Origin of the sequence: Pseudomonas mediterranea CFBP 5447, from assembly GCF_000774145.1 — a bacterium.
Taxonomy (GTDB): domain Bacteria; phylum Pseudomonadota; class Gammaproteobacteria; order Pseudomonadales; family Pseudomonadaceae; genus Aquipseudomonas; species Aquipseudomonas mediterranea.
This window is the reverse complement of sequence record NZ_KN322985.1, coordinates 168,354-283,283: the sequence shown is the minus strand read 5'-3', so window position 1 is coordinate 283,283 and position 114,930 is coordinate 168,354. Positions and strand designations below refer to the sequence as shown.

General features: G+C 59.4%; 109 protein-coding genes and 1 pseudogene (2 of these 110 running past the window's edge). 92 read left to right on the top strand and 18 right to left on the bottom strand.

The window, feature by feature from the left end; all coding sequences use genetic code 11:
- From N005_RS13585 to N005_RS13385, 41 genes and pseudogenes are all read left to right on the top strand, one after another.
- A protein-coding gene (locus N005_RS13585; RefSeq protein ID WP_047702221.1) for a ketoacyl-ACP synthase III crosses the window boundary here: on the top strand, nt 1-585 show its 3' portion. It extends 342 nt beyond the left edge of the window; only the last 585 of its 927 coding nucleotides appear in the window; its start codon lies off the left edge, out of view; its stop codon occupies nt 583-585.
- A 340-nt stretch (nt 586-925) separates the two neighbouring features.
- On the top strand, nt 926-1,774 hold the full coding sequence (locus N005_RS13580; protein ID WP_047701656.1) for a flagellin domain-containing protein: 849 nt from the start codon (nt 926-928) through the stop codon (nt 1,772-1,774).
- A 72-nt stretch (nt 1,775-1,846) separates the two neighbouring features.
- Complete coding sequence (locus tag N005_RS13575) at nt 1,847-2,212, top strand: flagellar protein FlaG (RefSeq protein ID WP_047701655.1); 366 nt, start codon at nt 1,847-1,849, stop codon at nt 2,210-2,212.
- Between the two features lie 82 nt (nt 2,213-2,294).
- The gene (gene fliD, locus N005_RS13570) at nt 2,295-3,722 is read left to right on the top strand and encodes a flagellar filament capping protein FliD (RefSeq protein WP_047701654.1); all 1,428 of its coding nucleotides are present in this window, start codon (nt 2,295-2,297) and stop codon (nt 3,720-3,722) included.
- A gap of 130 nt (nt 3,723-3,852) precedes the next feature.
- Nucleotides 3,853-4,248 carry a flagellar export chaperone FliS gene (fliS, locus tag N005_RS13565; RefSeq protein WP_047701653.1) on the top strand — a complete coding sequence of 132 codons (396 nt, stop codon included), beginning with the start codon at nt 3,853-3,855 and terminating at the stop codon, nt 4,246-4,248.
- 11 nt (nt 4,249-4,259) lie between these two features.
- Nucleotides 4,260-4,556 carry a flagellar protein FliT gene (gene fliT / locus N005_RS13560; protein WP_047701652.1) on the top strand — a complete coding sequence of 99 codons (297 nt, stop codon included), beginning with the start codon at nt 4,260-4,262 and terminating at the stop codon, nt 4,554-4,556.
- A gap of 169 nt (nt 4,557-4,725) precedes the next feature.
- Entirely contained in the window at nt 4,726-6,201 is a 1,476-nt protein-coding gene (locus tag N005_RS13555; protein WP_047701651.1) for a sigma-54 dependent transcriptional regulator, read from the top strand.
- Between the two features lie 251 nt (nt 6,202-6,452).
- Entirely contained in the window at nt 6,453-7,643 is a 1,191-nt protein-coding gene (locus N005_RS13550) for a sensor histidine kinase (RefSeq protein WP_193753940.1), read from the top strand.
- Nucleotides 7,644-7,648: 5 nt separating this feature from the next.
- On the top strand, nt 7,649-9,028 hold the full coding sequence (fleR, locus tag N005_RS13545; RefSeq protein WP_047701649.1) for a sigma-54-dependent response regulator transcription factor FleR: 1,380 nt from the start codon (nt 7,649-7,651) through the stop codon (nt 9,026-9,028).
- 216 nt (nt 9,029-9,244) lie between these two features.
- The gene (gene fliE / locus N005_RS13540; protein ID WP_041020343.1) at nt 9,245-9,571 is read left to right on the top strand and encodes a flagellar hook-basal body complex protein FliE; all 327 of its coding nucleotides are present in this window, start codon (nt 9,245-9,247) and stop codon (nt 9,569-9,571) included.
- A 15-nt stretch (nt 9,572-9,586) separates the two neighbouring features.
- On the top strand, nt 9,587-11,371 hold the full coding sequence (gene fliF, locus N005_RS13535; RefSeq protein ID WP_047701648.1) for a flagellar basal-body MS-ring/collar protein FliF: 1,785 nt from the start codon (nt 9,587-9,589) through the stop codon (nt 11,369-11,371).
- Entirely contained in the window at nt 11,364-12,383 is a 1,020-nt protein-coding gene (gene fliG / locus N005_RS13530; protein WP_024778656.1) for a flagellar motor switch protein FliG, read from the top strand. The genes fliF and fliG overlap by 8 nt, the downstream gene beginning before the upstream one ends.
- A gap of 7 nt (nt 12,384-12,390) precedes the next feature.
- Nucleotides 12,391-13,212: a flagellar assembly protein FliH gene (gene fliH, locus N005_RS13525; protein ID WP_047701647.1), complete on the top strand. Its 822-nt coding sequence runs from the start codon at nt 12,391-12,393 to the stop codon at nt 13,210-13,212.
- A complete protein-coding gene (fliI, locus tag N005_RS13520; RefSeq protein WP_047701646.1) occupies nt 13,202-14,560 on the top strand; it encodes a flagellar protein export ATPase FliI in 1,359 nt (452 codons plus the stop codon). The genes fliH and fliI overlap by 11 nt, the downstream gene beginning before the upstream one ends.
- 6 nt (nt 14,561-14,566) lie before the next feature.
- Complete coding sequence (fliJ, locus tag N005_RS13515) at nt 14,567-15,016, top strand: flagellar export protein FliJ (RefSeq protein WP_041020347.1); 450 nt, start codon at nt 14,567-14,569, stop codon at nt 15,014-15,016.
- 103 nt (nt 15,017-15,119) lie between these two features.
- Nucleotides 15,120-15,419: pseudogene (locus tag N005_RS13510) on the top strand (STAS domain-containing protein); the annotation flags it as partial.
- 81 nt (nt 15,420-15,500) lie between these two features.
- Nucleotides 15,501-17,207, top strand: coding sequence for an ATP-binding SpoIIE family protein phosphatase (locus tag N005_RS13505; protein ID WP_047701645.1), 1,707 nt, complete (start codon nt 15,501-15,503; stop codon nt 17,205-17,207).
- 31 nt (nt 17,208-17,238) lie between these two features.
- Nucleotides 17,239-17,583 (top strand): Hpt domain-containing protein, encoded by a 345-nt coding sequence (locus tag N005_RS13500; RefSeq protein ID WP_047701644.1) that lies wholly within the window; start codon nt 17,239-17,241, stop codon nt 17,581-17,583.
- Nucleotides 17,584-17,684: 101 nt separating this feature from the next.
- Nucleotides 17,685-19,061 carry a flagellar hook-length control protein FliK gene (locus tag N005_RS13495; protein WP_047701643.1) on the top strand — a complete coding sequence of 459 codons (1,377 nt, stop codon included), beginning with the start codon at nt 17,685-17,687 and terminating at the stop codon, nt 19,059-19,061.
- Between the two features lie 202 nt (nt 19,062-19,263).
- Nucleotides 19,264-19,767: a flagellar basal body-associated protein FliL gene (gene fliL / locus N005_RS13490; protein WP_047701642.1), complete on the top strand. Its 504-nt coding sequence runs from the start codon at nt 19,264-19,266 to the stop codon at nt 19,765-19,767.
- A gap of 9 nt (nt 19,768-19,776) precedes the next feature.
- Nucleotides 19,777-20,745, top strand: a complete 969-nt coding sequence (gene fliM, locus N005_RS13485; RefSeq protein ID WP_003184019.1) for a flagellar motor switch protein FliM — start codon at nt 19,777-19,779, stop codon at nt 20,743-20,745.
- A gap of 73 nt (nt 20,746-20,818) precedes the next feature.
- Nucleotides 20,819-21,277: a flagellar motor switch protein FliN gene (gene fliN, locus N005_RS13480; RefSeq protein ID WP_047701641.1), complete on the top strand. Its 459-nt coding sequence runs from the start codon at nt 20,819-20,821 to the stop codon at nt 21,275-21,277.
- Nucleotides 21,278-21,304: 27 nt separating this feature from the next.
- The gene (gene fliO / locus N005_RS13475; RefSeq protein WP_047702220.1) at nt 21,305-21,715 is read left to right on the top strand and encodes a flagellar biosynthetic protein FliO; all 411 of its coding nucleotides are present in this window, start codon (nt 21,305-21,307) and stop codon (nt 21,713-21,715) included.
- A complete protein-coding gene (gene fliP, locus N005_RS13470; protein ID WP_047701640.1) occupies nt 21,715-22,464 on the top strand; it encodes a flagellar type III secretion system pore protein FliP in 750 nt (249 codons plus the stop codon). Before fliO ends, fliP begins: the two co-directional genes overlap by 1 nt.
- A gap of 21 nt (nt 22,465-22,485) precedes the next feature.
- Entirely contained in the window at nt 22,486-22,755 is a 270-nt protein-coding gene (gene fliQ / locus N005_RS13465) for a flagellar biosynthesis protein FliQ (protein WP_047701639.1), read from the top strand.
- A 4-nt stretch (nt 22,756-22,759) separates the two neighbouring features.
- Nucleotides 22,760-23,542 carry a flagellar biosynthetic protein FliR gene (gene fliR / locus N005_RS13460; protein WP_047701638.1) on the top strand — a complete coding sequence of 261 codons (783 nt, stop codon included), beginning with the start codon at nt 22,760-22,762 and terminating at the stop codon, nt 23,540-23,542.
- 3 nt (nt 23,543-23,545) lie between these two features.
- The gene (flhB, locus tag N005_RS13455; protein WP_047701637.1) at nt 23,546-24,685 is read left to right on the top strand and encodes a flagellar biosynthesis protein FlhB; all 1,140 of its coding nucleotides are present in this window, start codon (nt 23,546-23,548) and stop codon (nt 24,683-24,685) included.
- A gap of 246 nt (nt 24,686-24,931) precedes the next feature.
- Nucleotides 24,932-27,061: a flagellar biosynthesis protein FlhA gene (flhA, locus tag N005_RS13450; RefSeq protein ID WP_047702219.1), complete on the top strand. Its 2,130-nt coding sequence runs from the start codon at nt 24,932-24,934 to the stop codon at nt 27,059-27,061.
- An 11-nt stretch (nt 27,062-27,072) separates the two neighbouring features.
- Nucleotides 27,073-28,422: a flagellar biosynthesis GTPase FlhF gene (gene flhF / locus N005_RS13445; protein WP_047701636.1), complete on the top strand. Its 1,350-nt coding sequence runs from the start codon at nt 27,073-27,075 to the stop codon at nt 28,420-28,422.
- Between the two features lie 116 nt (nt 28,423-28,538).
- The gene (gene fleN / locus N005_RS13440) at nt 28,539-29,369 is read left to right on the top strand and encodes a flagellar synthesis regulator FleN (protein WP_003184001.1); all 831 of its coding nucleotides are present in this window, start codon (nt 28,539-28,541) and stop codon (nt 29,367-29,369) included.
- The gene (fliA, locus tag N005_RS13435; protein ID WP_024778673.1) at nt 29,366-30,109 is read left to right on the top strand and encodes an RNA polymerase sigma factor FliA; all 744 of its coding nucleotides are present in this window, start codon (nt 29,366-29,368) and stop codon (nt 30,107-30,109) included. The genes fleN and fliA overlap by 4 nt, the downstream gene beginning before the upstream one ends.
- Nucleotides 30,110-30,223: 114 nt before the next feature.
- A complete protein-coding gene (locus N005_RS13430) occupies nt 30,224-30,595 on the top strand; it encodes a chemotaxis response regulator CheY (RefSeq protein ID WP_003183998.1) in 372 nt (123 codons plus the stop codon).
- A gap of 18 nt (nt 30,596-30,613) precedes the next feature.
- On the top strand, nt 30,614-31,402 hold the full coding sequence (locus N005_RS13425; RefSeq protein ID WP_047701635.1) for a protein phosphatase CheZ: 789 nt from the start codon (nt 30,614-30,616) through the stop codon (nt 31,400-31,402).
- A 24-nt stretch (nt 31,403-31,426) separates the two neighbouring features.
- Nucleotides 31,427-33,721, top strand: coding sequence for a chemotaxis protein CheA (locus tag N005_RS13420; protein WP_047701634.1), 2,295 nt, complete (start codon nt 31,427-31,429; stop codon nt 33,719-33,721).
- Nucleotides 33,722-33,769: 48 nt separating this feature from the next.
- On the top strand, nt 33,770-34,906 hold the full coding sequence (locus N005_RS13415) for a protein-glutamate methylesterase/protein-glutamine glutaminase (protein WP_047701633.1): 1,137 nt from the start codon (nt 33,770-33,772) through the stop codon (nt 34,904-34,906).
- Entirely contained in the window at nt 34,906-35,646 is a 741-nt protein-coding gene (locus tag N005_RS13410) for a flagellar motor protein (protein WP_024778677.1), read from the top strand. The genes N005_RS13415 and N005_RS13410 overlap by 1 nt, the downstream gene beginning before the upstream one ends.
- 15 nt (nt 35,647-35,661) lie before the next feature.
- The gene (gene motD / locus N005_RS13405) at nt 35,662-36,546 is read left to right on the top strand and encodes a flagellar motor protein MotD (RefSeq protein ID WP_047701632.1); all 885 of its coding nucleotides are present in this window, start codon (nt 35,662-35,664) and stop codon (nt 36,544-36,546) included.
- A gap of 49 nt (nt 36,547-36,595) precedes the next feature.
- The gene (locus N005_RS13400; protein WP_047701631.1) at nt 36,596-37,387 is read left to right on the top strand and encodes a ParA family protein; all 792 of its coding nucleotides are present in this window, start codon (nt 36,596-36,598) and stop codon (nt 37,385-37,387) included.
- An 80-nt stretch (nt 37,388-37,467) separates the two neighbouring features.
- Nucleotides 37,468-38,340 carry a CheW domain-containing protein gene (locus N005_RS13395; RefSeq protein ID WP_047701630.1) on the top strand — a complete coding sequence of 291 codons (873 nt, stop codon included), beginning with the start codon at nt 37,468-37,470 and terminating at the stop codon, nt 38,338-38,340.
- Nucleotides 38,341-38,410: 70 nt separating this feature from the next.
- Nucleotides 38,411-38,896: a chemotaxis protein CheW gene (locus tag N005_RS13390; RefSeq protein WP_024778681.1), complete on the top strand. Its 486-nt coding sequence runs from the start codon at nt 38,411-38,413 to the stop codon at nt 38,894-38,896.
- Nucleotides 38,897-39,292 carry a DUF2802 domain-containing protein gene (locus N005_RS13385; RefSeq protein WP_047701629.1) on the top strand — a complete coding sequence of 132 codons (396 nt, stop codon included), beginning with the start codon at nt 38,897-38,899 and terminating at the stop codon, nt 39,290-39,292.
- Between the two features lie 52 nt (nt 39,293-39,344).
- Here the strand turns inward: N005_RS13385 and N005_RS13380 are convergent, their stop codons facing one another.
- The 5 genes from N005_RS13380 to fliK form a co-directional block, all read right to left on the bottom strand.
- Nucleotides 39,345-39,920, bottom strand: a complete 576-nt coding sequence (locus N005_RS13380) for a DUF4276 family protein (protein WP_047701628.1) — start codon at nt 39,918-39,920, stop codon at nt 39,345-39,347.
- Nucleotides 39,914-41,029, bottom strand: a complete 1,116-nt coding sequence (locus N005_RS13375) for an AAA family ATPase (RefSeq protein ID WP_047701627.1) — start codon at nt 41,027-41,029, stop codon at nt 39,914-39,916. Before N005_RS13375 ends, N005_RS13380 begins: the two co-directional genes overlap by 7 nt.
- A 294-nt stretch (nt 41,030-41,323) precedes the next feature.
- Nucleotides 41,324-41,614 carry a hypothetical protein gene (locus tag N005_RS13370; RefSeq protein WP_047701626.1) on the bottom strand — a complete coding sequence of 97 codons (291 nt, stop codon included), beginning with the start codon at nt 41,612-41,614 and terminating at the stop codon, nt 41,324-41,326.
- A 703-nt stretch (nt 41,615-42,317) separates the two neighbouring features.
- Nucleotides 42,318-42,647, bottom strand: coding sequence for an EscU/YscU/HrcU family type III secretion system export apparatus switch protein (locus tag N005_RS13365; protein ID WP_047701625.1), 330 nt, complete (start codon nt 42,645-42,647; stop codon nt 42,318-42,320).
- The gene (gene fliK, locus N005_RS13360; RefSeq protein WP_047701624.1) at nt 42,644-44,215 is read right to left on the bottom strand and encodes a flagellar hook-length control protein FliK; all 1,572 of its coding nucleotides are present in this window, start codon (nt 44,213-44,215) and stop codon (nt 42,644-42,646) included. Before fliK ends, N005_RS13365 begins: the two co-directional genes overlap by 4 nt.
- A gap of 199 nt (nt 44,216-44,414) precedes the next feature.
- Here fliK and ccmA point away from each other — a divergent pair, with 199 nt between their 5' ends.
- The 12 genes from ccmA to N005_RS13300 all read left to right on the top strand — a co-directional run bounded on the left by ccmA (nt 44,415) and on the right by N005_RS13300 (nt 55,375).
- Nucleotides 44,415-45,050 (top strand): cytochrome c biogenesis heme-transporting ATPase CcmA, encoded by a 636-nt coding sequence (gene ccmA / locus N005_RS13355; RefSeq protein WP_047701623.1) that lies wholly within the window; start codon nt 44,415-44,417, stop codon nt 45,048-45,050.
- Nucleotides 45,047-45,715, top strand: coding sequence for a heme exporter protein CcmB (gene ccmB, locus N005_RS13350; RefSeq protein WP_024778686.1), 669 nt, complete (start codon nt 45,047-45,049; stop codon nt 45,713-45,715). Before ccmA ends, ccmB begins: the two co-directional genes overlap by 4 nt.
- Nucleotides 45,716-45,808: 93 nt before the next feature.
- Nucleotides 45,809-46,564 (top strand): heme ABC transporter permease, encoded by a 756-nt coding sequence (locus tag N005_RS13345; RefSeq protein ID WP_047701622.1) that lies wholly within the window; start codon nt 45,809-45,811, stop codon nt 46,562-46,564.
- Complete coding sequence (gene ccmD / locus N005_RS13340) at nt 46,561-46,737, top strand: heme exporter protein CcmD (protein WP_047701621.1); 177 nt, start codon at nt 46,561-46,563, stop codon at nt 46,735-46,737. Before N005_RS13345 ends, ccmD begins: the two co-directional genes overlap by 4 nt.
- The gene (gene ccmE, locus N005_RS13335; protein ID WP_024778689.1) at nt 46,734-47,189 is read left to right on the top strand and encodes a cytochrome c maturation protein CcmE; all 456 of its coding nucleotides are present in this window, start codon (nt 46,734-46,736) and stop codon (nt 47,187-47,189) included. Before ccmD ends, ccmE begins: the two co-directional genes overlap by 4 nt.
- Nucleotides 47,190-47,192: 3 nt before the next feature.
- Nucleotides 47,193-49,181 (top strand): heme lyase CcmF/NrfE family subunit, encoded by a 1,989-nt coding sequence (locus N005_RS13330; RefSeq protein ID WP_047701620.1) that lies wholly within the window; start codon nt 47,193-47,195, stop codon nt 49,179-49,181.
- On the top strand, nt 49,178-49,714 hold the full coding sequence (locus N005_RS13325) for a DsbE family thiol:disulfide interchange protein (RefSeq protein WP_047701619.1): 537 nt from the start codon (nt 49,178-49,180) through the stop codon (nt 49,712-49,714). The genes N005_RS13330 and N005_RS13325 overlap by 4 nt, the downstream gene beginning before the upstream one ends.
- Nucleotides 49,711-50,184, top strand: coding sequence for a cytochrome c-type biogenesis protein (locus tag N005_RS13320; protein WP_047701618.1), 474 nt, complete (start codon nt 49,711-49,713; stop codon nt 50,182-50,184). The genes N005_RS13325 and N005_RS13320 overlap by 4 nt, the downstream gene beginning before the upstream one ends.
- A complete protein-coding gene (ccmI, locus tag N005_RS13315) occupies nt 50,177-51,379 on the top strand; it encodes a c-type cytochrome biogenesis protein CcmI (RefSeq protein ID WP_047701617.1) in 1,203 nt (400 codons plus the stop codon). The genes N005_RS13320 and ccmI overlap by 8 nt, the downstream gene beginning before the upstream one ends.
- A gap of 14 nt (nt 51,380-51,393) precedes the next feature.
- Nucleotides 51,394-51,801, top strand: coding sequence for a hypothetical protein (locus tag N005_RS13310; protein ID WP_047701616.1), 408 nt, complete (start codon nt 51,394-51,396; stop codon nt 51,799-51,801).
- Nucleotides 51,802-52,005: 204 nt separating this feature from the next.
- Complete coding sequence (speE, locus tag N005_RS13305; RefSeq protein ID WP_047701615.1) at nt 52,006-52,881, top strand: polyamine aminopropyltransferase; 876 nt, start codon at nt 52,006-52,008, stop codon at nt 52,879-52,881.
- Nucleotides 52,882-53,278: 397 nt separating this feature from the next.
- Nucleotides 53,279-55,375 carry an LTA synthase family protein gene (locus tag N005_RS13300; RefSeq protein ID WP_047701614.1) on the top strand — a complete coding sequence of 699 codons (2,097 nt, stop codon included), beginning with the start codon at nt 53,279-53,281 and terminating at the stop codon, nt 55,373-55,375.
- 53 nt (nt 55,376-55,428) lie between these two features.
- On the opposite strand, the gene N005_RS28230 is transcribed toward N005_RS13300, so the two are convergent.
- Complete coding sequence (locus N005_RS28230) at nt 55,429-55,581, bottom strand: DUF3309 family protein (protein ID WP_018606531.1); 153 nt, start codon at nt 55,579-55,581, stop codon at nt 55,429-55,431.
- Between the two features lie 371 nt (nt 55,582-55,952).
- Between N005_RS28230 and N005_RS13290 the strand changes: the two genes are divergently transcribed.
- Both N005_RS13290 and csrA read left to right on the top strand, forming a co-directional pair.
- Nucleotides 55,953-56,768 carry an SDR family oxidoreductase gene (locus tag N005_RS13290; protein WP_047701613.1) on the top strand — a complete coding sequence of 272 codons (816 nt, stop codon included), beginning with the start codon at nt 55,953-55,955 and terminating at the stop codon, nt 56,766-56,768.
- Between the two features lie 214 nt (nt 56,769-56,982).
- Complete coding sequence (gene csrA / locus N005_RS13285; RefSeq protein ID WP_047701612.1) at nt 56,983-57,171, top strand: carbon storage regulator CsrA; 189 nt, start codon at nt 56,983-56,985, stop codon at nt 57,169-57,171.
- On the opposite strand, the gene N005_RS13280 is transcribed toward csrA, so the two are convergent.
- From N005_RS13280 to mnmC, 5 genes are all read right to left on the bottom strand, one after another.
- Nucleotides 57,172-57,399: a YheU family protein gene (locus N005_RS13280; protein WP_024778700.1), complete on the bottom strand. Its 228-nt coding sequence runs from the start codon at nt 57,397-57,399 to the stop codon at nt 57,172-57,174.
- A 192-nt stretch (nt 57,400-57,591) separates the two neighbouring features.
- On the bottom strand, nt 57,592-58,782 hold the full coding sequence (locus N005_RS13275; protein WP_047701611.1) for an osmoprotectant NAGGN system M42 family peptidase: 1,191 nt from the start codon (nt 58,780-58,782) through the stop codon (nt 57,592-57,594).
- 142 nt (nt 58,783-58,924) lie between these two features.
- Nucleotides 58,925-60,670 carry an N-acetylglutaminylglutamine synthetase gene (gene ngg / locus N005_RS13270; protein ID WP_047701610.1) on the bottom strand — a complete coding sequence of 582 codons (1,746 nt, stop codon included), beginning with the start codon at nt 60,668-60,670 and terminating at the stop codon, nt 58,925-58,927.
- A 3-nt stretch (nt 60,671-60,673) separates the two neighbouring features.
- The gene (locus tag N005_RS13265) at nt 60,674-62,446 is read right to left on the bottom strand and encodes an N-acetylglutaminylglutamine amidotransferase (protein ID WP_047701609.1); all 1,773 of its coding nucleotides are present in this window, start codon (nt 62,444-62,446) and stop codon (nt 60,674-60,676) included.
- Nucleotides 62,447-62,708: 262 nt separating this feature from the next.
- On the bottom strand, nt 62,709-64,697 hold the full coding sequence (gene mnmC, locus N005_RS13260) for a bifunctional tRNA (5-methylaminomethyl-2-thiouridine)(34)-methyltransferase MnmC2/FAD-dependent 5-carboxymethylaminomethyl-2-thiouridine(34) oxidoreductase MnmC1 (RefSeq protein WP_047701608.1): 1,989 nt from the start codon (nt 64,695-64,697) through the stop codon (nt 62,709-62,711).
- Between the two features lie 119 nt (nt 64,698-64,816).
- Between mnmC and pap the strand changes: the two genes are divergently transcribed.
- Entirely contained in the window at nt 64,817-66,310 is a 1,494-nt protein-coding gene (gene pap, locus N005_RS13255; protein WP_047701607.1) for a polyphosphate:AMP phosphotransferase, read from the top strand.
- 103 nt (nt 66,311-66,413) lie between these two features.
- On the top strand, nt 66,414-67,598 hold the full coding sequence (locus tag N005_RS13250) for a thiolase family protein (RefSeq protein WP_047701606.1): 1,185 nt from the start codon (nt 66,414-66,416) through the stop codon (nt 67,596-67,598).
- 160 nt (nt 67,599-67,758) lie between these two features.
- Here the strand turns inward: N005_RS13250 and N005_RS13245 are convergent, their stop codons facing one another.
- The gene (locus N005_RS13245) at nt 67,759-67,956 is read right to left on the bottom strand and encodes a DUF6316 family protein (RefSeq protein WP_047701605.1); all 198 of its coding nucleotides are present in this window, start codon (nt 67,954-67,956) and stop codon (nt 67,759-67,761) included.
- A gap of 200 nt (nt 67,957-68,156) precedes the next feature.
- On the opposite strand from N005_RS13245, the gene N005_RS13240 reads away from it, so the two are divergent.
- Entirely contained in the window at nt 68,157-69,119 is a 963-nt protein-coding gene (locus N005_RS13240; protein ID WP_047701604.1) for a DMT family transporter, read from the top strand.
- Nucleotides 69,120-69,274: 155 nt separating this feature from the next.
- Here the strand turns inward: N005_RS13240 and N005_RS13235 are convergent, their stop codons facing one another.
- On the bottom strand, nt 69,275-70,669 hold the full coding sequence (locus tag N005_RS13235) for a class II fumarate hydratase (protein WP_041024550.1): 1,395 nt from the start codon (nt 70,667-70,669) through the stop codon (nt 69,275-69,277).
- A gap of 192 nt (nt 70,670-70,861) precedes the next feature.
- Here N005_RS13235 and N005_RS13230 point away from each other — a divergent pair, with 192 nt between their 5' ends.
- The 7 genes from N005_RS13230 (at nt 70,862) to N005_RS13200 (ending at nt 78,870) form a co-directional block, all read left to right on the top strand.
- Nucleotides 70,862-71,389 carry a DUF2059 domain-containing protein gene (locus tag N005_RS13230; RefSeq protein WP_047701603.1) on the top strand — a complete coding sequence of 176 codons (528 nt, stop codon included), beginning with the start codon at nt 70,862-70,864 and terminating at the stop codon, nt 71,387-71,389.
- Between the two features lie 12 nt (nt 71,390-71,401).
- Nucleotides 71,402-71,701 (top strand): BolA family protein, encoded by a 300-nt coding sequence (locus N005_RS13225; protein WP_041024552.1) that lies wholly within the window; start codon nt 71,402-71,404, stop codon nt 71,699-71,701.
- A 268-nt stretch (nt 71,702-71,969) separates the two neighbouring features.
- On the top strand, nt 71,970-72,911 hold the full coding sequence (trhO, locus tag N005_RS13220) for an oxygen-dependent tRNA uridine(34) hydroxylase TrhO (RefSeq protein WP_047701602.1): 942 nt from the start codon (nt 71,970-71,972) through the stop codon (nt 72,909-72,911).
- Between the two features lie 36 nt (nt 72,912-72,947).
- The gene (locus N005_RS13215) at nt 72,948-73,550 is read left to right on the top strand and encodes a DsbA family protein (RefSeq protein ID WP_174245333.1); all 603 of its coding nucleotides are present in this window, start codon (nt 72,948-72,950) and stop codon (nt 73,548-73,550) included.
- Entirely contained in the window at nt 73,543-75,369 is a 1,827-nt protein-coding gene (locus tag N005_RS13210; RefSeq protein WP_047701600.1) for an ABC transporter ATP-binding protein, read from the top strand. Before N005_RS13215 ends, N005_RS13210 begins: the two co-directional genes overlap by 8 nt.
- 190 nt (nt 75,370-75,559) lie before the next feature.
- Nucleotides 75,560-78,019, top strand: a complete 2,460-nt coding sequence (locus N005_RS13205; RefSeq protein ID WP_047701599.1) for an EAL domain-containing protein — start codon at nt 75,560-75,562, stop codon at nt 78,017-78,019.
- A gap of 80 nt (nt 78,020-78,099) precedes the next feature.
- A complete protein-coding gene (locus N005_RS13200) occupies nt 78,100-78,870 on the top strand; it encodes an iron-containing redox enzyme family protein (RefSeq protein ID WP_236675623.1) in 771 nt (256 codons plus the stop codon).
- 274 nt (nt 78,871-79,144) lie between these two features.
- Here the strand turns inward: N005_RS13200 and N005_RS13195 are convergent, their stop codons facing one another.
- The 5 genes from N005_RS13195 to N005_RS13175 all read right to left on the bottom strand — a co-directional run bounded on the left by N005_RS13195 (nt 79,145) and on the right by N005_RS13175 (nt 84,164).
- A complete protein-coding gene (locus N005_RS13195; RefSeq protein ID WP_047701597.1) occupies nt 79,145-80,071 on the bottom strand; it encodes a GGDEF domain-containing protein in 927 nt (308 codons plus the stop codon).
- 360 nt (nt 80,072-80,431) lie between these two features.
- A complete protein-coding gene (locus tag N005_RS13190; RefSeq protein ID WP_047701596.1) occupies nt 80,432-81,172 on the bottom strand; it encodes a YciK family oxidoreductase in 741 nt (246 codons plus the stop codon).
- Nucleotides 81,173-81,395: 223 nt separating this feature from the next.
- Entirely contained in the window at nt 81,396-82,067 is a 672-nt protein-coding gene (gene mupP, locus N005_RS13185; RefSeq protein ID WP_047701595.1) for an N-acetylmuramic acid 6-phosphate phosphatase MupP, read from the bottom strand.
- A gap of 4 nt (nt 82,068-82,071) precedes the next feature.
- Nucleotides 82,072-82,770: a bifunctional 2-polyprenyl-6-hydroxyphenol methylase/3-demethylubiquinol 3-O-methyltransferase UbiG gene (gene ubiG / locus N005_RS13180; protein ID WP_024778720.1), complete on the bottom strand. Its 699-nt coding sequence runs from the start codon at nt 82,768-82,770 to the stop codon at nt 82,072-82,074.
- A gap of 62 nt (nt 82,771-82,832) precedes the next feature.
- Nucleotides 82,833-84,164 (bottom strand): TRZ/ATZ family hydrolase, encoded by a 1,332-nt coding sequence (locus tag N005_RS13175; protein ID WP_047701594.1) that lies wholly within the window; start codon nt 84,162-84,164, stop codon nt 82,833-82,835.
- Nucleotides 84,165-84,269: 105 nt separating this feature from the next.
- On the opposite strand from N005_RS13175, the gene mtnA reads away from it, so the two are divergent.
- The 27 genes from mtnA to N005_RS13035 all read left to right on the top strand — a co-directional run.
- On the top strand, nt 84,270-85,346 hold the full coding sequence (mtnA, locus tag N005_RS13170; RefSeq protein WP_047701593.1) for an S-methyl-5-thioribose-1-phosphate isomerase: 1,077 nt from the start codon (nt 84,270-84,272) through the stop codon (nt 85,344-85,346).
- Nucleotides 85,347-85,791: 445 nt separating this feature from the next.
- Nucleotides 85,792-88,458 (top strand): DNA gyrase subunit A, encoded by a 2,667-nt coding sequence (gene gyrA / locus N005_RS13160; protein WP_047701591.1) that lies wholly within the window; start codon nt 85,792-85,794, stop codon nt 88,456-88,458.
- A gap of 232 nt (nt 88,459-88,690) precedes the next feature.
- Nucleotides 88,691-89,776 carry a 3-phosphoserine/phosphohydroxythreonine transaminase gene (serC, locus tag N005_RS13155; RefSeq protein WP_047702218.1) on the top strand — a complete coding sequence of 362 codons (1,086 nt, stop codon included), beginning with the start codon at nt 88,691-88,693 and terminating at the stop codon, nt 89,774-89,776.
- Nucleotides 89,776-90,870, top strand: a complete 1,095-nt coding sequence (pheA, locus tag N005_RS13150) for a prephenate dehydratase (protein WP_024778725.1) — start codon at nt 89,776-89,778, stop codon at nt 90,868-90,870. Before serC ends, pheA begins: the two co-directional genes overlap by 1 nt.
- A 13-nt stretch (nt 90,871-90,883) precedes the next feature.
- Entirely contained in the window at nt 90,884-91,996 is a 1,113-nt protein-coding gene (gene hisC / locus N005_RS13145; protein ID WP_047701590.1) for a histidinol-phosphate transaminase, read from the top strand.
- 28 nt (nt 91,997-92,024) lie between these two features.
- Entirely contained in the window at nt 92,025-94,232 is a 2,208-nt protein-coding gene (locus N005_RS13140; protein ID WP_047701589.1) for a bifunctional prephenate dehydrogenase/3-phosphoshikimate 1-carboxyvinyltransferase, read from the top strand.
- Nucleotides 94,229-94,918 (top strand): (d)CMP kinase, encoded by a 690-nt coding sequence (cmk, locus tag N005_RS13135; RefSeq protein ID WP_047701588.1) that lies wholly within the window; start codon nt 94,229-94,231, stop codon nt 94,916-94,918. Before N005_RS13140 ends, cmk begins: the two co-directional genes overlap by 4 nt.
- A 119-nt stretch (nt 94,919-95,037) precedes the next feature.
- A complete protein-coding gene (gene rpsA, locus N005_RS13130) occupies nt 95,038-96,732 on the top strand; it encodes a 30S ribosomal protein S1 (protein WP_041024567.1) in 1,695 nt (564 codons plus the stop codon).
- Between the two features lie 216 nt (nt 96,733-96,948).
- Complete coding sequence (locus N005_RS13125; protein ID WP_047701587.1) at nt 96,949-97,227, top strand: hypothetical protein; 279 nt, start codon at nt 96,949-96,951, stop codon at nt 97,225-97,227.
- Nucleotides 97,228-97,371: 144 nt separating this feature from the next.
- Nucleotides 97,372-97,668: an integration host factor subunit beta gene (gene ihfB, locus N005_RS13120; protein ID WP_047701586.1), complete on the top strand. Its 297-nt coding sequence runs from the start codon at nt 97,372-97,374 to the stop codon at nt 97,666-97,668.
- A gap of 24 nt (nt 97,669-97,692) precedes the next feature.
- The gene (locus tag N005_RS13115) at nt 97,693-97,917 is read left to right on the top strand and encodes a lipopolysaccharide assembly protein LapA domain-containing protein (protein WP_047701585.1); all 225 of its coding nucleotides are present in this window, start codon (nt 97,693-97,695) and stop codon (nt 97,915-97,917) included.
- Between the two features lie 190 nt (nt 97,918-98,107).
- Nucleotides 98,108-99,172, top strand: coding sequence for an LPS O-antigen chain length determinant protein WzzB (locus tag N005_RS13110; protein ID WP_047701584.1), 1,065 nt, complete (start codon nt 98,108-98,110; stop codon nt 99,170-99,172).
- 623 nt (nt 99,173-99,795) lie between these two features.
- Nucleotides 99,796-101,109: a UDP-N-acetyl-D-glucosamine 6-dehydrogenase gene (gene wbpA / locus N005_RS13105; RefSeq protein ID WP_047701583.1), complete on the top strand. Its 1,314-nt coding sequence runs from the start codon at nt 99,796-99,798 to the stop codon at nt 101,107-101,109.
- Between the two features lie 17 nt (nt 101,110-101,126).
- Complete coding sequence (gene wbpB, locus N005_RS13100) at nt 101,127-102,077, top strand: UDP-N-acetyl-2-amino-2-deoxy-D-glucuronate oxidase (protein WP_047701582.1); 951 nt, start codon at nt 101,127-101,129, stop codon at nt 102,075-102,077.
- 111 nt (nt 102,078-102,188) lie between these two features.
- Nucleotides 102,189-104,039, top strand: a complete 1,851-nt coding sequence (locus N005_RS13095) for an acyltransferase family protein (RefSeq protein WP_047702217.1) — start codon at nt 102,189-102,191, stop codon at nt 104,037-104,039.
- A complete protein-coding gene (gene wbpD, locus N005_RS13090; RefSeq protein ID WP_047701581.1) occupies nt 104,036-104,611 on the top strand; it encodes a UDP-2-acetamido-3-amino-2,3-dideoxy-D-glucuronate N-acetyltransferase in 576 nt (191 codons plus the stop codon). The genes N005_RS13095 and wbpD overlap by 4 nt, the downstream gene beginning before the upstream one ends.
- A 2-nt stretch (nt 104,612-104,613) precedes the next feature.
- Nucleotides 104,614-105,696, top strand: a complete 1,083-nt coding sequence (locus tag N005_RS13085) for a DegT/DnrJ/EryC1/StrS family aminotransferase (protein ID WP_047701580.1) — start codon at nt 104,614-104,616, stop codon at nt 105,694-105,696.
- Nucleotides 105,697-105,700: 4 nt separating this feature from the next.
- Nucleotides 105,701-107,023, top strand: a complete 1,323-nt coding sequence (locus N005_RS13080) for a polymerase (protein ID WP_144402679.1) — start codon at nt 105,701-105,703, stop codon at nt 107,021-107,023.
- The gene (locus tag N005_RS13075; protein ID WP_047701579.1) at nt 107,013-108,248 is read left to right on the top strand and encodes an oligosaccharide flippase family protein; all 1,236 of its coding nucleotides are present in this window, start codon (nt 107,013-107,015) and stop codon (nt 108,246-108,248) included. The genes N005_RS13080 and N005_RS13075 overlap by 11 nt, the downstream gene beginning before the upstream one ends.
- The gene (hisH, locus tag N005_RS13070) at nt 108,245-108,856 is read left to right on the top strand and encodes an imidazole glycerol phosphate synthase subunit HisH (RefSeq protein ID WP_047701578.1); all 612 of its coding nucleotides are present in this window, start codon (nt 108,245-108,247) and stop codon (nt 108,854-108,856) included. The genes N005_RS13075 and hisH overlap by 4 nt, the downstream gene beginning before the upstream one ends.
- Nucleotides 108,853-109,605, top strand: coding sequence for an AglZ/HisF2 family acetamidino modification protein (locus tag N005_RS13065; RefSeq protein WP_047701577.1), 753 nt, complete (start codon nt 108,853-108,855; stop codon nt 109,603-109,605). The genes hisH and N005_RS13065 overlap by 4 nt, the downstream gene beginning before the upstream one ends.
- 136 nt (nt 109,606-109,741) lie before the next feature.
- Nucleotides 109,742-110,875: an N-acetyl sugar amidotransferase gene (locus N005_RS13060; protein WP_047701576.1), complete on the top strand. Its 1,134-nt coding sequence runs from the start codon at nt 109,742-109,744 to the stop codon at nt 110,873-110,875.
- 22 nt (nt 110,876-110,897) lie between these two features.
- Nucleotides 110,898-112,013: a glycosyltransferase family 4 protein gene (locus N005_RS13055; protein ID WP_047702215.1), complete on the top strand. Its 1,116-nt coding sequence runs from the start codon at nt 110,898-110,900 to the stop codon at nt 112,011-112,013.
- A complete protein-coding gene (gene wecB, locus N005_RS13050; RefSeq protein WP_047701575.1) occupies nt 112,010-113,101 on the top strand; it encodes a non-hydrolyzing UDP-N-acetylglucosamine 2-epimerase in 1,092 nt (363 codons plus the stop codon). Before N005_RS13055 ends, wecB begins: the two co-directional genes overlap by 4 nt.
- Nucleotides 113,098-114,324, top strand: coding sequence for a glycosyltransferase family 4 protein (locus N005_RS13045; RefSeq protein WP_047701574.1), 1,227 nt, complete (start codon nt 113,098-113,100; stop codon nt 114,322-114,324). The genes wecB and N005_RS13045 overlap by 4 nt, the downstream gene beginning before the upstream one ends.
- Nucleotides 114,321-114,911 (top strand): sugar transferase, encoded by a 591-nt coding sequence (locus N005_RS13040; RefSeq protein WP_047701573.1) that lies wholly within the window; start codon nt 114,321-114,323, stop codon nt 114,909-114,911. The genes N005_RS13045 and N005_RS13040 overlap by 4 nt, the downstream gene beginning before the upstream one ends.
- Nucleotides 114,911-114,930: the 5' end (the start) of an acetyltransferase gene (locus N005_RS13035; protein ID WP_047701572.1), read on the top strand. 601 nt of this gene lie beyond the right edge of the window; 20 of the gene's 621 nt are visible here — the first part of the coding sequence; it begins with the start codon at nt 114,911-114,913; the stop codon falls past the right edge of the window. Before N005_RS13040 ends, N005_RS13035 begins: the two co-directional genes overlap by 1 nt.

Here is a 114,930-nt window from a genome sequence, read left to right as displayed (position 1 = left end):
TCGGGCTACGTGTACGGCATCTATGCCTTGAAGGGCTTCATGGAGGCTGCTGGGCTGAAGAACGGTTTGTTGGTCACCGCCGACCCGTATTCGAAAATCGTCGACCCTGAAGATCGCAACACCACCATGTTGTTCGGCGATGCCGCCACGGCTACGTGGATGGCCGAGGGCGCCAACTGGCAGCTGGGCAAATCCAAGTTCGGTACCGACGGATCCGGTGCGCCGCACCTGAAGGTCAGCGACGGTGTGTTTTTCATGAACGGTCGCCAGGTGTTCAACTTTGCTTTGCTGAAAGTACCGGCCCATTTGCACGAGCTGCTGAATGAGTCCTCGCTGCAAGCCAGCGATATCGACGCTTTCTGCATCCACCAGGGTAGTGCGGCGATTGTCGATGCCGTGGCGCGGCGTTTCGAGGGCGAGCCTGAAAAATTTATCAAGGACATGGTCGAGACCGGCAATACCGTGTCGTCGAGCATTCCGCTGTTGCTGGAAAAGCACGTTCTGGATGCTGATTGGAAGCGCGTGGCAATCAGCGGTTTCGGCGTGGGCCTGTCGTGGGGTTCGGCGATTCTCTATCGCGACTGATAGATCAACCTGAGATGTGATGTGGGAGCGGGCTTGCCCGCGAAGGCGTCGTTGGATTCAGCACGGATACAAGCTGACCTACCGCTTTCGCGAGCAAGCCTGCTCCCATTTTTTTGCCCGCAATTGGATGAAGCAGGTTTTTGGCGCCATTTTTTCGAGCCTTTTCCCTGAGCTAACCCCTTGTTTCTCAAGGGGTGGCAACCTGCTAGCAATTTTTTTGAAAAAAGCCCTCAAGCAAGTTCCCAATCCGACGATAACTATTACGAAGGTTCTCTAGGCCACACCCCGGCGGTTGCCAAAGGGCCGGAAGCCGCAGTACCCAACCAACGAGGAATTCGTCATGGCTTTAACAGTAAACACCAACACTACATCCCTGAACGTTCAGAAAAACCTGAACCGCGCTTCCGACGCTCTGTCCACTTCGATGACTCGCCTGTCTTCCGGCCTGAAAATCAACAGCGCCAAAGACGACGCCGCCGGCCTGCAGATCGCTACCCGTATGACCTCGCAAATCCGCGGTCAGACCATGGCGATCAAAAACGCCAACGACGGTATCTCCATGGCGCAGACCGCTGAAGGCGCGATGCAGGAGCAGACCAACATTCTGCAACGTATGCGTGAACTGGCCATCCAGTCCCGTAACGATAGCAACAGCGCAACCGACCGTGTCGCTCTGAACAAAGAGTTCTCGCAGATGAGCGACGAACTGACCCGTATCGCCAACAGCACCAACCTGAACGGCAAGAACCTGCTCGACGGTACTGCTAGCACCATGACCTTCCAGGTTGGTTCGAACACCGGTTCCGACAACCAGATCTCCCTGACCTTGAGCGCCAGTTTTGACGCTGCAAGCCTGGGTGTCGACTCGGCGATCACCATCGTTGGTTCCGACAGTGCTGCTGCTGAGTCCAACTTCTCGGCCGCCATGGATGCAATCACCAGCGCGATCGATACCATCAACAGTGCCCGTGCCGACCTCGGTGCTGCACAAAACCGTTTCGCCAGCACCATCTCCAACCTGCAGAACATCAACGAAAACGCCAGTGCTGCACTGGGTCGCGTACAAGACACCGACTTCGCTGCTGAAACTGCCCAGCTGACCAAGCAGCAGACTCTGCAACAAGCTTCCACTTCGGTTCTGGCCCAGGCCAACCAACTGCCATCCGCTGTACTGAAGCTGCTTCAGTAATAGCTGGATGAGTTTTAGCGGGGGAGTGCGCTTGCGTACTCTCTCGCTTTTTCCGTTCAAGAGGTGATGGACATGGATATGAGCGTGAAGCTGAACTTGTCTTATCCAGCGGCGAAGCCGGCACCTGCAGTGGTCGACAAGCCAGTGGAGAAGCCTCAAGCCGACGCTTTGGTTGTGGCGCCGGTCAAGGAAGCCCCTAAAGATGCCGCTGCCGAGCAGGAAAAACTCAAGAAAGCTGTCCAGGAGATCGAGAAGTTCGTTCAATCGGTCAAGCGTAATCTGGAGTTTTCCATCGATGAGCCTTCAGGCAAAGTAGTGGTCAAAGTGATTGCCAGTGGTTCCGGTGAAGTGATTCGCCAGATCCCGAACGAAGAAGTTCTGAAACTGGCGAACAGTTTGAATGATGCAAACAGCTTGTTGTTCAGCGCCGAAGCCTGACAACCGGCACGAATTTTGTAGTTATGTTCTTTTGGGCGTTGTAAAGGTCAAAAGGCCGGCGACACACTGAAGGGAGTCCCACATGGCAAGTCCAATTCTACCTGGCTTGGGTCTAGGCTCTGGCCTTGATACCACTGCGATCGTCAAAGCGCTGGTCGATTCCGACAAGGCCGCCAAGCAAGGTCAGATCACCCGAGCGACGACGACGACTACCAACAGTATCTCCGGGGTGGGAACCCTGAAGTCGTTGTTGGCAGCTTTCAATACCGCCATGAAGGACTTGAGCAGCACAACGAACCCGCAATTCGCGGGTTTTGCTGCAACATCCTCTGCCCCGACAGTGCTCACGGCCACCGCCAGCAACTCGGCGGTGAACGGTACTTACTCGGTCAAGGTCAACAGCCTTGCCACGGCATCCAAGGTCACTTCGGCAGCCTTCGCCGGCGGTACGACCAGTGCCATTCCTTCGGGCACCCTGACCATCTCGCAGAAGGGGGTCGACTACAACCTGAATGTGCCGGGTGGTTCGACCCTTCAATCGGTTCGTGACGCGATCAACGCCGATTCTTCACTCAAGGCAGCGGGTTTCAGCGCCAACATCGTGACCGACTCTTTCGGTTCGCGCCTGGTGCTGGGTTCCAGCACTACCGGTGCGGGTTCCGACATCTCCGTGAGCGGCATCGCTGGGCTGGAGATCGATGGAACGAATGTCGTGGGTGCCAACGGTACTGCGCTGACCGCCACTTCGGCGGGATCCATTGGTGCCATAGCACACGATGCCGAATTCACCATCGATGGAATGCTGCTGACCAGCAAGAGCAATACAGTCAGTACGGCGGTTTCCGGATTGACGTTGAATCTGCTCGCAGCTGGCGGCGCCGCTTCAACCGTTACCGTGGCGCCGAACAATGATGGCTTGAAAGCCTCGATCCAGAAATTCGTCGATGCCTACAACGCGGTCGCCAATAGTATCACCGCGCTGACCAAGCCGACGCTCGACGATGATGGTAACCCGACCGTACCGGCAAAGCTGACCGGTGACTCGTTGCCTCGCTCGCTCTTGGCGGCTATCCGTGAACCCTTGTCTCAGACCGGGGCTGGCGACAAGCTGACGGTGCTGGCCCAGTTAGGGGTTACGACCGACCAGAAGACGGGGGCGCTGAATTTCGATAGCGTCAAATTCACCGCGGCGATGACCGACAAGAAGCTCAGTGGTGAAGTCCAAACGATGTTCACCGGTACCAATGGCTTGCTGGAGCGCATGGGCAAGGCGATTGAGCCCTTCAGCCAGGCGGGTGGCGTCCTCGATCAGCGTTCCACGGTGCTGAACAGGACCCAGGCCCGCTTGAAGAGCGATCAGGAGGCTCTGGATCGTCGGGTCGAGACCCTGACTGCCGTACTGACTAAAAAGTACAACGACATGGATACCCTGGTCGGCAAGCTGAAGGCCACTGCGAGCAACATCACCTCGATGTTCGAGGCAATAAACGCGCAGCAACGAAACAGTTGATTTTTCGACCGGCAAAAAAGCCCGGCAACGTTTTGACGACGTTCCGGGCTTTCGGTTTTGCGGTCTAAAGTTTTTTGGCGCAGCGTCGATACGCTATTTAACGAACCAAAGTTTTTTGATGAGGTAGAACATGAATCCGATGTTGGCCCTTCGCCAATACCAGAAGATTGGTGCCCAGGCGCAAACCTCCGAGGCAAGTCCCCATCGTCTTGTGCAGATGCTCATGGAGGGCGGGCTGGATCGTATCGCCCAGGCCAAGGGCGCGATGGAGCGCAAGGATATTGCAAACAGAGGCATTTTGATCAGCAAGGCCATTGGTATTGTCGGTGGTTTGCGTGAGGGCCTGGACCTGGAAAACCAGGCCGAGTCGGTCGCTGAATTGGATGCTCTTTACGCTTACATGATGAAGCGTCTGGCCGAAGCCAACGTCAAGGCCGATCCGAAGATCCTCGACGAAGTCGCCGATCTGCTTCGCACGGTCAAGGAAGGCTGGGATGCTATTGCCGTACCTGGTCCGCAATTCTAAGGAGTGCTCCCATGAGTCTTGTCCTGCAGCGAATCGAACAAACCCGTGATGCCTTGGTCGATGCCCTGGCCGAGCGAAACTGGGAGGCAATCGGTCAGTTGGACCTGGCTTGCCGCTCCTGCATGGAAGACGTTCTGGGCGAGGCCCAGGTGGACGAGGCGGCGCTGCGAATAAATCTTGAGCAGTTGCTGGGAGTGTATCGGCAGCTGCTGGAGGCGGCGACGGGAGAGCGTCAGGCGGTCGTCGACGAGATGCAGCAGATCCATCAAGCGCAAAACGCCGCAAAGGTATACCATCTGTTCGGTTAATGCTTAGTTAATCCGAACAAAGTGCGCCATAAATTTGACTGTGCACCGTTTTTTGACTTAACTAGTAGCTGTTTACAGATTTCAGGCGTCTACAGGCATGACAAGTCTGCAAGCGTCTAGCTTGCCCCCTAATTTCGGGCACTGAGTTGACTAGGGAAGTTGCTATTGCATGTGGCGTGAAACCAAAATTCTCCTGATCGATGACGACAGCGTCCGCCGCCGTGACCTGGCGGTGATTTTAAATTTTCTTGGCGAAGAAAATTTACCTTGCGGAAGCCATGACTGGCAGCAGGCCGTCGGCTCGCTGGCGTCCAGTCGTGAAGTCATTTGCGTCCTTATCGGAACCGTAAATGCCCCCGCAACTCTTTTGGGCTTGCTAAAGACACTCTCAACCTGGGATGAGTTCCTTCCGGTTTTGTTAATGGGCGAAAATTCTTCCCTTGACTTGCCTGAAGACCAGCGTCGCCGAGTGCTTTCCACGCTCGAAATGCCGCCCAGCTACAGCAAATTGCTCGATTCGCTGCATCGCGCCCAGGTTTATCGCGAGATGTACGATCAGGCCCGTGAGCGCGGCAGGCATCGCGAACCCAACCTTTTCCGCAGCCTCGTCGGTACCAGCCGGGCGATCCAGCACGTGCGCCAGATGATGCAGCAGGTCGCCGATACGGACGCCAGCGTGCTGATCCTGGGCGAGTCGGGTACCGGCAAGGAAGTGGTTGCGCGCAATCTGCACTACCACTCCAAGCGTCGCGAAGCGCCGTTCGTGCCGGTGAACTGCGGGGCAATCCCGGCCGAGTTGCTGGAAAGCGAGCTGTTCGGACACGAGAAGGGCGCCTTTACCGGCGCGATCACCAGCCGGGCCGGGCGTTTCGAGCTGGCCAACGGCGGCACGCTGTTTCTCGACGAGATCGGTGACATGCCGTTGCCGATGCAGGTCAAGCTGCTGCGGGTCCTGCAGGAGCGCACCTTCGAGCGCGTGGGCAGCAACAAGACCCAGAGCGTCGACGTGCGGATCATCGCCGCGACCCACAAGAACCTCGAGAGCATGATCGAGGTCGGCAGTTTTCGCGAAGACCTCTACTACCGTCTCAATGTGTTCCCGATCGAAATGGCCCCGCTGCGTGAGCGCGTCGAGGACATTCCGCTGCTGATGAACGAGTTGATTTCGCGCATGGAGCACGAAAAACGCGGTTCGATCCGCTTCAATTCGGCGGCGATCATGTCCCTGTGCCGTCATGGATGGCCGGGCAACGTCCGTGAATTGGCCAACCTGGTGGAGCGCATGGCGATCATGCACCCCTATGGCGTGATCGGTGTGGCTGAGCTGCCGAAGAAATTCCGCTACGTCGACGACGAAGACGAGCAAATGGTCGATACCCTGCGTAGCGACCTGGAAGAGCGCGTGGCGATCAACGGCCACACACCGGACTTCACCAGCAGTGCCTTGCTGCCGCCGGAAGGCCTGGATCTCAAGGATTACCTGGGTGGCCTGGAGCAGGGTCTTATCCAGCAGGCCCTGGACGACGCCAACGGTATCGTGGCTCGTGCAGCGGAACGCCTGCGCATCCGTCGCACCACCCTGGTGGAGAAGATGCGCAAGTACGGCATGAGTCGCCGTGAAGGCGATGAACAGGCGGATGATTGACGCCTGTCTCATGACCGCCTGATTTTTTGTGGCGAGGGGATTCATCCCCGCTGGGCTGCGTAGCGGCCCCAAAAACAGGGCCGCTTTGCGCCCCAGCGGGGATGAATCCCCTCGCCACAAAGTCCCCCGCGACAGCTCGATGCATGTTTACCACCTTCCGGCACGGCTATTGCTAAAGCTCTCTCAACAGTCCGTTTAACTGACGGTCAGCCAAGCGAGAGAGTTCGATGAGCCAAGCCGCCCATGTCCAGATGTCTCCTGTCCCTGAGTCGGGGCTCATGCCGTCCGCCGAGCAGGCAAGCCGCGCTGGACTTGAGCAGGCGTTTTCGCTGTTCAACCAGATGTCCAGCCAGTTGACCGATTCCTACAGCCTGCTCGAAGCCCGGGTCACTGAGCTCAAGGGCGAGTTGGCGGTAGTCAGCGCCCAGCGCATGCAGGAATTGGCGGAAAAAGAGCGTCTGGCCAACCGTCTGCAGAACCTGCTCGACCTGCTGCCGGGTGGCGTCATCGTCATCGACGCTCATGGTTTTGTTCGCGAAGCCAACCCGGCAGCCTGCGAGCTGCTCGGCTTGCCCCTCGAAGGTGAGCTGTGGCGGCACGTCATTGCGCGTTGCTTTGCTCCCCGCGAGGACGACGGTCATGAAGTGTCCCTCAAGGACGGCAGGCGCCTGTCTATCTCGACGCGTTCGCTGGACGCCGAACCCGGCCAGTTGGTGTTGCTCAACGACCTGACTGAAACCCGTCACCTGCAAGACCAGTTGGCCCGCCATGAACGCCTGTCGTCCCTGGGGCGCATGGTGGCGTCCCTGGCTCACCAGATCCGCACGCCGCTGTCCGCCGCGTTGCTGTACGCCAGTCATTTGACCGAACAGCAGTTGCCAATGGAAACCCAGCAGCGCTTCGCCGGGCGACTGAAAGAGCGTCTGCACGAGCTCGAGCATCAAGTGCGGGACATGCTGGTGTTCGCCCGTGGCGAGCTGCCATTGACCGACCGCGTCACCCCGAAAGCCCTCTTGCAATCCCTGCAGGCCGCGGCATTGACTCATGTGCAGGGTCTGCCAATCCGTTGGCAGTGCGACAGCCATGCCGGGGAAATCCTCTGCAACCGCGACACCTTGGTGGGTGCGGTGTTGAACCTCATCGAGAACGCCATACAGGCCAGCGGCGAGGATGTGCGACTGAAGGTTCACTTGTATAGCCGCGACAGCACCTTACGCCTGTGTGTCAGCGACAATGGCGGCGGGATCGAGCCGGCAGTGCTGGCGCGTCTCGGCGAGCCGTTCTTCACCACCAAGACCACCGGAACCGGGCTCGGCCTGACCGTGGTCAAGGCGGTGGCCCGTGCTCATCAGGGAGAATTGCAACTGCGTTCGCGGCTGGGGCGTGGCACCTGTGCGACGGTGTTCCTGCCGCTGTTTTCCGGCGCGCCGGAGGTGGAGTGAAGTCGATGGCGATCAAGGTGTTGCTGGTTGAGGATGACCGGGCCCTGCGCGAAGCGTTGGCCGATACGCTGGTGCTGGCCGGGCACGACTACACGGCGGTCGGTTCGGCGGAGGATGCGCTGCTGGCCGTGGACCGGGAAACCTTCAGCCTGGTGGTCAGCGATGTGAACATGCCGGGCATGGACGGCCATCAATTGCTGGGGCTGTTGCGTGCTCGCCAACCGCAGTTGCCGGTCTTGCTGATGACGGCCCATGGGGCGGTCGAGCGGGCGGTGGACGCCATGCGCCAGGGCGCTGCGGATTACCTGGTCAAGCCGTTCGAGCCCAAGGCGCTGCTCGATCTGGTGGCCCGTCATGCGCTGGGCGTTCCTGCGGTCGAGGGGGAAGGTCCGGTGGCGCTTGAACCGGCCAGCGCTCAACTGCTCGAATTGGCCGCACGGGTGGCGCGCAGCGATTCCACGGTGTTGATTTCCGGTGAGTCGGGTACCGGCAAGGAAGTGTTGGCGCGCTACATTCACCAGCAATCCCGTCGCGCCAATGATCCATTCATCGCCATCAACTGCGCGGCGATTCCCGACAACATGCTCGAGGCGACACTGTTCGGTCACGAGAAGGGTTCGTTTACCGGCGCCATTGCGGCCCAGGCCGGCAAGTTCGAGCAGGCCGATGGCGGCACCATTCTGCTCGATGAGATTTCCGAAATGCCCTTGGGGTTGCAAGCCAAGCTGTTGCGGGTCTTGCAGGAGCGGGAAGTGGAGCGGGTGGGCGGACGCAAACCCATCAACCTGGATATCCGCGTGGTGGCGACCACCAACCGGGATCTGGCCGCAGAGGTGGCGGCAGGACGCTTTCGCGAGGATCTTTACTATCGTCTGTCGGTATTCCCCCTTGCCTGGCGTCCATTGCGCGAGCGCACTGCCGATATCCTGCCGCTGGCCGAGCGTCTGCTGGCCCGGCACGTCAATAAAATGAAGCATGCGGCGGCAAGGCTGTCGCCCGAGGCGAAGGCCTGCCTGATTGCCTATCCCTGGCCCGGAAACGTGCGGGAGCTGGATAACGCCATTCAGCGTGCATTGATCCTGCAGCAGGGTGGCTTGATCCAACCGGAGGATTTCTGCCTGGCGGGTCCGGTGGCCTGCGCGCCACTGCCGACGCTGGTGCCGGTCCCGCCGAGGGTAGAGGTGGAAAGCGAGTCGGCCGGCGCGCTGGAAGACGACCTGCGTCGACGTGAATTCCAGATGATCATCGACACCCTGCGTGCCGAACGCGGCCGTCGCAAGGAGGCAGCCGAACGTCTGGGTATCAGCCCACGCACCCTGCGCTACAAGCTGGCGCAGATGCGTGACGCGGGGATGGACGTCGAGGCGTATCTGTTCGCCAGTTGAGTTGTTTAAACCGGAAAATCCCTTGTCCCTCGCTCGGACGAGCGCTTTCGCCACCCAGTGCCAATGCAGATGTTGACTGGTCCAGCGCCTTCGCGAACAGGCTCGCTCCCACACGAGTTTATTGTTATCGCCATGGAGCTGGCACCCTTGTTGCTAACACCTATGTACCCATCGAGTCAGCGTCAAAAAAACGCGGGCCGCCAGAGAGAGTAGACCATGAGCCAAGGTATTGAATTTAATCGGTTGATGCTGGACATGCGGGCCATGCAGATGGACGCCATGTCGCAGCCAAAATCGGTCGCGGTCCCCCAGGTGGGCGGCAGCAGTTTTTCCGACATGCTTGGCCAGGCCGTCAATAAAGTGAACGATACCCAGCAGGCGTCGAACCAATTAGCCAGTGCCTTTGAAATTGGCAAAAGTGGCGTCGACCTGACCGACGTAATGATTTCTTCGCAGAAAGCCACTGTCTCGTTCCAGGCGCTGACCCAGGTTCGCAACAAACTGGTCCAGGCCTATCAAGACATCATGCAGATGCCGGTCTAAGGAAACTATTGAGTCATGGCAGAAGCAGCCGTAGATAACGTTCCGGCCAAGACCACCCCACCAGACGGCAAACCGCCGCTGTTCGGGTTGTCTTTCCTGGAAAATCTCTCCGAGATGACCATGTTGCGTCAGGTTGGCCTGTTGGTCGGCCTGGCTGCCAGCGTGGCGATTGGTTTCGCCGTGGTGCTGTGGTCCCAGCAGCCAGACTACCGTCCCCTCTATGGCAGCCTGGCGGGTATGGACGCCAAGCAGGTCATGGAGACCCTGGCTTCCGCCGACATTCCCTATACCGTCGAGCCGAATTCCGGCGCCTTGCTGGTCAAGGCCGATGACGTGGCCCGTGCGCGCCTGAAGCTGGCCGCCGCCGGCGTGACGCCGACCGATGGCAACATCGGTTTCGAAATCCTCGACAAGGACCAGGGCCTGGGTACCAGCCAGTTCATGGAAGCGACCCGTTATCGTCGCGGCCTGGAAGGCGAGCTGGCCCGTACCATCTCCAGCCTGAACAACGTCAAGGGTGCCCGTGTGCACCTGGCGATTCCGAAAAGCTCGGTGTTCGTGCGCGACGAGCGCAAGCCAAGCGCGTCGGTCCTGGTTGAACTGTATCCAGGCCGCGCCCTGGAGCCGGGCCAGGTCATGGCCATCGTCAATCTGGTGGCGACCAGCGTCCCCGAGTTGAGCAAGTCCCAGATCACCGTGGTCGACCAGAAAGGCACCTTGCTGTCCGACCAGGCGGAAAACTCCGAGTTGACCATGGCCGGCAAGCAGTTCGATTACAGCCGCCGCATGGAAGGCATGCTGACCCAGCGTGTACACAACATCCTGCAACCGATCCTGGGCAACGACCGCTACAAGGCCGAAGTGTCGGCAGACGTGGATTTCAGCGCGGTGGAGTCGACCTCCGAGCAGTTCAACCCCGATCAGCCGGCCTTGCGCAGCGAGCAATCGGTGAACGAGCAGCGCACCGCCAGCAACGGTCCGCAAGGCGTGCCCGGCGCCCTGAGCAATCAGCCGCCGTCGCCGGCCAGCGCGCCGCAAACCACCGGGGGCGCGGCAGGCGCCGCCGGCATGATACAGCCAGGCCAGCCGCTGGTGGACGCCAACGGCCAGCAGATCATGGACCCGGCCACCGGCCAACCGATGCTGGCGCCGTACCCGGCCGACAAGCGTCAACAATCGACGAAGAACTTCGAACTCGACCGCTCCATCAGCCACACCAAGCAGCAGCAGGGCCGCTTGACCCGACTGTCGGTTGCAGTGGTGGTGGACGACCAGGTCAAGGTCAACCCGGCCAATGGCGAAACCAGCCGTGCGCCATGGAGCGCCGACGAATTGGCGCGCTTCACTCGCCTGGTCCAGGACGCCGTGGGTTTCGACGCCAGCCGTGGCGACAGCGTCAGCGTGATCAACGTGCCGTTCTCCTCGGAGCGTGGTGAAGTCATCGCCGATATTCCGTTTTATTCGCAACCCTGGTTCTGGGATGTGGTCAAGCAAGTATTGGGCGTGGTGTTCATCCTGGTACTGGTGTTCGGTGTCCTGCGTCCGGTGCTCAACAACATCACCAATGGCGGCAAGAACAAGCAGCTGGCTGGCTTGGGCGATGTAGAGCTGGGAGGCATGGGCGGCCTGGATGGCGAATTGGCTAACGATCGCGTCAGCCTCGGCGGGCCGCAGAGCATTCTGCTGCCAAGCCCGAGCGAAGGCTATGACGCTCAGTTGAACGCCATCAAGAGTCTGGTGGCAGAAGATCCGGGTCGTGTGGCCCAGGTCGTGAAAGAGTGGATCAACGCAGATGAGTGATAATCGAGCCGCTGTTGCCAAATTGTCCCGGGTCGACAAAGCCGCGATTCTGCTGCTGTCCCTGGGCTCGACGGACGCCGCCCAGGTGTTGCGCCATATGGGGCCCAAGGAGGTCCAGCGTGTGGGCGTGGCCATGGCCCAGATGGGGAACGTGCACCGCGAGCAGGTCGAGCAGGTGATGAGCGAGTTCGTCGACATCGTTGGCGATCAGACCAGCCTGGGCGTGGGTTCCGACGATTACGTGCGCAAGATGCTCACCCAGGCGCTGGGCGAAGACAAGGCCAACGGCCTGATCGACCGGATCCTGTTGGGTGGCAACACCAGCGGCCTGGACAGCCTCAAGTGGATGGAGCCGCGGGCGGTAGCCGACGTGATCCGTTACGAGCACCCGCAGATCCAGGCGATCGTGGTGGCTTACCTCGATCCGGACCAGGCCGGTGAAGTGCTGGGCAACTTCGACCACAAGGTGCGCTTGGACATCATCTTGCGGGTGTCTTCGCTCAACACCGTGCAGCCGGCGGCCCTGAAAGAATTGAACCAGATTCTCGAGAAGCAGTTCTCGGGCAACTCCAATGCCTCGCGCACCACCCTGGGTGGTATCAAGCGCGCGGCGGACATCATGAACTTCCTCGACAGTTCGATCGAAGGTCAACTCATGGATTCGATCCGCGAGTTCGACGAAGACTTGTCCGGTCAGATCGAAGACCTCATGTTCGTGTTCAACAACCTGGCCGATGTCGACGACCGTGGCATCCAGGCGCTGTTGCGCGAAGTGTCCTCCGACGTGCTGGTCCTGGCCCTCAAGGGTTCGGACGAAGGCGTCAAGGAGAAGATCTTCAAGAACATGTCCAAACGGGCGGCCGAACTGTTGCGCGACGACCTCGAGGCCAAGGGCCCGGTGCGTGTCAGCGACGTGGAAACCGCGCAGAAGGAAATCCTCACCATCGCCCGCCGCATGGCCGAAGCCGGAGAGATCGTGCTCGGTGGCAAGGGCGGCGAAGAGATGATCTAAGGTCGTTATGTCTGCCAAGAGTGATGATTCACCCAGCGACCTGATCCGCGCCCGGGACGTCGGTGGTTTCGACGTCTGGTCGTTGCCCAGTTTCGATCCCCACGTGCCTGAGCCTGAGCCGGAACCGGTGGAAGAACTGCCGGAGATGGAAGAGGTGCCGCTGGAGGAAGTCCAGCCGCTGACCCTCGAGGAAGTCGAGAGCATTCGCCAGGAGGCCTACAACGAAGGCTTTGCCATCGGCGAAAAGGAAGGCTTCCACAGCACCTCGCTCAAGGTCCGTCAGGAGGCCGACGTGGCGCTCACGGCCAAGCTGCGAGCGCTGGAGTCGCTGATGCTCAACCTGTTCGATCCCATCGCCGAGCAGGACACCCAGATTGAAAAGTCCCTGGTGGGGCTGGTGCAACACATCGCCAGGCAGGTTATCCAGCGTGAGCTGGCCATCGATTCGAGTCAGATCGAACACGTCATGCGCGAGGCCCTGAAGCTTTTGCCGTTGGGCGTGGGCAATGTGCGCCTGTACATCAATCCCCAGGATTTCGAGTTGGTCAAAGCCTTGCGCGAGCGCCATGAGGAAACCTGGCGCATCGTCGAAGACGAAGCCCTGTTGCCGGGCGGTTGCCGCGTGGAAACCGAGCACAGCCGCATTGATGCGACCGTCGAAACCCGCATCGGTCAGATCATGGCGAAGCTCTTCGACCAACTGCACGAGCAGGCCCTGCACCCGGCCGCCGCCGACCTGAGCCTGGAGTTGCCGGACGAACCCTCGCCCGTCGATCCGGACGGTGCCGAGTTGATTGCTGCTGAGCCGGACGGCCGCGATGCGTCTTGAGCGCACCAGCTTTGGCAAGCGCCTGGGCAGCTACGCCGAGGCCACTGAGCTGGCCGGCCAGCCGATTCTCGAAGGGCGCCTGTTGCGCATGGTCGGCCTGACCCTCGAAGCCGAGGGCCTGCGCGCCGCCATGGGCAGTCGCTGCCTGGTGATCAACGACGACAGTTACCACCCGGTACAGGTCGAAGCCGAGGTCATGGGCTTCGCCGGCAGCAAGGTATTCCTGATGCCGGTGGGCAGTGTGGCTGGTATCGCTCCAGGCGCGCGGGTGGTCCCCCTGGCCGATACCGGTCGCTTGCCCATGGGCATGAGCATGCTCGGCCGGGTGCTGGACGGGGCCGGGCGGGCCCTGGACGGCAAGGGCGGGATGAAGGCCGAAGACTGGGTGCCGATGGATGGCCCGACCATCAACCCCCTCAAGCGCGACCCCATCAGCGTACCGCTGGATGTGGGCATTCGTTGCATCAACGGTTTGTTGACGGTCGGGCGCGGCCAGCGGCTGGGCCTGTTCGCCGGTACCGGTGTGGGTAAGAGTGTGCTGTTGGGCATGATGACCCGCTTCACCGAAGCCGACATCATCGTGGTAGGGCTGATTGGCGAACGGGGTCGTGAGGTGAAAGAGTTCATCGAGCACATCCTCGGTGAAGAAGGCCTCAAGCGTTCTGTCGTGGTGGCATCGCCAGCGGATGACGCGCCCTTGATGCGCCTGCGGGCCGCCATGTATTGCACCCGCATCGCCGAATATTTCCGCGACAAGGGTAAGAATGTCCTGCTGCTGATGGATTCGCTGACCCGTTTTGCCCAGGCCCAGCGGGAAATCGCCCTGGCCATCGGTGAGCCGCCGGCAACCAAGGGCTATCCGCCTTCCGTATTCGCCAAGCTGCCGAAGCTGGTGGAGCGCGCCGGCAACGCCGAGAAGGGCGGTGGTTCGATCACCGCGTTCTATACCGTGCTGTCCGAAGGCGACGACCAGCAAGACCCCATCGCCGACTCGGCGCGAGGCGTGCTCGACGGCCACATCGTGTTGTCCCGGCGTCTGGCCGAAGAAGGCCATTACCCGGCCATCGACATCGAGGCGTCCATCAGTCGGGTCATGCCATCGGTCATCAGCGCCGAGCACATGAAGCGTGCCCAGCAGTTCAAGCAATACTGGTCGCGCTACCAACAAAGTCGCGACCTGATCAGCGTTGGCGCCTATGTACCCGGTGGCGATCGTGAAACCGATATCGCGATCAATCTCTATCCGGCGATGGCCGTCTACCTGCGCCAGAGCCTGAACGACAACATCGGCATGGGCGCCAGCGAAGCGCACCTGCAAACCATTTTTGCCCCGGTCGCCGGCGGGTAACCGGCCATGGCCACGAGTCGTGCGGCGCGCCTGGCGCCGGTGGTGGACATGGCCGAAAAGGCCGAAAAAACTGCTGTCCAGCGGCTGGCCTATTTCCAGGGGCAGGTTGCCGTCGCTGAAAGCAAGTTGGCGGACCTCGAGAATTTCCGCCTCGAATACCAGGAGCAATGGATCGCTCGCGGCAGCCATGGCGTTTCCGGCCAGTGGCTGTTGGGTTACCAAGGCTTCCTTGCACAGCTGGGGACCGCCATCGACCAGCAGCGTCAAAGCCTGGTCTGGCATCAGAACAACCTGGAGAAGGCACGCCAGAGCTGGCAAGAAGCCTTTGCCCGGGTAGAGGGGCTGCGCAAACTGGTGCAACGCTATATCGATGAAGCGAGGCAACTGGAAGACAAGCGCGAGCAGAAATTGTTGGACGAGTTATCCCAGCGCTTGCCACGCCAGGATTCGTTTTGATCATGAAGTCGGGATTTTGTCGGTTGGATGGGCCAAAACCTTGCTCAGTCCTTTACCAGATGCTAAACCTTGTACACGTATGTCCATGACAGGGAAGCCAACTATGTCAGTCGTTACCGAAGTATCCGATGATGGGAAGAAGCTGACGATTTCGATCAAGGGTCGATTCGATTTCGGACGGCATCAGGAGTTTCGCGAGTCCTACGAGAAGCTCAACCGCAAGCCTGAAACCTACGTCGTGGACCTGAAGGACACCACCTACCTCGACAGCTCCGCGCTGGGCATGCTGCTCTTGCTCCGCGATCATGCCGGCGGTGAAGATGCCGACGTGAATGTCACCAACTGCGGCGCGGATGTGCGCAAGATTCTCGCGATATCCAATTTCGACAAGCTGTTCGATATCGATGGCCCGAAAGACGACAAGTCGGAGAAGGACAAACACCCTCAGGACAAATTCCACCCGGGCAAAGCCTGATCGACAGCCATGTTGTCCGAGCTGGAGTCGCTGACGGTCCTGATTGCCGAAGACAGTGCCGCTGACCGACTGCTGTTATCCACCATTGTCCGCCGCCAGGGCCATCACGTGCTCACCGCAGCCGATGGGGCCGAGGCGGTCGAAATCTATACGGAGCAACGTCCGCACCTGGTGCTGATGGATGCAATGATGCCGGTCATGGATGGATTCGAGGCGGCGCAGAAGATCAAGCAACTGGCCGGCGACCAGTTGGTGCCGATCATTTTCCTCACGTCATTGACCGAGAGCGAAGGCCTGGCCCGTTGCCTGGAAGCCGGCGGTGACGATTTCCTGGCCAAACCCTACAATCAGGTGATTCTGGCCGCCAAGATCAAGGCCATGGACCGCTTGCGCCGGTTGCAGGCCACGGTCGTGGAGCAGCGTGACCAGATTGCCCGGCACCACGATTACCTGCTCAACGAGCAGCGGGTCGCCAAGGCCGTGTTCGACAAGATTGCCCACTCCGGCTGCCTGAGCGCACCGAATATCCGCTACCTGCAATCGCCCTATGCCCTGTTCAACGGCGACCTGCTGCTGGCTGCGTTCAACCCGGCCGGCGACATGCATGTCCTGCTGGGGGATTTCACCGGACATGGCCTGCCGGCGGCGGTCGGTGCAATGCCGCTGGCGGAAGTGTTCTACGGGATGACCGCCAAAGGCTATGGCCTGGCGCAGATCCTGCGGGAAATGAACGCCAAGCTCAAACGCATCCTGCCGGTGGACATGTTCTGTTGCGCGACGCTGCTCTGCCTGGGCTTCCAGCGCTGCACGGTGGAAATCTGGAATGGCGGCATGCCCGATGGGTACTTGCATGACAGTCTCACTGGCGTGCGCACGCCATTGCCGGCGCGGCACCTGCCATTGGGGGTGCTCACGCCTCAACTGTTCGATGACCGGACCGAAGTACATCCCATGGCGGTGGGCGACCGGGTGTTCCTGCTGTCCGACGGCGTGATCGATACCAGCGATGCCGATGACCAGTTGTTCGGTGTGGAGCGACTGCAGCAGGTGTTTGCCGCCAACCGTGAACCCGATTGCCTTTTCGGGGATATCCAGCAGGCCCTGCGGGACTTTCGCGGCGAGGCCCGCGACGATTTCAGCATGGTCGAAGTGCGGATGGTCGCGCCGACGCAACTCAACCCGCCGCCACCGGTCTATTCCGATAGCGGCCAATCCAGTCCGCTGGACTGGTCGGTGAGTTTCGAGTTCCGGGCGCAGACGCTCAAGCGCTTCAACCCGATGCCGTACTTGTTGCAGTTGCTGCTTGAAGTGCATGGGCTCAGAGCTCAGAGCGGCGCGCTTTACAGCGTTCTTTCAGAGCTGTATTCCAATGCCTTGGAGCATGGGGTACTGGGGCTCGACTCGAGCATCAAACGCGACGCGTCGGGTTTTGCGCGCTATTACATGGAGCGCAGCACTCGCCTGGATGAACTGGACGCTGGTCACATCCGGGTACATTTGCATGTCACGCCCCACGGCGACGGAGGTCGCCTGGTGATCGAGGTTGAAGACAGTGGTGAGGGCTTCGATGTAGCCCGTGTGTTGGCCCGGCCGCTGGACAGTGACCGGTTGTCGGGACGTGGTGTCAGCCTGGTGCGTCAGTTGAGCCACCAAGCCTGTTGGTCAGACGATGGTCGTAGTGTCCGCGTGGAATTTTTCTGGGAGGCTCTGGCATAATCCGCGCCACTCTTGATCAGGGAGCGAACAAGTGAACGAGATTCATCTGGACCGCGACGTGCTCAGCACGTTGAAGGAAGTCATGGAGGAAGGGTATCTGGAGCTGCTGGATACGTTTCTCAACGACTCCGAGGCGCGCTTGCGCGTGCTGCATGAAGCCCGCGACGCCGAAAAGCTGAGCGCCACCGCCCACAGTTTCAAGGGCAGCAGCAGCAACATGGGCGCCGTCCGCCTGGCCGAACTGTGTGGTGAGCTGGAGCAGCGTGCCAAACAGCCCTCCCTGGGGGGGATCGAGAAGCTGGTCAGCGAAATCGACAGCGAATTTGCCCATGTCCGAAATCTTTGCCGGGAAGAGCGCGAAGGCTTTCACTGCTGAGTGATGACCTGCCCGGCATCGCCATGTCCTGACGTTGGCCCGCCCCTTGCATTGTCCAGTCTCGACTGTACCTATGATTTCAGTGCAGCGGAGACCTTTTTATGCCCGTTACGCCCAATACATTGCTTCAGGCCACTGCCCAGGCCAAGCCGCAGGCCGCCGTCAATCCGCCGGCAGCGGCTCCGGACCTCGGTAATAGAGCCTCCAGCTTCGCCCAGGTCTTCGCCCAGCAAGCCCCCGTCAAATCCTCGTCGGCCCCTGAGCCGGCGATGAAGCCGGTGCGCGACAAGACCCCCGACAGCAGCGTCAAAAAGGACGCCGGCGATGAAACGGCTGCCGCCCCGGAACCGACCGTTGCCGATAGCGGCAAACCCTTGCCCGCCGACAAACCGGTCAAGGCCGATGACACGGCAGACAAGGACGCCGATGCCGACAGCGAAACCGAGACCGATACCCCGGTAGCGGACGCGGCCCCTGCCGATCCTGTCGTCGACCCGATGTTGCCGTCGGATGTGGTTATACCTGTGGTTCAAGCCGACGTGGTGCCCACGCCCGTGGTGGACGCCGCGACTGTGCCGCAAGTAGCGGCTGCCGTGGCGACCCCGGTCGTTCCGCTGGCCCCGGCAGCCCAGGCCGCGCCGGCGGAGGATCCGAAATTCGATCCCGAGGCCGACCCGCTCGACGCCTTGCCGGCGTTGCGACTGGCGATGGAGCAGGGCGGCCACGTTTCCGCGACCAGCCAATCCAAAACTGCCGCCCCGGCTCCGCTCGACGGTGAGCCGACCTCGGCCCAGACGTTTGCCGCCAGCATGGCCAGCATGCTCACCGTGCAAGCGGACCAGAACAGTACCGGTCCAGGCAGCCAAGGCGGGGAAAAAGCGTTCAGTGGGCTGATCGGTGAGGGCCTCAAGGATCTGGGCGCGGCTTCCAGTGACACTCGCGTGGATGATTTCGCCAACCGCCTGGCGGCGTTGACCCAGGCTGCTACGCCCAAGACCGCCAATGCGGTGCCGGTCAACCAGCCCATCGCCATGAATCAGAGTGGCTGGACCGAAGAAGTGGTCAACCGGGTGATGTACCTGTCGAGCGCCAATCTCAAGGCTGCCGATATCCAGTTGCAGCCCGCCGAGCTTGGTCGCCTGGACATCCGGGTGAACATGGTGCCGGATCAACAGACCCAAGTGACGTTCATGAGTGCCCATTCCGGCGTCCGCGAAGCCCTCGAAGGCCAGTTGCATCGCCTGCGGGACAGTTTCGCCCAGCAGGGCATGGGCCAGGTCGATGTCAACGTATCGGATCAGTCCCGTGGTTCTCAGAACCCGGATCAGCAGGCGCAGCAGCAGGCCCAGGCCAGTCGCGCGTCATCGTCCGGCGGACGAGTGGATTCGGCAGACGAGCACGTGCCGGCCAGTGTTGCCGAGGTGGCGGCCGCTACCACCAGCGTCATCGGTACCAGCGCGGTCGATTACTACGCCTGACCTGTTGCGCTAATCCCTTGTGGGAGCGAGCCTGCTCGCGATATCGGTAGACCAGTCACCCATAAAGTGTCTGAGCCACCGCTATCGCGAGCAGGCTCGCTCCCACAGTTGTTTTCGGATGCTGCAAATTGCTTCTGGCATAACACTTGCTCCTGCCTAGCCATGCAACCGTAAACCCCCCGATTAGTGACGGATTATTGGCATGGCGAAGAGCGAAGCAGCAGCTGTAAAAGACCCCGCAACCAAAGGCAAGCTCAAGATGATCATCCTGATCGTCGTGGGTTTGCTCCTGGCGATCGGTGTGTCCGTGGGGGCAACCTGGTATTTCATGCACAGCGCTCAAAGCAAGCCAGCGCCGGTCGTCGAGGCCGCGCCGGTGGGCAAGCAGCCAGCGATTTTCGAACCCATGGCGCCTGCGTTCGTCGCCAACTACACCCAGAATGGCCGTCAACGCTACATGCAGGTCAGCATCACCTTGCTGGGTCGCAACCAGGCTGACCTGGAAGCACTGCGGGTGCACATGCCTCTGATCCGCAACAATCTGGTGATGCTGTTTTCCGGACAGAATTTCGACACCCTTGCCACGCCCGTCGGCCAGGAAATGCTCCGTCAGAAAGCCACGGCCAGCGTGCAGGAAGTGGCTCAGAAAGAGCTCGGCAAAGTGGTGATCGAACAGTTGCTCTTCACTAACTTCGTATTGCAGTAGGAACCCGCCATGGCCGTGCAGGACCTGTTGTCCCAGGACGAAATCGACGCGTTGTTGCATGGTGTCGATGACGGCTTGGTGCAGACCGAAAACGCTGCTGAACCGGGCAGCGTCAAAAGCTACGACCTGACCAGCCAGGATCGCATCGTTCGCGGACGCATGCCGACCCTGGAGATGATCAACGAACGTTTCGCCCGCTACACCCGCATCAGCATGTTCAACATGCTGCGTCGCTCCGCCGACGTAGCGGTCGGTGGCGTGCAGGTGATGAAGTTCGGGGAATATGTGCACTCGCTGTATGTGCCCACCAGCCTCAATCTGGTGAAGATCAAGCCGTTGCGCGGCACCGCGCTGTTCATCCTCGACGCCAAGCTGGTATTCAAGCTGGTGGACAACTTCTTCGGCGGTGATGGTCGTCACGCCAAGATCGAGGGTCGTGAATTCACCCCGACCGAGCTGCGGGTCGTGCGCATGGTGCTGGAACAGGCCTTCGTCGACCTGAAGGAGGCCTGGCAGGCGATCATGGAAGTGAACTTCGAGTACATCAACTCGGAAGTGAACCCGGCCATGGCCAACATCGTCGGGCCGAGCGAAGCCATCGTGGTATCGACCTTCCACATCGAACTCGATGGTGGTGGCGGGGACCTGCACGTGACCATGCCGTACTCGATGATCGAGCCGGTGCGCGAAATGCTCGACGCCGGTTTCCAGTCCGACCTCGACGATCAGGACGAGCGCTGGATCAATGCGTTGCGCCAGGACGTACTGGATGTCGACGTGCCGATCGGGGCGACGGTTGCCCGGCGTCAGTTGCGCCTGCGGGACATCCTGCACATGCAGCCGGGGGACATCATTCCTGTCGAAATGCCGGAAGACATGATCATGCGTGCCAATGGCGTACCGGCCTTCAAGGTCAAGATGGGCTCTCATAAAGGCAACCTGGCATTGCAGGTGATCGAGCCGATCGAACGCCGCTGAGCAATGTCGAACCTTGAGTTTTGTAGCTGAATTTTTACGTTTTTAACTGATTTTTGCCCGCCGAGGACAAATGATGGCTAATGATATGAACAACCAGGACGACCAGTCGCTGGCTGATGAGTGGGCAGCAGCCCTGGAAGAAGCCGGTGAAACCGGACAAGCCGACATCGACGCCTTGCTGGCCGCGGACACCGGTGCCCATGCGTCCAATCGCTTGCAGATGGAAGAGTTTGGCAGCGTGCCGAAAAGCAACGAGCAGGTGACGCTGGACGGGCCGAATCTGGACGTGATTCTCGATATTCCAGTATCGATCTCCATGGAAGTGGGGAGCACCGACATCAACATCCGCAACCTGCTGCAACTCAACCAGGGCTCGGTGATCGAGCTGGATCGCCTGGCAGGTGAGCCGCTGGACGTGCTGGTCAACGGCACCCTGATCGCCCACGGCGAAGTGGTGGTGGTCAACGAGAAGTTCGGCATTCGCCTGACGGACGTGATCAGCCCGAGCGAACGCATCAAGAAGCTGCGCTAAGTGAAAGGCCTTTTCGCTACCGCCCTGATGCTGCCATTCAGCGTCATGGCGGCCGAGCCCGCGAACACCGTGGCCGCGGCGTCGACAGCCGGCAGTGGCATGGCCGGACAATTGGTGCAGCTGGTGCTCGGCCTGCTGCTGGTGCTAGGGGTGATCTTCCTGCTGGCCTGGCTGCTGCGACGCGTGCAGCAGGCGGGCCCCACCGGCAAGGGCCAGGTCATCGACATCGTCGGCTCCCGCGCGCTCGGTCCGCGGGATCGGTTGGTGCTGGTGCAGGTCGGCAACGAGCAGATCCTGCTGGGCCTGAGTCCAGGCACCATCACTGCGTTGCATGTCCTCAAGGAGCCGGTGCAGGTGCCCACCACCGACCAGGCTACTCCCGAGTTTGCCCAGCGCCTCATGGAACTGCTGGGTAAAGACCAGAAGGATAAGAAGTAATGCCGTTGCGCATTCTGTTGGCGTTGGCCCTGATGCTGGCCGCACCGTTGGCGTTCGCCGCCGATCCGTTGTCGATCCCGGCGATCACCCTCGGTACCAACGCCCAAGGGGCCCAGGAATACTCGGTCAGCCTGCAGATCCTGTTGATCATGACTGCGCTGAGTTTCATCCCGGCGTTCGTCATGCTGATGACCAGTTTCACCCGGATCATCATCGTCTTTTCGATCCTGCGCCAGGCCCTGGGTTTGCAGCAGACGCCGTCGAACCAGATCCTCACCGGCATGGCGCTGTTCCTGACCATGTTCATCATGGCGCCGGTGTTCGACCGGGTGAACCAGGATGCGCTGCAACCTTACCTGGCGGAAAAGATCACCGCCCAGGATGCCGTGGCCAAGGCCGAAGTGCCGGTCAAGGATTTCATGCTGGCCCAGACCCGCAGCAGCGACCTGGAGTTGTTCATGCGCCTGTCCAAGCGCACCGACATCCCCAGCGCCGACCAGGCACCGCTGACCATCCTGGTACCGGCATTCGTGACTTCTGAACTGAAAACCGCGTTCCAGATCGGCTTCATGATCTTCATTCCGTTTCTGATTATCGACCTGGTGGTCGCCAGTATATTGATGGCGATGGGGATGATGATGTTGTCGCCGCTGATCATTTCCCTGCCGTTCAAGATCATGCTGTTCGTGCTGGTGGATGGCTGGGCGTTGATCATCGGTACCCTGGCGGGCAGTTTCGGCGGTGTTTAGATTATTTGCAGGTAGGGCGATATGACACCTGAAGTAGCGGTAGACCTGTTCCGCGAAGCGCTCTGGCTGACGACCGTGATGGTCGCCATCCTGGTGATCCCCAGTCTGTTGGTGGGCCTGGTTGTGGCGATGTTCCAGGCTGCGACCCAGATCAACGAACAGACCCTGAGCTTCCTGCCGCGCCTGCTGGTCATGCTGGTGACGCTGATCGTTGCCGGGCCCTGGATGGTGCAAACCTTCATGGAATACATCCTGCGGCTGTATGGCAGTATTCCGCAGTTGATCGGCTGACCGGATGTCGATGCTCGCGCTGACGGATACCCAGATCGGCTCCTGGGTGGCGGCTTTCGTCTTGCCGCTGTTTCGCGTCACTGCCGTGTTGATGAGCATGCCGGTCTTCGGTACGACTCTGCTGCCGAGGCGCGTGCGCCTGTATTTCGCCCTGGCAATCACGGTGGTGATCGTGCCTGGGTTGCCGCCGATGCCAGAGGTTCATGCGCTGGACCTCAGTGCGCTGATGCTGGTGGCCGAACAGATTCTTATCGGGTCCTTGATGGGATTTTCGCTGCAGCTGTTTTTCCAGGCGTTCGTGGTGGCCGGGCAAATCATTTCGATCCAGATGGGCATGGCGTTCGCGTCCATGATCGACCCTACGAACGGCGTGAATACGGCGGTGATCGGTCAGTTCCTGACGATGCTGGTGACGCTGCTGTTCCTCGCCATGAACGGACACCTGGTGGTCTTCGAGGTGTTGACCGAGAGCTTCACCACGATGCCGGTAGGCAGTGCGCTGCTGGTCAATCATTTCTGGGAGGTTGCCGGCAAGCTCGGCTGGGTCCTGGGGGCAGCGATGGTATTGGTGCTGCCTGCGATCACGGCCCTGCTGGTGGTCAACATTGCATTTGGGGTGATGACCCGGGCAGCGCCGCAACTGAACATTTTTTCCATCGGCTTTCCGCTGACCCTGGTGCTGGGCATGGTGATCTTCTGGGTCAGCCTGGGGGATATTCTCAATCAGTATCAGCCGCTGGCCACCCAGGCTTTGCAGCTGCTCCGTGACATGGCACAGGCGCGCTGAATCATGGCTGAGAGCGAGAGTGGCCAGGACAAGACAGAAGACCCCACGGAGAAGCGTAAGCGCGAGTCCCGGGAGAAGGGTGAGATCGCGCGCTCCAAGGAGCTCAATACCCTTGTGGTAATGCTGGCCGGTACTGGCGGGCTGCTGATCTATGGGGGTGGGTTGGCCCTGGATCTGCTGGAAATCATGCGCTTGAATTTCTCCCTGCCTCGTGAGGTGCTGCTCAGCCCGGGGACTATGGCGCAGCACCTGTTGCACTCGGGCAAGATTGCGATTGTGGCGGTGCAGCCGATTCTGATCTTCTTGCTCCTGGCTGCTTTCATCGGCCCGATTTCCCTGGGGGGATGGCTGTTCGCAGCCGGTAGCCTGGCCCCCAAGTTCAGTCGGATGAATCCGTTGGCAGGCCTGAAACGCATGTTTTCCACCTCGGCCCTGATGGAACTGCTCAAGGCCTTTGGGAAATTTCTGCTGGTCTTGTCCGTGGCTTTGACGGTGTTGCAGTCGGACATCGACGACGTGGTGCGCATTGCCCATGAGCCGCTGGAGCAGGCCATTATCCATAGCGTGCAGCTGGTGGGCTGGAGCGCCTTGTGGATGGCCTGCGGCCTGATCCTGATCGCCGCGATCGACGTGCCGATCCAGCTGTATCAGAGCAAGCAGAAGCTGATGATGACCAAGCAGGAGGTTCGCGACGAGTACAAAGATTCGGAGGGCAAGCCGGAGGTCAAGCAGCGGATTCGCCAGTTGCAACATGAGGTGTCCCAGCGGCGGATGATGGCGGCGATCCCGACGGCCGACGTAGTCATCACCAACCCGACCCACTACGCCGTGGCGCTCAAGTACGACCCGGACAAAGGCAACGCTCCGGTGTTGCTGGCCAAGGGCAGCGATTTCCTGGCGCTGAAGATCCGTGAGATTGCCGTGGCCAATGAAGTGATGCTGCTGGAGTCGCCGGCCCTGGCGCGGTCGATCTATTACTCCACCGAACTCGACCAGGAGATTCCTGGCGGGTTGTACCTGGCGGTGGCCCAGGTACTGGCCTACGTCTACCAGATCCGCCAGCACCGCGCCGGCAAGGGCAAGCGCCCCGATCCACTCAAGGACCTGCCGATCCCGCCGGATTTGCGTCGGGATCCAGAATAAGGCGTGCGCCAGGTCCTGCTGGGACAAACCCTGTGGGAGCGAGCCTGCTCGCGATTACGGTCTCCGAGCCAATACATTCGTTGCTGACCCACCGCCATCGCGAGCAGGCCCGCTCCCACAGGGGGCGTATTCCGGCTTGGAGGCTTGTATTCCAAGGTCTGGCAAAAGTTGGAAGGCTTCTTGCAATACCCCGTCTGCGCCCGTTGCGGGCGTCAAAAGTTTGCTTCACAGGAACGGGGAATTTTGGTGGATCGCTCTCAGTTACTCAGCACTGCGCGCAGCAACGTCGTAGACCTCAGCCGGGGCAATCTGGGCGTCCCGCTGTTGCTGATGGTCATGCTCGCCATGATGATGCTGCCGGTTCCGCCGTTCCTGCTGGACGTGTTCTTCACGTTCAACATCGCCTTGTCGATCGTGGTGCTGCTGGTGTGCGTGTACGCCCTGCGGCCGCTGGATTTCGCTGTGTTCCCGACCATCCTGCTGGTGGCCACGTTGCTGCGCCTGGCGCTGAACGTGGCCTCCACCCGGGTGGTCATGCTGCATGGTCAGGAAGGTCATGCCGCCGCCGGTAAGGTGATCCAGGCCTTCGGTGAGGTGGTGATCGGCGGTAACTACGTGGTCGGTATCGTGGTCTTCGCCATCTTGATGATCATCAACTTCGTGGTGGTCACCAAGGGTGCCGGGCGTATTTCCGAAGTGAGCGCGCGTTTCACCCTCGACGCGATGCCCGGCAAGCAAATGGCGATCGACGCCGATCTCAACGCCGGCCTGATCGATCAGAGCCAGGCCAAGCTGCGGCGTCTGGAAGTGGCCCAGGAGGCCGAGTTCTACGGCTCCATGGACGGTGCGAGCAAGTTCGTGCGCGGCGACGCCATCGCCGGCCTGTTGATCCTGTTCATCAACCTGATCGGCGGCATGGCCGTCGGTATTTTCCAGCATCAGATGAGTTTCGGTGACGCCGGCAAGGTTTACGCCCTGCTGACCATCGGTGACGGTTTGGTGGCGCAATTGCCATCACTGTTGTTATCCACAGCGGCGGCGATCATGGTGACCCGTGCTTCGGGGTCCGAAGACATGGGCAAGCAGATCAGCCGGCAAATGTTCGCATCGCCCAAGGCGCTGGCCGTGTCCGCTGGCCTGATGGCCGTGATGGGCCTGGTTCCGGGCATGCCGCACATTTCCTTCCTGAGCATGGCAGCTCTGGCGGCCGGCGGTGCCTATCTGTTCTGGAAGAAGCAGAACGCGCAGAAAGTCCAGGCGTTGCAAGAGGTCAAGCGCCAGCAGGAATTGCTGCCATCGCCGGCCCGTGCCCTGGAGACCAAGGAACTGGGCTGGGACGACGTGACCCCTATCGACATGATCGGCCTGGAAGTCGGCTATCGCCTGATCCCCTTGGTGGATCGCAACCAGGGCGGCCAACTGCTGGCACGGATCAAGGGCGTGCGCAAGAAGTTGTCCCAGGACCTGGGCTTCCTGATGCCCACCGTGCATATCCGCGACAACCTCGACCTGGCACCCAGCGCCTATCGCCTGACGCTGATGGGGGTGATCCTGGCCGAAGCCGAGATCTACCCGGACCGCGAACTGGCGATCAACCCAGGTCAGGTCTATGGTTCGCTCAACGGCATTACCGCCAAGGACCCGGCTTTTGGCCTGGAGGCGGTGTGGATTGAAATCAGTCAGCGGGCCCAGGCCCAGTCCCTCGGTTACACCGTGGTGGACGCCAGTACGGTAGTCGCGACACATTTGAACCAGATTTTGTACAAGCACTCCAGCGAACTGATCGGCCACGAAGAAGTCCAGCAATTGCTGCAGGTGCTGGCCAAGGGCTCGCCGAAACTCGCCGAAGAGCTGGTGCCGGGCGTGGTTTCGTTGTCGCAGCTGCTCAAGATCTTGCAAGCGCTGCTGGCCGAACAGGTGCCGGTACGCGACATCCGCAGTATTGCCGAAGCCATCGCCAACAACGCTTCCAAGAGTCAAGATACCGCCGCCATGGTGGCCGCGGTTCGGGTCGGCGTATCCCGTGCAATCGTCCAAAGCATTGTAGGTACTGAGTCGGAGCTGCCTGTGATCACCCTGGAGCCAAGGTTGGAACAGATATTGCTCAATAGTCTCCAGAAGGCAGGACAAGGCTCGGAAGAGGGCGTTCTGCTGGAGCCAAGCATGGCCGAGAAGCTGCAACGTTCGTTGATCGAGGCAGCCCAGCGGCAAGAGATGCAAGGCCAACCGGTGATCCTGCTGGTGGCGGGTCCGATTCGTGCGATGCTCTCGCGATTCGGTCGCCTCGCGGTCCCGGGGCTGCATGTGCTGGCGTACCAGGAAATACCGGACAACAAGCAAGTGACCATTGTTGCGACAGTAGGGCCCAACGGCTGAGGTAGTGGGTTATGCAAGTGAAGCGTTTTTTCGCCGCCGATATGCGTCAGGCCATGAAACTGGTCCGTGACGAGCTGGGCGCCGAAGCAGCCATCATCGGCAACCGCCGGATCGCCGGTGGTGTCGAGCTGACGGCGGCTCTGGACTACAAGCTGTCTGCGCTGGCCCCGCGGGTTCCGAACATGGAGCTTGAGGACGAGCTACGCAAGACCCAGTCGCGCATCGCCAGCGCCCAGGCCGAATTGAGCCTGCGCAGCAGCGAAGGCGAGGCCGCCCCGGGTACCAATCGTCAATTGTTTGCCGGTCAGCCGTTGACCGCCGGCCTGCCGCTGACCGCTGCCGAACCGCTGATCGAGCCGACCCCGGCCGAGCCGCGTCGTCCGGCACCGGCGCCTGCCGCACCGGCTCCTGGTATCGATCCGCGTGCCCTGGACTCGATGCGTTCCGAACTCAACAGCCTGCGCGAACTGATGGAAGTCCAGCTCGGCTCCCTGGCCTGGAACCAACTGCAAGGCAGCCGTCCGGCCCAGGCCAACCTGTGGCGCCGCCTGCAACGCATCGGCCTGTCCGGCCCGCTGGCCCGCGACCTGCTGGCGCTGATCAACGATATCCACGAGCCTCGCCAGGCCTGGCGCATGCTGCTGGCGCATCTGGCGCGGATGATCGCCACGCCGGAAGTCGAGCCGCTGGAAGAGGGTGGGGTGATTGCCATGGTCGGCCCGGCCGGCATGGGCAAGACCACTACCCTGGCCAAGCTCGCCGCCCGTTATGTACTCAAGTACGGTGCCCAGAGCATTGCCCTGGTCAGCATGGACAGCTTCCGTATCGGCGCCCAGGAGCAACTCAAGACCCTGGGCCGGATTCTCAATGTGTCGGTGACCCATGTGGATCCGGGTCAATCCCTGGCCCAGGCGCTGGAGCCGCTGTTGCGCAAGCGCGTCGTGCTGATCGATACCGCCGGCCTGCAAGCCAGCGATCCAGCCCTGCGCATGCAGCTTGAAAGCCTGGCCGGACGCGGCATCAAGTCAAAAAATTATCTCGTGTTGGCAACCACCAGCCAGAAACAGGTTCTAACCGCCGCCTACCACAGCTACAAACGCTGCGGACTGGCCGGTTGCATCCTGACCAAGCTGGACGAAACGGCAAGCCTGGGCGAGGTCTTGAGCCTGGCGATCGGTCACGATCTGCCGGTGGCGTACCTGACCGATGGGCCGCGGATCCCGGATGATTTGCATCTGCCGCGTCGCCACCAACTGGTCAGCCGTGCCGTGAGTGTGCAAATGCAGGACGAACCCAGCGAAGAAGCCATGGCTGACATGTTCGCTGATATCTACCACAGCCCGACCAAGCAGGTTGGCTGAGGTAATCATGAATATTTTTTTGTACCTACATCGATGGTCTGCCAGGCAATGTTCCGTATGTGAACGCGCAGCCAGTAATGTGGCCTCCGTCTAAGTAAGACAGGTAAAGAACGAACATGGGCAGCATGCATCCCGTACAGGTGATCGCGGTGACCGGCGGCAAAGGTGGCGTCGGCAAGACTAACGTGTCAGTGAACTTGTCCCTGGCTCTGGCAGAGCTTGGCCGACGGGTCATGCTGCTGGACGCCGACCTGGGCCTGGCGAACGTCGACGTGCTGTTGGGGCTCACACCCAAACGCACGCTGGCGGACGTGATCGAAGGCCGCTGCGAATTGCGTGACGTGCTGCTGCAGGGCCCGGGCGGGATTCGCATCGTGCCGGCCGCCTCCGGCACCCAGAGCATGGTTCATCTGACCCCGGCCCAGCACGCCGGCCTGATCCAGGCATTCAGCGACATCGGCGACAACCTCGATGTGCTGGTGATCGACACGGCGGCGGGCATCGGTGATTCGGTCGTCAGCTTCGTGCGCGCCGCCCAGGAAGTGCTGCTGGTGGTCTGTGACGAGCCTACCTCCATCACCGACGCCTACGCCCTGATCAAGCTCCTGAACCGCGACTACGGCATGAACCGCTTCCGCGTCCTGGCCAACATGGCCCAGAGCCCGCAGGAAGGGCGCAACCTGTTCGCCAAGTTGACCAAGGTCACCGATCGCTTCCTGGACGTTGCCCTGCAATACGTCGGTGCCGTGCCGTACGACGAGAGCGTACGCAAGGCGGTCCAGAAGCAACGTGCCGTCTATGAAGCCTTTCCACGTTCCAAATGCGCGCTGGCGTTCAAGGCAATCGCCCAGAAGGTCGATACCTGGCCGCTGCCGGCCAACCCACGCGGGCATCTGGAATTTTTCGTCGAGCGTCTCGTGCAACAAACAGCAGGGCCCGTGTTATGACAGCCAGCGGTTACAACCACCTCTACAAGAAATCGGCACGGGACGCCCAATACGAGTTGATCGAGCGTTATGCGCCCTTGGTCAAGCGCATCGCCTATCACTTGTTGGCGCGGTTGCCGGCCAGTGTGCAGGTCGAGGACCTGATCCAGGCGGGCATGATCGGCCTGCTCGAAGTGGCGAACAAATACGATGCCAGCAAGGGCGCCAGTTTCGAGACCTACGCCGGCATCCGCATTCGCGGCGCGATGCTCGACGAAGTCCGCAAGGGCGACTGGGCACCCCGTTCGGTGCATCGCAATACCCGCATGGTCAGTGACGCCATTCGCGCTATTGAAGCGAAAACCGGACGAGACGCTAAAGATCATGAGGTTGCGGCCGAACTCCAGTTGAGTCTCGATGATTATTACGGGATTTTGAACGATACCTTGGGCAGCCGTCTGTTCAGTTTCGACGACCTGTTGCAGGACGGCGATCATGAAGGGCTGCACGAGGATGGCGCGAGTACTCACATGGAGCCTGCGCGTGATCTGGAAGACGAACGTTTCCAGAGTGCGCTGGCCGATGCGATTGCCAATTTGCCGGAGCGTGAGCGACTGGTCTTGGCGCTGTACTACGACGAAGAGCTGAACCTCAAGGAAATCGGTGAGGTCCTGGGGGTCAGCGAATCGCGGGTCAGTCAGTTACACAGCCAGTGCGCCGCCCGTTTGCGGGGGCGTTTGGGGGAGTGGCGAGCGCGCTGATAGTCGGTTCGGGTGCCCCGGACCGTCGTCGGATGCTGTACCGGATTGATTGAAATGGCGCGTTCAGGTGCTGTACGCGTTTAAGACTGCTTGGAGGTCGAATTGGACAAGAACATGAAAATCCTCATCGTTGATGACTTTTCAACGATGCGGCGGATCATAAAAAACCTGTTGCGTGACCTTGGGTTCACCAACACGGTCGAGGCCGACGATGGCACCACCGCCATCCCGGTTCTCAACAGCGGGAGCATCGACTTTCTGGTGACTGACTGGAACATGCCCGGCATGACCGGTATCGACTTGCTGCGCCATGTGCGTGCCGATGAAAAACTCAAGCACCTTCCTGTGTTGATGGTCACCGCCGAAGCCAAGCGCGAGCAGATCATCGAAGCGGCCCAAGCCGGTGTGAACGGCTATGTGGTCAAACCCTTCACGGCCCAGGCGTTGAAAGAAAAGATCGAAAAGATCTTCGAACGCATCGGTTAACGGCGCCACGGGGGAGCTATGGAGAATAATGAAGCTTCAATGGGCGATTTCGAATCGACCCTGAAAAAACATGCCCGCGAACTGGTCGACAGCCTTGAAAAAGGTCGTTTCGGCGATGCAGTCCAGATGATCCACGAGCTCAATCAGACCCGGGATCGTGGTCTGTACCAGGAAGTCGGCAAGCTCACCCGTGAATTGCACAGCGCGATCGTCAACTTCCAGATCGATCCGAACACCCCCCAGGCCGAGGAGGTCTCGCAGATCACTGACGCGACCGAGCGGCTGTCCTACGTGGTCAAGCTGACCGAGGCCGCCGCCAACCGCACCATGGACCTGGTGGAAAGCGCCACGCCGCTGGTCAATGGCCTTGGCGATGAAGCCCAGGCCTTGAGCGCCGACTGGGGCCGTTTCATGCGTCGTGAAGTCGGCGCGGAAGAATTCCGCGACCTGGCGCGTCGGGTCGACGGTTTTCTGACACGCAGCAGCACCGATAACCGTGCGGTCGCGAGCAACCTCAACGATATTCTGCTGGCCCAGGACTACCAGGACCTGACCGGCCAGGTGATCAAGCGCGTCACCCAATTGGTCACCGAAGTCGAAGGCAATCTGCTCAAACTGGTGTTGATGGCCAGCCAGGTCGACCGCTTTGCGGGCATCGAACACGACCGTGAAGCGATGCTTGCCGAAAAAGATCCACAAAAACATCTCTCTCAGGGTGAAGGTCCGCAAATTCATGCCGATAAAAGAGAAGACGTTATGTCCGGTCAGGACGATGTGGACGATTTGCTGTCCAGCCTTGGATTTTAGCCCTGTTTTAGGAGCACCCCATTAATGAGCTTCGGCGCCGATGAAGAGATCCTTCAGGATTTCCTGGTTGAGGCCGGCGAGATTCTAGAGCAACTGTCCGAGCAATTGGTCGAGCTGGAAAGCCGGCCGGATGATGCGGATCTGCTCAATGCAATCTTTCGCGGTTTCCACACTGTAAAAGGAGGCGCCGGCTTCCTTCAGCTCAACGAGCTGGTGGAGTGCTGCCACATTGCCGAGAACGTGTTCGACATCCTGCGCAAGGGTGAGCGTCGCGTGGATTCGGAATTGATGGACGTGGTGCTGGAAGCGCTGGACGCGGTCAACAGCATGTTCAGCGAGGTGCGTGATCGTTCGCCGATCACCGCTGCCACCCCTGAGTTGCTCGCTGCGCTGTCGCGCCTGGCCGAGCCGCAATCGGCTGACGAAGCCGCTCCGGTCGAGACCGCGGTTGAAGAACCCGTTGTCGAGGAGCCGGCCGCCGAGGAATCGGCCGCCGAGGAGTCGGGCGATATCACCGATAACGAATTCGAACAACTGCTGGACTCCCTGAGTGCCGTCAAGGCCGAAGCCCAGACTCAGACCCAGGCTCCGGTAGCGACTGCGCCCGCCGATACTGGCGCGGCCAGCGATGAAATCACCGATGCGGAGTTCGAGTCGCTGCTCGATCAACTGCATGGCAAAGGCCAGTTCGCTGTCGATGCGGTTGTCCCGCCGGCAGCGCCAGCCGCGCCGAAAGCCGCGGGCGATAGCTCCGACATCACCGACGATGAATTCGAAGCCTTGCTCGATCAGTTGCATGGCAAGGGGACTTTCGCCGTTGACGCCCTGGAGTCGGCCATTGCCTCCACGCCGGCTCCGAACAAGCCTGCCGCCGCAGCGGCCGGCAGCGACCTGATCACCGATCAGGAATTCGAATCGCTGCTCGACGATCTGCACGGCAAAGGCAAGTTCAGCGAAGTCGGCGCCGCCTCTGCTGCGCCAACTGCCGCACCGGCCGCCAAGGCTGCGCCAAAAGCCGCCGCCAAGGCACCGGAACCCAAGGCCGAAACACCGGCACCCGCACCCAAGCCTGCAGCGGCGGCCGCTACGCCCGCGCCTGCCCGTGCCCCGGCCGCGGCATCTGCACCGGCGGAAAAGCCGACCAGTGAAGCCGAAACCACCGTTCGGGTCGACACTGCGCGCCTGGACGAGATCATGAACATGGTCGGCGAACTGGTGCTGGTGCGTAACCGTCTGGTGCGCCTGGGCCTCAACAGCCAGGACGAAGCCATGTCCAAGGCCGTGTCGAACCTCGACGTGGTCACGGCCGATCTGCAGACCGCGGTCATGAAGACCCGGATGCAGCCGATCAAGAAAGTTTTCGGGCGCTTCCCGCGCCTGGTACGTGACCTGGCTCGCCAGCTCAAGAAAGAAATCAACCTGGAACTGGTGGGTGAAGATACCGACCTCGACAAGAACCTCGTCGAGGCCCTGGCCGACCCGCTGGTCCACTTGGTGCGCAACGCAGTCGACCACGGCATTGAGTCGCCGGAAGAGCGCGAAGCCGCGGGCAAGGTCCGTAGCGGCAAGGTGATCCTGGCCGCCGAGCAGGAGGGCGATCATATCCTGCTGTCGATCTCCGATGATGGCAAAGGCATGGACCCCGAAGTGCTGCGTGCCATCGCCGTCAAGCGCGGCGTGATGGACAAGGACGCTGCCGACCGCTTGAGCGATACCGAGTGCTACAACCTGATCTTCGCCCCCGGCTTCTCGACCAAGACCGAGATTTCCGACGTATCGGGTCGTGGCGTGGGCATGGACGTGGTGAAAACCAAGATTTCCCAGCTCAACGGTTCGATCAACATTCACTCGGTCAAGGGATCGGGCTCGAAGATCCTCATCAAGGTCCCGCTGACCCTGGCGATCATGCCGACCCTGATGGTGATGCTCGGCAACCAGGCGTTCGCGTTCCCGCTGGTCAACGTCAACGAGATCTTCCATCTCGACCTGTCGCGCACCAACGTGGTGGACGGCCAGGAAGTGGTGATCGTGCGGGACAAGGCACTGCCGTTGTTCTACCTCAAGCGCTGGCTGGTCAGCTCCGCGGCGCATGTGGAGCAGGGCGAGGGCCACGTGGTGATCCTTTCGGTGGGCACCCAGCGGATCGGCTTCGTCGTCGACCAGCTCGTGGGCCAGGAAGAAGTGGTCATCAAGCCGCTGGGCAAGATGCTCCAAGGCACCCCGGGCATGTCCGGCGCCACCATCACCGGCGACGGCCGCATCGCGCTGATCCTCGATGTACCGAGCATGCTCAAGCGTTACGCCGCGCGGCGTATTTGATTCTGGAGGGGCGCGGCCCAGTGCCGCGCCTCGTCTAACGGAGTGTTTATGGTAGTTAAAGTCCTGGTGGTGGACGATTCGGGGTTCTTCCGCCGCCGCGTCTCGGAAATTCTCTCGGCGGACACGACGATTCAAGTGGTCGGTACCGCGACCAACGGCAAAGAGGCAATCGATCAGGCTCTGGCACTCAAGCCGGATGTGATCACCATGGACTACGAGATGCCGATGATGGACGGCATCACGGCCGTGCGGCATATCATGCAGCGCTGCCCGACTCCGGTATTGATGTTTTCCTCCCTGACCCACGAAGGCGCCCGTGTCACCCTCGACGCGCTGGACGCCGGGGCGGTGGATTTCCTGCCGAAGAACTTCGAGGACATCTCGCGCAACCCCGACAAGGTCCGGCAGTTGCTGTGCGAGAAGGTCCACAGCATTTCCCGCAGCAACCGCCGCGTGAGTGCCTACACTCCGCCGGCTCCCGCGCCTGTGGCCGCACCGAGTCCTGCGTCATCGTCGGGCAGCTTCAATCCGCCCCCGGTACGCAGTGCGCCGGCCCCTGCACCTGCTCGTCCGGCTCCGGCCTCGGCCTCGGCGAGTGCCTCATCGCCGGCACCCAAGCGCAAGGCCTACAAGCTGGTTGCCATCGGCACGTCCACCGGTGGTCCGGTGGCGCTGCAACGGGTCTTGACCCAGTTGCCGGCCAATTTCCCGGCCCCCATCGTGTTGATCCAGCATATGCCCGCTGCCTTCACCAAGGCGTTCGCCGAGCGCCTGGACAAGCTCTGCAATATCAGCGTCAAGGAAGCCGAGGACGGCGATATCCTGCGGCCGGGCCTGGCGTTGCTGGCCCCGGGTGGCAAACAGATGATGGTCGACGGTCGCGGCGCGGTGAAAATCCTCCCGGGCGACGAGCGCCTGAACTACAAGCCCTGTGTGGACATTACCTTCGGTTCCGCAGCCAAATCCTACGGTGACAAAGTTCTGGCGGTGGTATTGACCGGCATGGGCGCCGACGGTCGCGAAGGCGCGCGCCTGCTCAAGCAGGGCGGCAGTGCGATCTGGGCCCAGGACGAAGCCAGTTGTGTGATCTACGGCATGCCGATGGCGATCGTCAAAGCCGACCTGGCCGATGCGGTGTATGGGCTGGACGACATTGGTAAGAACCTGGTCGAGGCGTGCCTGTAATGGATGTCCTCAGCCTGATCGGCATCATCATGGCGTTCGTCGCCATCATTGGTGGCAACTATCTGGAAGGCGGTCATCTCGGCGCCCTGGCCAACGGCCCGGCCGCGCTGATCGTGCTCGGCGGCACCATCGGTGCCGCGCTGCTGCAGTCGCCCATGAGTGCGTTCAAGCGCGCCATACAGGTGCTGGTCTGGATTCTGTTTCCGCCACGGGTCGACCTCGCCGGCGGTATCGACCGCGTGGTGAACTGGAGCCTGACCGCCCGCAAGGAAGGCCTGCTCGGCCTGGAAGGCGTGGCCGATGCCGAACCGGACAACTACTCGCGAAAAGGCCTGCAGTTGCTGGTGGACGGCGCCGAGCCGGAAGCCATCCGCAGCATCCTGGAAGTGGATTTCTACACCCAGGAAAGCCGCGACATCGAAGCGGCCAAGGTTTTCGAAAGCATGGGCGGTTACGCGCCGACCATCGGCATCATTGGTGCGGTGATGGGCCTGATCCATGTGATGGGCAACCTGGCCGACCCCTCGCAGCTGGGTAGCGGCATCGCCGTGGCGTTCGTCGCTACCATCTATGGCGTGGCGAGTGCCAACCTGGTGTTGTTGCCGATTGCCGCCAAACTCAAGTCCATTGCCTTGCGCCAGTCGCGTTATCGCGAAATGTTGCTGGAAGGAATCCTGTCGATCGCCGAAGGTGAAAACCCGCGCTCCATTGAATTGAAGCTCCAGGGCTTCATGGACTAATGGGAGTAATGGACCATGGCGCGTCGCAGGCATCATGAAGAGCACGTCAATCATGAACGTTGGCTGGTCTCCTACGCCGACTTCATCACATTGCTGTTCGCCTTTTTCGTGGTCATGTATTCGATCTCCTCGGTCAACGAGGGTAAATACAAGGTCATCTCCGAGGCGTTGATCGGCGTCTTTACCGACTCGGACCGCGCCCTCAAGCCGATTCCCATCGGCGACGAGCGGCCCAAGACGACCACACCGGCCAAGCCGTTGGTCCGCGACGCCGAACAGGTCGATGCTGGCATTGCCGGTGGCAGCGATCCGTTGAAAAGCATCGCCGATGACATCAGCGCGGCCTTCGGCGACCTGATCAGCTCCAACCAGATGACCGTGCGCGGCAACGAGCTGTGGGTAGAGATCGAACTCAACTCCAGTCTGTTGTTCGGCAGCGGCGACGCCATGCCCAGTGACATGGCGTTCAACATCATCGACAAGGTGGCCGCGATCCTGAAACCGTTCGACAACCCGATCCATGTGGAGGGGTTCACGGACGACCAGCCGATTCGCACCGCGCAGTATCCGACCAACTGGGAGCTGTCTTCGGCCCGCTCGGCGAGCATCGTCCGTATGCTTGCGATGCAAGGTGTGAACCCCGGGCGCCTGGCGTCGGTGGGGTATGGTGAGTTCCAACCGGTGGCCAACAACGCCACTGTCGAAGGGCGGGCGAAAAATCGGCGCGTAGTACTGGTGGTGTCGCGCAACCTCGATGTACGCCGCAGCCTGACCGGTACCGGCACGGCCAATGCAAAGCCGGATGCCGCATTGAAGCGGGCTGGCACACAAACTGCACCGACCCCGGTCAAGACACCGGGAAGACAGAGCGCCGTCAATTCTCCGTCACCCGCTTTATAACCGAGCTATTTCTCGGTCGAGCCTGTTTCGGCCGGGAGGAACGATCCGAATGAGAGTCTGGGCAGTTGCCAATCAAAAAGGTGGGGTGGGTAAAACCACTTCTTCCATCGCTTTAGCCGGATTACTGGCCGAGGCGGGCAAGCGTGTGGTCCTCGTCGACCTGGACCCCCATGGCTCGATGACCAGCTATTTCGGCTACGATCCCGATAGCCTGGAGCACAGCAACTACGACTTGTTCCTGCATCGGGGCAATGTGCCCGAGGGCTTGCCGGGGCAATTGCTGCTGTCCACCAGCGACGAGCGGATTTCGCTGTTGCCGTCGAGCACCGCGCTGGCCACCCTGGAGCGGCAGTCGCCGGGGCAGGGCGGTTTGGGCCTGGTGATCGCCAAGAGTCTGGCGCAGCTGTGGCAGGATTTCGATTACGCGATCATCGACAGTCCGCCGCTGCTGGGCTTGTTGATGGTCAATGCCTTGGCGGCCAGTCAGCAACTGGTGATCCCGGTGCAGACCGAGCACCTGGCGGTGAAGGGGCTGGAGCGGATGGTCAATACCCTGGCGATGGTCAACCGCTCACGCAAACAGTCGCTGCCGTTCAACATCGTGCCGACCTTGTTCGACCGCCGTACCCAAGCGTCCATGGGAACGTTGCGCGTATTGCGGGACATGTACCCGGATGAAATCTGGCAGGGCTACATCCCGGTCGACACGCGTTTGCGCGATGCCAGCCGAGCCGGTGTGACGCCTTCCCAGTTCGATGGCAAGAGCCGTGGCGTTCTGGCCTACCGGGCGTTGCTCAAGCACCTGCTGGCCCAGCAGCTTGTTCCTCAGCAGGTGGCCTGATTGAACGCTTCCAAACGCTCTGCAGGCTCAAGTCTGATGGCACTCATGCCGATAACGTTCATATGCGGTGCACTGTTTTCATGAACCGCCCGATCAAGACAACCTCGCGTCCGCAAATGGCCTTGCAGTCCTACCTGGATGGGCTGTTGCAGGAGGCGACCGAAGAATTGCCACCGGAACCGAGCGTGCCCGAGGCTTTGCCCGCGTCCGTCGAAGCCGAAGGTGTGCTGGATGAGTTTCAGGCGGCCGTGCTCGAAGAGCAGGCCCGTGATGCACGCAAGTCAGTGGTTGCCGCAGCGGTGGAAGCACCGGTCGCCAGGCCACCGATGAAAGTCATGGAGGCGCCTGCGCCGGTGCTGGCGGCGGTTTCCACCGTTGCACCGTTGTTGCAGGGCCTGGTGACGCCAGTGGTGGAAGTCCATCTGCCACCGAGCAACACGCCGCCGCCGGTGGAAACCGACGACCGTCCGGCCTGGGCCGCGGAGCCGTTCGAGTGCCTGTTGTTCGATGTGGCCGGGTTGACCCTGGCGGTGCCGCTGGTATGCCTGGGATCGATTTACTCCCTGGCCGGGCACGAATTGACGCCGTTGTTTGGCCAGCCGGATTGGTTCCTCGGGATCCTGCCGAGCCAGGCCGGCAACCTGAAGGTACTGGATACGGCGCGCTGGGTGATGCCGGACCGTTATCGCGATGATTTTCGCCAGGGCCTGCAATACGTGATTTCGGTACAAGGTTACGAGTGGGGATTGGCGGTGCACCAGGTCAGCCGTTCGCTGCGCCTGGACCCGAGCGAGATCAAGTGGCGCAGCCATCGAGGGCAACGGCCATGGCTGGCGGGTACGGTGATCGAGCACATGTGCGCCTTGCTGGACGTTTCCGAGCTGGCGGAGCTGATCGCCAGTGGCGGGGCAAAACACCTGGGCGGCACCAAGCCGGTCCAGAAACCGAAATAACACAGTCGGTGGCGCACAGCGTCACGGCGCAGAACACACCGCCACAGGCGGTTTTTCGAGGGGTCAGGGTATGAATGATAAGGCGTCGTCTCTCAAGGGTTCCGAAGATCCGATCCTGCAATGGGTCACCTTCAAACTCGATAACGAAACCTACGGCATCAACGTGATGCGCGTGCAGGAAGTGCTGCGCTATACCGAGATTGCCCCGGTACCGGGTGCGCCAAGCTATGTGCTGGGTATCATCAACCTGCGCGGCAACGTGGTCACGGTGATCGACACCCGCCAGCGTTTTGGCCTGAATTCCACCGAGGTCAACGACAACACCCGTATCGTGATCATCGAGGCCGACAAGCAAGTGGTCGGTATCCTGGTCGACAGCGTTGCCGAAGTGGTTTACTTGCGTCAGTCGGAAATCGAAACCGCGCCTAACGTCGGTAACGAAGAATCGGCCAAGTTCATCCAGGGCGTCTGCAACAAGAACAACGAGTTGCTGATCCTGGTCGAACTGGAAAAAATGATGAGTGAGGAAGAGTGGTCGGAACTGGAGAGTATCTGATTGATTCTTGAGGTAGCAGTCATTGTCCTGTTTCTTTTCTGGGCAGGCACGCTGGCGATGTTCCTGGCGTACATACGCGACCAGCGGCAGGTCGCCGCTCAACAGGCCCAGGGCGATGCGCTGCGCGATCAGCGCATCCGAGACCTGGCCAAGCGTGTCGACGATTACCAGAACGGTACCGTGCGCATGGGGGAAGCCATCCATGAGCTGCGTGCCGTGGTCGGCCCATTACCGGACAAACTGGCCCAACTGGAACAGCGCGACCCCTCAAGCTTGTCCTTTGCCCAGGCCGCGCGGCTGGTGGGCATGGGCGCCAGTATCGACGAACTGACCCAGGCCTGTGGCTTGACCCAGGCCGAGGCGGAATTGATGAGCAAGTTGCACAGGGGCGGCTAAGCGCCTTGAGCGGCAAGCTGCAAGAGATTTCAGCCTGCAGGTTGTCCTGCGCTTAGGCTTGTCCTTGCCTCGTGAAATAGCTGACAAGTTCCTTCGCACTTGGGCACCCTGGGTGCGAGGCGGCTTGACGAATGCTGAAGCCATAGTGCTTGACCATCTTCTTTGCAAACGCGGTCTTGTTGCCCGGACCGCGTTTGCCAAGCTCATTTGATATTTCTTTGAGGCGGTCCCAGGGCTTGTTCAGTGTCTGCTCGGGTTGAGGCTCATCGAAGTGATGGACGTCAAGCCATTTGCGTATTGCACTTGAGTCAGCCAGGAACCATCCTTCCAATGCTTTTACAGCGACAAATGTGATATCTATTCGATCGTTTGAGATGCGCTCTCTGACTACATCAACCGATTCTTCATCTTCGAGATCAGTAAGCACAACGATTCTGTCCACTGCTTGCTGATCCAGGCGCGCCAGATAGGCGTCGATGTTTTGCGGTAAAAGATTACCGCCTCCCTTGGCATTGACCACGGGATTGACCAGTTCAAAGTCGTTTTCCAGCAGAAGCGCTCTGAAGTCAGCGGATTCGATAACGATTTTTTCGCTGTCGCCTTCAACGATGAATCCAACTTTTACCATGGCAGGCCTCCATCAAAAAGATTGGCCAGCCAGGCGGTGTCCAGCGGGATATCTTTTTTATCGACCCTTGAGTCCGAAGCGCATTTGACCTTGGTCTTGCCATCCTCTTTATTCACGAGCCACAGTTCTTCAAGGTCAAGATTCCGGACAACGGATTCGCTATGGGTGGTGATGAGAACCGGGTGCTCCACGGACGCATTTTCACGCATCAACTGGACCAGCTCACCGATAGCTTTCGGATGAATGCCTCGTTCCGGCTCCTCTATGATTGTGATGCCTGATTTGTCTGCACGGCTTAATACAGCGGTCATGATGCACAGGGCATAAATCGTACCGTCAGAAATCAGCCGTGCCGGGAACCGAGCTTTTGTTCCTTCTTCCTTGAAGGTAATCACCGTTGAGCCATCCAACCTTTGCTTCTCGGTAGAGACATTCTCCATTCCCGGAACTATCAACTCGATCCATTCCAGTACCTGGTCACGAAAGCGTTCGTTTTTCTCCAGAACTGACAACATGGTTGCCACGTTTCGACCGTGACTATCGAGTGTCGTAGCGTCTGCTGTTGAGTTGTCAGGTTCCTTGGCTTCTAGCGGATCGATCCGGAATACTTGGATATTGGTGAGCATGCGATACAGCGGCGAATGGCTGAGCAGCATGAGCGCAGTCATGTCCTGTGCGTATTCAGGCAAGAGCTGCAGACCCTGGGCGTCACTTAAAGCAATCTGCGTTTCGTTGCTAGTCTTGCGGTCAATGACTTGTTTGCCGTTGACCTTCAAGCTTTCAAGTACTTGAGGTACCCGATCTATTCCGGATATTTTCAAGCTGTAGTCGAACAACTCTTCTTTGAGCTTTATCCTGAGTGCAAAGGAGATTGTCGTTCGTTTTTCCTTCCTATGCTTGAAGCAGTGAATCTGCTGGAATCCCCCAAAGTCACGTATTGCCTGGGCAGCTCCTCGCTTCACTACCGCCCCCAGAAAGGCCAGCGCGTCAGTAATGTTGCTCTTACCTGCACCGTTCGAGCCGGCTAGAGCTGTAAAGGGCGGCACATCCCGCAGGACTATGTTTACCGCGCTCTTGAAGCCTTCGATCTCGAGGTATTCAATTTTCATCGCAAATCCTCAGCTCTCCTCGGTCACCAGCACAGAAATCCTTGAGATCAGGCGCTTGGAGTCATTTTTCGTAATGTATTCTACTCAATGGGCGCTGATTCTATAGACAAATTGGAAAGCCTGCTTCTGAGTGAAATTCGGTAGGACTATTGGCTATTTTGCATTCAAGACAAAGACCAAAAAAGCGGAGGCCTAAATCTTACTGAGCGTCTTTCAGAAGGCTTTCTATCGCCTCTAAATACGGACCAGAAAAGCAACAACCCGCCGAGACGGGTTGTATGTCTGGAACCGCAGCTATCCCTCAGATGCCTCCAACCCCCGTACCTCAATTACCCGAAACACATCGCTCACATCCTGAACCAGAATCCGAGCAATGTTGGTGACTGTATTTACGTCGTTTTCGGCATAGTCGGGCAGGGTGGTGCAGGCCATGAGGCTGAGATACTTGAGGACGGCTTCGAGACGTTCGTTCAGGCAGCTGTGGAGTTCAGTCAGTGGGGCATTGGCATCAATGAGAAGGATGGGATGTTCGGTGGCGAAGTGAGACATGGGGGTGAAGTGGTTGAGCGGGGGTTGAGTTGTCATGGTGTTAATCCTGATAAAAATTGGATTGCCACCGTTCTGCTGCGAAACAGGATGGGTGGCAGTTATGCGCGGGTTCGCAGACCGGAGGATTAACACCAAGACCCGGCAGACCCGAAGGTCTCCCACGCACAACCGCCATGAAACGATGCGCAACCGAAAGCCGGCCGTACATGGCGAACAAGGTATCAATCTTAAGGGCTGCGAAACCCTTCGCCAACTGATGTCAGCGACAGGCCAACTTTAGGCAGTGATTTTGGTAGCCGCAACCAGGCTGTAGGAAGCTCAGGTGGATATCCTGGCGAGTGGTTCCCCCGCGCTTCGTGATGCAAGCCCACTAAAACCGGCTGTTGCGCTATGTCTGGTGATACGGGTTAGCAGGGTTTGGTTTGTTTCTCGGCCCAGCGAGCGCTGACTCCTTCAACATAGACAGTTATTTCCCACAGGATTTACAGACTTCAAAATCGGTCGCATCGCTGGTGGCCTGTACGGTTAATTCGAGTACTCAAATTCGAGTGCCAGGGCCTGCCAGGCAAGGCGCCACGACGAGTCGTAGCCCCGCTACGGCAAGGAATGGCAACGCAGCCTGGCAAGTCCTGGCGCCGAAGTTGAGTAAACGAATTAGCCACACAGGCCACTAGCCAGCGATCAGTTCGAGACTCTCTGCAATGAGTAGATTGTTCGTATTCAGCGTCGCCGCTGGCAGTCAGTAATCCTCCCCACGCTCCGTCACATCCTTCTCCACACTCTGCGCATGCGGGTCGAACCCCTTGGGGAATTTGCCCTTGAGTGTCCAGGCAAAGGCAATGATTTCGGCGATGGTGAGATACAACTCCTGCGGAATGCTCTCCCCCAACTCCAGCCGGGCCAGGAGCTTCACCAGCTCGGCATTCTCATAGATCGGTACTTCACTGTCCCGGGCGATCCGCAGGATTTCCTCGGCCAGGGCTTCGTCGCCCTTGGCGGTGAGGGTCGGGGCGTGGTGACCGTCGTATTTGAGGGCGATGGCCTGGCGGGGTTCGGTATGGGCTGTCATGCGGTTTCGTCCACCCAGCGTTGTTCGAGTCGGGTCTTGGGGCCTTTGGGCGGGATGCCGACATGGCAGTCCAGGTCAGTAACGTTCACGCCGCAGGTCACCAGGCGCTCGCGCAGTGCCGCCAGGTTGCGTTCGATCAGGTTCGCCGTGTAGGGCCGTTCCGCCCACAACTGGCTGGACAGGCTGCCGCTGAGCAATTGCGCCTGGACCTGCAGCGGCCCCAGTGGCTCCAGGTCGAATGCCAGCTCGACCCGCCAGAGCTGCTGCTTGGTCTCGCGTTCTTCCTTTCGCTCGTTGGGTTGTTCCCGAGGCGGGGTTTCCTCCCGTTGAAACTTGACCTGCAACGGCACGATGTCCTGCAGGTTGCGCATCGGGATTTCCAGTTGCCAGGTGCTCATCAACCGGCCGTCGTCGGTCAGGCCGGTTTGCTCCAGGCTCGACAGCTGGTGACTTTGCAAGCGCGACACGGCAGCGGCGGCGAGGCGCAGCAGGTGTTCCAGGTCGCCTTCATCGTCCTGGCCCTTCAGCAGGCGCGAGGGTAGGGGGAAACTGGTGGGCTGCGGCTTTGCGCTGACCTGGCCGAGGGTGCCCAGGGCGTTGCGCACGAAGCTGGGCAAGGCCTGGGCCAGGGTGTTGGCGGCGATGACAGCGCCGAGATTGGTGGAAGCGGGCAGAGTCGTGGTCAGTTGGGCGATCAACTTCAGCAGGTCACCCTTGAGGTCCGCGGCCACGCTCGGAGGTTGCCCGGCCAGCAGTTTGCTTTCCAGGAATACACCGCTGGCAGCCAGGGCCTGGGCCAGGCCCTTGGGCGTGCTCAATTGCTGTACGTCCGGCAGGTTGGCCAGCAGGCGCGTCACCGCGGCGCGCAGCTCGACGCCGGTCTCGTCCGTGGCGGGCAGCGCCTGCAGGGCACTGAGCAGGCTGTCCAATGATCCCTGGCGACTCACCTGGGTCACCAGTTGCTGGCTCACCGCCAATTGTTCCTGGCGGTTGCTCAGCGGAACGAATTTCAATGTCTGGGCATCCTGCACCTGGGCGCTCAACAGCGTGCCGATACGCAGCGGCTGGGGGCTGTCGATGTCCAGGGTGCTGCCGGCCTGGGCAGTGTTGAGCAGACTCACCAGTGACCGATACACCGCCGGTTGCCCCGGCAACTGCGGCAACGCCTGGCTGGTAATCACCTTGCCTTGCAGCAGGGTGCCGACCGGCAGTTGCGTGGTGTCGATCCGGGTCAGGGTCGCAACGCTGGAAGCAACGGCCTGTTGTACGGCGATCGCCAGGTTGCTGGCGGACGGCTGGGTCACCGCCAGGCTGGTGCCTTGTGGCAGCGGCTGGGCGCTGGTGGCCTGCACCGTGGTCTGGCGACCGCTTTCCAGGGTGAGCTTGAGCAATAGCTGGAAAGTCTGGTCCGCCTGCTTGAGCGACAGCACCTCGGCACTGGCCGTCTGGCCGGCGGCGATCAGGCCTTCGACCGGCGTCAGCAATTTGAGCAGCTCGCCACTGACCGCCGGCGTACGCGTCGTTGCCGTGGTCTGGGGCAGCGGCTGGATGTTCATGTCGCCTGTCATCTGCGGACTTACCCTGGAACTAATTGAGGAACGCCCCCTGGGGGCATGCCATGTATAATGCCGCCCGTCTTTCAGGGAGCGGCGAAAACCTTGCAATTGTTTGACGCAGCTCTGTGGAACAGGCCATCAATGCATCTATGCTGCATCTCTTTAACGGCCGCTGCACCGCCGACTTAAACCGTATAAGGCCCGCGATCCCTTGACCAGTCCTCTCTTGCAAACCGTCGGTCTCGCCTGTGAGCGAGACTTGCGGCTGCTTTTCGAACACCTCGAATTGAGACTCTCGCCTGGCGATATGGTGCAAGTCAGTGGCCCCAACGGCAGTGGCAAGACCAGCCTGCTGCGCCTGCTGGCCGGGTTGATGCAGCCGACCGCCGGCCAGGTGTTGCTCAATGGTCGGCCCTTGCAGGACCAGCGCAGCGAACTGGCCCGCAACCTGCTCTGGATCGGCCACGCCGCCGGGATCAAGGATTTGCTCACTCCCGAGGAGAACCTCAGCTGGCTCTGTGCGCTGCATCGGCCCGCCGGCCGCGAAGCGATCTGGCAAGCGTTGGCCACGGTGGGGCTGCGCGGCTTCGAAGACGTGCCATGCCATACCTTGTCCGCCGGTCAGCAGCGTCGCGTGGCCCTGGCCCGGTTGTACCTGGACAGCCCGCCGCTGTGGATTCTCGACGAACCCTTCACCGCCTTGGACAAGCAGGGCGTGGCACAACTTGAGGAGCATCTGGCCGGGCATTGCGAGGACGGAGGCATGGTGCTCCTGACCACCCACCATACCCTGGCCCGGATGCCGTCCGGTTATCGCAACATTGATCTGGGGAACTGGGCCGTATGAGCGTGTTTGGCCTGTTGCTTGCCCGCGAGGCGCGCCTGCTGTTCCGTCGTCCGGCCGAACTGGCCAACCCGCTGGTGTTCTTCGCGATCGTCATCGCGCTGTTCCCGTTGGCTGTCGGACCGGAGACTCAATTGTTGCAAACCTTGTCGCCGGGACTGGTCTGGGTGGCGGCGCTTTTGTCGGTCCTGCTCTCGCTGGACGGGCTTTTCCGCAGTGATTTCGAAGACGGTTCCCTGGAACAGTGGGTCCTTTCGTCGCACCCCCTGGCCCTTCTGGTTTTGGCCAAGGTACTGGCACACTGGGTTTTTTCCGGCCTGGCGCTGGTATTGCTCTCGCCGCTGCTGGCGATGATGCTGGGGTTGCCTGCCGCGTGCATGCCGGTGCTGCTGGTCTCGTTGCTGCTGGGTACACCGGTGCTGAGCCTGCTCGGTGCGGTGGGGGCGGCCTTGACGGTGGGTTTGAAGCGCGGCGGCCTGTTGCTGGCGTTGCTGATCCTGCCGCTGTATATCCCGGTGTTGATCCTCGGCAGTGGCGCCTTGCAGGCCGCCTTGCAAGGCATGCCGGCAATCGGTTACCTGCTCTGGCTCGGGAGCCTGACCGCCCTGGCGATAACCCTGACACCCTTTGCAATAGCTGCTGGCCTGAAGATCAGCGTCGGCGAATAATAATGAGGCCTGGTCAAAAAACGACCACTTCCTGTGAAGTTAAGGCAGATCCGCGGCGCGTGACAGCGCGCCGCAACCGTGATGGAAACAGCAATGAACTGGACCTGGTTTCATAAGCTCGGCTCACCCAAATGGTTCTACGGCATCAGCGGCAAGTTATTGCCCTGGCTGAGCATCGCCGCACTGCTGCTGATTGGCATCGGCGTGGTCTGGGGCCTGGCGTTCGCGCCGCCGGATTATCAACAGGGCAACAGCTTCCGGATCATCTACATCCATGTGCCGACAGCGATGCTCGCCCAGTCGATCTACGTCATGCTGGCGGTGTGCGGCGTGGTCGGGCTGGTCTGGAAGATGAAGCTGGCCGACGTGGCCTTGCAATGCGCCGCGCCCATCGGCGCCTGGATGACCGCCGTGGCGCTGGTCACCGGGGCCATCTGGGGCAAGCCGACCTGGGGTTCGTGGTGGGTCTGGGATGCCCGACTGACGTCGATGCTGATCCTGCTGTTCCTGTACTTCGGTCTTATTGCGCTGGGCAACGCCATCAGCAATCGTGAGAGCGCGGCCAAGGCCTGCGCGGTGCTGGCGATTGTCGGCGTGATCAACATCCCGATCATCAAGTACTCGGTGGAGTGGTGGAACACCCTGCATCAGGGCGCGACGTTCACCCTCACGGAAAAACCGGCGATGCCCGTGGAAATGTGGTTGCCCTTGCTGCTGACCGCCCTGGGTTTCTATTGCTTCTTCGGCGCGGTGCTGTTGCTGCGCATGCGCCTGGAAGTGCTCAAGCGCGAAGCCCGGGCCAGTTGGGTGAAGGCCGAAGTACAGAACAGCCTGGAGGCCGCTCGATGAGTTTCGCTTCATTCGGCGATTTTCTCGCCATGGGCCATCATGGCCTGTATGTCTGGTCGGCCTATGGCATCTGCCTGGCGGTGCTGGCCCTTAACGTGGCGGTGCCGATCCAGGCCCGCAAGCGGTATCTGCAACATGAGGCGCGTCGTCTGCGCCGGGAGAACGGTCAGTGAATCCGCTGCGCAAAAAACGTCTTGTCATCATCCTGGCGATCCTGGTGGGTGTCGGTGCCGCGGTCGGCCTGGCCTTGAGCGCCCTGCAGCAAAATATCAACCTGTTCTACACCCCGACCCAGATCGCCAATGGCGAAGCGCCCAAGGACACCCGCATCCGCGCCGGCGGCATGGTGGAGAAGGGCTCGCTGGTCCGTTCCGGGGATTCGCTGGACGTGAAGTTCAACGTCACCGATTTCAACAAGACCGTGACCATCACGTATCGCGGCATCCTCCCGGACCTGTTTCGTGAAGGGCAGGGCATCGTCGCCCTGGGCAAGCTCAACGCCGATGGTGTGGTGGTGGCCGACGAAGTGCTGGCCAAGCACGACGAAAAATACATGCCGCCGGAAGTGACCAAGGCACTTAAAGACAGTGGTCAGTCGGCGCCCGCTCCCGTGAAGGAAGGCTGATCGATGAACACTGGCATCTTTATTCCCGAGTTGGGCCACCTGGCGATGATCCTGGCCCTGTGCCTGGCCCTGGTGCAGGCCGTGGTGCCGCTGCTCGGTGCCTGGCGCGGCGACCGCCTGTGGATGAGCCTGGCCCAGCCGGCGGCGTGGGGACAGTTCGCCTTCATGGTGTTCGCCTTCGGTTGCCTGACCTACGCCTTCATGACCGACGATTTTTCCGTGGCCTACGTCGCGAGCAATTCTAACAGCGCCTTGCCCTGGTACTACAAGTTCAGTGCGGTGTGGGGCGCCCATGAAGGTTCGCTGCTGCTCTGGGCCTTGATTCTCGCCGGCTGGACTTTCGCCGTCTCGGTGTTCTCCCGGCAGTTGCCCCAGGTGATGCTCGCCCGGGTGCTGGCGGTAATGGGCATGATCAGCACCGGTTTCCTGCTGTTCCTGATCGTCACGTCCAACCCATTCGCGCGGATCCTGCCGCAGATGCCGATGGATGGCCGCGACCTCAATCCGCTGCTGCAGGACATCGGCCTGATCGTTCATCCGCCGATGCTCTACATGGGCTACGTCGGCTTTTCCGTAGCGTTTGCCTTTGCCATCGCCGCGTTGCTGGGCGGTCGCCTCGATGCTGCCTGGGCCCGCTGGTCGCGTCCGTGGACCATCGTCGCCTGGGCCTTCCTCGGCATCGGAATCACTCTCGGTTCGTGGTGGGCCTACTACGAACTGGGCTGGGGCGGCTGGTGGTTCTGGGACCCGGTGGAAAACGCCTCGTTCATGCCCTGGCTGGTGGGCACGGCACTGATTCACTCGCTAGCGGTCACGGAGAAGCGTGGCGTGTTCAAGAGCTGGACCGTGCTGCTGGCGATTGCGGCGTTCTCCCTGAGCTTGCTGGGGACCTTCCTGGTGCGTTCCGGCGTGTTGACTTCGGTGCATGCCTTCGCCTCGGACCCCGAGCGCGGCGTGTTCATCCTGATGTTCCTGCTGTTCGTGGTCGGCGGTTCGCTGACGTTGTTCGCCTTGCGGGCCCCTGTGGTCAAGAGCCAGGTCGGCTTCAACCTCTGGTCCCGGGAGACGCTGTTGCTGGGCAACAACCTGGTGCTGGTGGTGGCCGCGTCGATGATCCTGCTGGGAACGTTGTATCCGCTGGTGCTCGATGCGCTCTCCGGCGCCAAGCTGTCGGTCGGCCCGCCGTACTTCAATGCGCTGTTCATCCCGCTGATGGCGATCCTGATGGTGGTGATGGCCGTTGGTGTGCTGGTGCGCTGGAAAGACACGCCGGTCAAGTGGCTGCTGGGCATGCTGACGCCGGTGCTGCTGGGCACTGCCGCCCTGGCCGTGGTGGCCGGGATCGCATATGGCGATTTCAACTGGGCGGTGCTGGCAACCTTCGTCCTGGCGGCCTGGGTATTGCTGGCCGGTGTGCGGGACATTTTCGACAAGACCCGTCACAAAGGCCTGGTCAAGGGCCTGCCCACCCTGACCCGCAGCTACTGGGGCATGCAGATCGCCCACCTGGGCATCGCCGTCTGTGCCCTGGGCGTGGTGCTGTCCAGCCAGAACAGCGCCGAGCGCGACCTGCGCCTGGCACCGGGGGAGTCCATGGAGCTGGCCGGTTACCAGTTCGTGTTCGAGGGCGCCAAGCATTTCGAAGGCCCGAACTTCACGTCCGATAAAGGCACGGTGCGGGTCATTCGCAATGGCCAGGAAGTGACGGTACTGCATCCCGAGAAGCGCCTCTACACCGTACAGAACTCGGTGATGACCGAGGCTGGCATCGACGCCGGTTTCACCCGCGACCTCTATGTGGCACTGGGCGAATCCCTGGGCGACGGCGCCTGGGCGGTGCGGGTGCACGTCAAGCCGTTCGTGCGCTGGATCTGGTTCGGTGGTTTGTTGACCGGACTGGGCGGGGCGCTGGCGGCGCTGGATCGGCGTTATCGAGTCAAGGTGAAAACCCGGGTGCGCGAAGCCCTGGGCGTGACGGGAGCCACTGCATGAAACGTTGGTTGATGGTATTGCCGCTGGCGCTGTTCCTGATGGTGGCGGTCGTTCTGTACCGGGGGCTTTTCCTGGACCCGTCCGAGTTGCCTTCGGCGATGATCGGCAAGCCGTTCCCGGAGTTCACCCTGCCGTCGGTGCAGGGCGACAAGACGCTGACCCGCGCCGATCTGCTGGGTAAGCCGGCACTGGTCAATGTGTGGGGCACCTGGTGCATTTCCTGCCGGGTCGAGCATCCGGTGCTGAACAAGTTGGCCGAGAAAGGCGTGGTGATCTACGGCATCAATTACAAAGACGTCAACGTCGATGCCTTGAAGTGGCTCGCCGAGTTCCATAACCCGTATCAACTGGACATTCGTGATGAAGAGGGCTCCCTGGGCTTGAACCTTGGGGTCTATGGGGCTCCGGAAACCTTCTTCATCGATGCCAAGGGCGTGATCCGTGACAAGTTCGTCGGGGTGATCGACGAGCAGGTCTGGCGGGAGAAACTGGCTGGCAAATACCAGGCACTGGTGGACGAGGCCAAGCCATGAAGCGCTGGTTAACCGCCGTCGTCCTGGGTTTGAGCCTCGCCGGCATGGCCCAGGCCGCCATCGACACCTACGAATTCGCCAACGACGGCGAGCGCGAGCGGTTTCGCGAGCTGACCAAGGAGCTGCGCTGCCCCAAGTGCCAGAACCAGGACATCGCCGACTCCAACGCCCCGATTGCCGCCGACCTGCGCAAGGAAATCTTCCGCATGCTTGGCGAGGGCAAGGACAACCAGCAGATCATCGATTTCATGGTGGATCGCTACGGTGAGTTCGTGCGCTACAACCCGGCCCTGACCTCCAAGACCGCGCTGCTCTGGTTCGGCCCCGCCGGGTTGTTGCTCGGCGGCTTCGTCGTCATCGCGCTGATCGTGCGCCGCCGCCGGGTGCAGCGCACCGCCGCCCCGGACACGCTTTCCGTCGAGGAGCGCCAGCGCCTCGACCAACTGTTGGATAACACCAAGCATGATTGATTTCTGGCTCGCCGCAGGTCTGCTTCTCCTGATTGCCCTGAGTTTCCTGTTGATCCCCGTGCTGCGGGTTCGTCGCGCCCAGCGGGAAGAGGACCGCACCGCGCTCAATGTGGCGCTGTACCAGGAGCGTGTCGCCGAGTTGCAGGTCGAGCAGGCGGAGGGCGTGCTCAACGCCGCGCAACTGGACACGGGCCGCGCCGAAGCCGCTCGGGAACTGCTTGCCGATACCGAGGGTGCCGAGGCGCCGCGCGAATCCCGCATGGGCAAGCCGCTGCCGTTACTGGCGGCCGTGCTCGTGCCGGTGCTGGGCCTGGGCCTGTACCTGCATTTCGGCGCGAGTGACAAGGTCGAACTGACCCGTGAATTCGCCCAGGCGCCGCAGTCGATGGAAGAAATGACTCAGCGCCTGGAAAGGGCAGTGGCGGCACAACCGGATTCCGCCGAGGGCTTGTATTTCCTCGGACGCACCTACATGGCCCAGGATCGGCCGGCGGATGCGGCGAAGATCTTCGAGCGCACCGTGGCGTTGGCGGGGCGGCAGCCCGAGCTGCTGGGGCAGTGGGCCCAGGCGCAGTATTTTGCCGATGGCAAGAAATGGTCGGACAAGGTCCAGGCCTTGACCGACGAGGCCCTGAAGCTCGATCCCAAGGAAGTCACCAGCCTGGGCCTGTTGGGCATCGCCGCGTTTGAAGGCGAACGCTATCAGGACGCAATCGATTACTGGGGGCGCCTGCTGGCGCAACTGCCGGAGGGCGACAAATCCCGCGAGGCGCTGCAGGGCGGTATTGCCCGCGCCACCGAGAAGCTGCAAGCCAGTGGCGGCAAGGTGGCTCAGGCTCCGGCGGTCAAGGCCGGCGCACTGCTCAAGGTCCGTGTCGACCTGGCGCCGGCCCTCAAGGCCAAGGTGCAGCCGGGCGACAGCGTATTCATCTTTGCCCGCGCCGTTTCCGGCCCGCCGGCGCCGCTGGCGGCCAAGCGCCTGACCGTCGCCGACCTGCCCGTCAGCGTCGAGCTGGGGGACGCGGACGCGATGATGCCGCAACTGAAACTGTCGAACTTCCCTGAAGTCCAACTGGTGGCGCGTATCTCCCGGGCCGGGCAACCGACTTCCGGTGAGTGGATCGGCCGCAGCCAGCCCCTGGCCACCAGCACTACGGCGCCGCAACAACTGACCATCGACAGCCCGGACCAATGACAGGAATTTGTACCATGACCGCCATCGCCCGTATCACTCTGCTGACGCTCGTCCTGGGCCTGAGCGCTTGTGCGGTTCATCGTCCGCCGGAGCCTTCGACGCCGCTGCCACCCATTCCGCCCTCGACGCCGACCACCAAGCCGGTGCCGTCCACCGCGCCGGGCAAACCGGCCACCCCGAGCAAACCGGCCAAGCCGCTGCCGCGCACATCCGCCAGTTTCGCCCCGCCACCTGGGGGCAACAGCCACTGGGACGCCAAGCTCGGGGTCTATGTGCTGGATAACCAGCCCAACACCTTCTACCGCCAACGCACCCACTATCGCTGGAACAACGGCTGGAGCCGCTCCGTCAGCCCCAATGGGCCGTGGGAAGACACCACCATCGAAGGCGTACCGGGGGGATTGGGGCGCCAGTTTCACTGAAGATAGGTAGCAGGCTACTCCTTGTGGGAGCGAGCCTGCTCGCGAAGGCGGCAGGTCAGCGAATACAGATGTTGACTGACCCACCGCTTTCGCGAGCGGGCTCGCTCCCACAGGTTTTGCGGATGTGGCATGGTTTTTTGTGCCCACCTGTCACCCCCATCGTCGTAGAATGCGCGCCTTTGTGAGCTATCGGAGCACCTGACCATGACGACCACCCCGACCGGCGACTACCTGGAAACCCTCTACGAAGGCTACGGCCAGCGTTTCCGGATGGATAAGCTGCTGCACGAAGTGCGTACCGAGCACCAGCACCTGGTGATCTTCGAGAATCCGCGCATGGGGCGAGTGATGGCGCTCGATGGCGTGATCCAGACCACCGAGGCCGATGAGTTCATCTACCACGAAATGCTCACCCACGTGCCCATCCTCGCCCACGGCAAGGCCAAGCGGGTGTTGATCATCGGTGGCGGTGATGGTGGCATGTTGCGGGAGGTGACCAAGCACTTGGGCGTCGAGCACATCACCATGGTGGAAATCGACGGCACCGTGGTGGACATGTGCAAGGAGTTCCTGCCCAACCATTCCAAGGGCGCCTACGACGACCCGCGGCTGAACCTGGTGATCGATGACGGCATGCGCTTCGTCTCCACCACCCAGGAGAAGTTCGACGTCATCATTTCCGACTCCACCGATCCGATCGGCCCGGGTGAAGTGCTGTTCTCGGAAAACTTCTACCAGGCTTGCCATCGCTGCCTGAACGATGGCGGCATCCTGGTGACCCAGAACGGCACGCCATTCATGCAGTTGGGCGAAGTGCAGACCACCGCCGGCCGCCTGCGAGGCCTGTTTGCCGACTGGCACTTCTACCAGGCGGCGGTGCCGACCTACATCGGCGGCGCCATGACTTTCGCCTGGGGCTCGACCGACAGCGCTTACCGCAAGCTCTCCCGTGAAACCCTGCATGAGCGGTTCATCGGCAGCGGCATCGTCACCCGCTACTACAACCCCGAGATTCATCTCGGTGCGTTTGCCATGCCGCAGTACGTGTTGCAGGCGATCAACAAGCCGAGTAACGACTGATTGGGCTGAGGGGGCTTTCTGTGGCGAGGGGATTCATCCCCGCTGGGCTGCTAAGCAGCCCCCACTAGTTGCAACTTGGTGTGTCAGGCTAATTGGGTTTCTGAATGGGGCTGCTGCGCAGCCCAGCGGGGATAAATCCCCTCGCCACAATGAGGGCGGCCTGATATTGAGGTTGGTTCAGGCATTTTGTGTTTCCAGATATTCATTGAACGAAATTTTCACAAAACCTTGCGGACAATTCCCCGCGCTTTTATTGCCGCCGGTTATTTAATGGCAATGCCTTAGCCGTTCGTGCAACATCTGCGCTCTTGCGCAAACCCCGGGCCAGGCTTTGGCCAGCGGCGGGTGCGCCTTTGTACTTTTTGTCACTCCAACTCCAATAGGGTCCTCAAACGACATGGCAATCCCGGACGCCCTGAGTCAGCAGCGAAGCACGCATCGCCTGCTGCAACCGACCGTCAAATCGCACCTGGCCTACACATTGCTCTGCGCCCTGGTGATGATGGTGATGTTCAGCCTGCTGCGCGTGGCGCTGCTGGTCTATAACCGCCAAATGATCCTCGACACCCCGGCCTCGACCTTCGTCGAAGCCTTCGCCAATGGCCTGCGTTTTGACCTGCGCCTGGTGGTTTACCTCTGCGTTCCGCTGCTGCTGGCGCTGTTCAGCGCTCGCGCCATGGCGGCCCGAGGCTTCTTTCGTTTCTGGCTGACCGTCACCTCCAGCATCGCGCTGTTCCTCGGCCTGATGGAGATGGACTTCTACCGTGAGTTCCACCAGCGCCTCAACGGCCTGGTCTTCCAGTATGTGAAGGAAGACCCGAAAACCGTGATGAGCATGCTCTGGTACGGTTTCCCGGTGGTGCGCTACCTGCTGGCCTGGGCCGGCGGCACCCTCATCCTGAGCCTGGCGTTCAAGGGCGCGGACCGTGCAACCCGTCCGCGCGGACCGTTCAGCGGCGGCAGCATCGGCACCCGCCAGATCGCCCCGTGGTACGGCCGGGTGGCGGTGTTCGTCGTCTGCCTGCTGGTGGCCGTGGTCGCGGCCCGTGGCACCTTGCGTCAAGGCCCGCCGCTGCGTTGGGGTGACGTCTATACCACCGATTCGAACTTCGCCAACCAGCTGGGCCTCAATGGCACGCTGTCGCTGGTGGCGGCGGCCAAGAGCCGCATGTCCGAAGACCGTGACAACATCTGGAAGGCCACTCTCGAGCAGCCGCTGGCCCAGCAGACTGTACGTGACATGCTGGTATTGCCCGACGACAAGCTGGTGGATACCGCCACTGCTGCCGTGCGTCGCGACTACATGCCGCCAGCCGACAAGACCCTGCCAATCAAGAACGTGGTTGTGATCCTCATGGAAAGCATGGCCGGTCACTCGGTGGGCGCCTTGGGCGCGCCGGGCAACATCACGCCTTACCTGGACAAGCTGTCCAAGGAAGGCCTGCTGTTCGACCGTTTCTTTTCCAACGGCACCCACACCCACCAAGGCATGTTCGCCACCATGGCGTGTTTCCCGAACCTGCCCGGCTTCGAATACCTGATGCAGACACCGGAAGGCAGCCACAAGCTGTCGGGCCTGCCGCAACTACTCAGCGCCCGTGACTACGACGATGTGTATGTCTACAACGGCGATTTTGCCTGGGACAACCAGTCGGGCTTCTTCAGCAACCAGGGCATGACCAACTTCATCGGGCGTAACGACTTCGTCAATCCGGTGTTTTCCGATCCGACCTGGGGCGTGTCCGATCAGGACATGTTCGACCGTGGCCTGATCGAGCTCAAGGCACGGGAAAACGGCAAGCCGTTCTATGCCCTGCTGCAGACCCTGTCCAACCACACGCCTTATGCACTGCCGACGCCGCTGCCGGTTGAACGGGTCACCGACCGTGGCAGCCTGAACGAACACCTGACCGCCATGCGCTACTCGGACTGGGCGCTGGGCCAGTTCTTCGAGAAGGCACGCAAGGAGCCCTATTTCAAGGAGACGCTGTTCGTCGTGGTGGGCGACCATGGTTTCGGTAACGAACGCCAGATCACCGAGATGGACCTGGGCCGCTTCAACGTGCCGATGCTGTTGATCGGTCCGGGCATCCAGGAAAAATTCGGCCAGCGTAACCACACCGTGGGTACCCAGGTCGACATCGTCCCTACCATCATGGGGCGGATCGGCGGACAGGTGCGCAACCAGTGCTGGGGCCGTGACCTGTTGAATCTGCCGCAGGGCGATACCGGTTTCGGTGTGATCAAGCCGTCGGGCAGTGATCAGACTACGGCGATCATCCAGGGCGACCGGATCCTGGTACTGCCGAAGGAGAAAGAGATGGGGCCGAAAATGTTCCGCTATGAACTGGGGGCCAACCCGCATGCGGAAGTCATTCCGGATGCACCAGATAGCGCCCAGATGAAGCTCAAGCTCGAGTCCTTCCTGCAAACCGCTACCAAGAGTCTGCTGGATAACACCGCTGGCGTAGTGGATGGAAAGCCGGACAGATGATCGGCAAATAAAAAAGAGGCCTTGAAAAAGGCCTCTTTTTTTTTGCCATTGATTTATATCTTGCCCAGTAACAGCAGTATCAACAGCACTACCAACACTACGCCGATGATGCCAGACGGGCCGTAACCCCAACTTCTGGAGTGCGGGAAGACCGGCAGGCCGCCGATCAGCAGGAGGATCAGGATAATGATCAGTATTGTGCCCATTGTTGATTTCCTTATTGGTCAGTTTTGGAGTGATACAACTTTCAACTGCCAGCACGCTGCATTAAATCCGGGCGGCTTAATAAGTCGGACCGTAACGTCCTGTAAAAAATTCAAAGTTTTTTAGTGCCTGTCGGGTATACGCAAAACCCTGTGGCGAGGGAGCTTGCTCCCGTTGGGCTGCGAAGCGGTCCCAGGATGTCGCGGCTGCGTAACCGAGCGGGAGCAAGCTCCCTCGCCACGGGAACCGCTGCCACAGACCTGCGCAACCTTTTTGCGGTTTGCCCCCGCCATTCAGCAATCTGATGGAGCGTGGGTCCCGCTGGCTCCTTCGCTACACTCGGCTCATCTCTCCGGAACAAAGGCTGTTTCCTATGCAAAATCGCATGATGATCACCGGCGCCGGCTCGGGCCTGGGCCGCGAAATCGCGCTGCGCTGGGCCCGCGAAGGCTGGCGCCTGGCCTTGTCGGATGTCAGTGAGCCAGGCCTCCAGGAAACCCTCAGGCTGGTGCGCGACGTCGGTGGCGACGGCTTTGTCCAACGCTGCGATGTACGTGACTACAGTCAGTTGACGGCGTTTGCCCAGGCTTGCGAAGAGAAGCTCGGCGGCATCGACATCATCGTCAACAATGCTGGCGTGGCCTCGGGCGGGTTCTTCAGTGAATTGTCCCTGGAGGACTGGGACTGGCAGATTGCGATCAACCTGATGGGGGTGGTCAAGGGGTGCAAGGCGTTCCTGCCGTTGCTGGAAAAGAGCCGCGGCAAGATCATCAACATCGCTTCCATGGCGGCGCTGATGCAGGGGCCGGCCATGAGTAACTACAACGTGGCCAAGGCTGGCGTGGTGGCGTTGTCGGAAAGCCTGCTGGTCGAACTGGCGCAGCAGGAAATCGGTGTGCACGTGGTTTGTCCGTCGTTTTTCCAGACCAACTTGCTGGACTCCTTCCGTGGTCCGACCCCGGCCATGAAGGCCCAGGTGGGCAAGTTGCTGGAAAGCTCGCCCATCACCGCCGCCGACATCGCTGACTACATCTTCCAGCAGGTCGCCAAGGGTGAGTTCATGATCCTGCCCCACGAACAGGGGCGCATGGCCTGGGCAATGAAACAGAAGAACCCACAGATGCTGTACGACGAAATGACCGTCATGGCCGACAAGATGCGCGCCAAAGCCAGGCAGAACCCAACTTGACCTGCAAAGGCGCTGTCCTCAGGATGGCGCCATCCTCCTGCTGGACATCGTTGCTCGGGTCTTGAAAACGTCGTGGTCCGACCCGTTTTGCAGGAAGTTTCCTTCAGTTTCCAGAGTCTTGTTTGTAGGGGGTTACTGAATTCTCGCCCGCATCTTGTGAACAGGAAACAGGCCGGGCATGGTCAAGGTCCAGACCTTCTTAAGGACAAGAACCATGCTCGTACTCAGCCGTGCCGTGGGTGAACTGATTTCCATCGGTGATGATATTTCCGTTCGTGTGCTGTCGGTCAACGGCACCACCGTTCGGTTTGGCGTGGAAGCGCCGCGTCACATCGATGTTCATCGCTTCGAGATATACGAAAAGATCCAGAGAAAGAAGAACCAGGTCGCCCGCAAGGCGTGATCAGTCAAACAGGTGCTTGGGCACGTCGTGCTTGAGCATCAATTGGCATTGCTCGCTTTCCGGATCGAAGACGATCATTGCCTGGCCCTTGGTCAACGCCTGCCTGACGCGAAGCACGCGGGTTTCCAGGGGCGTGTCGTCGCCGTTGTCGGTGCCGTCGCGGGTCACGAAATCCTCGATCAGGCGAGTGAGCGTGTCGACTTCGAGTTGGTCGTGGGGGATCAGCATGGGGGTACCTCGGCTGGATGATGTCGCGATGCTACGGCCAATGGGGCTTTGCGGCTAGCCTTGGGTTCTGTTGTGCCTGTGCTGGCCTCATCGCGAGCAGACTCGCTCCCACAGGGGGGGCGTGGCGCAGGGCCATTGTGGGAGCGAGCCTGCTCGCGATGAGGTCAGAACAGGCACTGAAACTCCTGACTGTCAGTTATCCGAACGCTGCCCCACCAGGCTGTCCACCGAAGGCACTCGGGTATCGCTTTCCATCTGCGCATCGTGTTCGATCTGGTGGCTGAAGCGGTCCAGCGAACCCTGGGCCGGTTGCGCATCGCTGGCGAACACCGGCGGGCTGAGGATGTAGGCACCGAGCAGCCGACTGAGGGCGGCCAGGCTGTCGATATGGGTGCGTTCGTAGCCATGGGTGGCATCGCAGCCGAAGGCGAGCAGGGCGGTGCGGATGTCATGGCCGGCGGTGATGGCTGAGTGGGCGTCGCTGAAGTAGTAGCGGAACAGGTCGCGGCGTGCCGGCAGTTCGTTCTCCTTGGCCAGTTTCAGCAAGTGTCGTGACAGGTGATAGTCGTAGGGCCCGCCGGAGTCCTGCATCGCCACGCTGACGGCGTGTTCGCTGGAGTGCTGGCCGGGTGCGACCGGGGCGATATCGATGCCGACGAACTCGCTGACATCCCAGGGCAGCGCGGCCGCCGCGCCACTGCCGGTTTCCTCGGTGATGGTGAACAATGGGTGGCAATCGATCAGCAGTTCTTCGCCGCTGTCGACAATCGCCTTGAGCGCCGCCAGCAGCGCCGCGACCCCGGCCTTGTCGTCCAGGTGACGGGCGCTGATGTGACCGCTCTCGGTGAACTCAGGCAGGGGATCGAAGGCGACGTAATCGCCGACGCCCACCCCCAGGGTTTCGCAATCGGCCCGGGTGGCGCAGTACGCGTCCAGGCGCAATTCGATGTGATCCCAACTGATGGGCATTTCATCCACCGCAGTGTTGAAGGCATGCCCGGACGCCATCAAGGGCAACACGCTGCCGCGTATCACGCCGGTGTCGGTGAACAGGCTGACCCGGCTGCCTTCGGCAAACCGGCTGGACCAGCAGCCCACCGGCGCCAGGGTGAGGCGACCATTGTCCTTAATGGCCCGCACGGTGGCGCCAATGGTGTCCAGGTGGGCCGAGACGGCCCGGTCGGGGCTGTTCTTGCGACCCTTGAGGGTGGCGCGGATCGTACCGCGGCGGGTCATTTCGAAAGGAATACCCAACTCTTCGAGGCGTTCGGCGACATAGCGCACGATGGTGTCGGTGAAGCCGGTCGGGCTGGGGATGGCGAGCATTTCCAGCAGGACTTTCTGCAGGTATTCGAGATTCGGTTCGGGGATTTTGCTGATCATGGAAACTCCTGAACGGTTGAGTATCCGATCGTTCCCACGCTCTGCGTGGGAATGCAGCCGCTGACGCTCTGCGTCATCCGGACGCGGAGCGTCCCTTGAGGCATTCCCACGCGGAGCGTGGGAACGATCAGTACACTGGGTGTCAGACCACCCCCTGGCTATGGGGAAACAGCAGATCCACAAAGCGTTCGGCGGTGGGTTGTGGTTCGTGGTTGGCCAGGCCAGCGCGTTCGTTGGCTTCGATGAACACGTACTCGGGTTGATCGGCAGCCGGCACCAGCAGGTCGAGGCCGACCATGGGGATGTCCAGGGCGCGTGCTGCCCGCACCGCCGCATCAGCCAGGGTGGGGTGGAGCGTATCGGTGACGTCTTCCAGGATACCGCCGGTGTGAAGGTTCGCTGTGCGTCGTACGAACAAATGCTCACCGGCCGGCAGCACACTGTCGTAGTCATACCCTGCAGCACTCAGCGTGCGTTGGGTTTCCGCATCCATCGGAATCTTGCTCTCCCCTCCGGTGGCCGCCTGCCGCCGCCGGCTCTGGGCTTCGATCAAGGCACCGATGGTGTGCTGGCCATCGCCGATGACTTCTGCGGGACGTCTGATCGCCGCAGCCACCACTTCAAAGTTGATCACCAGGATGCGCAGGTCGAGCCCTTCGTGAAAACTTTCCAGCAGCACTCGGCTATCGAACTGCCGGGCGGCTTCGATGGCGCTCTGCACTTCTTCGATGGTGCGCAGGTCCACCGCTACGCCCTGGCCCTGTTCACCGTCCAGGGGCTTGACTACCACCCGCTCGTGTTCATCGAGAAACGCCAGATTGTCATCGGCATTGCCTGCCAACTGTTGCGCCGGCAGGTTCAGGCCGGCGTTCTTCAACACTTTGTGCGTCAGGCTCTTGTTCTGGCACAACGTCATGCTGATGGCGCTGGTCAGGTCGCTCAAGGATTCGCGGCAACGCACCCGACGGCTGCCGTGGATCAGGGTGAACAAACCGCCCTCGGCGTCGTCCACTTGCACTTCGATGCCCCGGCGGTGCGCCTCCTCGACAATGATCCGCGCATAGGGGTTGAACTGTGCCTCGGGTCCGGGCCCCAGGAACAGCGGCTGGTTGATGCCGTTCTTGCGCTTGATGGCGAAGGTCGAGAGGTTGCGGAAACCGAGCTTGGCGTAGAGGTTCTTGGCCAGGCGATTGTCATGCAGGACCGACAGGTCGAGGTAGCTCAGGCCACGGCTCATGAAATGCTCGATGAGATGACGTACCAGCACTTCTCCGACACCTGGCCGTGAACACTGCGGGTCCACCGCCAGGCACCAGAGGCTGCTGCCATTTTCCGGGTCGTTGAAGGCTTTCTGGTGATTGAGGCCCATGACGCTGCCGATGACTGCGCCACTGTCATCGTCTTCGGCCAGCCAGTAGACCGGCCCGCCCTGATGGCGCGGCGTCAGGCGCTGGGGATCGACCGGCAGCATGCCGCGGGCCTGGTAAAGCTGGTTGATGGCTTGCCAATCGGCGTCGTTCTGCGCCCGGCGAATCCGGAAGCCGCGAAACACCCGCGTGGCCTGCCGATAGTCGCTGAACCACAGGCGCAACGTGTCGGAAGGGTCGAGGAACAATTGCGCTGGCTCCAGTCCCAGCACTTGCTGGGGGGCCGCGACGTACAGGGCAATGTCACGTTCGCCGGGTTGTTCGTTGAGCAGTTCCTGGCCCAGGGTCGCCGGGTCCGGGAAGGTATGGCCGATCAGCAATCGGCCCCAACCGCAATGCACCGCGATAGGAGCGGCGCCCAGTTCGCTGCCGTCTACCGCCAGGCGCGCCTGCAAGCGTTCATAGGAAGGCGCCTGGCCGCGCAACAGCCGTTGATTGTGAAGCGTCGTGTGGGGTTTCATCGATCAGATTCCTTGCTCGCTGAGCCACAGGTTCAGCGCCGCCAGTTGCCACAGGCGGGAGCCGCGCAGCGGGGTAAGCTGGCCGTTGGGGTCGGTGAGCAGGCGGTCGAGCATGGCCGGGTTGAACAGGCCGCGATCCTGGCTCGGATCCAGCAGCAGTTCGCGGACCCAGGCCAGGGTGTTGCCTTCCAGGTGTTTGAGGCCCGGCACCGGGAAATAGCCTTTCTTGCGATCGATCACTTCGCCGGGGATCACCCGCCGGGCGGCTTCCTTGAGGACTTGCTTGCCGCCATCGGGCAACTTGAATTTCGCCGGGACCCGGGCCGAGAGTTCCACCAGTCGGTAATCCAGGAACGGCGTGCGTGCTTCCAGGCCCCAGGCCATGGTCATGTTGTCGACACGCTTGACCGGGTCGTCCACCAGCATCACGGTGCTGTCCAGGCGCAGGGCTTTATCCACCGCTGCATCGGCGCCCGGTTGAGCAAAATGCGCTTTGACGAAGTCACCGGCGGCGTCGTTGGCCGTCAGCCATTTTGGCTGCACCGTGGCGGCGTATTCCTCGTAGCTGCGATCGAAGAACGCGGCGCGATAGGCCGCGTAGGGATCGCTGGCGCCATCCACTTGTGGATACCAGTGGTAACCGGCGAACAGTTCGTCGGCGCCCTGGCCGCTTTGCACCACTTTGCAATGCTTGGCGACCTCCCGCGACAGCAGGTAAAAAGCGATGCAGTCATGGCTGACCATAGGCTCGCTCATGGCGCGGAAGGCCGCCGGCAGTTGCTCGATGATCTCTTTTTCGTCGATGCGCAGCTGATGATGGCGGGTGCCGTAATGCTTGGCGATCAGGTCCGAATACTGGAACTCGTCACCGCGTTCGCCGCCGGCATCCTGGAAGCCGATGGAGAACGTGGACAGGTCTTCCACGCCGACTTCACGCAGCAAGCCCACCAGCATGCTCGAGTCCACGCCACCGGAAAGCAGCACCCCTACGTCCACGGCGGCCCGCTGGCGGATGGCAACGGCTTCTCGGGTGCTGTCGAGCACGCGGTCGATCCAGTCTTCCAGGGTCAGGTCCTGTTCATCGGGGCGTGGGCCGTAGGGCAAGGTCCACCAGGTTTTCTGCTCGATGCTGCCATCGGCTTCTACCCGCATCCATGTGGCTGGCGGCAGTTTTTCAATGCCGGCCAGCAGGGTGCGGGGCGCCGGGACCACGGCATGGAAATTCAGGTAGTGATTGAGGGCGACCGGGTCGAGCATCGGGCTGATGTCGCCGCCCTTGAGCAGCGCCGGCAACGCCGAGGCAAAGCGCAGGCGCTGGCCGGTGCGGGAGAGATACAGAGGCTTGACGCCGAGACGGTCGCGGGCAATGAACAGGCGTTTGGCATCGCGCTCCCAGATGGCGAAGGCAAACATGCCGTTGAGCTTGGGCAACAGCGCTTCGCCCCAGGCGTGATAGCCCTTGAGCAATACTTCGGTGTCGCCACCGGAGCAGAAGGCGTAGCCCAACGCTTCCAGTTCGGCGCGCAATTCGGGGTAGTTGTAAATCGCGCCGTTGAAGGCCAGCGACAGGCCCAGTTGATTGTCGATCATCGGCTGGGCCGAGGCATCGGACAAGTCCATGATTTTCAGGCGCCGGTGGCCCAGGGCAATCGGGCCCTGGCTATGGAAACCCCACGCATCGGGGCCGCGAGGCGCCAGGTGATGGGTCATTCGCTCTACGGCCGCAAGGTCCGCAGGTTGTTGATCGAAACGTAACTCTCCAGCTAATCCGCACATAAGTCCTTACCGGTTTTTCCGTTGGGGAGGGGGGCGCCGAAATGGCGGGTACCCTGGAACTGACCGGTGGGATTGCCGTGAGTTTTAGATCGATGCGTTATAAGCCGACCGGCGGGCACGGCTTGGCGGGGTGTCGCTTGGCCCATGTGGGAGCGAGCGTGCTCGCGATGGCGGCGGCATGGTCAACGTTAAAGTCAGCCGATCCACTGCCATCGCGAGCAGGCTCGCTCCCACAGGTTTGGTGGTGGGCATTGAGGTCGCGTCAGGCCTTGCCGCGAATCAATGTCCGCAGCGCAAACCGGTTCGGATGGCAGGCCTCGGCCACGCTTCGGGGCAATGGCAGGGGTTCGTTGTCCAGCCAGGCGGCGATCAGTTCGCCGGACAGCGGCGCGGTGATCAGGCCGCGGGAGCCGTGGCCGCTGTTGACGTACAGGCCATCGAGCCAGGGGCAGGGGGTGTCGGGGACCTGACGGGCATCTTTGCTCAGGGCTTGATACGCCTCGGTAAATGCCCGGTTGTCCGCCACCGGACCGACAATCGGTAAGTAGTCCGGGCTGGTGCAACGGAACGCCGCACGGCCTTCGAGCTGTTCCGGAACCAGGTTGCCGGCGTCCAGGCGGTCCACCAGGTCGAGAGAGATTTCTTCGAGCATTTGCAAATTGCCGGCATGTTCGGCGGCGGTGGGCGTCAAGTCAGCGCTCTTGAAGTCGAAACTGGCGCCCAGCGTATGTTCGCCCATTCGCGGCGGGGCCACGTAGCCCTCGGCGCAGACCACCGTGCGCAGGACCTGGCTGCGGTCGGTCTGCGACAGGCGGGTGATTTGTCCGCGTATGCGCTTGAGGGGCAACTCGGCGGCCGCTTCGAAACGTTTGATCTCGGCGGCGCTGGCCAGGATCGCCACCGGTGCGCTGGCCAGGCAGCGCTCACCATCCCAGGCTTGCCACTGGCCATCGACGCGACGCAGATCCAGCACTTCATGATGGGGCAACACTTCGACCAACGGGTCCGAGGCCTGCCAGCGGCACAGCGCCGGCGGATGCACCCAACCCCCTTCCGGGTAGAACAGACCGCCACAGGCCAGGCCGATGCCGGACAGCGCTTCGGCTTCGGGTTGCTCCAGTGTGCGCAACAAATCAGGCGGGAACGCCGCGGCCAGTTGCGCCTGGCGTTCGGCTTCCTTGTGGTTGAAGGCCAACTGCAAGACACCGCAGCCGTCCCAATCCATGCCCTTTTGCAGATGTTCCAGCAAGCGCCGGGTGTAGCCGAAACCGCTGAGGATCATTTGCGACAACGCCGTGCCGTGGGCGGACAGCTTGAGGTACAACACCCCCTGGGGGTTGCCGGACGCTTCCTCGGCCAACCCGGCATGCCGTTCCAGCAAGGTCACCTGCCAGCCGCGGGCCGCGAGGCTCGCCGCGCTGGCGCAACCGGCCAGTCCACCGCCGATCACCAGGGCCCGGCGCTCGCCGGTGAGCGGCGCGGGGCGGGCGTACCAGGGTTTTGCCGGAACGGGAGCAGCCTGCTCCTGTGATTCCGGCCAGCCAAGGAATACGCCCCGTAGGATTTCCCATTTATGCCCGATACCCGGCGTGCGCTTCATCTTGAAGCCCGCCGCATTCAACAATCGCCGCACCCAACCGGTGCTGGTGAAGGTACTCAGGGTGGCCCCGGGCGCCGCCAGCCGGGCCAGTTCGGCGAACAGCTCGGCGGTCCACATGTCGGGGTTCTTGGCCGGTGCGAAGCCATCCAGGAACCAGGCGTCGATGTGTCCGTCCAGTTGCGGCAACTGCTCCAGGGCGTCGCCGATCATCAAGGTCAGGGTCACCCGTCCGCCCGCCAGCGTCAGGCGCTGGAAACCTTGATGGATCGCAATGTACTGCCCCAGCAACTGATCGGCCTGAAGCTTGAGTGACGGCCACAGGGCAAGGGCCCGGCGCAGGTCTTGCGGGCTCAGGGGGTATTTTTCGACACTGACAAAATGCAGTCGCGCCCCGGCAGGCGCGCATTGTTCGAACAACTGCCAGGCACAGAGGAAATTCAATCCGGTGCCGAACCCGGTCTCGCCGATCACCAGCCGCCCATGGTCCGGCAGCGCAGCGAAGCGCTCGGCCAGGTTGTTCTGCTCAAGGAACACATAGCGGGTTTCTTCCAGCCCCGATTGGTCGGAGAAATACACATCGTCGAACACCCGGGAACGGGGCAGACCCTGGTCATCCCAATCGAGTTGGGCGTGGTGCTGTATGGCGGGCATGGCGGGCTCGGTGAATTCCGGGACGCTATTCTAGCCCGAGGCTGGTAACTGCGCAGGAGCTCCTACACATCGCGGCATCCAATCCGCTAGTCTTGCCCCAATCCCAGAAGGAGCTGCCTATGTTCGAATCCGCCGAAATCGGTCACGCCATCGATAAAGACACCTTTGAGGCCGAAGTGCCGGCACTGCGTGAGGCGCTGCTCGAAGCCCAGTTCGAGTTGCATCAGCAGAGCCGTTTCCCGGTCATCGTGCTGATCAACGGTATCGAGGGCGCGGGCAAGGGCGAGACGGTGAAGTTGCTCAACGAGTGGATGGACCCGCGGCTGATCGAAGTGCGCACCTTCGATCAGCAGACCGATGAAGAGCTGGCGCGGCCGCCGGCCTGGCGTTATTGGCGGATGTTGCCGGCCAAGGGGCGCATGGGGATTTTCTTCGGCAACTGGTACAGCCAGATGCTACAGGGCCGGGTCCACGGCGAGTTCAAGGACCCTCGGCTCGACCAGGCGATCAATGCCGCCGAGCGCCTGGAAAAAATGCTCTGCGATGAAGGCGCGCTGATCTTCAAGTTCTGGTTCCATCTGTCCAAGAAGCAGATGAAAGCCCGGCTCAAGGGGCTCAAGGATGACCCGTTGCACAGTTGGCGCATCAGTCCGCTGGACTGGCAGCAATCCCAGACCTACGACAAGTTCGTCAAGTACGGCGAGCGGGTACTGCGCCGGACCAGTCGCGATTACGCGCCGTGGCATGTGATCGAGGGCGTGGACACCTGTTATCGCAGCCTCACGGTCGGCAGGATCCTGCTCGAAGGCATGCGCCAGGCGCTGGATCGACCGAAGATCAAGCCGGAAAAGGTCAGCGTGGCACCGCTGCCGGCATTGGATGACCAGGTGACCTTGATCGACAGCCTGGACATGACCCTGCGGCTGGACAAGGACGACTATGAGGAACAACTGATCACCGAGCAGGCCCGGTTTGCCGGCTTGCTGCGGGACAAGCGCATGCGCCGGCACGCCCTGGTGGCGGTGTTCGAAGGCAACGATGCGGCGGGCAAGGGCGGGGCGATCCGGCGGGTCGCGGCGGCGCTCGATCCACGCCAGTACAGCATCGTGCCGATTGCCGCGCCCACTGAAGAAGAGCGTGCTCATCCCTACATGTGGCGGTTCTGGCGGCATATTCCGGCGCGGGGCAAATTCACTGTATTCGACCGCTCCTGGTACGGCCGGGTATTGGTGGAGCGGGTCGAAGGCTTCTGCAGTCGGGCCGACTGGCTGCGGGCCTATGGCGAGATCAATGATTTCGAAGAGCAGATTGCCGACGCCGGTGTGGTGGTGGTCAAGTTCTGGCTGGCCATCGACAAGGAGACTCAGCTCGAGCGCTTCCAGGAGCGCGAGGAAATCCCCTTCAAGCGCTTCAAGATCACCGAGGACGACTGGCGCAACCGTGACAAGTGGGATGCCTATCGGGCGGCGGTGTGCGACATGGTCGACCGCACGAGTACTGAAATATCCCCCTGGACCCTGGTCGAAGCCAATGACAAGCGCTGGGCCCGGGTCAAGGTATTGCGCACCCTCAACGAGGCGCTGGAGGCCGCGTTCAAGCGCAGCAGGAAGTAGCGCGATGAAGACGCATATGCGGGGTGAATGATTGTCGCGGCGGGTTATGGAGTGGATTTATGCTCGATCCATTCTTGACCGTCTACAACAATGAGGAACCGCCATGCGAGAAGTAGTGATCGTCGACAGCGTACGGACTGGCCTGGCCAAGTCGTTTCGCGGCAAGTTCAACATGACCCGCCCGGACGACATGGCGGCCCATTGCGTCAATGCGCTGTTGACGCGCAATGACATCGACCCGGCCAGTGTCGAAGACTGCATCGTCGGTGCCGGCTCCAACGAGGGTGCCCAGGGCTACAACATCGGCCGTAACGTGGCGGTGCTCTCCCGACTGGGCATCGGCACCGCCGGCATGACCCTCAACCGCTTCTGTTCCTCGGGCCTGCAGGCCATCGCCATTGCCGCCAACCAGATTGCCTCCGGTTGCAGCGACATCATCGTTGCCGGTGGCGTGGAGTCCATCAGCCTGACGATGAAAAGCGTCAACACCGACAACCTGATCAACCCGCTGCTCAAGGAACAGGTACCGGGGATCTATTTCCCCATGGGCCAGACCGCCGAGATCGTCGCCCGCCGTTACCAGGTCAGCCGCGAAGCACAGGACCGCTACGCCTTGCAGAGCCAGCAACGGACTGCCCGGGCCCAGGCGGCCGGGCTGTTCGATGACGAGATCGTACCGATGGCGGTCAAGTACAAGATGGAGGATAAGAACACCGGTGCGGTGCAGATTCTTGACGGCGTGGTCGACCGCGACGATTGCAACCGCCCGGACACCACCTACGAAAGCCTGGCCGGGCTGAAGCCGGTGTTTGCCGAAGACGGTTCGGTGACGGCGGGCAACTCATCGCAATTGTCCGACGGCGCCTCGATGACCCTGGTGATGAGCCTGGAAAAAGCCCTGGCGCTGGGACTCAAGCCCAAGGCGTTTTTTCGCGGTTTCACCGTGGCCGGTTGCGCGCCGGACGAAATGGGCATCGGTCCGGTGTTTTCAGTGCCGAAACTGCTTAAGGCCAAGGGCTTGCGGATCGCCGATATCGATGTGTGGGAGCTCAACGAGGCGTTCGCGTCCCAGTGCCTGTACAGCCGCGATCGCCTGGAAATCGATAATGAGAAATACAACGTCAACGGCGGCTCGATTGCCATCGGCCATCCGTTCGGCATGACCGGCTCGCGCCAGGTCGGCCACTTGGTGCGGGAGCTGCAACGGCGCAACCTGCGCTATGGCATCGTGACCATGTGCGTGGGCGGCGGGATGGGGGCGACGGGGTTGTTCGAGGCGGTCAGATGACCTGAGGGCTTTTGTGGCGAGGGGATTTATCCCCGCTGGGCTGCGTAGCAGCCCCACCGCCGTTGACTCAAGCAGTCTGACCCACCGAGTTGCCTGGTTTTAGGGGCGCTTCGCGCCCCAGCGGGGATAAATCCCCTCGCCACAGTTTTGCGGAGCCTTGTCAGCTGGCGATCTCAAGCGCCTTTTGCATCCGCTCGATGTACGCCGCGACCTCTTGCTCCGCGGCTTCACGGCTGGCAAACGGTCCTTCCTGGGTGCCTTCCCGGGTACTGAAATAAAATTCACCGTTTATCCGGCAGATCCGGTCACTGGGAAAGACCATCGCAGGGGTGAGGTCCTGGGCGCGTTTGCCAAGCATGGAGACTCCAAGAAACTTTAAAAATCGGTTGAGTGAAGTTTATTCGTTGGCATCAACTGGCGCTTGGCCAGCCGATGGGCGGCAATGTGCCATCTCTGCTTTCGCGAACGACCTTTGAACTGTTAGTGCGTAACTGTCCCTGTGTCGCCAAGCCATCTCCCACTAGAATAGTCGCTCTTTTCTTGAGCCTCGGGGATTGCATGCACATTTCGTCCGGTCGCTGGGTCTATGGCCTGTTCCTCGCCCTGTTGACCGCCCTGTTGTGGGGAATCCTGCCGATCAAGCTCAAGCAGGTGTTACAGGTGATGGACCCGGTCACGGTGACCTGGTTTCGCTTGCTGGTGTCCGGCGGCTTGCTGTTCATCTATCTGGCAACCACCCGACGCCTGCCCAGCCGCAAGGTGCTCGGTCCGCGGGGTGGCTGGCTGGTGGCGATGGCGGTGCTGGGGCTGGTAGGCAACTATGTGCTGTACCTGATGGGCCTGAATCGCTTGAGCCCCGGCACCGCGCAACTGGTGGTGCAGATGGGGCCGATCCTGCTGCTGGTCGCCAGCCTCTTTGTGTTCAAGGAACGTTTCAGCCTGGGGCAGGGGATTGGCCTGCTGGTGTTGCTGATCGGTTTCACGCTGTTTTTCAACCAGCGCCTCGCTGAGTTGCTGACCTCGCTGAGCCAATACACCGCCGGGGTCTTGATGGTGTTGCTGGCGTCGGCTGTCTGGACGTTCTACGCCCTGGGCCAGAAGCAGTTGTTGACGGTGTGGAATTCGTTGCAGGTGATGATGGTGATCTACCTGTTCTGCGCGTTGCTGCTCACGCCATGGGCCCACCCGTTGGAAGCGCTGCAACTGAGCCCTCTGCAAGGCTGGCTGTTGTTTGCCTGTTGCCTGAACACCCTGATTGCCTATGGCGCATTTGCCGAAGCCCTGGCCCACTGGGAAGCCTCGCGGGTCAGTGCGACGCTGGCGATTACGCCGCTGGTGACTTTCGCTGCGGTAGCCGTGGCTGCCTGGTGGTGGCCCGACTATGTGCATGCCGAACAGATCAATCTGTTGGGGTATGGCGGGGCGGTACTGGTCGTATTGGGGTCAGCGCTGGTGGCGTTGGGGCCTTCGCTGATTGCCGGGCTCAGGGCCCGGCGTGAGCGGTTGGCTGTGGAGCGGTAGCGGCCTGCTGGTGGCAGTGATGTGAGTCGACCGACCTCATCGCGAGCAGGCTCGCTCCCACATTGGATCTTCAGCGTATGCAAATCCCGGGTTCGACCGGGATCCCTTGTGGGAGCGAGCCTGCTCGCGAAGGCTCACTCCCTGTCAACCAGGATTCAGCCCTGGCTCCCGGCCTCCAGCATGTTTTCCGGCCGCACCCAGGCATCGAACTCTTCGTCGGTCAGATAACCCAGCTGCAACGCAGCTTCGCGCAGCGTCAGCCCTTCGCTGTAGGCCTTCTTGGCGATCTCGGCGGACTTGTCGTAGCCAATATGCGGGTTCAACGCCGTCACCAGCATCAACCCACGTTCCAGGTGCGCCGCCATCTGTTCGCCATCGGGTTCGAGCCCGGCGATGCAGTGCTGCTGGAAGTTGCTGCAGCCGTCGGCCAGCAGGCGGATCGATTGCAGCAGGTTATGGATGATCACTGGCTTGAACACATTCAATTGCAAATGGCCCTGGCTGGCGGCAAAACCGATGGTCACGTCGTTGCCCATGACCTGGCAGGCCAGCATCGACAAGGCTTCGCACTGGGTCGGGTTGACCTTGCCGGGCATGATGGAACTGCCCGGCTCGTTGGCCGGCAATTTTACTTCGGCGAAGCCGGCCCGCGGTCCGGAGCCCAGCAGGCGCAGGTCATTGGCGATTTTCATCAAGGTCACGGCCAGGGTTTTCAGCGCGCCGGACAGTGTGGTCAGGGGCTCGTGCCCCGCCAGCGCCGCAAACTTGTTCGGCGCGGTGACGAACGGCAGACCGGACAGCGCCGCCAGTTCTGCGGCAATCGCTTCGCCGAAACCGTGGGGCGAATTCAGCCCGGTGCCGACGGCCGTGCCGCCCTGGGCCAGTTCGCAGACCGCCGGCAGCGCGGCACGGATCGCCCGTTCGGCGTAGTCGAGCTGGGCAATGAAGGCTGACAGTTCCTGGCCGAAGGTGATCGGCGTGGCATCCATCATGTGGGTGCGGCCGGTCTTGACCAGTTTCAGGTGGCGCGCCGCCAGCTCCGCCAGCCCGCCGGACAGTTCGCTGATGGCCGGCAACAATTGCTTGTGGACGGCCTGCACCGCGGCGATGTGCATGGCGGTAGGGAAGCAGTCGTTGGAGCTCTGGGAGCGGTTGACGTGATCGTTGGGGTGCACCGGGGTCTTGCCGCCGCGGGGGTTGCCTGCCAGCTCGTTGGCACGCCCGGCGATCACCTCGTTGACGTTCATGTTGCTCTGGGTGCCGCTGCCGGTCTGCCAGACCACCAGCGGAAATTGGTCGTCATGCTGGCCGTCCAGCACTTCGTCGGCGGCCTGTTCGATCAGCCGGGCGATGTCGGCGGGCAAGTCGCCGTTGCGGTCGTTGACCCGCGCGGCGGCTTTCTTGATCAGTGCCAGGGCATGCAGCACCGACAGCGGCATGCGTTCGTTACCGATGGCGAAGTTGATCATGGAACGCTGTGTCTGGGCGCCCCAGTAGGCGTCCTCCGGGACTTCAACCTGGCCAAGGCTGTCGGTTTCGATACGGCTCATTGGGTCAAACTCCTGATAGGTCTGAATGCGCAGTTTAGGCCCTGTCGGGCGGTACCGGTTCCGTCAATCTAGGAGTGGTCGGTTCGGTCCGTCAATCGGGACCGGCAAGCACCGGGGTTGAGGCCTGGCGTTTTTTAGGCGCAGAATGGTCGCCCTTGGGGTTTTACCTCGCCAGTTAGATAAGGAAACTCGATGACCCGTCTTCGCGCCATCTGTACCGCAGTTGCTCTGGTGTGTGCCAGCGGCCCTGTTCTCGCCGATACCGCCAGTCACAAAGCCAGCGCCGAAGCGTTCCTGACCCTGGCACACGCCGACAAGCTGGGCACCCCGGTGTACATGCAGGTGCAGCAGATGTTTGCCCAGCGCTTCGAACAGACCAAGGCTCCCGAGTCGAAGAAAGCCACCCTGGAAACCTACCAGGCCAAGGCCAACGCCGCGCTTGACCAGGCCATCGGCTGGAACAAGCTCAAGCCGGACATGGTCCAGCTCTACACCACCAACTTCAGCGAGTCGGAGCTCAAGGACCTGGTGGCTTTCTATCAGTCGCCGCTGGGCAAGAAAGTCCTGGAAAAAATGCCCCAACTGACCCAACAGTCGGCCCAACTGACCCAGGCCAAGCTGGAAAGCGCGGTGCCGGTGGTCAACAAGCTGCTGGCGGACATGACCGCCGAGCTCGAGCCGAAATCCGCTGCGCCTGCCCCAGCCAAGAAAAAGCCGTAAGCGGAGCCTGGAATGAGCATGCAACAACGCATCGAATCGACACTCGGTCTTCTGCAGCCCGAGCACCTGCAAGTGCTGGATGAAAGCCACATGCACAGCCGTGGGCTGCAGACCCACTTCAAGGCGGTGGTGGTGAGCCGGCAGTTCGAGGGGCTCAATCGGGTCAAGCGCCACCAGAAGGTCTACGGCACGCTGGGTGAGCTGATGGGCGAATTCCATGCGTTGGCGCTGCACACCTACACCCCCGAAGAATGGGCACAGATTGATGCCGCACCGGCTTCGCCGACCTGTGCCGGTGGCAGCAAGCACTGATCATTGTGGGGAGGAAGCTTTTGTGGCGAGGGAGCTTGCTCCCGCTGGACCGTGAAGCGGTCCCCTGGGACATTCCGGGAAAGTCCAGACGACGGCTTCGCCGCCGAGCGGGAGCAAGCTCCCTCGCCACAGGTGTGCTTCTCAAGCCACAGGTGCGCTCCTAAAGCCACCGTGTTTTTGCTAGAATCCGCAACGCGCCGCTGACCCGGCGCGTTTTTTTTTGCATCCGGTTCACCCCTTACGAGGGTAGCCACCTGGAGAAATACCCATGACACAACCCATTGTCGTGGCGGCACTGTATAAGTTCGTCACCCTGGAAGATTACGTCGAGCTGCGTGAGCCCTTGCTCAAGGCGATGCTCGATAACGGTATCAAAGGCACCCTGCTGATCGCCGAAGAAGGCATCAACGGCACGGTCTCCGGTACCCGCGAAGGCATCGACGGCTTGCTGGCCTGGCTCAAGAACGATCCGCGCATGATCGACATCGATCACAAGGAGTCGTACTGCGACGAGCAGCCGTTCTACCGCACCAAGGTCAAGCTCAAGAAGGAAATCGTCACCCTCGGCGTCGAGGGCGTGGATCCGAACAAGCAGGTCGGCACCTATGTCGAACCCCAGGACTGGAACGCGCTGATCAGCGATCCGGAAGTGCTGTTGATCGATACCCGCAACGATTACGAAGTGTCCATCGGGACATTCGAAGGCGCAATCGATCCCAAGACCGCCAGCTTTCGCGAATTCCCCGACTACATCAAGGCCAACTTCGATCCGGCCAAGCACAAGAAAGTCGCGATGTTCTGCACCGGTGGCATCCGTTGTGAGAAAGCGTCCAGCTACATGCTCAGCCAGGGCTTCGACGAGGTCTTCCACCTCAAGGGTGGCATCCTGAAATACCTCGAAGAAGTCCCCCAGGAACAAACCAAATGGCGCGGCGACTGCTTTGTGTTCGATAACCGCGTGACCGTTCGCCACGATCTCAGCGAAGGCGACTACGATCAATGTCATGCGTGCCGTACACCGGTGAGCGTGGAAGATCGCGCTTCGGAGCACTACGTGCCTGGCATCAGTTGCCCGCATTGCTGGGACAAGCTGAGCGAGAAGACCCGCCGCAGCGCCATCGACCGGCAAAAGCAGATCGAATTGGCCAAGGCCCGCAACATGCCGCACCCGATCGGCTACAACTACAAGCAATCATCCTCCGAGGCCTGAACCATGCCGCCACGCCTGCTGTATGTCATGGACCCGATGTGTTCCTGGTGCTGGGGCTTCGCGCCGGTAGCCGAAGCATTGGTCGAGCAGGCGCAGGCCCAGGGCGTGGAACTGCACCTGGTGGTGGGCGGTTTGCGTACGGGCAGCGGCTCGTCCCTGGAGCCCACAACCCGGCGTTACATCCTCGAGCATTGGCAAGCTGTCACCCAGGCCACCGGCCAGCCGTTCAAGCTGGAGGGCGCGCTGCCGGACGGTTTCGTCTATGACACCGAGCCAGCCTGCCGGGCGCTGGTGACGGCCCGGAGCTTGGCGCCGGATTTGGCCTGGAAGCTGCTGAAACTGATTCAACAGGCTTTTTATGAGCAGGGTCGCGACGTGACCCATGCCAGCGTCCTGGTGGAGCTGGCGGAACAGGCCGGCCTGCCACGCATCGAGTTTGCCGCGGCGTTCGACAGCGCCGAGCAGCATGCGGCCACTGCCGCGGATTTCACTTGGGTGCAGGATCTCGGCATTGCCGGTTTCCCCACGCTGCTGGCCGAGCGCGACGGCCAATTGGCCCTGCTGACCAACGGTTACCAGCCCCTGGGCCAACTGTCTCCATTGCTTGGCCGCTGGCTGGAGCGTGCGGCCTGTGCCTGACCTGCCGGATGGCGCCTCGGAGCCACAGCGCGTCGATCGATTGAGCTGGGCGGAAATCCGTCGCCTGGCCCTCAAACACAAGAAAGCCCTGTGGATAGCCAACGGCGTGGCCGTGCTGGCGACGCTGTGCAGCGTGCCGATCCCCTTGCTGTTGCCATTGTTGGTGGACGAAGTACTGCTGGGGCGGGGCGACGCCGCCTTGAAAGTGATGAACCACGCCTTGCCGACGGCTTGGCAGACGGCTGCCGGCTATATCGGGTTGATGTTGCTGGCAACCTTGACCCTTCGGTGCGGCGCGTTGCTGTTCAACGTGCTGCAAGCGCGCTTGTTCGCCAGGCTCGCCAAAGACATCGTCTATCGCATCCGTATCCGCCTGATCGAGCGCCTCAAACGGATTTCCCTGGGGGAATACGAAAGCCTGGGCAGCGGTACCGTGGCCGCGCACCTGGTCACCGACCTGGACACCCTCGATAAATTCGTCGGCGAAACCCTCAGCCGTTTCCTGGTAGCAATGCTGACGTTGGTGGGCACCGCTGGCATCCTGATGTGGATGCACTGGAAACTGGCGCTGCTGATCCTGCTGTTCAATCCGCTGGTGATCTACGCCACGGTGCAGTTGGGCAAGCGGGTCAAGCACCTCAAGAAGCTCGAGAACGATAGCACCTCGCGCTTCACCCAGGCATTGACCGAAACCCTGGATGCGATCCAGGAGGTGCGTGCCGGTAACCGCCAGGGATTTTTCCTCGGCCGCCTGGGCCAGCGCGCCCGGGAGGTGCGTGACTATGCGGTCAGTTCCCAGTGGAAAAGCGATGCGTCGGGCCGCGCCAGTGGCTTGCTGTTCCAGTTCGGCATCGACATCTTCCGTGCGGCGGCGATGCTCACCGTGCTGTTCTCCGACCTGTCCATCGGCCAGATGCTGGCGGTGTTCAGCTACCTCTGGTTCATGATCGGTCCGGTGGAACAGCTGTTGAATCTTCAGTACGCCTATTACGCGGCCGGCGGTGCGTTGAGCCGGATCAACGAACTCCTGGCCCGGGCCGACGAGCCGCAGTACAGCGGCGGTGTCGACCCGTTCAAGGGCCGCGATACCGTGGGCATCGACATCCAGGGCTTGAGCTTCGGCTATAGCGATGAACTGGTGCTCGACCAGTTGAACCTGACCATCTCCCCCGGCGAAAAGGTCGCCATCGTCGGTGCCAGCGGTGGCGGCAAGAGCACCTTGGTGCAGCTGTTGCTGGGCCTGTATACGCCGCAGTCGGGCAGCATCCGGTTTGGCGGCGCCACCCAACAGGAAATCGGCCTGGAAACCATCCGGGAAAATGTCGCGGTGGTGCTGCAGCATCCTGCCTTGTTCAACGACACGGTGCGGGCCAACCTCTCCATGGGCCGCGACTGCAGTGACGAGGCCTGTTGGCGGGCATTGACCATCGCCCAGCTCGATACCACGGTGCGCGCGTTGCCCCAGGGGCTGGAGAGTGTGGTCGGGCGTGCCGGGGTGCGGCTGTCCGGCGGGCAGCGTCAACGCCTGGCCATTGCCCGCATGGTATTGGCCGAGCCGCGGGTGGTGATACTCGACGAAGCGACCTCCGCACTGGACGCCGCCACCGAGTACAACCTTCATCAGGCCCTGTCACATTTCCTGAGCGGGCGCACCACGTTGATCATCGCCCACCGGTTATCAGCCGTGAAACAGGCGGATCGGGTATTGGTGTTCGACGGGGGGCAAATCGCCGAAGACGGCGACCATTTGCAGTTGATCGCCGAGGGTGGCCTGTACGCTCGACTCTACGGTCATTTGCAACAGATACAGCAGCCTTGAGTTTCCTGTGATTTTCTGCGCTTAGTATCCAAAAAAATCAGCCAAACGCCCCCGATTTCTTCGAATTTCCATCCAAAGCCTGTCGCTCCTTGGATCCAGCCGTTCCAAGGAGCGAAAACTGGCCTAGGCTCTGGAATCAGAAGCGGATTTCTCCCGGGTGCTCATTGGTAATGCCTGTGCAAGGGACCTCATGAAGCAAAAGCGGACTCTCGGAACGCCTCGGTTGTTGGGCATCGTCTGGCCCTTCATTGCCGTTGTGCTATTTCAGGCATTGCTTGGGGGCGTCAGCCTCTATGTATTGTCGGCCGTTCGCGGCTATGTCGCGGGGGAAAGCCTCTGGTCCAAGGGGCAGAAAGACGCCATTTACTACCTCAACCTCTATGCCGACAGCCGTGACGAGGCGATTTTCCGCAAATATCAGCAAGCCATTGCCGTGCCCGAGGGCGGGCATGACCTGCGGGTGGCGCTGGATCGCCAGCCCCCGGACCTGGAGGCGGCACGGGCGGGCATCCTCCAGGGGGGAAACCACCCGGACGACGTGTCCAGCCTGATCTGGCTGTATCTGAATTTCCGTCATTTCAGTTACCTGGAGGAAGCCATCGATCTCTGGACGGTAGGCGACGGCTATCTGATCGAGTTGGATAACGTTGCCCGGCAGATGCACGACAGCATTACCGAAGGAACTGTTTCAGAAACCGACGTCCGCGGCTGGAAGGCGCAGATCTTTGCCATCAACGACTCCGTCACCCCGGCAGCCAAGGCTTTCAGCGACGCGCTGGGGGAGGGATCGCGTTTTATCCTGCGCCTGTTGCTGGTGACCAACTTCGCCACAGCGCTGGGGCTCATCGTCCTGGCCTTGTTGCGTACCCACAAGTTGCTGGCCCAACGTCAGGTGTTCGCCAACGCTTTGCAACTGGAGAAGGAACGGGCGCAGATCACCTTGCAATCCATCGGCGACGGCGTCATCACCACCGACGTCGAAGGTGCGATTGCCTACATGAATCCCGCTGCCGAGGCGATGACCCACTGGAAGGCCGAGCATGCCACCGGACTGCCCCTGGCCGCGTTGTTCAATCTGCTCGACGACAATGCCCAGACCGAAGGCCTGACGCTGATCGAGCACATTCTCAGCGGCCGGCTCGGTGGCGGCAGCGAACATTCCAAACTGATCCAGCGCCTGGATGGCAGTACTGTGTCGGTGACCCTGGTGGGGGCGCCGATCCGCCATGCAGGCAAGGTCAGCGGCGCCGTACTGGTCCTGCACGACATGACCCAGGAGCGCCAGTACATTGCCAACCTGTCGTGGCAGGCCACCCATGACGCGCTCACCGGCCTGGCGAACCGCCGGGAATTCGAATACCGGCTCGAACAGGCCCTGCATAACCTGACGCGCCAGGCCGGGCGCCATGCCTTGATGTTCCTCGACCTGGACCAGTTCAAGCTGGTCAACGATACCTGCGGCCACGCGGCGGGTGACGAATTGTTGCGACACATCTGCGCGTTGCTGCAATCGGGCCTGCGGGAAAACGACACCCTGGCCCGGTTGGGCGGGGATGAGTTCGGTATCTTGCTGGAAAATTGTTCACCGGAGGCGGCGGAGAAGATCGCCGAAGGCCTGCGCCAGACCGTGCAGAACCTGCACTTCGTCTGGAAAGGCCGGCCGTTCGTGACCACCGTGAGCATCGGCCTGGTGCACATCGCCCAGAACCCGACGACCCTGGAGGCGTCCCTGCGCGCCGCCGACATGGCTTGCTACATGGCCAAGGAGAAGGGGCGCAACCGAGTCCAGGTCTACCATGCAGACGATTCGGAGCTGTCCCTGCGTTTCGGTGAGATGGCCTGGGTCCAGCGCTTGCACATGGCCCTGGAGGAAAATCGCTTCTGCCTTTATGCCCAGGAAATCGCCGCGCTGGGTCCGGGCGAGCACGGTGGCGGGCACATTGAGATCCTGTTGCGCCTGCACGATGAGGCCGGGCGGATGATTCTGCCGGACAGTTTCATCCCTGCGGCGGAACGCTATGGCCTGATGACGTCCCTGGACCGTTGGGTGGTGGAGAATGTCTTCAAGATCGTCCGCCAGTGCCTGAACGAGTCGCGGCAGGGCCCCTTGGCCATGTGTGCGATCAATCTGTCAGGCACGACTATCGGAGATCAGGCGTTCCTCGACTTCCTGCGTAAACAGTTCGCAGCCTATTCGATTCCGCCGGAAATGATTTGTTTTGAAATTACAGAGACCAGCGCTATTTCGAATTTGGGCAGTGCCATTCGCTTTATCAATGAACTCAAGAGCTTGGGTTGTTACTTTTCGCTGGATGATTTTTGCGCCGGAATGTCTTCATTCGCTTACCTGAAACATTTACCTGTAGACTTCCTGAAGATCGACGGGAGTTTCGTAAAGGATATGCTGGACGACCCGATTAACCGTGCAATGGTCGAAGTGATCAACCACATCGGCCACGTCATGGGTAAGCGCACCATTGCCGAGTTTGTGGAAACTGCCCAGATCGAGCAGGCATTGCTGGAGATTGGAGTGGATTACGCTCAAGGGTATGTCATCGAGCGCCCGCAGTTGTTTACCTGTGACACGTTGCAGTGCAGGCCGGCCCGGCCCCAGCCGTTGTTATTCAAGGCCCCCGGCACGTTCCGCTGAGCCTCTTGTTGATCCAGAAAAAAATCACAATCAAAAGGAGCCCGACAGTGATCGACACATTCAACCGAACAGGCCCGCTCATGGACGCCAAAAGCTATCCACAATGGGCACAGCAGCTCATTGCCGATTGCGGCGAGAGCAAGCGCCGGGTTGTCGAACACGAGCTGTATCAACGCATGCGCGACAACAAGCTCAGCGCCAAGACCATGCGCCACTACCTCATCGGTGGTTGGCCGGTCGTTGAACAGTTCGCTTTATACATGGCACAGAACCTCACCAAGACCCGCTTTGCCCGCCATCCCGGCGAGGATATGGCCCGGCGTTGGCTGATGCGCAACATCCGTGTCGAACTCAATCACGCCGACTACTGGGTGAACTGGAGCGCCGCCCACGGCGTGACGCTTGAGGACCTGCAAGCACAGCAGGTACCGCCCGAACTCCACGCATTGAGCCACTGGTGCTGGCATACCAGCTCTTCGGACTCGCTGATCGTGGCCATCGCGGCGACCAACTATGCCATTGAAGGCGCGACCGGTGAGTGGTCGGCGGTGGTGTGTTCCAGCGGCGTTTACGCGGCGGCCTTCGCCGAAGAAGACCGCAAGCGCGCCATGAAATGGCTGAAGATGCATGCCCAGTACGACGATGCCCATCCGTGGGAAGCGCTGGAAATCATCTGCACGCTGGCGGGCATGAATCCGAGCAAGGCTCTGCAGGCCGAACTGCGTCAGGCCGTGTGCAAGAGCTACGACTACATGTACCTGTTCCTGGAGCGCTGCATGCAACTGGAACAGTCGGAGGTGACCGAAAAATCGGCATCCCCCCGCGAGCGCCTGGCGCTGGCCGGGAGTTGATGCCTAGTTGACCGATGTGGGGGCGAGTCTGCTCCGCGAAATGCTCGGACCGTCAACGGGGAGGTTGGCTGTTGGAGCGCTATCGCGAGCAGGCTCGTCCCACATTTGGTTTGGATGACTACTCAATTTTGATTCGCCTCAAATCCCCTGTGGGAGCGAGCCTGCTCGCGAAGGCGTCGGTATTTCCAGCATCAGTGCAAGCTGACCCTCCGCTATCGCGAGCAGGCTCGCTCCCACAGAGGTTCGGTCAATATCCGATTGCGCTCGCTTTCATTCAGCCCGCCATCTCCAACCGGTTCCGTCCTTCGCGCTTGGCCACATACAACGCGCTGTCGACCCGGCGCAGCAGGCTTTCCACGGATTCACCCGGCAGCAGCGTCGCGCAGCCGAGGCTGACTGTCAGCTCGATCCTGGCACCGGCAGCGAAATAATCCTGCAATTGGGCTGCATAGCGCAGTCGCTCGCCAATCGTGGCAGCGGCTTCCCGGCTGGTATTGGAAAGCAGGATCAGGAACTCCTCGCCGCCAAACCTGAACACCATATCCACGTTGCGTAATTGATCCTTAATCGACTCGGCAACGGCCTTGAGCACCTCATCGCCGGCACCATGGCCGTAGGTGTCGTTGATGCGCTTGAAATGATCGATGTCGAGCATCAGCAACGACAGTGGTTGCATGTGACGCCTGGCCATGTCGATTTCCCGCTCCATGACCTGGTCCATGGCGATCCGGTTGCCGGTCCCGGTCAACGGATCGCGCAGGGCGCTCTGGGTCGCGGCGCGGTAGAGCAGGGCGTTGCGCAGTGGAAACAGCAGGGAGGACATCACTGATTCGAGATCACTCTGCTCCGCATCGCTGAAGCGCTGATTGCGACGAAACACCAGTTCGCCCAGTTGTTCGTCTTCATGGCTGAGGTTGTAGCTGAGCAGATGATGCCCGCGCTGACCGAACTCCAGCCGCAAGTCGCTGGGCTTGTGCTGATAGGCCAGCGCATCCAGTGGCACCAGTCGTTGAACTTCACGGAAAAACAGACCCAGAATCCGCTGCGGTTCCAGACTGGTCTGCAATTGCTGACTCAATTGCTGACGCAGCTGCGAAAGACTGACGGACCGCGCGACGAGCGGTGACGGTTGACCGAGGCCCAGGCGCTGCAGTTTGGCGCTGTCGAAATCAATCGCGTTGGTCTGGATGGGCGTTTTCATTTGGCGTAAGCCCCTAAGCAAAATCTGTCCTGGCAGGCTGGGTGAGTTGGCTTTGGGCTACGTGTCGTACTGGCCCGTCAGTCCCGTAGGACGCTGATTTGAGTCTAGTCTGCTTTCCTTGGCTGACGCAGGCCTCGTATCAACCTCCGTTACCCGCCGGACATGGCGTGTTTAGCAGGGTTAGAGCGAAAGTCGTGCCAGTCCGTTCACTTCAAAAAAATCCATTGCAAATCAATGAAGTGAAAAGAATCGCGAATATCACGCGGAAATTGCGCGACATGGCTTTGGCGGTTCGTCTGGCTGGCTATCGAAGGATTCGAGCGTCGCGACGGTAAACCGCCGCAACGTGGGGGCGAGCGCTTACTGTGCGTTGAAGGCCTGGCCGTTGACGCCTTTGCTGTCCGGCCCCATCAAATACAGATAGACCGGCATGATCTCTTCTGGCGTCGGATTATTGAGCGGGTTTTCTCCCGGATAGGCCTGGGCGCGCATACTGGTGCGGGTGGCGCCGGGGTTGATGCTGTTGGCCCGCATCGGCGCGACGGTATCGACTTCGTCGGCCAGGGTCTGCATCAGTCCTTCGGTGGCGAACTTGGACACGCCATAGGCACCCCAATACGCCCGGCCCTTGCGGCCGACACTGCTTGAGGTGAACACCACGGACGCATCCGTGGACAGCTTGAGCAGTGGCAGCAAGGTGCTGGTGAGCATGAACATGGCGTTGACGTTCACTTGCATCACTCGCATGAAATTCTCGCCGGACAGTTGTTCCAGCGGCGTGCGCGGGCCGATGATCGAAGCGTTGTGCAGCAGGCCGTCCAGATGACCGAATTCGGTTTCGATCATGGCCGCCAGTTCGTCGTATTGATGGGGTAGGGCGGTTTCGAGGTTGAAGGGAATCACCGCCGGCTGCGGATGGCCGTCCGCTTCGATTTCATCGTAGACCTGGGTCAGGTTGGCTTCGGTCTTGCCCAGCAGCAGCACGGTGGCGCCGTGGGCGGCATAGGCCTTGGCGGCAGCGGCGCCAATGCCACGACCGGCGCCGGTGACCAGGATGACCCGGCCGTTGAGCAGGTCGGGGCGGGCGGAATAATCAAACATAAAAACCTCAACAGTTTAGAGCGGCACGGTAGTGGTGGCGACGAACAGAGACAGAGCTTTGATGGCGAGGAGGTTACTGCTTTTGTGGCGAGGGAGCTTGCTCCCGCTCGATTGCACAGCAATCGCAAAAAGGCGGGCCCGCTTCGCGGTCCGGCGGGAGCAAGCTCCCTCGCCACAAAAGCAGTTGCTCCCCCCTTGCCACAGGAGCGGTATCCGGATCAGCTCAACAACTGCACAGCGCGTTATCCAGCACTTCGCGCAGCGCCAGCGGGTGATCGATCACCACATCCGCGCCCCAGTGCTTGGGGTTGTCATCCGGATGGATGTAGCCGTATGTCACCGCGCAGGTCTTGGTGCCGGCGCTGCGCCCGGACTCGATGTCACGCAGGTCGTCGCCCACGAACAGCACGCTGGCCGGGTCCAGGTCGAGCATTTTGCAGGCCAGGACCAGCGGCTCCGGATCCGGCTTGCTGTTTTTCACATGATCCGGGCAGATCAGCACCTTCGAGCGCTCGGCCAGGCCCAGCTGCTGCATGATCGGCTCGGCGAAGCGCACCGGTTTGTTGGTGACCACTCCCCAGATCAGGTTGGCGGCTTCGATGTCGGCGAGCACTTCGGCCATGCCGTCGAACAAATGGCTGTGGACGGCGCAGCCCTTGAGGTAGCGATCGAGGAATTCCTGGCGCAGATCCTCGAAGCCCGGGGATTCCGGGTCCATGGAGAAGGTCACCGCGACCATTGCACGGGCGCCGCCGGAAATTTCGTCACGAATGTGCTGCGTGTTCATCGGTGGCAGGCCTCGGTCGGCGCGCATGGCCTGGCAGATGGCGATGAAGTCCGGCGCGGTATCGAGCAGCGTGCCGTCCATGTCGAAGAGAACCGCTTTGAGACGCATCGACTTATTCCTCGCGCAGGGTCTGGATCATGTAGTTGACGTCAACGTCGGCGGCCAGCTTGTAGTGCTTGGTCAGCGGGTTGTAGGTCAGGCCGATGATGTCTTTGACAGTCAGCCCGGCCGCACGGCTCCAGGCGCCCAGCTCGGAAGGACGGATGAACTTCTTGAAGTCGTGGGTGCCGCGAGGCAGCAGCTTCATGATGTATTCCGCGCCGATGATGGCGAACAGGTACGCCTTCGGGTTGCGGTTGATGGTGGAGAAGAACACCTGGCCGCCGGGCTTGACCATGCGGAAGCAGGCGCGGATGACCGAGGACGGATCCGGCACGTGTTCGAGCATTTCCAGGCAGGTGACCACGTCGAACTGGGCGGGCATTTCCTCGGCCAGGGCTTCGGCGGTGATCTGCCGGTATTCCACGCTGACGCCGGACTCCAGTTGATGCAACTGCGCCACCGCAAGCGGTGCTTCGCCCATGTCGATGCCCATCACCGTTGCGCCGCGCTGGGCCATGGCTTCGCTGAGGATGCCGCCGCCGCAGCCGACGTCGAGCACCTTCTTGCCAGCCAGGTTGACCCGTTCGTCGATCCAGTTTACCCGCAGCGGGTTGATATCGTGCAGCGGCTTGAACTCGCTTTCGCGGTCCCACCAGCGGTGAGCCAGGGCTTCGAATTTGGCGATTTCGGCGTGGTCGACGTTGCTCATGTGCAGATCCTCGAAAAACTTGAAAAAATCAGTGGCCCCGAGCCGTGGCTCAAGAGGCAGGGTTATTCGTCGTGACCGCTGATGCGGCGACCCCAGGCCTGGGCCGTGGCGGTCAGTTGCTGTTCGTCCAGGCGGGTCAGCCGGCCGTCTTCAAGCAGCGGCTTGCCGGCTACCCACAGGTGTTTCACGCAATCGCGGCCGGTGGCGTAGATCAGCTGCGACACCGGGTCGTAAATCGGTTGCTGGGCCAATCCCGACAGGTCGAAGGCCACCAGGTCGGCGGCCTTGCCGACTTCCAGGGAGCCGACGGTGGCCTCGATGCCCAGCGCCCGGGCGCCATTGAGCGTGGCCATGCGCAACGCCCGATGGGCATCCAGGGCCGTGGCCGAGCCGGCGACGGCCTTGGCCAACAGCGCTGCGGTGCGGGTTTCCCCCAGCAGGTCCAGGTCGTTGTTGCTCGCCGCGCCGTCGGTGCCGACCGCCACATTGACACCGGCCTGCCACAAGCGCTCCACCGGGCAGAAACCACTGGCCAGCTTCAGGTTCGATTCCGGGCAATGGATCACGCTGCAATTGCTTTCTACCAGCAAGGCCAGGTCTTCATCGCTGATCTGAGTCATGTGCACAGCCTGGAAACGCGGCCCCAGCAGGCCCAGTCGTCCGAGGCGAGCAATCGGCCGCTCGGCGGTGTTATCCACAGCCTGCTGCACTTCGAAGGCGGTTTCGTGAACATGCATATGAATGGCCGCGTCCAGCTCTTCGGCGATCACGCGGATTTTCTCCAGGTTCTCATCGCCCACGGTATAGGGCGCATGCGGGCCGAATGCGACTTTGATCCGCGGATGGTGCTTGAGGTCGCCGAACAATTCGATGCCCTGACGAATGGCGTCGTCGGCGCTGGCGGCCCCGGGAATCGGGAAATCGAGGATCGGAATGGCGATTTGCGCACGGATGCCGCTGTTATGGACGCGTTCGCTGGCAACCTTGGGGTAGAAGTACATGTCAGAGAAACAGGTGATGCCACCTTTGATCTGCTCGGCGATCGCCAGGTCGGTGCCGTCGCGCACGAAGTCTTCATCGACCCATTTGCCCTCGGCCGGCCAGATATGTTGTTCGAGCCAGGTCATCAGGGGCAGGTCGTCGGCCAGGCCGCGGAACAGTGTCATCGCCGCATGGCCGTGGGCGTTGATCAGGCCAGGGCTGAGCAGCATGCCCGGCAGCTCACGGACCTCGGTGGCCTCGCATTTCAGGGCTTCGGCCCGTGGACCGATGAACACGATGCAACCGTCGCGGACACCCAGGCCATGATCCTTGAGTACCACGCCGGCGGGTTCGACAGGCACCAACCAGGTCGGCAGCAATAGTAAGTCGAGCGCAACGGCGGGCTTGGGCATCGTGGATCGGTTCCATGGGTTATAAAGGATGGCGAAGTATACCCGAGCGTCATCACGCTGGGATCGCTATAATCGGCGGCTTTGTTCAAGAGTGCGGAGTGTAGGATGCGCGATCAACTGTTGGCTGCGGAGAAGGTGAAGGCCATCGATTGGCGGGATGGCGCCCTGTATCTGCTGGATCAGCGTGTTTTGCCGTTCGAGGAAAACTGGATCGCCTACACCAGTGCGGCCGGTGTGGCCGAGGCCATACGCACGATGGTGGTGCGCGGCGCGCCGGCCATCGGCATCAGTGCGGCTTACGGCGTGGTGCTGGCCGCCCGGGCGAGGGTGGCCGAGGGCGGGGACTGGTGCGCGGCGCTGGAGGCTGACTTCACTTTGCTGGCCGAGTCCCGGCCGACGGCGGTGAACCTGTTCTGGGCCCTGGATCGGATGCGTGACCGGCTGGCGCGCTTGAAAGAGCATGCCGAGCCGCTGGCCGCCCTCGAGGCCGAGGCGATCGCCATTCACGAAAGTGACCGTGAAGCCAACCTGACCATGGCCCAGCTCGGCGTCGACCTGATCCGCAAGCATCAGGGCAATGCCCAGGCCATCCTGACCCATTGCAACACCGGTGCCCTGGCCACTGGCGGCTTCGGCACGGCCCTGGGGGTGATTCGCGGTGCATTCATCGAAGGGATGGTCGAGCGGGTCTACGCCGACGAAACCCGTCCATGGCTGCAGGGTTCGCGCCTCACGGCCTGGGAACTGGCCAACGAGGGCATCCCGGTGACCCTCAACGCCGACTCCTCTGCCGCCCACATCATGAAGACCAAGGGCGTGACCTGGGTGATCGTCGGCGCCGACCGTATCACCGCCAACGGTGACGTGGCGAACAAGATCGGTACCTATCAACTGGCGGTCTGCGCCATGCATCACGGTGTGCGCTTCATGGTGGTGGCGCCGAGTTCGACCATCGACATGAACCTGGCCAGCGGCGAGGACATCCCGATCGAAGAGCGCGACGGGCGCGAACTGCTGGAAGTCGGCGGCAAGCGGGTCGGCGCGGAGGTGGAGGCGTTCAACCCGGTGTTCGATGTCACGCCGGCGGACCTGATCGATGTCATCGTCACCGAGAAGGGGAGCGTCGAGCGCCCGGATACCGCGAAGATGGCGCAGTTGATGTGTCGTAAGCGGCTGCATTAAGACGGTTTTTTCAGGTGTATCGCCATCGCGAGCAGGCTCGCTCCCACATGGAATCGGGGCATGCCCGGAATCCCGGGTATGCAAAGCCTCCCTGTGGGAGCGAGCCTGCTCGCGATGAGGTCCTTGAAACCTATGAATCTTCTTGCATTCGAGCGCAAATTCTTCCGTCGCAGCGCTTCTAAGCCCCTCTCGTCCCATTCCAGCCTGTCACCGGTCAACTAACTATGCTCCATGCGCATCTGGGGGATAGGTGCGTGGCGGCTCTTGTGATAACATCCGGCGGTTTCCAGGGCCGCTTCACGAAGCGGTCTTTACTGCGCAGATCCATGGCATAACTCGTTGATTTGTCGTAAGTCGCTGCACGGCACTTGTCCTGTGGCGGCGAGCTTCGTTCGTCCCGTCTGGATGTGACGAGGTTTCACCAGAAAAAGGAATCAGGCTTCTCATGGGCGAACTGGCCAAAGAAATCCTCCCGGTCAATATCGAAGACGAGCTGAAACAGTCCTATCTCGACTACGCAATGAGCGTAATCGTCGGGCGGGCGCTGCCGGATGCGCGCGATGGCTTGAAGCCCGTGCATCGGCGCGTGTTGTTCGCGATGAGCGAGCTGGGCAACGACTTCAACAAGCCGTACAAGAAATCCGCCCGTGTCGTCGGTGACGTGATCGGTAAGTATCACCCTCACGGCGACACTGCCGTGTACGACACCATCGTCCGGATGGCGCAGCCATTTTCCCTGCGCTACCTGCTGGTAGACGGCCAGGGCAACTTCGGCTCCGTGGACGGCGACAACGCCGCGGCCATGCGATACACCGAAGTGCGCATGACCAAGCTCGCCCACGAGCTGCTGGCCGACCTGCACAAGGAAACCGTGGACTGGGTGCCGAACTACGACGGCACCGAAATGATCCCGGCGGTCATGCCGACCCGAATCCCGAACCTGTTGGTCAACGGTTCCAGCGGTATCGCCGTGGGCATGGCAACCAACATCCCGCCGCACAACCTCGGTGAAGTCATCGACGGTTGCCTGGCCCTCATCGACAACCCCGAGCTGAGTGTCGATGAGCTGATGCAATACATCCCGGGTCCGGATTTCCCGACCGCTGCGATCATCAACGGTCGCGCCGGCATCATCGAGGCCTATCGCACCGGTCGCGGCCGCATCTACATGCGCGCCCGCTCGACGGTCGAGGACATCGACAAGGTCGGTGGCCGCCAGCAGATCGTCATCACCGAACTCCCATACCAGCTGAACAAGGCCCGTCTGATCGAGAAGATCGCCGAGCTGGTCAAGGAGAAGAAGCTCGAAGGCATCACCGAGCTGCGGGACGAGTCCGACAAGGACGGCATGCGCGTCGTGATCGAGCTGCGCCGTGGCGAAGTGCCTGAGGTGATCCTCAACAACCTCTATGCCCAGACCCAGCTGCAAAGCGTGTTCGGTATCAACATTGTCGCGCTGATCGACGGCCGTCCGCGGATCCTGAACCTCAAGGACCTGCTGGAAGCCTTCGTGCGTCACCGTCGCGAAGTGGTCACCCGCCGCACCGTGTTCGAACTGCGCAAGGCCCGTGAGCGTGGTCACATCCTGGAAGGCCAGGCCGTTGCCCTGTCGAACATCGACCCGGTCATCGCCCTGATCAAGGCCTCGCCGACGCCGTCGGAAGCCAAGGAAGCGCTGGTCAGCACGCCTTGGGAATCCAGTGCGGTGATGACCATGGTCGAGCGTGCCGGCGCCGATTCCTGCCGTCCGGAGAACCTCGACCCGCAATACGGTCTGCGCGACGGCAAGTACTTCCTGTCCCCGGAACAGGCGCAAGCCATCCTGGAACTGCGCCTGCACCGCCTGACCGGCCTGGAGCACGAGAAGCTGCTGGCCGAGTACCAGGAGATCCTCAACCAGATCGGCGAGCTGATCCGCATCCTCAACAGCGCCACGCGCCTGATGGAAGTGATCCGCGAAGAGCTGGAAGTGATCCGCGCCGAATACGGCGACGTGCGCCGCACCGAGATCCTCGATGCGCGCCTGGACCTGACCCTGGGTGACATGATCCCGGAAGAAGATCGCGTGGTGACCATTTCCCACGGCGGCTACGCCAAGACCCAGCCACTGGCCGCTTACCAGGCCCAGCGTCGCGGTGGCAAAGGCAAGTCGGCCACCGGCGTCAAGGACGAGGACTACATCGCCCACCTGCTGGTTGCCAACAGCCACACCACGCTGCTGCTGTTCTCCAGCAAGGGCAAGGTGTACTGGCTCAAGACCTACGAGATTCCGGAAGCGTCCCGCGCTGCCCGCGGTCGTCCGCTGGTCAACCTGCTGCCGCTGGACGACGGTGAGTACATCACCACCATGTTGCCGGTCGAGGAATACACCGAAGGCCACTACATCTTCATGGCGACCGCCAACGGCACCGTCAAGAAGACCCCGCTGGAATCCTTCAGTCGCCAGCGCAGCGTGGGCCTGATCGCCCTGGAGCTGGACGAGGGCGACGTGCTGATTTCCGCCGCCATCACCGACGGCGAGCGTGAGGTCATGCTGTTCTCCGACGGTGGCAAGGTCACCCGCTTCAAGGAATCCGACGTTCGCGCCATGGGCCGTACCGCCCGCGGTGTGCGCGGCATGCGCCTGCCGGAAGGCCAGAAGCTGATTTCCATGCTGATCCCCGAAGAAGGCAGCCAGATTCTCACCGCTTCGGCGCGTGGTTATGGCAAGCGTACCGCCATCAGCGAATTCCCCGAGTACAAGCGTGGCGGCCAGGGCGTGATCGCCATGGTCAGCAACGAGCGTAACGGTCGTCTGGTCGGCGCGGTCCAGGTGCTCGATGGCGAGGAGATCATGCTGATCTCCGACCAGGGCACCCTGGTGCGTACGCGGGTCGACGAAGTGTCGAGCCTGGGTCGTAACACCCAGGGCGTGACGCTGATCAAGCTGGCCAGCGATGAAACGCTGGTGGGACTTGAGCGGGTCCAGGAACCATCGGAAGTCGAAGGCGAGGAGCTGGAGGGCGAGGAGGACGTGGCGTTCGACGGTACCCTGGGTGCCGATGTCGACGACATGGCCGGCGACGATCAATCGCTCGACGCTGCCGCAGACGAAGAAGAACCGCAGGAATAAGCGGACACGCAGGGGGGCGGATGAAGATTCGCCCCCTTGTTGTTTGTCCCTTTTGAAAATTTGCGACACTGCGCATGACGCGCAACTGTGGGAGCGAGCCTGCTCGCGATGACGGACTGACATTCGACATCGATGCTGACTGCTACATCGCTATCGCGAGCAGGCTCGCTCCCACAATTGGGTCATGTGTTGAACAAGATTAAGTGACCACCAGATCAGAGCGAGATTGGATGTGAGCAAGAGAGCCTATAACTTCTGTGCCGGCCCGGCGGCGCTTCCTGAAGCGGTCCTGAAGCGTGCCCAGGGTGAACTTCTCGACTGGCATGGCAAGGGCCTGTCCGTCATGGAAATGAGCCATCGCAGCGATGAGTTCGTGTCCATTGCCACCAAGGCCGAGCAGGACCTGCGTGATCTGCTGAACATCCCGTCCAACTACAAGGTGTTGTTCCTGCAGGGCGGCGCCAGCCAGCAATTTGCCCAGATCCCGTTGAACCTGCTGCCGGAAAACGGCAAGGCCGACTACATCGACACCGGTATCTGGTCGCAGAAAGCCATTGAAGAGGCCTCGCGTTACGGCCACGTCAACGTTGCCGCCACCGCCAAGCCCTACGACTATTTCGCCATTCCCGGTCAGAACGAGTGGAACCTGTCCAAGGATGCGGCCTACGTTCATTACGCACCGAACGAAACCATCGGCGGCCTGGAATTCAACTGGATCCCGGAAACCGGTGATGTGCCGTTGGTGGCCGACATGTCTTCGGACATTCTTTCGCGTCCGGTGGATGTCTCCCGTTTCGGCATGATCTACGCCGGCGCCCAGAAGAACATCGGCCCGAGCGGTATCCTGGTCAGCATCATTCGCGAAGACCTGTTGGGGCGTGCCCGTTCCCTGTGCCCGACCATGCTCAACTACAAGGTCGCGGCCGACAACGGCTCGATGTACAACACGCCGCCGACCCTGGCCTGGTACCTGTCGGGCCTGGTGTTCGAGTGGTTGAAAGAGCAGGGCGGTGTCGAAGCCATCGGCAAGCTCAATGAAGTGAAGCAGCGTGTGCTCTATGACTTCATCGATGCCAGCGGCCTCTACAGCAACCCGATCAACAAGACCGATCGCTCCTGGATGAACGTACCGTTCCGTCTGGCCGACGACCGTCTCGACAAACCGTTCCTGGCAGGTGCCGACGAGCGCGGGCTGCTGAACCTCAAGGGTCACCGCTCGGTCGGTGGCATGCGCGCCTCCATCTACAACGCCGTGGACATCAATGCGGTCAACGCACTGGTCGCCTACATGGCAGAGTTCGAGAAGGAACACGGCTGATGTCAGAGCAAGAACTCAAGGCGCTGCGCCTGCGCATCGATGCCCTGGACGAAAAAGTCCTGGAGTTGATCAGCGAGCGCGCACGCTGCGCCCAGGAAGTTGCCCGGGTGAAAATGGCCTCCCTGGCCGAAGGTGAAGTGCCGGTGTTCTATCGTCCCGAACGTGAGGCCCAGGTGCTCAAGCGGGTCATGGAACGCAACAAGGGCCCGCTGAGCAACGAAGAAATGGCGCGGCTGTTCCGCGAAGTCATGTCGTCGTGCCTGGCCCTCGAGCAACCGCTGAAAGTCGCCTACCTGGGGCCTGAAGGTACCTTCACCCAGGCCGCGGCCATGAAGCATTTCGGCCACGCGGTGATCAGCAAGCCGATGGCGGCCATCGACGAAGTCTTCCGCGAAGTGGCGGCCGGCGCGGTGAATTTTGGCGTGGTGCCGGTGGAGAACTCCACCGAAGGTGCGGTCAACCACACGCTCGACAGCTTCCTCGAGCATGACATGGTGATCTGCGGCGAAGTCGAGCTGCGCATCCACCATCATCTGCTGGTGGGCGAGAACACCAAGACCGACAGCATCAGCCGGATCTATTCCCACGCCCAGTCCCTGGCCCAGTGCCGCAAGTGGCTGGACGCCCATTACCCGAACGTCGAGCGCGTGGCGGTATCGAGCAACGCCGAGGCGGCCAAGCGAGTCAAGGGCGAGTGGAACTCGGCGGCGATTGCCGGCGACATGGCGGCCGGCCTCTATGGGCTGACCCGCCTGGCCGAGAAAATCGAGGATCGTCCGGACAACTCCACGCGATTCCTGATGATCGGCAACCAGGAAGTGCCACCGACCGGCGACGACAAGACCTCGATCATCGTTTCCATGAGCAACAAGCCCGGTGCGCTCCATGAGCTGCTGGTGCCGTTCCACGATAACGGTATCGACTTGACCCGGATCGAGACCCGTCCGTCGCGCAGCGGTAAATGGACCTACGTGTTCTTCATCGATTTCGTCGGCCACCACCGCGATCCGCTGGTGAAAGGTGTGCTGGAGAAAATCAGTCAGGAAGCAGTGGCACTCAAGGTGCTGGGTTCCTACCCCAAGGCAGTTCTTTAAGGGCGGATAGCAAATGAGTGGCAACTTCCTCGCCCTGGCACAGCCAGGCGTGCAACAACTTTCGCCTTACGTTCCGGGCAAGCCCGTGGATGAACTGGCTCGCGAGCTGGACCTGGATCCGGCCAGCATCGTCAAACTGGCGAGCAACGAGAACCCGTTGGGTGCCGGTCCCAAGGCGCTGGCGGCGATCCGCGACGAGCTGGCCGAGTTGACCCGTTACCCCGATGGCAATGGGTTCGCCCTGAAAAGCCTGCTGGCCGAGCGCTGTGGCGTCGAGCTGAACCAGGTGACCCTGGGCAACGGTTCCAACGACATCCTTGAGCTGGTGGCGCGTGCCTATCTGGCGCCGGGCCTCAATGCGGTATTCAGTGAGCACGCGTTCGCGGTCTACCCGATCGCCACCCAGGCGGTCGGTGCCGACGCCCATGTGGTTCCGGCCAAGGAATGGGGGCACGATCTGCCGGCCATGCTGGCGGCCATCGACGCCAATACCCGGGTGGTATTCATCGCCAACCCGAACAACCCGACGGGCACCTGGTTCGACGCCCAGGCCCTGGACGACTTCCTGCAGGACGTCCCGGAGCACGTGTTGGTGGTGCTGGACGAGGCCTACATCGAATACGCCGAAGGCAGCGACCTGCCCGATGGTCTGGACTTCCTCGCGGCGTACCCGAACCTGCTGGTTTCGCGCACGTTCTCCAAGGCCTACGGCCTGGCATCGCTGCGGGTCGGCTACGGCTTGTCCACTGCCGTGGTGGCCGATGTGCTGAACCGCGTGCGCCAGCCGTTCAACGTCAACAGCTTTGCCCTGGCCGCCGCCTGCGCTGCGCTCCAGGATGAAGAGTACCTGGCGCAGAGCCGTCGCCTGAACGAGGCCGGCATGCTGCAGCTGGAGGCTGGCTTCCGTGAGCTGGGCCTGGGCTGGATTCCGTCGAAAGGCAACTTCATCTGTGTCGACCTGGGTCGCGTCGCGGCGCCGGTGTTCCAGGGCCTGTTGCGTGAAGGCGTGATCGTGCGTCCGGTGGCCAATTACGGCATGCCGAACCATCTGCGCGTCACCGTTGGGCTGCAAGCGGAAAACAGCCGGTTTCTCGAAGCATTGAGCAAGGTCCTGGCTCGTGGTTGATGTCACTTCACTGCAACCTGCTGCACCTATGATCGGTCGCCTGGTGGTGGTCGGTCTGGGACTGATCGGTGGTTCGTTCGCCAAGGGTTTGCGCGAAAGCGGTCTGTGCCGCGAGGTGGTCGGCGTCGACCTGGATCCGCAATCGCGCAAGCTGGCGGTGGAGCTGGGCGTGGTGGACCGCTGCGAAGACGACCTGGCGGCTGCTTGTCAGGGGGCTGACGTGATTCAGCTGGCAGTGCCGATCCTGGCCATGGAAAAACTCCTGGCGCGGCTGGCGACCATGGACCTGGGCCAGGCGATCCTGACCGATGTCGGCAGTGCCAAGGGCAACGTCGTGCGCGCGGCCACCGAAGCCTTTGGCGGGATGCCGACGCGCTTTGTGCCGGGGCATCCGATTGCCGGTTCCGAGCAGAGCGGTGTGGAAGCTTCCAACGCCGAGCTGTTCCGTCGTCACAAGGTCATATTGACGCCGCTGGAGCAGACCGATCCGGCTGCACTGGCTGTGGTGGACCGTTTGTGGCGCGAGTTGGGTGCCGATGTGGAGCACATGCAGGTCGGTCGCCACGACGAAGTCCTGGCCGCCACCAGTCATTTGCCGCACCTGTTGGCGTTCGGTCTGGTGGATTCATTGGCCAAACGCAATGAAAATCTTGAGATCTTCCGTTACGCTGCCGGCGGTTTCCGCGATTTCACGAGAATCGCCGGTAGCGACCCGGTCATGTGGCACGACATCTTCCTCGCCAATCGCGAAGCTGTCCTGCGTACACTCGATACATTTCGCAGCGACCTCGACGCCTTGCGCGACGCGGTCGATGCAGGGGACGGGCACCAATTGCTGGGCGTTTTCACACGCGCCAGGGTGGCCCGCGAGCATTTCAGTAAAATCCTGGCCCGTCGGGCCTATGTGGACGCTATGAATTCCAACGATCTGATTTTCCTGGCACAACCTGGTGGCTCCCTGAGCGGGCGTATTCGTGTACCGGGCGATAAATCGATTTCCCACCGCTCGATCATGCTCGGCTCCCTGGCCGAAGGCGTGACCGAAGTGGAAGGCTTCCTCGAAGGCGAAGATGCCCTGGCGACGCTGCAAGCGTTTCGCGATATGGGGGTGGTCATCGAAGGGCCGCACCATGGTCGTGTGACGATCCATGGTGTCGGCTTGCATGGCCTCAAGCCCGCGCCCGGCCCGATCTACTTGGGTAACTCCGGTACTTCGATGCGCCTGTTGTCCGGCCTGCTGGCCGCGCAGGACTTCGACAGCACCCTGACCGGCGACGCGTCGCTGTCCAAGCGGCCGATGAACCGCGTGGCCAACCCGCTGCGGGAAATGGGCGCAGTCATCGAGACGGCCGCCGAAGGTCGTCCGCCGATGGTCATCCGTGGTGGCAACAAGCTCAAGGGCCTGACCTACACCATGCCGATGGCCAGCGCTCAGGTGAAATCCTGCCTGCTGCTGGCCGGTCTCTATGCCGAAGGCAAGACCACCGTCACCGAGCCGGCGCCGACCCGCGACCACACCGAGCGCATGCTGCGTGGCTTCGGTTATCCGGTTTCGGTCAGCGGGGCCACGGCTTCTGTTGAGTCGGGCAGCAAGTTGACCGCGACCCACATCGAAGTGCCGGGCGATATTTCGTCGTCGGCGTTCTTCCTGGTAGCCGCGTCCATCGCCGAGGGCTCCGAGTTGGTGCTCGAGCACGTCGGCATCAACCCGACCCGTACGGGCGTGATCGATATCCTGCGCCTGATGGGCGCCGACATCACCCTGGAGAACCAGCGTGAAGTGGGCGGCGAGCCGGTGGCGGACCTTCGCGTCAGAGCGGCTAAACTCAAGGGTATCGAGATTCCCGAGGCGCTGGTTCCGCTGGCGATCGATGAGTTTCCGGTACTGTTCGTGGCTGCCGCCTGTGCAGAAGGGCGGACGGTGCTGACCGGCGCTGAAGAGCTGCGGGTCAAGGAGTCGGACCGTATCCAGGTGATGGCGGATGGCTTGTTGGCGCTGGGCGTCAAATGCGAGCCGACGCCGGACGGTATCATCATCGACGGCGGCCAGATCGGCGGCGGCGAAGTCCATGGTCACGGCGACCATCGCATCGCCATGGCCTTCAGTGTTGCGTCCCTGCGGGCGAGCGCGCCGATTCGCATCCATGACTGCGCCAACGTCGCGACATCGTTCCCGAACTTCCTGGCGCTGTGCGAGCAGGTCGGCATTCGAGTGGCAAAAGAGGCACAGTCGTGAACATCAAGGCACCGGTCATCACCATCGATGGCCCGAGCGGCTCGGGCAAGGGCACCGTCGCCGGGATCCTCGCCAGGCAACTGGGCTGGAACCTGCTCGATTCGGGGGCCCTGTACCGCCTGCTCGCATTCGCGGCCAGCAACCATGGCGTCGACCTGACCAACGAGGAGTTGCTCAAGGCCCTGGCGGCGCACCTGGATGTGCAATTCATTGCGGCGACCGACGGTCAACTGCAGCGCATCATCCTGGAAGGCGACGAAGTCAGCGACGTCATCCGGACTGAAACCGTTGGCGCCGGGGCCTCTCAGGTCGCTTCGCTGCCGGCGGTGCGCGAAGCGTTGCTGCAGCGTCAGCGCGCATTCCTGGAACAGCCGGGGCTGGTGGCCGACGGTCGCGACATGGGCACGGTCGTCTTTCCGGACGCGCCGTTGAAGATTTTCCTCACCGCCAGCGCGGAGGAGCGGGCCCGTCGCCGATATTTGCAGTTGAAGGGCAAAGGCGAGGATGTTAGTCTGTCGAGTCTGCTAGATGAGATCCGTGCACGTGATGAACGTGACACCCAGCGCGCAGTAGCCCCGCTCAAGCCGGCGGCTGACGCGATACAGCTGGATTCCACGGAGTTGTCCATCGACCAGGTGTTGCAACGCATCATGAGCGAGATCGCCATTCGCGATATCGCCGGGTGACAGGAAGCTCCGCAGGGGACCAGTCATAGTCCTGCGGTGCTTCTTCTATATGAAACTAACCCACATCGTCTGGGGTGTGGAGGCGGGCGTATTCTTCGCCCTAATCAACAGGAATTAAAATGAGCGAAAGCTTTGCGGAACTCTTTGAAGAAAGCCTGAAAACCCTGAACCTTCAGGCAGGCTCCATCATCACCGGTGTTATCGTTGATATCGATTACCAGGCTCGCTGGGTAACCGTTCACGCTGGTCTGAAGTCTGAAGCACTCATCCCGCTTGAGCAGTTCTACAACGATGCTGGCGAGCTGAACATCAACGTCGGTGACGAAGTTCACGTTGCTCTGGACTCGGTTGAAGACGGCTTTGGTGAAACCAAGCTGTCCCGTGAAAAAGCCAAGCGCGCTGAATGCTGGATCGTTCTGGAAGCGGCTTTCGCAGCTGAGGAAGTGGTCAAGGGCGTTATCAACGGTAAGGTTAAAGGCGGCTTCACTGTCGACGTTAACGGCATCCGTGCGTTCCTGCCAGGTTCCCTGGTTGACGTCCGTCCAGTGCGCGACACCACGCACCTGGAAGGCAAAGAGCTGGAATTCAAGGTCATCAAGCTGGACCAGAAGCGCAACAATGTTGTCGTTTCCCGTCGCAGTGTCCTGGAAGCCGAAAACTCCGCCGAGCGCGAAGCTCTGCTGGAATCGCTGCAGGAAGGCCAGCAGGTCAAGGGTATCGTCAAGAACCTCACCGATTACGGCGCATTCGTCGATCTGGGTGGCGTCGATGGCCTGCTGCACATCACCGACATGGCCTGGAAGCGTATCAAGCATCCTTCGGAAATCGTCAACGTTGGCGACGAGATCGATGTCAAGGTTCTGAAGTACGATCGCGAGCGCAATCGTGTTTCCCTGGGCCTCAAGCAACTGGGTGAAGATCCATGGGTCGCTATCAAAGCCCGTTACCCAGAAGGCACCCGCGTCACTGCTCGTGTTACCAACCTCACCGACTACGGCTGCTTCGCTGAGCTGGAAGAAGGCGTTGAAGGCCTGGTGCACGTTTCCGAAATGGACTGGACCAACAAGAACATCCACCCTTCGAAAGTCGTACAAGTCGGCGACGAAGTGGAAGTCATGGTTCTGGACATCGACGAAGAGCGTCGTCGCATCTCCCTGGGCATCAAGCAGTGCAAGTCCAACCCATGGGAAGACTTCTCTGGCCAGTTCAACAAGGGCGACAAGATCTCCGGCACCATCAAGTCGATCACCGATTTCGGTATCTTCATTGGTCTGGACGGCGGCATCGACGGCCTGGTTCACCTGTCCGACATCTCCTGGAACGAAGTGGGCGAAGAAGCCGTACGTCGCTTCAAGAAGGGCGACGAGCTGGACACCGTTATCCTGTCGGTTGACCCAGAGCGCGAGCGCATCTCCCTGGGTATCAAGCAACTGGAAAGCGATCCGTTCTCCGAGTACGTCCAAGAGAACGACAAAGGCGCAATCGTTAAGGGCATCGTGAAAGAAGTTGACGCCAAAGGCGCCATCATCACCCTGGCCGACGATATCGAAGCGACTCTGAAAGCCTCCGAAATCAGCCGTGACCGCGTTGAAGATGCGCGTAACGTTCTGAAAGAAGGCGAAGAAGTAGAAGCCAAGATCATCAGCGTTGATCGCAAGAGCCGCGTAATCCAGCTCTCGATCAAGTCGAAAGACGTTGAAGACGAGAAAGAAGCCATCCAGAGCCTGCGCGACAAGCCAGTTGCTTCGGATGCTCCAGTAGCCACCACCCTGGGTGACCTGCTGCGTGCTGCACAAGCGGAAAAGCAGAACTAAGTTCTGACTTTCTGTAAAAAAAGGGCGACTTCGGTCGCCCTTTTTTGTGCCCGCGATTCCGTTCTTTTCCACGTTCCGCCTGGGCATGCTTCGTCAGGGAGGGGCGTGATGAAACCAAGTCTTTGATAGAGCGGTCTGTTTTGTTAAGCGGATCAATTATCTCTATAGCGACCAGGGCTTGTTTTGAATGGATGACCTCCTGCTTATGGGACTTGAATGAACAGACTCTTTCTTGTGTTTTTGGTAGTCATACTGGCTGGGTGCTCCACAAGCGCCAAGACCCACGCAGTGCGCGGTGTCAGCGGAATCGAGATCGATTGCTCGGGGTTGGGTTCCGGCTGGGAGAAGTGCCACAAGCGGGCTGCCAGGGAGTGCAAGGGGGCGGGTTATAAAGTGATTACCCGATCCGACGATGCGAAGGATGAGGACTCGTATCCCTTCGGTTTCAATCCGGCAGGTTTACTGACGCGGACAATGTTGGTCATGTGTCGATAACCCGAGAAGGGTCCCGCCATCTGTGTGGGAAGAGCAACAGGGGAATGAGGAAGAATGTCAATACTTGGGCTGTTCAAATCCCTTCGGCCATGCTAAAACCTTTTTAAGCGATTTTCCTAGCTGCTTGAAAAAGAAGGGAAAAATATGACGAAGTCGGAGTTGATCGAACGTATTGTCACCCATCAAGGGCTACTCTCATCCAAGGATGTGGAGCTGGCTATCAAGACCATGCTCGAACAAATGTCCCAATGCCTGGCGACCGGAGATCGTATCGAGATCCGTGGCTTCGGCAGTTTTTCCCTGCATTATCGTGCTCCGCGGGTCGGGCGTAATCCTAAGACCGGTCAGTCCGTGAGCCTTGACGGCAAATTCGTACCTCATTTCAAGCCGGGCAAGGAGCTCAGGGATCGGGTGAATGAGGAGGAAGGTGACGGGTTTTGACGGTGCATTAAAAAAGAGGTGTTCATGGGGAACTTTAAGCGCTTGGTACTTGTCGCAGTAGCACTGCTCGTGGCTGCAGCCATCGTCCTGTTCGTGCTCGAAAACAATCAGCCCGTTGCCCTGCTGTTCCTCGGCTGGTCGGCTCCGCAGCTTCCGGTTTCGGTTTTCGTGCTGTTGGCGCTGCTGATGGGTATGGTATTTGGTCCCTTGCTGACCTGGTTCGTTGGAGTCCGACGACGGCTGAAATGATGGGATGTGGGAGCCTGGTAGTCTTGGAGTAGGGATCGCTGCCAATAATTTTTATGACTACGGGTTTTTTTATTTGTGCTTAACTTAATCCAGTTTGTTTCGGTTTCTATCGGGGCTTTGCCTGTTGTCCTGCCTCTTCATGCGTTGAGTTTTGCAAGCGTGATTTCAGACAATGAAGGCGAGGTCCTACATGCAAAATGACCGTGTTGAAGTGCGTGGCTCTGATGAGATTGATCTGATAGAGCTCGTGCGTGGGCTTTGGGCCCAGAAGTGGTTGATCATAAGCGTGACGCTACTGGTCACTATTGGCGCGGCCGCCTACGCATTTCTTAGTAAGCCAGTTTACGAAGCCAAGCTTTTCATCATGCCGCCTACTCAGAATGGGATTGCCGAGTTGAATTATGGGCGGGGGAAGAGTACTGAGCTGGATACTTATTCCATAAAGCATGTCTACGATGTGTTTGCCCGGAATCTTCAGGCGGAGTCTACTCGCCAAAAGTTTTTCAATGAAATCTATCTTCCTTCGCTTGATGAATCCCAGCGAAAAGGAGCGCTTGATCGTGTATATGAGCGTTTCTCTCGAGAACTGGTCGTCAAGGGGCCAGGTAAGGACACTCCTGATCGATTCTCGGTAACTGTTCAAGGTGGCAACCCTGTCCGGGCGACCGAGTGGGCCAAAGCCTATGTGGAGCGTGCCAGCGAGGCCGCCGAGTCGGAGCTTATCAAGAACGTTACGACCGAGGCTTCGGTAAGGGCGCGCAATATCGAGCAGCGGATCGTTAGCTTGCGTGAAACCGCGCAGCGGCTACGCGAGGATCGAATTCAGCAACTGCGTGAGGCACTGAAGATCGCCGAAGCTATTGGTTTGACAACTCCGACCATAAACTCCTCTGCTGCAGTTGATATCACCGTAGATACAGGTAACAAGATGGATTATCAGCGAGGCAGCAAGGCACTGGCGGCGGAAGTCAATGCGCTTGAGTCGAGGGCTTCTGATGATGCATTTATATCGGACCTTCGAATGTTGCAGATGCGCTACAATTTTTATCGAAAGTTGAATATTGATCCTGAGCGTATTTCGGTTTATCGGCAGGATGGTGTTGTTGAGGTGCCGGAGAGTCCGATTAAGCCAAGAAAAAGCTTGATTTTGTTGCTGGGCATCATTGTGGGTGGCCTGTTGGGCGGTTTCGTAGCCTTGATCCGAATTGTTGTTATTCGAAATGAGCAGCAACAGCAAACCGTTATGCCGAGATGATGAGTAACGATTAGGTATATCCTTAACGACAGTTCATCGTTGAGTATAAGTTCTTGAGCCCGTCTTTATAAAGGTGTCTTTGTAAGGGTGGGCTTTTTGTTGACAGGAAAAATAAATCTATCGATAAAGGAAGGTTGGTATTCCAAGTAGATTTCTGGGCTGTCAGTAAGATTGGTGTAGATATTTATTTAAGTATCAAGGCTGGAGCTAAGAAAGGAATTGAGGTGCAGCGGTCTAGCGATGATATCATAGTGGTGGCAAAAAAGCTTGGTTGACCTTGAAAAATCCAGGGAAAGAGGTGAGGCGCTCGCAAAGGTGCAATCCGGAAAGCCATTTTATTACGTAAAGGGCATAATGGCGGTCTGTGATGGCTAGTGCTGATCATGCTAGTGGTGTGGGTGACAGACCGTTGCTGCGTTGGGATGAGCGTTGAGCCCAAGTAACTGTAGCTGCTGGGCGCGGCTTACCATTTGCGAGATCTGGTAGCAACAGGAAGGGATGAGGTGACAGCGCTCAGCGCCAGTTCCATGGGTTGGGATAGGCTTTGAAGTCGTTACGGTAACGGCTAGCCTGGATCAGGCCTTTGACAATTAGTGATTTTGACAAGTTAAATGGAGAGTTGGATGTCGAGCATAAAGCAGGCGAGCGTCGCCAAATTCAAAGAAAAAAAGGCCGTTATCGGTATCGTCGGTCTTGGATACGTCGGCCTGCCTTTGATGCTACGTTACAATGCTATTGGGTTTAAAGTGATTGGGCTCGACATCGACAGTTCAAAAGTTAATCTATTGAACTCAGGTAAGAGCTACATTGAACACATTCCAAGCGAAAAAATTGAGATCGCTCGCCAAAATGGGTTTGAGGCGACGACTGATTTCACTCATGTGTCTGAGTGTGATGCTCTGATTCTCTGTGTACCTACACCGTTAAACAAGTATCGCGAACCGGACATGAGTTTCGTGATAAATACCACTGATGCAATCAAGCCATACCTAAGGGCGGGGCAGGTCGTCTCTCTTGAAAGCACTACTTATCCAGGCACAACAGAAGAAGAGCTGTTGCCGCGTGTACAGGAGAAAGGATTGCGTGTAGGAGAGGAGATTTTTCTGGTTTACTCCCCGGAGCGCGAAGATCCGGGCAATCCAAACTTTGAGACCCGTACAATCCCGAAGGTCATTGGTGGCCATACGCCCCAATGTCTTGAGGTGGGTGTTGCTCTTTATGAACATGCAATCGACCAAGTCGTGCAGGTGAGTTCGACCAAAGCCGCCGAGATGACCAAGCTTCTGGAAAATATTCACCGTGCAGTCAATATTGGCCTGGTGAATGAGATGAAGGTGGTCGCGGACCGCATGGGTATCGATATTTTCGAAGTGGTCGATGCTGCCGCAACCAAGCCGTTTGGCTTTACAGCCTATTATCCAGGCCCAGGTCTCGGCGGCCATTGCATCCCAATTGATCCGTTTTACCTGACTTGGAAGGCTCGTGAGTATGGTTTGCACACCCGTTTTATCGAGCTTTCGGGTGAGGTTAATCAGGCGATGCCGGAATACGTTCTAAGCAAATTGATGGATGGTTTGAATGAGCGTGCCAAACCTCTAAAAGGCAGTAAAATTTTAGTGCTTGGTATCGCTTATAAGAAGAATGTGGATGATATGCGTGAATCCCCATCCGTTGAAATTATGGAACTGATCGAGGCCAAGGGAGGTATTGTCGGCTATAGTGATCCGCATGTCTTAAGATTTCCGAAGATGCGCGAGCACCATTTTGATCTTTCCAGTGAGCCCCTGACCGTTGAAGTTCTAAGGGCTTATGATGCTGTTATCTTGGCTACAGATCACGATAAATTCGATTACGAACTTATTAGTCAGCACGCTCAGTTAATAATTGATAGTCGTGGTAAATACCGCGCCCCTCAATCGAATATTATCAAAGCCTGATGACAGGAGAGTTTTAGATGAAGCGTTTTGCTCTGATCGGCGCTGCTGGTTATATTGCGCCACGTCATATGCGTGCTATCAAGGATACTGGTAATGCCTTGGTTTCAGCCTATGATATCAATGACTCGGTAGGCATCATCGACAGTATTTCGCCGCAAAGCGAATTCTTCACCGAGTTCGAGTTCTTTCTTGATCACGCCCACTGCCTCAAGCGCGATCCGGCGACCGCCTTGGACTATGTTTCGATCTGCTCGCCCAACTACCTGCATCACCCGCACATTGCCGCAGGCCTGCGCTTGGGCTGTGATGTGATCTGTGAAAAGCCTCTGGTACCGACCCCGCAGCAACTGGACCAATTGCTCCTGATCGAGCAGGAAACCGGCAAGCGCCTGTTCAACATCCTGCAGCTGCGCCATCACCAGGCAATCATTGCCTTGAAGGACAAGGTTGCCCGCGAGAACAACCCGCACAAGTACGAAGTCGACCTGACCTACATTACCTCTCGCGGCAAGTGGTACCTGCAAAGTTGGAAAGGGGACCCGCGCAAGTCGTTCGGCGTAGCCACCAACATCGGCGTGCACTTCTACGACATGCTGCATTTCATCTTCGGCAAGCTACAGCATAACGTTGTGCACTTCACTTCTGAACACAAGGCGGCTGGCTACCTGGAGTACGAGAAAGCACGCGTACGTTGGTTCCTGTCGGTCGACGCCAATGACCTGCCGGAATCGGTGAAAGGCAAGAAGCCGACTTACCGTTCGATTACCGTCAACGGCGAGGAAATGGAGTTCTCCGAAGGCTTCACTGACCTGCACACCACCAGCTACGAGGAAATCCTGGCTGGTCGTGGCTATGGCATTGAGGATGCTCGTCATTGCGTGGAGACGGTCGATACTATTCGCAGTGCGACCGTCGTCGTGGCAGCGGACAACGAAGCGCATCCGTTCGTTCAAGCCCTTTCTCGCTGACAGAGCGAGGTAGCACGGGTGGCTTTGCGCCACCCGTTTTCATATTCCCGAGCAGGATCTTGAGCCAGCGTGTCGAACGATAATTTCAACAAGCCAAACGAAGCGGGTGCGATGCGCCACGCGCGCAGCATTCGTTTCGATATTCAGGGCTTGCGTGCAATCGCAGTTCTGGCGGTCATGCTTTATCACGCCAATAGTGGCTGGCTGAAAGCCGGCTATGTTGGCGTCGACATTTTTTTTGTCATCTCTGGTTTCATCATAACGGTATTGTTGACCGAGCGAAGCGATAAGATCGATCTCGTTTCATTCTATGTCAGCCGTATCAAACGCATTCTGCCGGCGTATTTCGTCATGCTGGTGGTGGTGTGCGCAATATCCGCGATTTTGTTTCTGCCTAATGACTTCGCATTCTTTCTCGCTAGCCTGAAGTCCTCGGCGCGGTTTACCAGTAACCAGTATTTCGCTGACTTCGGTAGTTATTTCGCGCCGCGGGCCGATGAGTTGCCGCTTCTGCACACCTGGTCCTTGGCCATCGAGATGCAGTTTTACCTGTTCTTCCCTGTGATGGTCATTTGCTTGCCAAAGCAGTGGCGTCTCATGGCATTTGTTTTGCTAGCCGCCATCCTGTTTGCCTGGAGCGGCTACCGTGTGCTGGGTGAATCGCAAGATGGGTTGTACTTTGCCCTGTCGGCACGGACTCCCGAATTCATGGTGGGTGCTATCATTGCCTTGCTGATGCGCCAGCGCGAGCTATCCATATTCCTTGCAAGCGTATTTGGTGGGCTGGGGGCAACCCTGCTGGCTTGGGCGGTGTTGACTATCGATAAGCAACACTTCCCAGGCTTTTGGTCTATCTTGCCTTGCGTCGGGGCAGGGCTACTCATCGCCGCTCGGCGTGGTCCGGTCAGCGCGTTGCTGGCCACTCGGCCGATGGTCTGGCTCGGCGGCATTTCCTATTCGTTATATCTGTGGCACTGGCCGGTGCTGGCATTCATTCGCTATTACACAGGGCAGTACGAGCTGACGGTCGCTTGGGTGCCGGTTTTCGTGGTCAGCTCTGTACTGTTGGCATGGCTTTCCTATCGCTTGGTCGAAACACCCGCCAGAAATGCTTCCGGTATGATGCGCCAGGTGCCAAAGTGGGCCTTAGGCGGTGCTGTGGTCGTGTTGGTGGTGTGGGGAGGACAGCGTGTGAACGCCTCGCTGGTCGCTCCGCTGCCTGTGGAGCTCACCCGTTATGCTGCTCCAGAACTGATTTGCCATGGCACCCAGGTGGGCGCGTGCAAGCGAGGCAAGGCAGATGCCGAAGTGTCCGTCCTGGTAATTGGCGATAGTCATGCTGCTCAGTTGAACTATTTCTTCGACCGGGTGGGGGAAGAGCAGGGTGTTGCCTACCGCGTGATCACTGCCAGCAGTTGCGTGCCTATCCCCGGCTTCGACTTTGAACGCCTGCCAGCCTGGGCGCAAAAACCTTGTCGCGCGCAGATCGAGGCCGTCGCCCGTGAGCTGCCGAAGGTGGAACGGGTAATCGTCGCAGGCATGTGGCAGTACCAGATGCAGAGCCAAACATTCGCCAAGGCGTTTGCTGAGTTTCTCGTCAATACTGCGGGAGCCCATAAACGCATAGTGGTGCTTGCCCAGGTGCCAATGTTTGAAACAGACGTACAGCGGGTAAGGCGCTTTACCGAGATTGGCCTGCCGGCGCCATTGACATTCAATCGCGAGTGGCAAGTTGCCAACCAGCAAGTTCAAGCCATTGTCGACCGCACGCCTGGCGTGCGTTTCCTGGACTTTTCCAACAGCAGCTTCTTTGCCGCTGCGCCTTATCAACAAGGCCTGCTCATCTACCGTGACAGCCACCACCTCAACGAGGTAGGTGCAAGTCGTTATGGGCACTATGCTGCCGAGCAATTGCAGCGTGCTTTCGATCAACCTCAGTCCAACGTGAGTCTGAAGCAATGAACTACTATCAGCACCCAAGCGCGATTGTCGATGAGGGCGCACAGATCGGTGAAAATTCCCGTGTCTGGCACTTTGTCCATGTTTGCGGGGGGGCCCGGATCGGTGCCGGCGTTTCGCTCGGCCAGAATGTGTTTGTGGGCAACAAGGTTGTGATCGGCGACCGCTGCAAGGTCCAGAACAATGTATCAGTCTACGATAATGTCACGCTGGAAGAGGGCGTGTTCTGTGGCCCCAGCATGGTCTTCACCAATGTCTATAACCCTCGTTCGCTGATCGAGCGCAAGGACCAGTACCTCGATACGCTGGTAAAGAAGGGCGCGACGCTTGGCGCCAATTGCACCATCGTTTGCGGCGTTACCATTGGTGAATATGCCTTCGTCGGTGCTGGCGCGGTCATCAACAAGGATGTACCGGCCTATGCATTGATGGTGGGCGTACCCGCACGGCAGATTGGCTGGATGAGCGAATTTGGCGAGCAACTGCAGTTGAACGAGCAGGGCGAGGCCTTCTGCTCGCATACGGGGGCGCGTTATGTGCTGAACGGAAAATTTTTGAACAAGATGGATGCCTGAGCATGATTGAATTCATTGACCTGAAGAGCCAGCAAGCACGTATCAAGGACAAGATAGATGCCGGCATCCAGCGTGTCTTGAGCCACGGCCAGTACATTCTTGGCCCGGAAGTACAGGAACTGGAGGAGCGCCTCGCCGCCTTCGCCGGCACCAAGTTCTGCATCAGTTGCGCCAACGGCACCGACGCTCTGCAGATCGTACAGATGGCCCTGGGCATTGGTCCAGGCGACGAGGTGATCACTCCGGGCTTCACCTACATTGCTACTGCCGAAACAGTCGCTCTGCTGGGGGCCAAGCCTGTATATGTGGACATCGACCCACGTACCTACAACCTTGATCCGCAGTTGCTCGAAGCGGCGATTACGCCGCGTACGAAGGCGATTATTCCAGTATCGCTATACGGGCAATGCGCTGACTTTGATGCGATCAACGCTATTGCTGCCAAATACGGCATTCCTGTGATCGAGGACGCGGCGCAGAGCTTTGGCGCTTCGTACAAAGGCAAGCGCTCGTGCAACCTTACAACAGTTTCCTGCACCAGCTTCTTTCCTAGCAAACCATTGGGTTGCTATGGCGATGGTGGCGCGATCTTTACCAATGATGAAGCGTTGGCCACCGTTATTCGCCAGATTGCCCGGCATGGCCAGGATCGCCGTTATCACCACATCCGGGTTGGGGTGAATAGTCGGCTGGATACCCTGCAAGCAGCTATTCTACTGCCCAAGCTTGAAATCTTCGAAGAGGAGATTGCGCTGCGTCAGCAAGTGGCTAAATGGTATGACGTTGCGTTGAGCACGACAGGATTAAACAGCATTCCATACATCGCTGAGCAGAATGTGAGTGCTTACGCTCAATACACGGTTCGCGTGCAAGATCGCGACATTGTTCAGGAAAAATTGAAAGCAGCAGGTATTCCAAGTGTAGTTCACTATCCAATCCCGCTCAACAAACAACCCGCAGTAGCTGATTCTTCGGTATCCCTGCCGGTTGGTGATGAAGTCGCGACGCAAGTGATGAGCCTGCCTATGCATCCTTACTTGGATGAGACGTCTGTAATGAAAATTGCCGCGGCTATCGCGGGATAATATTATGTATTTATCAGCTCGTCTCGATAGGTCGGTATTGTTGAATGCTTTGCTATTTTTCGCCTATTTCCTGACTTTGGTATGGGTGAACAATAGCTATGTTTATATACTTCATGAGTACATGGGGGCGGCAGCAAAGCATATCGATTTCGGGCTGATAGTTTACCTGGCGGTTCTGGCTTCGATTTGTGCGTTGCTGTGTGGGGGGCGCGTGGAAAGGCCTGGAGATCTTATTGTCTGTCTACTTTTTCTCGTGGTAGTACCCCATGCTCTTGTTCTAAATGCCGCAAACAACTTTTCACCCGATACGAAGCCATGGGAAGGGGTGTCACTGGGTGTAATGTTTGGGGTGGTGATAATCGCTTTAGCGAATAAGATTAGATTTTACGAAAGTCAAAGTAGGCAAAGTGATGCACTAAGTCGAAAATGTTTGGCGATTCTAGCGTTTGCCAATATTTTGGTGCTTTGTTTTATTTTTTTTAAAAGCGCAAGTTATTTTTCTTTTAGTTTTCCTGATCAGTACGTTCGAAGAGCCTTGGCGCGCGATGTATTCCAAGCTGGCTCGGGGGGTGGCTATCTTGCATCCATAGGCACGCAGGCATTTTTCCCTGTGCTTTTTGCTTGGGGTGTCTACCGGAAATCGCATATATACATACTACTAGGTTTGGCAAATGCCTTTGTGTTGTGGGGGGCGTTTGGCCAGAAATATCCTTTTATGGTACTACTGCTTATCTATTTTCTGATGCAGTACTTTAGGCGCTACGGAAATGTAAAAATTTCTTGGTTTTTATCTGGTGCAGTCGTTTTTTTGTTGGCGGGGGCGCTTGAGTTTGAGCTGTTTGGCTATTCATATCTTAATGACTATTTCGTGCGTCGTGCTTTCATCGTCCCCTCAACGTTGTTAGGGGCTGTGGATAATTTTGTTTTATTGTTTGGTTATAATTTCTATAGTGATACCTTGCTTAGTTCTATAATGGGTGTGGCGAAGTCGGAACCATTGACTTTTCGAATTGGCCAAGAAATTTTCGATAATCCGAACTTGAATGCCAACGTAAATTTTTTCGCTATCGCTTATTTGCAGGCTAAGTATGTCGGGGTCGCCGTTGAGTCCCTGTTTGTGAGTGGGGTTGTGCTGTTGTTGAATTTGTTGTACACGCGCTATGTCGCCTTCCTCACTATCCCTGTTGCGCTTCTCTTTGCGACAAAGATCCTGGAACAGTCACTTTTGACTGTGTTGATGGGGTCTGGTGTTTTCTTGATGCTAGGGTTCATTGTACTTGTCTCCGTGCCCTTTACCTTCGGAGGAAGTAAATGCAATGAGCGCTAGTTTCTTGGGGCGTATCGCTCGTGTCTTAATGGGCACTATCGGAGCTCAGCTCATCACAATGGGGGTCATGCTCCTTCTTGTTCGCCTGTACACTCCTGCCGATCTCGGTGAATTTAGTGTCTGGCTATCATTTGCTACAATAGCCGCAGTTGCTATTACAGGTCGTTATGAAATGGCGATTTTTAATTGCAATGGAGCGCATGATGTTCAGGCTATACTCAAACTTATCTTCATTATTGGAGTATTGACCTCATTGGGGGTCGTCGGTGCCGCGATGTTGTGGGATGGCGTTTTCTATAACGTGCCACCTGTGATTTCAATGTTCTGGGTGTCGCTTGTTGCTGTGATTTTTGGCATAGGGATGAATAAGGTCGTATTGTCGTTGCTGACCTATCAGCAAGCATTCAATAAGCTTGGCATATCTCGAATCAGTCTTGCGGCGTGTATTGCGGTCGCGCAAGTTATTGCTGCCTACTTTTCTCAGGGCGTTTCGGGTCTAATTCACGGCCAAGTAATCGGAGTTATTACAGCGACGGGCCTTTCGTTGCTCTGGATTAACAGTACTTGGCTAAGGGGGAGTATTAGCTCGAGTTGGTTGTCTGTGAAGGAGATGGCATGTCGGCATAAGAACTTTCCAAAATTTTCGCTTACTGCTGATCTTTTGAACACAGCAGCGAGTCAGCTTCCGGTTATATTTATTGCTGCTCGGTTTGGAAGCGAGGCCGCGGGTTGGTTTGCGTTGACTTTAAAAATGATGGGCGCGCCTATTTCTTTATTGGCAGCTTCGGTGCTTGATGTTTTCAAAGAACAGGCAGCACGTGATTTTAGAGCGCAGGGGAATTGTTATCGAATATTCTTGAAGACGTTCTTCGTGTTAGCATCACTCGCTATAGTTCCGTTTGGAGTTTTTGCACTAGTGGGCGAATGGGTTTTTGGTTTGCTCTTTGGTCAGGAGTGGGTAGAGTCAGGGCGTTACGCGGTACTACTGATTCCTCTATTTTTCATGAGGTTTGTCGTAAGTCCGCTAAGTTATACAATTTATATTGCGCAAAAGCAGAAGCTGGACTTGTTATGGCAGATATGTCTGCTTTTGTTCACTTGGCTATGCTTCACGTTCTCCCAGGAAATTGATTCGGCTCTGTGGTCCTATTCAATCGGATATGCGGTGATGTATATGATATATTTTTGGATATCCTATCGTGCGGCGAAAGGAGAATCGCAATGATCGTCGTTGTTGATTACGGTGTCGGTAATATGGCTTCTGTACTCAATATGCTCAAAAAAGTTGGCGCCAAAGCCAAAGCATCAAATTTGCCGAGTGATTTGGAAAAAGCGGATAAACTAATCCTTCCTGGTGTGGGAGCGTTCGATGCCGGAATGCGCTGTCTACGTGAAAGTGGTTTGATCGATGTACTGAATGAACAAGCGTTAACCGTTCGCAAACCTGTCATGGGCATCTGCTTGGGCTCGCAAATGCTGGGATGCGGATCCGAGGAAGGTCAGGAGAAAGGTTTGGGTTGGATTGATATGGATATCGTGCGCTTCGAAAAGCGAGAAGGGCGCAAGGTTCCACACATGGGTTGGAATGAGGTTCAGCCCAGAGCCGATCATCCCATTTTGAATGGGCTGAACGAGCAGAGTCGATTCTATTTTGTCCATAGCTATTACATGCAGCCCAAGGTCGAAAGCGATACTTTATTGATTGCTAACTATGGCCAGGAGTTTACCGCTGGAGTAATGAGGGAAAATATTTTCGGGTTTCAATTTCATCCCGAAAAGAGCCACAAGTTTGGTATGCAGCTATTCAAAAATTTTGTAGGTCTCGAGCAATGATTAGGAAACGTGTTATTCCTTGTTTGCTTTTGCAGGATCGTGGGTTGGTTAAGACGGTAAAATTCAAGGATCCGAAATATGTTGGAGATCCTATTAATGCAATTAGGATCTTCAACGAAAAAGAGGTTGATGAATTAGTTCTTCTGGATATAAGCGCTACGAAGGCGAAGCGTGATCCGGACTTTGAGCTTGTGGCGGAGATCGCGAGTGAGTGCTTTATGCCAATTTGTTATGGTGGAGGTATCACCAAGCTAGAACACGCACAAAAGCTTTTTGCCTTGGGTGTTGAAAAAGTTGCTATAAATTCGGCTTCAGCAGATGGTCTGTCTCTGATCAGCAGCATTGCAGCGCAATATGGTTCGCAGAGCGTAGTAGGTTCAATCGACTGCAAAAAGGGACTTTTGGGTGGGTATTCAGTGTGCACTCACAACGGATCTCGGGATATCAAGAAGTCTCCCGTGGAATGGGCGAAAGCTTTAGAGCAGGCTGGGGTAGGAGAGATATTCCTGAATTCCATTGACCGCGACGGAACGCAAAAGGGTTACGATCTCTCGCTGATTTCAAATGTGGTTAATAGTGTACATGTACCTGTCGTGGCTTGCGGTGGTGCCGGGTCTACAGATGATTTGCTTGCTGTATTCAACAATTGCGAAGTTTCTGCTGTATCGGCAGGTAGTCTTTTTGTATTTCACGGAAAACACAGGGCAGTCTTGATTAGCTATCCAGATATTAACAAGGACAGTAAGTGAAATATATTTTGTTAGTATTGGTTTTTTAGTGGCGCTTTTGGTGCGTAGCGTTTGAGAAGATTCTTGAAGCATCATATTATCGGGTCACTTTCGATTAAGCGATCTCCGTGATTAATGAATTCTATTGAGGTGTGCAGTGACTCAAGTATGCTCCCGGTGTGTAATGGATACGTCAGACTCCCAGATCGTCTTTGATGATCATGGCGTTTGCAATCACTGTCGTAAGTTTGATGAGGTTCAGAGTCAGCAGCTATTTTCCGACGGTTCGGGCGCTCAACGGCTTGAGAATATCGTTGCGCAGATAAAAAAAGACGGTGCCGGTAAAGAGTATGATTGTATTATTGGCTTGAGTGGTGGTGTTGATAGCTCCTATTTGGCTCTTAAAGTCAAAGACTATGGCTTGCGTCCGCTTGTAGTACATGTCGATGCTGGATGGAATAGCGAGCTCGCGGTTAGTAATATCGAAAAGATAATAAAATATTGCGGTTATGATTTGCATACCCATGTTATGAACTGGGAAGAGGTTCGGGATCTGCAGTTAGCGTACATGCGTGCAGCTGTCGCGAATCAGGATGTACCTCAAGATCATGCCTTCTTTTCAAGTATGTATCATTTTGCAGTTAAGAATAATATTAAATATATTCTTAGCGGCGGAAATCTGGCGACCGAGGCGGTTTTCCCAGAAACATGGCACGGTAGCGCTATGGATGCTATTAATTTGCGCGCAATACATAAAACTTATGGAGAGCGCGCGTTGAATGATTACAAGACCATTAGCTTTTTTGAATATTATTTTTGGTATCCCTTCGTGAAGGGAATGCGGACTGTTCGGCCGTTGAATTATATGAATTATAATAAGGCCGAGGCGGAAGTTTATTTGCGAGATACAATAGGATATCGCTCCTACGCTCGTAAACATGGCGAATCTATTTTTACTAAGCTCTTCCAAAATTATTATCTACCAACCAGGTTTGGCTACGATAAACGAAAAATTCATTACTCCAGTATGATTTTATCAGGTCAATTGACTCGTGAAACTGCTCTGATAAAGCTTGCTGAGCCACTCTACGACCCTGAGGAGTTAGAAGCCGATATCGAATACTTCTGCAAGAAGATCAGGATCTCGCGGTCTCAATTCGACGAGCTGATGAATGTGCCAATACACGACTACTCCGACTTCAAAAACTGGGATGGTTTGCAACGTTTTGCCAAACGTGCGCAAGGATTGCTCCAGAAGCTGATGGGTAGAAAGCTTCGAATCTATTCCTGAGCCATTTGCATAGGTTTATATGATGAAAGTAGTTCACTTGACGTCGGTGCATTCTCGATACGATATTCGAATTTTTCAAAAAGAATGTCGTACGCTTGCAAGTGCTGGTTATGATGTCACGTTGATCGTTGCAGATGGTAAAGGTGATGAGCAGGTAAACGGGATCCAGATATTGGATGTCGGTAAGCCTAAAGGCAGGTTGCAACGGATATTCAAAATTACGGGTGATGTTTTTACTAAAGCACTGTCGCTTGATGCGGATATATATCAGTTTCATGACCCAGAGTTGCTTCCAGTGGGTGTGAAATTAAAAAAGGCAGGGAAGGTTGTCGTTTTTGATTCTCATGAGGATGTTCCTAAGCAACTTTTAAGTAAGCCTTATTTGCACCCGTTTCTTATGAGGTGTATATCTGTTGCTTTTTTTGTGTATGAGCGCTTTGCGTGTCGTAATTTGGATTTTATCTTTGCGGCGACGCCTTTTATTCGCGATAAATTTTTACGTATCAATTCGGCTAGTATCGATATAAATAACTTCCCAATGATTGGCGAGTTGGACGCAGCTGTTTCTTGGGAAGAGAAGAAAAAAGAAGTATGTTATGTGGGTGGTATCGCAAATATTCGTGGTATCTCACAAGTCGTTGATGCCTTCAGCCACGTTTCAGAGGGCGTGCGTCTCAATCTGGTTGGGCGCTTCAGCGAGTCTCATGTCGAACAACGGGTGCAGGAACTCGAAGGTTGGGCTTCCGTTAATCAGCTAGGCCAGCTCGAGCGATCGCATGTAAGAGATGTTCTGTCTCGATCTTTGGCTGGTCTGGTAACCTTTCATCCGTTACCCAATCACATTGATGCCCAGCCTAATAAAATGTTCGAGTATATGTCTGCGGGGATACCTGTAATTGCGTCGGACTTTCCTCTATGGCGTCAGATAATAGATGGCAGTAATTGTGGCATATTGGTTGATCCAATGGATCCGCGCTCAATTGCGCATGCCATTGATGCTTTGGCCAAAGACCCAGAGCGCGCACGTCTTCTTGGTGAGAATGGTCGGAAAGCAGTAAGCGTACAGTACAATTGGGATATCGAGTCAAAAAAACTTTTGGCTTGTTATGAACAACTTTCGAAAAAGGTAAAAAAATGAAGATCTTAACAGTTTTGGGGGCTCGTCCTCAGTTTATTAAGGCGAGTGTTGTGTCCCACTTCATTTCCACTTTGCCAGCGGTCCAGGAGGTCGTTGTTCATACAGGACAGCATTTCGATTCGAATATGTCCGATGTTTTCTTCGATGAGTTAGGCATGAAAACGCCAGCTTATCAGTTGGATATCCACGGTGGCGGCCATGGCGACATGACCGGCAGGATGTTGATTGAAGTAGAGAAGGTTCTATTGCAAGAGCGCCCTGACGTAGTATTGGTATATGGCGATACTAACTCCACGTTGGCTGGTGCATTAGCTGCGGTCAAATTGCATATACCGGTTGCCCATGTTGAAGCAGGACTGCGCTCTTTTAACATGGCGATGCCTGAGGAAGTAAATCGGATTCTGACCGACAGGGTTTCACGTTGGATGTTTACTCCAACTGCAACCGCTGCGAAGCATCTGAAAGAAGAGGGCGTGGGGGCCGCCAGTATCATTCCCGTCGGAGACGTCATGTACGACGTCGCAAAATTCCATGGCGGGCGTGTTGACTCCAGCGGGCGCGTAATGGCCAAGCTTGGCCTCAAGGAAGCTGACTTTGTACTTGCAACAGTTCATCGCGCTGAGAACACCGATGACCCTTCACGACTTACCGCGATTGTCGAGGCCTTCCGCGACTTGTCTACCGATTTGCCGATCGTATGGCCCGTGCATCCGCGGACGAGAGCGGTTCTGCAGAAGCGCGGGCAACTGGATGATATGCCAGAGAACCTGCACCTTATTGATCCAGTCGGTTATCTGGATATGGTACAGCTTGAGAAGCACGCCGCGCTCATCGCCACTGATTCGGGGGGCGTGCAGAAAGAGGCATTCTTTTACGGCGTTCCATGTGTCACGTTACGAGATGAAACCGAGTGGGTTGAATTGGTCGAAGCTGGATGGAATCGATTGGTTTCGCCGAAGTCTTCGCAAGAAGTGGCGACAGCCGTTCGTCAAGCCTTGGGTAGCAAAGGTGAGACAGTGCAGCCATATGGTCAAGGCAACGCGGCCGAGCTGATCATATGCCGCCTTGTCGAGGACCTCGCTGAATGAAGAACGTCTGGATCCTCAACCACTACGCGCAGGAGCCAGGAGGGGCTGGCGGTACTCGTCATTACCAGTTGGCGAAAAATTTGCCTGCGCATGGTTGGAAGGCTTCGATTGTCGCGGCCAGTGTAGAGCACCAGTCTGGTCGGCAACGTCTTGCGGTTTCGGAGTCCGCCAGGCTTGATCAATATGACGGCGTTCCCTTCCTGTGGTTGAAAACATCGGAGTATGAGGGGAATGGTACTGCGCGTATGCGTAATATGCTGGAGTACACCTGGCAGGTTGTTAAGCCCGGTAAGCTTACTGCATTGAAGAAGCCCGACGTCATCATTGGCTCGAGTGTTCATCCGTTTGCGGCAGCCGCTGGGGCGGTGCTTGCGTGGCGATATAGAGTGCCTTTCGTTTTCGAAGTGCGGGATCTGTGGCCGGAAACGCTGATCGATATGGGGCGGTTAGAACGCAGCAGCATGATCGCTCGGACGCTTCGTGTTTTGGAGAAGTGGCTTTATAAGCGCGCGAAGCGGATTGTTGTGCTGCTGCCCAAGGCGCATGAATACATAGTGCCTATGGGCATTGATGCGCAGAAGATCGCCTGGATTCCGAACGGCGTCGATCTCCAGGATTTTCCTCGTCCAGAGGATAAGGTGGCCGGAGATGAGTTCACGCTTATGTATTTCGGGGCTCATGGTCCAGCCAATGGATTGGATAATGTTCTACGTGCGCAACATATCATCGAAGAAAATCCCGAAATGTCGCATGTCCAGCTACGGATTATTGGCAATGGCCCGTGCAAGGCCGAATTGATTGCCTTGGCTGGAGAGCTGGGCCTCAAACGTGTCAGTTTTGAAGACCCTGTTCCCAAGCGCGAGATACCGGCGTTGGCCGCGCAGGCGGACGCGTTTGTTTTCAACCTGATTAACGCTCCAGTGTTCAAATACGGAATCAGTTCAAACAAATTGTTTGACTTCATGGCTGGCCAGCGTCCGGTTCTGTTCTGCTGTGATGCGGGCAACAACCCCATCGAAGATTCTGGTTCCGGATTTACGGTCGAGCCAGGCAACCCCAAGGCGCTAGCCGACGCGGTCGCCAGGTTGTCGAGCCTGACGAGCGCCGAGCGAGCGGCCATGGGGAATGCGGGAAGGCACTACGTAGAAGTCGAGCATGGTTTCGACAAGCTTGCAGGAAGTTTGGCGCGTTGTTTGAATGAAGCTTGTGAGACCAGCAGATGAAGAGAGTCGTTGATTTTGCCGGAGCCTTTATGGGCTTGATCATTTTGTCACCGGTTATAGTAGTCGTGGCAATATTGATAAAGCACAAGCTGGGAGGGCCCGTGTTATTCCGGCAGGTTCGCCCCGGACGTGAGGGTAAGCCTTTTGAGATGATCAAGTTCCGCACCATGCGTGATGCTTACGACCACAATAATGCTCCGCTGCCCGATGCACAGCGTATGACCCCGTTCGGTAGTTTCCTACGTTCCAGCAGTCTGGACGAATTGCCGGAGCTGTGGAACGTACTTAAAGGCGACATGAGCCTCGTAGGACCTAGACCGCTGTTGATGGAGTATCTTCCGCTCTATAACGAGCGACAATACCTTCGGCATAGGGTAAGGCCAGGCGTTACCGGTTGGGCACAGATCAATGGGCGAAACGCTTTAAGCTGGCCGGAGAAGTTCGAACTGGATGTCTGGTATGTGGAAAATCGTTCTTTTTGGCTAGATCTGCAAATCATCGCGTTGACGGTTAAGAAAGTTATGAAGAAAGATGGTATTAGTGCTAGTGGAGAGGCCACTATGTCAAAGTTTACGGGCAATAAGTAATGAAAAAACTTGCAATCCT

Bases quoted from the DNA above. Each gene is read 5' to 3' on its own strand.
- N005_RS13140 (WP_047701589.1), top strand. From the start codon at position 92,025: ATGATCGGTCGCCTGGTGGTGGTCGGTCTGGGACTGATCGGTGGTTCG.
- fliA (WP_024778673.1), top strand. From the start codon at position 29,366: ATGACAGCCAGCGGTTACAACCACCTCTACAAGAAATCGGCACGGGAC.
- rpsA (WP_041024567.1), top strand. From the start codon at position 95,038: ATGAGCGAAAGCTTTGCGGAACTCTTTGAAGAAAGCCTGAAAACCCTG.
- N005_RS13200 (WP_236675623.1), top strand. From the start codon at position 78,100: ATGGACGCCAAAAGCTATCCACAATGGGCACAGCAGCTCATTGCCGAT.
- csrA (WP_047701612.1), top strand. From the start codon at position 56,983: ATGCTCGTACTCAGCCGTGCCGTGGGTGAACTGATTTCCATCGGTGAT.
- ngg (WP_047701610.1), bottom strand. From the start codon at position 60,670: ATGAAACCCCACACGACGCTTCACAATCAACGGCTGTTGCGCGGCCAG.
- N005_RS13045 (WP_047701574.1), top strand. From the start codon at position 113,098: ATGAAGAACGTCTGGATCCTCAACCACTACGCGCAGGAGCCAGGAGGG.
- N005_RS13115 (WP_047701585.1), top strand. From the start codon at position 97,693: ATGGGGAACTTTAAGCGCTTGGTACTTGTCGCAGTAGCACTGCTCGTG.
- mnmC (WP_047701608.1), bottom strand. From the start codon at position 64,697: ATGCCCGCCATACAGCACCACGCCCAACTCGATTGGGATGACCAGGGT.
- wbpD (WP_047701581.1), top strand. From the start codon at position 104,036: ATGAACTACTATCAGCACCCAAGCGCGATTGTCGATGAGGGCGCACAG.
- N005_RS13495 (WP_047701643.1), top strand. From the start codon at position 17,685: ATGCCCGTTACGCCCAATACATTGCTTCAGGCCACTGCCCAGGCCAAG.
- ihfB (WP_047701586.1), top strand. From the start codon at position 97,372: ATGACGAAGTCGGAGTTGATCGAACGTATTGTCACCCATCAAGGGCTA.
- N005_RS13190 (WP_047701596.1), bottom strand. From the start codon at position 81,172: ATGTTTGATTATTCCGCCCGCCCCGACCTGCTCAACGGCCGGGTCATC.
- fliG (WP_024778656.1), top strand. From the start codon at position 11,364: ATGAGTGATAATCGAGCCGCTGTTGCCAAATTGTCCCGGGTCGACAAA.
- fliP (WP_047701640.1), top strand. From the start codon at position 21,715: ATGCCGTTGCGCATTCTGTTGGCGTTGGCCCTGATGCTGGCCGCACCG.
- N005_RS13075 (WP_047701579.1), top strand. From the start codon at position 107,013: ATGAGCGCTAGTTTCTTGGGGCGTATCGCTCGTGTCTTAATGGGCACT.
- N005_RS13085 (WP_047701580.1), top strand. From the start codon at position 104,614: ATGATTGAATTCATTGACCTGAAGAGCCAGCAAGCACGTATCAAGGAC.
- flhB (WP_047701637.1), top strand. From the start codon at position 23,546: ATGGCTGAGAGCGAGAGTGGCCAGGACAAGACAGAAGACCCCACGGAG.
- flhF (WP_047701636.1), top strand. From the start codon at position 27,073: ATGCAAGTGAAGCGTTTTTTCGCCGCCGATATGCGTCAGGCCATGAAA.
- pheA (WP_024778725.1), top strand. From the start codon at position 89,776: ATGTCAGAGCAAGAACTCAAGGCGCTGCGCCTGCGCATCGATGCCCTG.
- N005_RS13325 (WP_047701619.1), top strand. From the start codon at position 49,178: ATGAAACGTTGGTTGATGGTATTGCCGCTGGCGCTGTTCCTGATGGTG.
- fliD (WP_047701654.1), top strand. From the start codon at position 2,295: ATGGCAAGTCCAATTCTACCTGGCTTGGGTCTAGGCTCTGGCCTTGAT.
- N005_RS13380 (WP_047701628.1), bottom strand. From the start codon at position 39,920: ATGGTAAAAGTTGGATTCATCGTTGAAGGCGACAGCGAAAAAATCGTT.
- fliE (WP_041020343.1), top strand. From the start codon at position 9,245: ATGAGCCAAGGTATTGAATTTAATCGGTTGATGCTGGACATGCGGGCC.
- N005_RS13225 (WP_041024552.1), top strand. From the start codon at position 71,402: ATGAGCATGCAACAACGCATCGAATCGACACTCGGTCTTCTGCAGCCC.
- N005_RS13425 (WP_047701635.1), top strand. From the start codon at position 30,614: ATGGAGAATAATGAAGCTTCAATGGGCGATTTCGAATCGACCCTGAAA.
- fliI (WP_047701646.1), top strand. From the start codon at position 13,202: ATGCGTCTTGAGCGCACCAGCTTTGGCAAGCGCCTGGGCAGCTACGCC.
- N005_RS13065 (WP_047701577.1), top strand. From the start codon at position 108,853: ATGATTAGGAAACGTGTTATTCCTTGTTTGCTTTTGCAGGATCGTGGG.
- N005_RS13275 (WP_047701611.1), bottom strand. From the start codon at position 58,782: ATGATCAGCAAAATCCCCGAACCGAATCTCGAATACCTGCAGAAAGTC.
- N005_RS13555 (WP_047701651.1), top strand. From the start codon at position 4,726: ATGTGGCGTGAAACCAAAATTCTCCTGATCGATGACGACAGCGTCCGC.
- N005_RS13400 (WP_047701631.1), top strand. From the start codon at position 36,596: ATGAGAGTCTGGGCAGTTGCCAATCAAAAAGGTGGGGTGGGTAAAACC.
- N005_RS13235 (WP_041024550.1), bottom strand. From the start codon at position 70,669: ATGAGCCGTATCGAAACCGACAGCCTTGGCCAGGTTGAAGTCCCGGAG.
- N005_RS13125 (WP_047701587.1), top strand. From the start codon at position 96,949: ATGAACAGACTCTTTCTTGTGTTTTTGGTAGTCATACTGGCTGGGTGC.
- N005_RS13330 (WP_047701620.1), top strand. From the start codon at position 47,193: ATGAACACTGGCATCTTTATTCCCGAGTTGGGCCACCTGGCGATGATC.
- N005_RS13080 (WP_144402679.1), top strand. From the start codon at position 105,701: ATGTATTTATCAGCTCGTCTCGATAGGTCGGTATTGTTGAATGCTTTG.
- N005_RS13195 (WP_047701597.1), bottom strand. From the start codon at position 80,071: ATGAAAACGCCCATCCAGACCAACGCGATTGATTTCGACAGCGCCAAA.
- fliR (WP_047701638.1), top strand. From the start codon at position 22,760: ATGTCGATGCTCGCGCTGACGGATACCCAGATCGGCTCCTGGGTGGCG.
- speE (WP_047701615.1), top strand. From the start codon at position 52,006: ATGACGACCACCCCGACCGGCGACTACCTGGAAACCCTCTACGAAGGC.
- N005_RS13320 (WP_047701618.1), top strand. From the start codon at position 49,711: ATGAAGCGCTGGTTAACCGCCGTCGTCCTGGGTTTGAGCCTCGCCGGC.
- N005_RS13245 (WP_047701605.1), bottom strand. From the start codon at position 67,956: ATGCTTGGCAAACGCGCCCAGGACCTCACCCCTGCGATGGTCTTTCCC.
- wecB (WP_047701575.1), top strand. From the start codon at position 112,010: ATGAAGATCTTAACAGTTTTGGGGGCTCGTCCTCAGTTTATTAAGGCG.
- wbpA (WP_047701583.1), top strand. From the start codon at position 99,796: ATGTCGAGCATAAAGCAGGCGAGCGTCGCCAAATTCAAAGAAAAAAAG.
- fliT (WP_047701652.1), top strand. From the start codon at position 4,260: ATGAGTCTTGTCCTGCAGCGAATCGAACAAACCCGTGATGCCTTGGTC.
- N005_RS13280 (WP_024778700.1), bottom strand. From the start codon at position 57,399: ATGCTGATCCCCCACGACCAACTCGAAGTCGACACGCTCACTCGCCTG.
- fliH (WP_047701647.1), top strand. From the start codon at position 12,391: ATGTCTGCCAAGAGTGATGATTCACCCAGCGACCTGATCCGCGCCCGG.
- fliQ (WP_047701639.1), top strand. From the start codon at position 22,486: ATGACACCTGAAGTAGCGGTAGACCTGTTCCGCGAAGCGCTCTGGCTG.
- N005_RS13375 (WP_047701627.1), bottom strand. From the start codon at position 41,029: ATGAAAATTGAATACCTCGAGATCGAAGGCTTCAAGAGCGCGGTAAAC.
- N005_RS13580 (WP_047701656.1), top strand. From the start codon at position 926: ATGGCTTTAACAGTAAACACCAACACTACATCCCTGAACGTTCAGAAA.
- wbpB (WP_047701582.1), top strand. From the start codon at position 101,127: ATGAAGCGTTTTGCTCTGATCGGCGCTGCTGGTTATATTGCGCCACGT.
- N005_RS13310 (WP_047701616.1), top strand. From the start codon at position 51,394: ATGACCGCCATCGCCCGTATCACTCTGCTGACGCTCGTCCTGGGCCTG.
- ccmB (WP_024778686.1), top strand. From the start codon at position 45,047: ATGAGCGTGTTTGGCCTGTTGCTTGCCCGCGAGGCGCGCCTGCTGTTC.
- N005_RS13040 (WP_047701573.1), top strand. From the start codon at position 114,321: ATGAAGAGAGTCGTTGATTTTGCCGGAGCCTTTATGGGCTTGATCATT.
- N005_RS13230 (WP_047701603.1), top strand. From the start codon at position 70,862: ATGACCCGTCTTCGCGCCATCTGTACCGCAGTTGCTCTGGTGTGTGCC.
- fliF (WP_047701648.1), top strand. From the start codon at position 9,587: ATGGCAGAAGCAGCCGTAGATAACGTTCCGGCCAAGACCACCCCACCA.
- N005_RS13365 (WP_047701625.1), bottom strand. From the start codon at position 42,647: ATGACAGCCCATACCGAACCCCGCCAGGCCATCGCCCTCAAATACGAC.
- fliL (WP_047701642.1), top strand. From the start codon at position 19,264: ATGGCGAAGAGCGAAGCAGCAGCTGTAAAAGACCCCGCAACCAAAGGC.
- N005_RS13390 (WP_024778681.1), top strand. From the start codon at position 38,411: ATGAATGATAAGGCGTCGTCTCTCAAGGGTTCCGAAGATCCGATCCTG.
- N005_RS13095 (WP_047702217.1), top strand. From the start codon at position 102,189: ATGCGCCACGCGCGCAGCATTCGTTTCGATATTCAGGGCTTGCGTGCA.
- motD (WP_047701632.1), top strand. From the start codon at position 35,662: ATGGCGCGTCGCAGGCATCATGAAGAGCACGTCAATCATGAACGTTGG.
- N005_RS13430 (WP_003183998.1), top strand. From the start codon at position 30,224: ATGAAAATCCTCATCGTTGATGACTTTTCAACGATGCGGCGGATCATA.
- N005_RS13110 (WP_047701584.1), top strand. From the start codon at position 98,108: ATGCAAAATGACCGTGTTGAAGTGCGTGGCTCTGATGAGATTGATCTG.
- fliK (WP_047701624.1), bottom strand. From the start codon at position 44,215: ATGACAGGCGACATGAACATCCAGCCGCTGCCCCAGACCACGGCAACG.
- N005_RS13415 (WP_047701633.1), top strand. From the start codon at position 33,770: ATGGTAGTTAAAGTCCTGGTGGTGGACGATTCGGGGTTCTTCCGCCGC.
- N005_RS13370 (WP_047701626.1), bottom strand. From the start codon at position 41,614: ATGACAACTCAACCCCCGCTCAACCACTTCACCCCCATGTCTCACTTC.
- mupP (WP_047701595.1), bottom strand. From the start codon at position 82,067: ATGCGTCTCAAAGCGGTTCTCTTCGACATGGACGGCACGCTGCTCGAT.
- N005_RS13205 (WP_047701599.1), top strand. From the start codon at position 75,560: ATGAAGCAAAAGCGGACTCTCGGAACGCCTCGGTTGTTGGGCATCGTC.
- N005_RS13215 (WP_174245333.1), top strand. From the start codon at position 72,948: ATGTGTTCCTGGTGCTGGGGCTTCGCGCCGGTAGCCGAAGCATTGGTC.
- fliO (WP_047702220.1), top strand. From the start codon at position 21,305: ATGCTGCCATTCAGCGTCATGGCGGCCGAGCCCGCGAACACCGTGGCC.
- N005_RS13550 (WP_193753940.1), top strand. From the start codon at position 6,453: ATGTCTCCTGTCCCTGAGTCGGGGCTCATGCCGTCCGCCGAGCAGGCA.
- N005_RS13300 (WP_047701614.1), top strand. From the start codon at position 53,279: ATGGCAATCCCGGACGCCCTGAGTCAGCAGCGAAGCACGCATCGCCTG.
- N005_RS13575 (WP_047701655.1), top strand. From the start codon at position 1,847: ATGGATATGAGCGTGAAGCTGAACTTGTCTTATCCAGCGGCGAAGCCG.
- hisH (WP_047701578.1), top strand. From the start codon at position 108,245: ATGATCGTCGTTGTTGATTACGGTGTCGGTAATATGGCTTCTGTACTC.
- ubiG (WP_024778720.1), bottom strand. From the start codon at position 82,770: ATGAGCAACGTCGACCACGCCGAAATCGCCAAATTCGAAGCCCTGGCT.
- N005_RS28230 (WP_018606531.1), bottom strand. From the start codon at position 55,581: ATGGGCACAATACTGATCATTATCCTGATCCTCCTGCTGATCGGCGGC.
- ccmD (WP_047701621.1), top strand. From the start codon at position 46,561: ATGAGTTTCGCTTCATTCGGCGATTTTCTCGCCATGGGCCATCATGGC.
- fleN (WP_003184001.1), top strand. From the start codon at position 28,539: ATGGGCAGCATGCATCCCGTACAGGTGATCGCGGTGACCGGCGGCAAA.
- N005_RS13175 (WP_047701594.1), bottom strand. From the start codon at position 84,164: ATGCCCAAGCCCGCCGTTGCGCTCGACTTACTATTGCTGCCGACCTGG.
- trhO (WP_047701602.1), top strand. From the start codon at position 71,970: ATGACACAACCCATTGTCGTGGCGGCACTGTATAAGTTCGTCACCCTG.
- N005_RS13505 (WP_047701645.1), top strand. From the start codon at position 15,501: ATGTTGTCCGAGCTGGAGTCGCTGACGGTCCTGATTGCCGAAGACAGT.
- pap (WP_047701607.1), top strand. From the start codon at position 64,817: ATGTTCGAATCCGCCGAAATCGGTCACGCCATCGATAAAGACACCTTT.
- N005_RS13410 (WP_024778677.1), top strand. From the start codon at position 34,906: ATGGATGTCCTCAGCCTGATCGGCATCATCATGGCGTTCGTCGCCATC.
- N005_RS13290 (WP_047701613.1), top strand. From the start codon at position 55,953: ATGCAAAATCGCATGATGATCACCGGCGCCGGCTCGGGCCTGGGCCGC.
- fliS (WP_047701653.1), top strand. From the start codon at position 3,853: ATGAATCCGATGTTGGCCCTTCGCCAATACCAGAAGATTGGTGCCCAG.
- N005_RS13395 (WP_047701630.1), top strand. From the start codon at position 37,468: ATGAACCGCCCGATCAAGACAACCTCGCGTCCGCAAATGGCCTTGCAG.
- gyrA (WP_047701591.1), top strand. From the start codon at position 85,792: ATGGGCGAACTGGCCAAAGAAATCCTCCCGGTCAATATCGAAGACGAG.
- N005_RS13265 (WP_047701609.1), bottom strand. From the start codon at position 62,446: ATGTGCGGATTAGCTGGAGAGTTACGTTTCGATCAACAACCTGCGGAC.
- fliM (WP_003184019.1), top strand. From the start codon at position 19,777: ATGGCCGTGCAGGACCTGTTGTCCCAGGACGAAATCGACGCGTTGTTG.
- fliJ (WP_041020347.1), top strand. From the start codon at position 14,567: ATGGCCACGAGTCGTGCGGCGCGCCTGGCGCCGGTGGTGGACATGGCC.
- hisC (WP_047701590.1), top strand. From the start codon at position 90,884: ATGAGTGGCAACTTCCTCGCCCTGGCACAGCCAGGCGTGCAACAACTT.
- fleR (WP_047701649.1), top strand. From the start codon at position 7,649: ATGGCGATCAAGGTGTTGCTGGTTGAGGATGACCGGGCCCTGCGCGAA.
- fliN (WP_047701641.1), top strand. From the start codon at position 20,819: ATGGCTAATGATATGAACAACCAGGACGACCAGTCGCTGGCTGATGAG.
- ccmI (WP_047701617.1), top strand. From the start codon at position 50,177: ATGATTGATTTCTGGCTCGCCGCAGGTCTGCTTCTCCTGATTGCCCTG.
- N005_RS13250 (WP_047701606.1), top strand. From the start codon at position 66,414: ATGCGAGAAGTAGTGATCGTCGACAGCGTACGGACTGGCCTGGCCAAG.
- mtnA (WP_047701593.1), top strand. From the start codon at position 84,270: ATGCGCGATCAACTGTTGGCTGCGGAGAAGGTGAAGGCCATCGATTGG.
- N005_RS13240 (WP_047701604.1), top strand. From the start codon at position 68,157: ATGCACATTTCGTCCGGTCGCTGGGTCTATGGCCTGTTCCTCGCCCTG.
- N005_RS13345 (WP_047701622.1), top strand. From the start codon at position 45,809: ATGAACTGGACCTGGTTTCATAAGCTCGGCTCACCCAAATGGTTCTAC.
- N005_RS13420 (WP_047701634.1), top strand. From the start codon at position 31,427: ATGAGCTTCGGCGCCGATGAAGAGATCCTTCAGGATTTCCTGGTTGAG.
- N005_RS13055 (WP_047702215.1), top strand. From the start codon at position 110,898: ATGAAAGTAGTTCACTTGACGTCGGTGCATTCTCGATACGATATTCGA.